Genomic DNA, 88675 nt, shown 5'->3' with positions numbered 1-88675 from the left:
GATCCGCACCTACTCGACCACCGTGATCCGCACCTACTCGACCACCGGATCCGCACCTACTCGACCACCGTTGATCACCGTCCGACGACAAAGCGGGCCGGACCCTTCGGTCCGACCCGCTTCGCGAGAGTTGCTGCCTAGGCAGCGAGGCTCACTTGAGCTCGACGGTGGCGCCGGCGCCCTCGAGCTGCTCCTTGGCCTTGTCGGCGGCAGCCTTGTCGACCTTCTCCAGGACGGGCTTGGGAGCGCCGTCGACGAGGTCCTTGGCTTCCTTCAGACCGAGGGAGGTCAGCGCGCGGACCTCCTTGATGACGCCGATCTTCTTGTCGCCGGCAGCGACCAGAACGACGTCGAACTCCGACTGCTCCTCAGCAGCGCCGGCGTCGCCGCCGCCTGCTGCCGGGGCAGCGCCAGCAACCGCGACCGGGGCCGCAGCGGTGACGTTGAAGGTGTCCTCGAACTGCTTCACGAACTCCGAGAGCTCGATGAGGGTCATTTCCTTGAAGGCCTCAAGGAGCTCGTCAGTGCTGAGCTTCGCCATGATGGCTTCCTTTCGTTAATGCCGTGAGTGGCTGTGTGTGAAAGTGCGAACCGAGCGGGTGCTCAGTTCTCGTCGCCACCCTCGGCGACGTCGGTGGTGCCGGCCTCGTCTGCAGCAGCCGGTGCCTCGTCGGCGGCCGGGGACGCGGGGCCCTCGGTCTCGACCTTGGCACGCAGCGCGTCCACCACACGGGCGGTCTGCGACAGCGGGGCAGCAAAGAGGTACACAGCCTGGCTGAGCGACGCGTTCATCGCGCCGGCCAGCTTGGCCAGAAGCACCTCGCGGGACTCCAAGCTCGCGAGCTTGGTGATCTCCTCGGCCGAGAGCGGCTTGCCGTCAAGCACGCCACCCTTGATCACGAGGAGCGGGTTCGCCTTGGCGAAGTCGCGCAACTTCTTGGCCGCCTCCACCGGGTCCCCGGTGACGAAAGCGATCGCGGAAGGTCCGACGAGCTGACCGTCGAAGGCGGTGACACCGGCTTCGTTGGCAGCACGCTCGGTGAGCGTGTTCTTCACCACGGCGTAGGTCGCGTGCTCGCGGAGATCAGTACGCAGCTGGGTCAGCTGCGCCACGGTCAGACCGCGGTACTCCGTCAACACGGCCGCACCCGACTCACGGAACTTGTCCGTAAGTTCGGCAATGGCGGCGTTCTTGTCGGACTTCGCCATGCGGACCTCCTTCGATCGTGGTTGCCGATCGCCGTGGCCACAACGAAAAGAGCCCCGGCGCAGATGCGCTCAGGGCTCGCAGGGACGTACGGCATGCGTACGTTCGTGGAATTGCCTTGTGCTCACCTACGCTGGTCGCCCGTTTCGGCGGGACCTTCGGACGCTTTCCCTCACGGGATCGCACCGACCGGCGGTCATTGGTGACTCAATGCTACGGGCGCATGTCGCATCCGACCAAATCGCCCGGAGCATGGAGAGAAGCCGGTGGACGCGGACGGGCGCGAACCCGTCCGCGTCCGGTGTCAGGCCTGACCCTGGCCGGACAGCGCGTCGGCGCTGACCGTGGCGGCTGCCGGCGGCACCTCGATCTTCACGGATTCGCCCCAGCCGGAGTAGGTCGTCGTGGAGACGAACACGACGTCGGACGTCTTCGCCGACAAGCCCAGACCACTCAGGCCGGTCGAGTCGGTCTTCACCTTCACCGGGCGGTTCTTGGCGTCGAGCCAGACATCGATGTCGACCGTCCTGTCCTTCAGCTTGGCCTTGTCCGCCTTGCGGTCGACCGGGCCGCCCTGCTCGGTCTCGGAGTCCTCGTCCACCTCGTCCTCGTAGAACCGATCAGCCGGTGCCTGGGCCTTGTAGTGCTTGCCTTCGGCCTCGTCACCGACGAAGGTGACCTTGCCCGCAGCCAGGACGTTGATGTCCTCGTCGCCGTCGACGTCGCGCCGCACTCCCTCCAGGAAGTTCTTCACCTCGGGGTTCGTGCTCGTCTTGTCGAACTTGATCCACTTGCCCGGCAGTTCCGGCGACTGGATGTAGGCGTTCCCGTCGATGTAGCGAAGGCCGCCCTCGCCGGGCATCTCGGCCATCAGGTCGACGCGATCACCTGCACCACGCACCATCGCGCCGGTGGTCGTGCCCGAATCGGCCGTGCTCACCTCGCTGATCCGATACGACTTCTCTGCTTTGAGTGCCTTGTCGGACGTGTCGGCCCACGCCTTCGCGTCAACGGTGGCCCCGGGGGTCGGTCCGGTCGGGGTCGGCTTGCTGCTGGTCGACGAGGACGAGGCGGACGCCGTCTTCGAAGACATGGTCGAGGACGTGGTCGAGGACGCGCCGTCGTCGCTGCCGCCGCACGCGGTCAGAGTGGCGGTCAGGCCGGCCGCGAGAAGCGCCGATCCGAAGATGTTTCGCATGTAAGTTCCCTTGTGTCGCAGCGGCCGACGAGGGATCGACCGTCGACCAATCGTACGGGCGACCCAGGTGCGACGAGCCTGTGTTGACGAAACGCAGGTGTGGCCGCGTCCTCGAATGATGAAGGATCATTGACGACCAAGGGGGCCCGCCACGCACACCGACCACGACACCACCGGAATCGAGCACGAACTCGACCGAACAGGATCGACGCGGACGATCTGCTGCAGGAGACGCCGGCTGCGGTGAGCGGTTGAGCGATCAGGCCGGCGAGGACGCGCTGCTGGACGCGGTCTCTTCGCCGGTGCCACCCGGGCCGAACATGCCCGCGTCGCCCAGGCTCTTCATCGCCTCGTCGAAGGACATCGTCTGCGCGGCCGGCGGAGCGACCACCCGCACCGGGACGTTCCATTCGGAATAGCGAACGGTCATCTTCGCCGGCCCCATCGCGTCCTTGGGCAGTTCGCCATCGGCCATCGCGCCGTGGAACGACGACAGGTCGGCGACGACCACGGCCGGCCGCTCGGAGGCGTCCAGCCAGTAGTCGTAGCTGACCGTCTTTCCGGCGAGCTTGGTGCGTGCCTGCTTCATCTCCTTGGCCATCGACGAGGACGCGGAGGCACCTGCGCCGGAGACGACGGTGTCGAACATCTTCTGCATGGCATCGAGCATCGCGGTCGCCGGCACTGCCACCCGGTAGTGAGCGCCGTCCTTCTCGTCACCGACGAAGGTCACCGCGGCCTTGGCCATGGCGCCGCGCTGCAGATCCCCTTGCGCCATCGAGGTCATCGACGACAGCGCCATGCTCATCATCTTGCCCATCGGGGACTCGGTGTTCTTGTCGACAACGACCCAGGACTTGCCGTTCTGGCGCTCTTCCGGCGGGATCGGGAAATAGAGCGAGCCGTCGACGATCCGCATGGAACCGCTCTCGCCGTCGCTCATCTCGAGGTCGGTGCGGTTCGGGCCGGGCTTGGCCACGACCATCTTGATCGTCTCCTCGCCGGGCACCGACAGCGCCAGCTTCACCGATTTCGCCGCATCGACCGCACCCCACACCGTGTCGGTGAACGCAGCCGCGTCGACCTTCCCGCCGGCAGCCGGCTTGGTGAACGACGATGCCGTCGTCGAACTCGACGAGGTGGCACTCGCAGCAGTCGACGAGGTGGTCTTCGGGGACGACGTCGACGACGGCGCACTCGTGCTCGTCGGCGAGGAGGCGGCGGGCTGTTCGGTCGGCCGCTGGCCGCAGCCCGCGAGGGACACGACGGTGATGGCGGCGACTGCGGCGGCTGCGATGGTGCGCATGACTCTCCCCTTGCTGACGTTGCGACGGCGAGAACCGTGCCTGATCAGATTACGACGGCACACTCCATTCGGATGCCGTTGTCACGCAACCGTGACCCGAACCTCAGGAGGACGAGCTGGATGTGCGGGCAGACGCCGTCGGGGACAGCTTCTCCACCTCGGCGAAGGTCTTCCACGACGAGGGCGCCTCGATACTCAACTCGTCGCCGTACCCGGTGTACTTCGCGTAGTCGCGACCCGACTTCGAGCCGCCCCCCTTCGTCGGCTCGAGGTACACCAACGGCCGGTTCTGCGGGTCGAGGAAGACCTCGAGCGTGTACTGCGTGGCGCCATCCTTCGCCTTCGCCTTGTCGAACGACTTCTTGATCTCCGGCACCGCGAGCAGGTCGCAACCGTGCGCCTTCATCGAGGCGACCTGCTTGTCCATCAGTGCAGCACCGGTGGCGGTGACCGCATAGTGGGTGGCCCGGACACCGCCGATGGTGGTCTGCCCCTTGACCACGGCCTCGCCCGCACTGAGCATGTCGGCGGCCACGCGCGGGTCGAGCTCTGCGATCTGCGAGGTGTACGTGGCGACGAACTGTTGCTCCAGCGGGCTCGGTGTCTGCGACTGCTTCACCCAGTTCTTCGACCGGCGGTCGTACCCGTAGACCACACCGTCGACCGCGACGACGTCCCGCTTGCTCGAACCGCCGTCGGTGAAGGCGGCCGTCATCGGGTCGTCCAGCTTCAGCTGCACCGTGTCGGTGAGGCTGTCCGAGCTCGGGGACGAACTTTGCGCAGAACCGAGGTTGCCGGAGTAGTACTTCACCGTCTTGGCGTCCGTGAGCGCCGCGTGGATCTGCTGCGCCAGGGTCGCTCCCGGGACCTTGCTGCCCACCGCCGGAGCCGCGGAGGACGATTCGCTGCTGCTCGTGCTCGACGTGGACGTCGGTGCCACACCCGAACTCGTGCTCGTGCTCGATGAGGTGCTCGCGCTGCTCGTGCCGGACGTCGGAGCCGGATTGACCTTGTTGTCCTGACATCCCGTGAGCGCCAACGCACTCGCCAATGTGACCGTGACTGCGATCTTTCGCATGGCTCCCCCTCAAGGCGCGCGACCCCCTGCCGAGCACTCCCCCAAAGGTAACGCTTCGGGACGCGTCAGTCGTCGAGTCGTTCAGCCGCTTCGAGCCATCCCATCTCGAGTTGCTCGCGTTCGGCGTGTACCTCCCGCAACTGCGCGTCGAGTTCGGCCGCCTTGACGTGATCGGTCGCGGCCTCGAGCAACTGCTGGTGCAACCGCTGCTCGCGCTCGGCGCTGCGGGCCAGTGACTTCTCGAGACGGGCGACGGTCTTGCGAAGTTCGCGGACCTCTCCGGCCGACAAACCGGCGGACGCCGCGGCAGCGGCCGACGCTGACGTGGGCGCCGTGGAAGTCTCCGATCGCGTTGCGGCAGAACGAAGTTCGAGGAACTGCTCCACGCCGCCGGGTAGTTCACGGATGCGTCCGTCGCCCAACAGCGCGACCTGACGGTTGCACATGCGCTCCAGCAGGTACCGGTCGTGGGAGACGACGAGCAGGGTGCCGGCCCAGCCGTCCAGCACGTCCTCCATCGAGGTGAGCGTCTCGATGTCGAGGTCGTTGGTGGGCTCGTCGAGCATCAGCACATTGGGTTCGGTCATCAGCAACCGCAGGAACTGCAGCCGGCGACGCTCGCCACCGGAGAGATCGGAAACCCGGGTCTGCTGACGAGAGCCGCTGAACCCCAAGCGTTTGGCCAGGGACGACGCACTCGTCTCCTTGCCCTCGAGCATGATGTACGACTTCACCTCGGTGATTGCGTCGATCACCTTCAGCCCCATCACCTCGTCCAGTTCGCGCAGTTCCTGGGTCAGGAAGGCCAATTGGACGGTGCGGCCCTCCTTGCGCTTGCCGGCCGACAGCGGGTGCAGGCCGGCGATCGCGCGCAGCAGCGTCGACTTGCCGGCGCCGTTCACTCCGACGATGCCGGTGCGCTCGCCGGGAGCCAGCCGCCAGGTCTGCTTGGTGATCAGTTCGCGATCACCCACGCTGACCGACGCGTCCAGCAGGTCGATGACGTCCTTGCCGAGACGGGTCGTCGCGAAACGCACCAGTTCGACCTCGTTGCGTGGGTCGGGCTCGCTTTTGATGAGTTCGTTGGCAGCGTCGATGCGGAACTTCGGCTTCGAGGTACGGGCGGGCGCTCCCCTTCGCAGCCAGGCGAGTTCCTTGCGCAGAAGGTTCTGTCGACGGTCCTCGGTGGCCGCTGCCACCCGTGACCGCTCGGCCTTCGCCAGCACGTACGCGGCGTATCCGCCTTCGTACTGCTCGACCCGTCCGTCGACGACCTCCCAGGTGAGGGTGGCGACGGCGTCCAGGAACCACCGGTCGTGGGTGATGGTCACGAGCGCGTTGCCCGCCGTGGCCCGCCGGGTGGACAGGTAGGTCGCCAGCCACTGCACGCCCTCGACGTCCAGGTGGTTGGTCGGCTCGTCGAGCAGCAGCACGTCGGGGTCGTCGATCAGCAAGCGCGCCAACGAAACTCGACGCCGCTCACCACCCGACAAGGGTCCGACGAGTGCGTCGTGACCGCCGACCGCCGACAAGGAGACCCCGCCGAGCAGGCCGTCGAGGATCTCCCGGACGCGGGCCTGACCGGCCCATTCGTGTTCGGCGAGATCACCGAGCACCGCCTCGGCGACGGTGGACTCGGGCGACAGGCCGTCCTGCTGGGTGAGCACCCCGACGGTGAGACCTGCGGTGCGAGTCAAGCGACCCGAATCGATCGGTTGCTTGCCGGCGAACACCGACAGCAGCGTGGTCTTGCCACCACCGTTACGGCCCACGATGCCGATCCGGTCACCGGTGCCTACACCGAGAGAAACTTCGTCGAGCAACTGCTGGGTGCCGAGCGCAAGCGAAATCCGCTCGGCAGCAATGAGATTCGCCATCGATCCTTCAGACAGTTCGCATATTCGAAACGACCCGCGCACCCGGGTGCGGGCCACCGGCCGACACCACGTCGTCCGCGACCCCGCTGGCCGTGAGCCCCACCATCAGGTCGAGAGCAGCCGCACGGTCGGCACACAGGAAAGCCACGGTCGGGCCGGAGCCGGACACGATCGCACCGAGCGCGCCTTCGGCCAAACCGGTGTCGATCGTCTTCTGCAGTTTCGGCATGAGGGAGATCGCCGCCTCCTGCAGATCGTTGGACAGGGCCCCCGCGAGCTCGCGGGGGTCGCCGCTGCGCAGCGCCGCGATCATCTCCTCCGGAGCCTGCGGGAGCGGCACCTTGCGTCCCTTGTTGAGTCGGTCGAACTCCGCGTACACCGCGGGCGTCGACAGCCCGTCGTCCTGCAGGGCGAAGACCCATTCGTAGCGACCGGTGGTCAGCACCGGAGCCAACTGGTCACCGCGGCCGGTGCCGAGCGCGGTGCCGCCGGCGAGGATGAACGGCACGTCGGCGCCGATGTCGGTGGCCAGCTCGTGGTGGTCGAGTTTGGTGAGCTGCAGGTCGAACAACTGGTCGATCGCGATGATCGCAGCCGCCGCGTCGGCCGATCCGCCGGCCATTCCACCGGCGACCGGGATCGACTTGTCGATCGTCATCGAGACCGGACCGGCCTCGAAGCACTCGTCGGCGAGCCGCTGCGCCACGCGCATCGCGAGGTTCGAACCGCCGGTTGGTACGCGGTCGGCGTACGGGCCGGTGACCGTGCACTCCCAGCGCTTGGACGGACGCACCGTCACGGTGTCGGTCAGGTCGACGGCGTGGAACACCGTCGCGAGCGGGTGGTAGCCGTCGCCCTGCACCGGGCCCACGCCGAGGCACAGGTTCACCTTCGCGGGTGCGCGAACCGTCACCCCTGGTTGTTTGGCGGCCATGTCTGCACCCTATGCGTTCGACGGGGCGGCGCGAGCCGCCGCGAGCGCAGCGAAGTCATGCACCGACAGGCGCTCCCCGCGCAGGGTCGGGTCGATGCCGGCCCGGACGAGTGCCTCTTCGGCTGCGGCAGGCGATCCGGCCCATCCGGCGAGCGCCGCACGCAGGGTCTTTCGGCGTTGCGCGAACGCGGCGTCGACGCACGCGAACACCTGCGCCGCCGGCACATCGGTGCGCGGCGGCTCCCGGCGAACCATCGAGACCAGACCGGAGTCGACGTTCGGCGCGGGCCAGAAGACATTGCGCCCGACCTTGTCGGCGAGGCGCACGTCGGCGTACCAGGCGGCCTTCACGCTCGGCACTCCGTACACCTTGCTGCCGGGCCCGGCCGCGAGCCGCTCGGCGACCTCGAGTTGCACCATCACCAGCACCTTCTCGATGCTCGGGAAGCGCTGCAGCATCGACAGCACCACCGGCACCGAGACGTTGTAGGGCAGGTTCGCGACGAGCGCGGTGGGCTGGGGGTCGGGCAGTTCGGTGACCGTCAAGGCGTCCTGCTGGACGACGCGCAACCGGTCGAGCACGGCGGGCGCCATCGTCTCGACGGTCTTGGGCAGTTGTTCGGCCAGGCGCCGGTCGATCTCGACGGCGACGACCTGACGTACCTGCGGCAGCAGCGCCAGGGTCAGCGAACCGAGTCCGGGACCCACCTCCACCACGACGTCGTCGGCGCCGACACCGGCCAGCCGGACGATCTTGCGGACCGTGCCCTTGTCGATGACGAAGTTCTGTCCCCACTGCTTGGTCGGGCGGATGTCGAGCCCGGCCGCGAGTTCACGGATCTCGGCAGGCCCGAGCAAGGCCTCGTCGGCGGCAGGCTGGTCAGTCACTCCGCGAGCCTAACGACAACAGGAAAGTGGACGCTGTTGCGCCCACTTTCCTGTACTACCGCTGTAGTGACGATGCCTCGATCAGCCGGCAGCGTGTGCGCAGCCCCACGGCTGCAGCCCGGCCTGGGCGTACAGCTTGTTGGCGATGGTGATCTGCTGGGCGCGGGAGGCGAGGTCGGCGCGCGGCGCGAAGGCGGTGCCGCCCATCGCGGCCCAGGTGCCCTGCGCGAACTGCAGGCCGCCGTAGTAACCGTTGCCGGTGTTGATCGACCAGTTGCCGCCGGACTCGCACTGGGCGATCCGGTCCCACATGCCCGCGTTGCTGGTGTTGCCACCGGTGGCCTTCGGCGTGGCCGGAGCCTGGGTGGTGCGCGACGGAGCCGCAGCAGCGACCTTGGTGCCGACGGCAACGACCTCGTTCACGGGCTGCTGCACGGTCTCACGCTTGGCGACCACGACGTTGGAGATGCGGCCCTGCAGGAGGGTCTGGGTCAGCGTGACCTTCTGGGTGCCGGCGACGCCGCGCTGCACGACCTTCGTGGTGCCCTTGGCGAGTGAGGAGTCCTTGCGGCTCACGACGTCGAACGCCAGAACGCGGTGTTCCACGACGGTCTTGAGGACGGGACGCGCGGCCGAACGGGCGGCGCGGGTGCTCTGCGATGCACGGGCCGGGGCGGCAGCCGATGCCGTCGCGGACGGCTTGGCAACAGCCTTCGAGGTGGTCGCCTTGGCGGCGGTCGAGCTCGAGGTGGTCGAGCTGGAGGTGGTCGAGCTGGAGGTGGCGGACGAGGACGAGCTGATGCTCGACGCAGCGCTGGACGTCGAGGACGTCGGCACCGGGGTGTTCGCAGCGGTGTCGCCGGAACCGCCACAGGCGGTGAGGCTGAGTGCGGCCACGACGGCGGCGGCAGCGACGGTCATCGAGCGGGTGGGCGTGCGGAAGTTCAAAATGTCTCCAATGACGTACGGTTCCCCGGCGACGGACGCTCGCGATCGGTGTCGGCTTCGACGAGCCGTACGTTCTCGCACTGGTCCCCGGAAATGTCCGGGGATTCGGCCACACGTGACCGGGCGTCCGAGGTGTGTCACCACGGGACTAGCCCATCAACCGTGACTCATGGACCGACAAAAGGTCAAATTTTGGTAACGAGGTGTGCGTCACCACGGTCCGTAGATGGCCTCACTGTTGTCCGAGACCGCCTGGCACAGCGCGGGCACGGAGACATTGAGGACGTCCGCCATCAGACGGACCGTGATCGGCGTCAGATAGGGCGAGTTCGGGGCTCCGCGGTGGGGTGCCGGAGTGAGATACGGTGCGTCGGTCTCGACCAGGACCTGCTCCAGCGGGGTCACCGCGAGCGCGTTGCGCAACGGTCGCGCGTTCTTGAAGGTGACCGTGCCCGAGTAGCTGAGGAAGTAACCGCGGTCGACACACTCACGGGCCATCGCGACGTCGCCGGAGAAGCAGTGCAGCACCACCTTCTGCGGCGCGCCCTCCTCGGCCAGGATCCGCAGCACGTCGTCGTGGGAGTCGCGGTCGTGGATCTGTAGCGCCTTACCGGTGCGCTTCGCCAGGTCGATATGCCATCGGAACGAATCCTGTTGCGCCGCAACGCCGTCCGGACCCGTACGGAAGTAGTCGAGGCCTGTCTCCCCGATCGCTCGGACGCGCGGGTGCGCGGCCAGCCGTTCGATCTCGTCCCACGCCTGGCGCAGGTCGCCGCGCGCCTCGTGCTTGGGCGCCTCGTTCGGGTGGATCGCGATGCCGCCCAACAACTCCGGATGCCGGTCGATGACCTCGACCGTCCAGCGGGCCCCGTCCAGATCGCAACCGACCTGCACCATGCGGTTGACCCCGACCCGCTTGGCCGCGGCGATCGCGTCCGCGACGTCGACGGGGCCCTGACCCTCCCGGCTGATGTCGAGATGGGTGTGGTTGTCGACGATCGGCAGGGGCAACGGATCCGGCGCCGCCGGCGGCGTCGAATGTGAGGAACCCTGCGTGCCGCTCATGCTTGCGGCTGCCCCAGCCGCGCGTTCTCCTCCTCGACCACGGACGGGTCGAGCTTGGTGAAGATCGGCGTCGGCTTCGCGATCGGCGTGCCGACGGTCACCGGGCGCGACTCCCAGCGCGGGGTCGAGGTGTACTCGCCGGTGATGATCGGGTAGCCGCGCGACTCGTCGTCCAGGTCGCGCACCTGCTCCAGGCGGGGCATCGGCATGAACTCGGTGATGCCGAACACCTCGGCGACCTTGTTGGAGGAGTGCGGCAGGAACGGCGCCATCATCGTGTTGAGATCGAGCACCGCCTGCGCGAGCGTGTGCAGGACGGTGGCCAGGCGTTCGCGCTGGTCGTCGCCCTTGAGCTTGAACGGCTCGGTGTCGGACACGTACTTGTTGGCCTCGCGCACCAGGCGCATCACTTCGGCGATGGCCGGCTTCTGGCGCTGCTCGGCCAGCATGTCGCCGACCGTCGCGAAGCCACCGGTGATCTGCGCCAGCAGCGCTTGGTCGATCGGCTCGAGCGAGCCGGGTGCGGGCACCTCACCGAAGTTCTTGGCGATCATCGCGGCGGTGCGGTTGACCAGGTTGCCCCACCCGGCGACGAGTTCGGAGTTGTTGCGCTGCACGAACTCCTCCCAGGTGAAGGTGGAGTCCTGCTGCTCCGGGCCGGCGGCGCAGATGAAGTAGCGCAGCGCGTCCGGGCCGTAGCGGGCCACCATGTCCTGGACGTAGATCACGTTGCCGCGGCTGGTCGAGAACTGGCCGGCGCCGAGGTTGAGGAAGCCGGACGCGACCACCTCGGTCGGCAACTGCAGGTCGCCGTAGCCGCCGGGCTCTCCGCCCTTGTCCCCCTTGCCCATGTAGGCCAGCAGTTCGGCCGGCCAGATCTGGGCGTGGAAGGTGATGTTGTCCTTGCCCTGGAAGTAGTAGGACTTCATCTCGGCGTTGTTCCACCACTCGCGCCACTTCTGCGGCTCGCCCAGGCGCCGTGCCCATTCGATGGACGCCGACAGGTAGCCGATGACCGCGTCGAACCAGACGTACAGCCGCTTGTCGTCCCAGCCCTCGACCGGGATCGGAATGCCCCAGTCGATGTCGCGGGTCATCGCGCGCGGGTGCATGTCCTTGGCGATGTTCTTGGCGAAATTGATGACGCCCGGACGCCAGGTGCCGGCGGAGTCGACCTCGTCCAGCCACTGCTGCAACGCGTCCGCCAAGGCCGGCAGGTCGAGGAAGAAATGCTTGGAGTCGACGAACTTCGGCGGCTGCCCGTCGACCTTGCTGATCGGGTCGATCAGGTCGATCGGGTCGAGTTGGTTGCCACAGTTGTCGCACTGGTCGCCGCGCGCTTCGGGGTATTTGCAGATCGGGCAGGTGCCCTCGATGTACCGGTCGGGCAGGGTGCGTCCGTTGACCGAACTGACCGCGGTCTGCGTGGTCTGCTCGATCATGTATCCGTTGTCGTGGATGCCGCGGAAGAGTTCCTGCACGACCGCGTAGTGGTTGCGTGTGGTCGTGCGCGTGAACAGGTCGTAGGACAACCCGAGGTCGGTGAGGTCCTGGGCGATGACCGCGTTGTACTTGTCGACGATCTCCTGGACGCCGACGCCCTCCTTGTCGGCCAGCACCAGGATCGGCGTGCCGTGCTCGTCGGTGCCGCTGACCATCAGGACGTCGTGGCCGGCCATCCGCATGTACCGGCTGAACACGTCGGAGGGCACCCCGAAACCGGCGACGTGGCCGATGTGGCGGGGACCGTTGGTGTACGGCCAGGCAACTGCGGACAAAACCTTCATGGTCAGCCATCCTAGGAGTGCGATCGGCGTGCTCCGCGCGGGCTTTCCCGGAATGCGAAGTCGCGCCGCTACGTTGGTTGCATCGGTTGTTCGACCGCCGCCAGGATGGTCGCCGAAGTTTCCAGGAGGATGCGGCATGTTCGCAGCCTTGACCGGTGCCGGCCTGTCCGCCGCAGCCGGGTTGAACGCCTACGTCCCGTTCTTGCTCGTCGCGATCGTGGCGCGGTTCAGCGACGTGATCACGTTGCCGGCGAGTTTCGAGTGGATCGAGTCGCCGTGGGCGATCGGTGGCGCCACGCTGCTGCTGCTGACCGAGGTGGTGCTCGACAAGATCCCGGCGGTCGACAGTCTCAACGACATCGTCGGCACCGCCGTGCGGCCGACCATCGGTGGTGTGGTCGCGGCGGCCACCTCGTCGGCGGGCACGCTGGACAACTCGACGTTCATGACCGAGAACCCCTGGATCTCCGCGATCGGCGGTGGCCTCATCGCGGCCGTGGTGCACGCCGGCAAGGCGAGTGCCCGCCCGTTGATCAACACCGCGTCCGTCGGTCTTGGCGCCCCGATCGTGTCGACCGCCGAGGACGTCAGTTCCATCGGTCTGTCGTTGATCGCGATCTTCATCCCGGTGCTCGTCGTCGTCGCGCTCGCCGTCCTGGCGTGGGTGATGTGGCGCCTGATCCGTCGGGTGCGGCGGTACGGACGGCGGCGGCGCGACGCCGAAGCACTTGTCTAGCCGGCCGGCCCCGTCCGGGCGTCCGTCGGTTCGACTGCCGCTCGGTCTGATGGCGGCCGGGCTCGTGCTGGTGCTGCTGGCCGGTTACTGGTGGTGGCAGCAGTCCCGGCAACCGACCCTGCGGTCGATGACCGAGGGCACCGTCACCTCGCGCGCGGCCGACGGGGACAACCTCGCTCTCCAGGTCAGGTTCCGGGCCGGTGGATCGACGCACACGGTCGAGGGACGTGTGGACAAGGACGCGTTCGAGTGGCAGGGCTCCGAGGTGTGGGTCTGTTACGTCACCGACGACCCGGACGAGGCCACGATTCGACTGCCCTACGACCCGCTCTGCAACGTCAAGTAGCCGGAAAACGCTGGTCGAGTAGGTACGGGGCCCCGAAGGGCGAGTGCCGCGATCGAGACCCCCGAACGCTGGTCGAGTAGCGAGAGAGCACTTACTCGACCACCGTGGGTTCAGCGGGCGGCGACGGCCGCGTCGTAGAGGGCTTTCTTGGACAACCCGGTCTCCTGGGCGATGGCGGCGGCGGCGTCCTTGAGGCGGTCGCCCTCGGCGACGAGTTCGAGCACCTGCGGGACGGCGTCCTCGACCGTCGTCCGGACGGCCGGGGCGCCTTCGACGACGACCGTGATCTCGCCGCGGGCGTGCTCGACCGCCCACTGCGCGAGATCGGCCAGGCCGCCGCGTTTGATCTCCTCGTAGGTCTTGGTGAGTTCGCGACAGACCGCCGCCCGCCGGTCGGCGCCCAGACCGTCGGCGAGCGCCTCCAACATGTCGGCCAACCGGTGGGGCGCTTCGAAGAAGACCATCGTCCGGCGTTCGGCAGCGAGGTCAAAGATCTGTCGCGACCGCTCCCCCGCTTTGCGGGACAGGAACCCCTCGAAGCAGAACCGGTCGACCGGCAGACCTGAGACCGCGAGCGCCATCAGGACGGCGGACGGCCCGGGGACGCAGGTGATCCTCAGGTCGCGGGTGACCGCGTCCGCCACGACGCGGTAACCCGGGTCGGACACCGACGGCATGCCGGCGTCCGTCACCACCACCACGCGTCCGCCGCGGGCAACGGTGTCGACGAGCTCGGTGGAGCGGGACGCCTCGTTGTGTTCGTGGTAGCTGATGATCTTCGCCGACGTGGTGATTTCGAGCGCGTCCATCAGCCGACGCAGCCGCCGGGTGTCCTCCGCGGCGACGACGTCGGCCTCCCGCAATTCCTGGGCGAGCCGGGGCGCGGCGTCCCTCGGGTCGCCGATCGGAGTCGCAGCCAGCACCAGCACACCTTCAGCCATGAGTCGCAGCGTAGTTTCCCTCGCCCGGGTATTACGCTCGCCGGGTGTCTTCCCTGACCGCCGAGCGCGAGGCGCTGCGACGACGATTGCTCGGTCGACCCCGTACGGCGCAGGAGAAGCTGTGGGCCTGGCTCGGACCGGCCATCGTCACCGTGATCGGTGGAGTCCTTCGCTTCTGGGAACTCGGACGCCCGCATCAACTGGTCTTCGACGAGACGTACTACGTCAAGCAGGGCTGGTCGATGATGCAGTACGGCTACGAGATGAAGCCGACCCAAGCGGTGCAGGACGGCAAGGCCGCCGACTCGTTGTTCACGATGGGCAACTGGCAGCAGGGTGTCTACGGCACCGAGGCCGACTTCATCGTCCACCCACCACTCGGGAAATGGCTGATCGGCGCCGGCGAGTGGATCTTCGGCATCGACAACAGCATCGGCTGGCGCTTCGCGGTCGCCCTGATGGGCACGCTCGCGATCTACCTGACCGGACGCGCCGCCTGGCACCTGTTCCGTTCTCCGTTGCTGGCGACCATCGCCTCCCTACTCATGGCCTTCGAGGGCCAGGAGTTCGTGATGTCGCGCACCGGGATCCTCGACATCATCGTGATGTTCTGGGCGCTGGCCGCGTTCGTCGCGCTGCTGGCCGATCGTGAACGTACCCGCGGGATCCTCGCCGACAAGGTCGCTCGAATGAAGATCGAGGGCACCTGGACCGAGGACAAGGCCGCGTGGTCGGGGCCGTTCCTCGGGCTGCGTCCGTGGCGCTGGGTCGCGGGCCTGTGCATCGGACTCGACCTGGCCACGAAATGGTCGGGTGGCTTCTTCCTGGTCTTCTTCGGTCTGATGACCGTGTGGTGGGATCTCGGCGCGCGACGCGCGGTCGGCAGCCGCCACTGGATCAGCGGCACGATCTTCAAGGACGCGCTCCCGGCGATGGTCTTCATGATCCCGGTGGCACTCGCGACCTACCTCGCGACCTGGTGGGGCTGGTTCGCGTCGAAGGACGCGTGGGGCCGCAACTGGGCCGCGAACAACCCGGCCGACAAGGACTCCGGGCTGTCTGCGGACAGCTCGCTGTTCGGCTGGATGCCTGACTCGATGCGGTCGCTGTGGCACTACCACCAGGAGATGTACACCTCGGCCGCGAGCATCGTCAGCCCGCACAACTGGGAGTCGAACCCCTGGTCGTGGATGATCCAGTCGCGCCCGACGCTCTTCTTCGCCGAGTGGCCGAACCGCGGCGCCGAGGGCTGCGAGGTGGCCAAGTGCGCGAAGGTGATCAACCCGATCGGCACGCCGCTGATCTGGTGGTTGGGCACGATCGCGCTCGTGGTGTTGATCTTCCACTGGGTGCTCAAACGTGACTGGCGCGCACCGGCGATCCTGGCCGGAATCGCGGCCGCTTGGCTGCCCTGGTTCTCCTATCAGGAGCGGACGATCTTCACGTTTTACTCGGTGGCGTTCGCCCCGTACGTCGTGCTCGCCGTCGTGTTCGTGCTCGGGCTGTTGCTCGGGGCGCCGGACGCGTCCGCGCAGCGCCGTAAACGGGGCATGATCGCGGTCGGCGCAATCGTTGTCGCCTGCGTGGCGATGTTCGTCTTCTTCTGGCCGATCTACACCGCGCAGGTCATCCCGCACAGCCACTGGCAGGCGCGGATGTGGCTGCCCAGCTGGTCCTGATCCGGTAGTTGCTCCGCCGGTCAGCGGCGCATCGCCCGGTTCACGACGAAGGCGGTGAGTTCGTCGGCGCTGTCGTCCGCCAGGTCGGTGACCCGATAGCCCTGGCGCCCCGCGCCCAGAGCGACCTCCACGGAGGCCAAGCCGGCCCGGCGCTGGAAGAAGCTACGCCGGACGGTAACCGCTGCGGTGGCGTCGAGGTCGAGTGCCGCGGTGCTCATCGCGAGCGAGCCGCTGCGGGCCACCAGGTGGTCGTCGACGACGGCGTGGCCGAGCCAGTGTGCGCGGGACCGTCCGAGCAGGATCGAGGCGAGCACGAGCAACACAGCCAGCACGATCGCGGGCACGATGCGGTCGAGGAAGTGACCGCCGACGACCAGACCCGCGGCCAGCACCGAGGCCGGGACGATCGAGCGGATGTAACGACGTCGGGTCGCGGCGCTGCCGTGCCGGCGAAGCGGGCCGCCCAGGATGTCACCGCGCAGGACGGTGTTGCCGGTCTGCACGATGCGTTCGTAGGGCGACGACGGCGCGAGCACCGCCCGCTGACCCGCGTCGGCGTCCAGGGAGAAGCCGGTGACGATGGCCGTCAGCCGCGCACCACCGAAGCGGCGCAACAGGATCGGGCGCTGCACCTCGACGCCGCGCAACCGCTGAGTCTCCAACGAGGTGGAGCGGGTGGTGAACAAACCACGCTGCAGGTGCAGGGTGCGGCCGTGCACATCGCGACCGAGCGTGAAACCGAAGTTGCTGATCGCAGCGCCCACGACGGCCAGCAGTGAAACGACGGCGAGGAAGAGCAGTCCAGCAACGGCGATGATCGCGAACACACCGAGGTTCTCGGCGCGGGTCCATGCGTCGTTGACGGCGGAATCGTCCGAGGGCCACAAGTTCAGCTGGTCGACCGTCTGGAACAGGACGCCCAGCACCGCACCGGCGGTCGCGAAGCCGGCGAGTCCGAGCGGCGCGTACAGCAGCCACTTGGGTTCGAAGCGGTAGAGCACCTCATCGGCTTCATCCTTCGAAACCCATTGCGGGACAGCACCTTCGGCGTTCTCGTCGGTGTCGCTGTCCGCGCCTTCCTGCTCGAGTGAGTTCGGCGCCGGCGTCCGGCGGCGTTGCAGCAGGTCGGCGCGCAGACGGGCTGCCTCGGACGCAGGAAGACCGTCGAGCTTGACCGGCTTGTCCCCCGCGCCGGTGCCGATCTCGACCGTCGCCAACCCGACCAGCCGGTGCAGCAGCGGCGCGGTGACGTCGACCGTCCGGACCTTGTCGGTGGCGGCCGCCAGGGTGGACCTCTCGAACAGTCCGGTGCGCAACTGAATGTGCTCAGGCGTGAAGCGGTAGGTGGTGGTGAACCAGCGCAGCACACCGAACAACACGACCAGTACGGTGCCCACGACCGGCCACAACCAGCCGGTGCCGCCGCCGAGGTTGCGTCCGGCGAACAGTGCACCGACCAGCAGCGGGATGGCCCGGCCGATCTCGCGGAACGGGTGGATCAGCAGCATCCGCGGGTCGAGGCGGCTCCATTCGCCGGCATCGTTCTGCGGCGGCGTAGGTGGCAGGCTCTGGTGGTCCTGTCGCGCCGTATCGTCCAGACCGGCATCGGGCTGCTGATCGTCGCTCATCTCAGGTGCCGTCCCCACCGTCCGCGGCAGCGATGCGGGTGAGGTCGGCTGCGATCCGGTCGGCCTCGGTGCGGTCGAGGCCGACGATCCGCAGTGCCCCCTTGGCGGACGCCGTCGTGACCGTCACGGTGGACAGCTTGAACAGCTGGGCCAGCGGCCCGCGTTCGGTGTCGACGGTCTGGATGCGCGGGATCGGGGCGATCCGGCGCTCCTGGTTCAGCCAGCCGTGCTGGGTGTAGACGGCCTGGTCGGTGACCTCGTACCGGTGCACCCGGTAACGCCATTGCGGCTGAACGATCATGCTGACGATCGCCTCGACGATCGCCAGGACGAGCAGGGTGGTGTCCCACGGACTCGGGATCCAGTCCTTGGTCCAGACCCAGATGAGAATGCCGATCACGACGACCGAGGAGATCGCCTCCGAGCACAGCCACATCCATTTCGCGCGCGGCGAAACGCGGTGAGCGGGCTCTCGCCCGAGTAGTGCGGCCGCCCCCTCGACCTGTGACACGACTACTTGGTGTTCCAGCGCTCGATGCACTCGTGGATGACCTCGATGGCCTCCGCGGCGTCACCCCAGTGGTCGACCTTCGTCGAACCGGGCTTCTTCAGCGCCTTGTAGTTGTTGAAGTGGAACTCGATCTGCTTGATCAGCTGCGGGTTCACGTCGTCGAGGCTGGTGATGCCGTCGCCGGTGTTGCGGTCATCGGACGGGACCACGACAACCTTGTCGTCGACCTCACCGTCGTCGATGAACTTCATGATGCCGACGACACGGCCCTCCATGACCAGCCCGGTCGGCAGCGGTTCCTCGGTCAGCACCAGCACGTCGAGTTCGTCGCCGTCCTCGTCCAGTGTCTGCGGTATGAATCCGTAGCTGGTGGGTTTGGTGAACACCTGCGGCTCGACGCGGTCGAGCTTCATCACCTTGTTCTCGCGGTCCCATTCGATCTTCAGGGTGCTGCCCTTGCCGATCTCGATGACGACGTTGATGAGGCCACCGTCGACGTCTCCCGGGCCGAAGGCCTCATTGAAGTCCACCACTGTTCGATCTGCTCCTGGAATCGCGCGGAATCGTGCCCAATTGTTCGTTGGGACCCTATCAACCGGCTGGTCCGGCGTTTTGTCTTGCCATCCTGATCGCGACCGGCGATCCGGGTGACATCTGGCAGCGCCGGCCGCACCAGTTGAGATCTGGATGTCCGGACGAGGTCTGGTCCGCCAGATGACGGTCCCCCTGTGCCGCAGAAAGCGAAAGGGAGCTCAGACACTGTGTGCCTGAGCTCCCTCTCGATGTGGTGGAGCTAAGGGGATTCGAACCCCTGACCTTCTCATTGCGAACGAGACGCGCTACCAACTGCGCCATAGCCCCAGAGCGAGGAAACGATAACACCAGCCGCCGCGGGCTCACCAATCGGAGCGGAGCTCGCTCGTAGGCGCACAGCGCGACGGTCGCGCGTTACGCCGGAGTACCGCTTCATACCGGGGCGTAAGGCGCGACCGTCACGCTTTGCGGTGCTGTGGAGATCAGCCGGCGCGGTAGACCGCGGGCAGTTCCTCGAGTTCCTCGTCCAGGGCCAGGCCGTCGAACGGAAGGTCCTCGACCGGGGTGTCGGCAACAGTGGCGGCCGGTGCGACCTGAGTCTGCGGCGCCCGCTCCTTCATCGCGTAGGTCGGACGCGGGACGGAGGTGGGCTGCCAGCCCTCGGCGTCGAAGATCTGCTCGGCAACCGCGGTTTGCACAACAGGCGCTTCCTGCGGCTGCTCCTCGAACCCGAACGGCGCCGGGCTCGGGGTGGTCTCGATGACGATGCGCGATTCCTCGACTGCGACGGGCTCGTTCATCGTGGCGGCCATCGGCTCGGCCGGTGCCGCGAACGACTCGGTGCGGACAGTACGACGCGGCGCACGGGTCGGGCGGGCCTGCTCGCGAGCCCGACGCTCGGCGATCGCGGTGTTGCGCAGCCACAGCACGACACCGGCGGTGATCATCACTCCGGCGAGCGGAGCCAACCAGGAGACGACTCCGAAGGGAGCGAGCACGAGCATCAGTGCGGTGAACCCGAGCGCGGTCAGCAGCGAGATGCCGCGAACCTGGCGTCCGTCGAGACCGCGCACCTTGGCGAGTGCCTGCTTGCCACCGGTGGTGATGCCCTCGAACCGGTCACGCCGCGAATCGTGCTGCGGCACATGCTTTTCGTCGTTCATCTTGTCTCCCACGGTGGGTTGTCCGGCGCGCAAGGAGGTGCGGGCTGCCTTGACGCTGACCTGCGGTGCCTGCTGGGCGGCGGAACGTCGGCGCACCATCGGCGCGATCCCCTGCGGCAGCGGGTCGCGCTTGGCGAGCACCCGCATCGCTTCGGAGAACCGATCGACCGAACGAGCGGTCGCCATCGCTTCCCGTCGGCGGATCCAATGCTGCAGCAGATAGGCAGCCCAGATCGCGACGACGAGGAGGATGAGCAAGCTTGTGGTGGGCACGAACCCGACGGTAGTTGTGCGAACCGCAGCAGCAGCGGACCTACTCGGTGTGTCGCGGAAGTGACTGCCGTGAAAGCCGATTGAGACGGTCGACGACGCTCTCGCCGTCCAAATCCTCGGTCGTCAGCGCGAAGGTGCGGTGGTCGCGCCACTTCCCGTCGATGTGCAGGTACCGCTCTCGCAGACCCTCGTCCCGCAGGCCCAGCTTCTGGACCACGCGCAGGCTGCGTGGGTTGTCCGGACGGATGTTGACCTCGACCCGGTGCAACCCTTCGCGCCCGAAACCGTGGTCCATCGTCATCGCCAGCGCGAACGGCATGATCCCCTGTCCGGCAAGGGATTCGGCGATCCAGTAACCGGCGGAGCCGGACAGCAGCGCACCTCGGGAGATGCCGAACAGGTGCACCTGGCCGGCCATCGCACCGTCGACCTCGAGCACGAACGGGAGCAGGCGCCCGGCCTTCGCCTCGCGATCCTGCTGGCGCACCATCTGCGCGAACGACATCCCCGTGGGCAGCGGCACCGGCGCAGAGGAGTCCCAGGGACGGTTCCAGTCGGAATTGTCACGCCGCAACTGCAGGTACTCGTTGCGATCAGCCCGAGTTCGCAACGGTCGCAGCTTGATTCGCCGACCGAGGTGTACTGCTTCGACCGCAACCGGCCACGGGCGGTCACTCACGCCGATGGTCTCCGCCGGCGATCTGATCGAGGGCGTGTTCGACCACCGGACACAATACGTCGATCGCGTCGCGTACTCCCCCGGTCGAACCGGGCAGGTTGACCACCAGCGTCCGTCCGGCGACGCCGGCGAGACCTCTCGACAGGATCGCGCCGGCCACTCCGTTTGCAACACCGGCTGCTCGCAGCGCCTCGGGAATGCCCGGCACCTGCCGGTCGAGCAACGGCGAGGTCTGTTCGGGGGTGCTGTCGGTGGGGCTGAGTCCGGTGCCACCGGTGGTCAGCACCAGGTCGGCGCCCGAAGAAATAGCGGCGCGGAGGGCTTCACCCACCGCCGGACCGTCAGCAACGACCACGGGTTCGTCCACGTGAAAACCCCACTGCCGCAACGCTTGCGCCGCAATCGGACCGGACCGGTCGTCGTAGACACAGGCCGCAGCGCGAGTCGAGGCCGTGATGACCACCGCCGTTCGCACGGCGTTACGCCTCGGCCCAGTCGCCCGAGCGCCCACCGGACTTGGCGGTGACCCGGACGTCGGTGATCCGCGCATGCTTGTCGACCGCCTTGACCATGTCGACCAGCGCGAGCGCCGCGACGGTGACGCAGGTGAGCGCCTCCATCTCGATGCCGGTGCGGTCGGCAGTGCGGACGGTCGCCTCGATCTCGACCCGGTCGTCCTCGACTCGCAAGTCGACTGCGACCGCGTGGATCGCCACCGGGTGGGCGAGCGGGACGAGCTCGGGGGTCCGTTTGGCGGCCTGGATGCCGGCGATGCGGGCGACCGCGAGCGCGTCCCCCTTCGGCACGTTGTCCGAGCGCAGCGCGTCGATGGCGGCGTCCGACAGCAACACCGACCCGCGCGCTTTCGCCTCGCGAGCGGTGATCTGCTTGGCGCTGACGTCGACCATGTGCGCCGAACCGTCCGATCGCACATGGGTCAGACCAGAACCTTTGTCGGTCATGCGAATTCCCCTTCCAGCGAGACGACGCGCACCTCGTCGCCTGCGGTGACTTCGTCCACGGAGGCGTCGATCCAGGCGAGTGCATCGGCGTGGGCGAGACCACCCATCAGGTGTGATCCCGGGCCGCCGCTGGGTGCGACGCCGAGTCCGTGGTCGTTCTGCGACAGGCGAACCCGCGCGATCTGCGCCCGGCCGGGCGAGGTACGCCATCCCTTGGTGACCCGTGCGGACAGCCAGGCGATGTCGGTTGTCCTCCCGGCCATGGTGCGCAGCGCGGGCGCGACGAACATCACGAACGACACCAGGGACGACACCGGGTTGCCGGGCAACGCGAACAGCGGCATCCGGTCACCGATGATTCCGAAACCCTGCGGCTTGCCGGGTTGCATCGCGACCTTGCTGAACGTGATCTCGCTGCCGCCCTCGAACGCCGCCTTGAGCGGCTCGAACGCGCCCGCGCTCACCCCGCCCGTGGTGATGATCGCGTCTGCGCCGGCGTCGGACGCCTGCTCCACGGCGGCCAGGACGGCCTCGGCGGTGTCGCCACTGCGTCCGATGTGTACGACCTCGAAGCCGGCCTGACGCGCAAGTGCGGCAAGCATGGGCGCGTTGGTGTCGATGATCTGCCCGTAAGCCAGTTCGTCTCCAACAGAACGCAATTCATCGCCAGTGCTGATGACCGCCACCTTCGGGCGCGGAATGACCCGCACCGTCGCCGAGCCTGCTGCGACCAGGACCGGCACGTGCCTGGCCGCGATCCGGGTGCCAGCAGCGAGCACCTCGTCACCCGCAGACACGTCCTCACCGGCCCGCCGGATCGACACACCCGGCTCGGCCGCCCGCTCGAAACGAACCTCGTCCGTACCGCCGTCGGTCAACTCGACCTGGACGACGGTGTCGGCGCCGTCCGGCACCGGCGCGCCCGTCATGATCTGCCACGCCGTACCCGGCTCGAGGCGGTTGCGGCGGGTGTCACCGGCCGGTACGACGCCGGCGACCGGCAGCACGGTGCCCGCGTCGGGGACGTCCTGCGCGCGCACGGCGTAACCGTCCATCGCGGAGTTGTCGAAGCCCGGAAGCGAGGCCCGGGCGATCACCGGTTCGGCGAGCACCAGACCGAGACAGTCGGTCACCGCCACGTCGACCGCCGGCAGGGCCGCAACGGCCTCGGTGAGGCGTGCGGAGTAGTCGGACGGCGCAAGCAGTTCCATCAGTGCTTCAGCTGCTGGCCCTCGGCCGCTCCCGAGCCCTCGTCGGTCTCGACCCACTCGCCGAGCCACGAACGGAAATCGTCGCCGATCTCGCGGTGGCGAACCGCCAGCCGGACGACCGCCTTCAGGTAGTCCAGACGGTCTCCGGTGTCATAGCGGTTGCCGCGGAAGACGACGCCGAGCACACCGCCGCCGTCGTTCCTGCTCTGGGCCTCGGCGAGCAGTGCGTCCGTCAACTGGATCTCGCCCCCGCGTCCGGGCGCGGTCTGCTCCAGCACCGCGAAGATCGAGGGGTCGAGCACGTACCGCCCGATGACCGCGAGATTCGACGGTGCGTCCTCGGCTTTGGGCTTCTCCACCATCGAGGTGACCCGCACGACGTCTGTCTCTCCGTCGATCGACTCGACGGCGGCGCAGCCGTACATGTGGATCTGGTCGGCCGGCACCTCCATCAACGCCACGACGGAGCCACCATGACGACCGCGCGCGGCGATCATGTCCTCGAGCAGGTGCTCGGTCTCGTCGATCAGGTCGTCACCGAGCAGGACGGCGAACGGTGCGTCACCGACGTGCGCCTTGGCCTGCAGCACCGCGTGGCCGAGCCCGAGCGGTTCGCCCTGACGGACGAAATGGACATTGCCCAGATCGGCCGACTTGCGCACCCGGCGCAGCTTCTCGTCGTCCAGCTTGCGCTCCAGCGCCGCCTCGAGTTCCCAGTGGCGGTCGAAGTGGTCCTCGAGCGAGGCCTTGTTGCGCCCGGTGATCATCAGGACGTCGTCGATGCCGGCGCGTGCGGCTTCCTCGACCACGTACTGGATGGCCGGCTTGTCGACGACCGGCAGCATCTCCTTCGGGATCGCCTTGCTGGCGGGCAGGAACCGGGTGCCGAGACCGGCGGCCGGGATGACGGCCTTCAGGACCGGGTCGTTGCGGGACGCACTCATGGGCGCAAGGCTAATGGAGCAGCGCCGCGCGTCGGGTCAGGCGCCCGAGGCGTCCGTGCACACGCCGCTCGCCGGGTTCAGACTGGACCCATGAGCGTGCTCACCCTGCCCGAGGACAAGCCCGCCGCGCGGGCACAGGTGCGCGCCGCCCGCCGTGCGCGTCGCGACGACCCGGCGACAGACCGGGCCGCCCTCGCTGCGGCCTACCGGGACGGTCTGCTGCAGCACCTCGCCGGGTTCGAACCCGGCACCATCACCGCGTACGAGTCGTGGGCCACCGAACCGCCCACCGAGGTCCTCATCTCCGCGTTGCAGGACGCGGGTTGGCGGGTGATCGTGCCGGACACGCTCGCCGACCTGCGCCTGTCCTGGCACGACGTCACGCGACCGGACGTCGACCTCGGCATCGGCGGGGTCGAAGCTGCCGACGTCGCGCTCATCCCCGGCCTGGCGATCGACCTGGACGGCTACCGCCTGGGCCAGGGCGGCGGTTGTTACGACCGCACCCTCGGACTGCTGCGCCCCGGAGTACCGGTGATCGCGATGATCTTCCCGGATGAACTCGTCGCATCCGTCCCGAGAGAAACACATGACGCCCGGGTCGACGGCGTCCTGACGTCCGAGGGTGTTCGCATGCGCGACAGGGGTACTGGAAGAATCGCCCCGTAGCCGACGGCGGGAGGGGGCGAAGTGCACCTTTCGGGCTTCGCCACGCTGGCGGCCGTGCCGAAGTCGGGCGCGTACGACCTCGACGACCTGGCCCGCTCACTGCTCATCGGCAGCGCCGTCCTGCTGATCGCGGTCGCCGCGGTGCGTCTGGCCAACCGGTCCGGGCTGCCCACGCTGCTGCTGTATCTCGCGATGGGGCTCATGCTCGGCAGCTCCGGCTTCGGCCTGGAGTTCTCCGACCCGCTGATGACCGAGGTACTCGGCTACGCCGCCCTCGTGCTGATCCTCGCCGAAGGTGGGCTGACCACCGAGTGGAGCAGCATCAGACGCAGCGTCTTACCAGCCATGCTGTTGTCCACGATCGGTGTGTTGATCTCTGTCGGTGTGGTCGGCGTCGCCGTGCACTTCCTTCTCGGACTGCGTTGGGAGACAGCGCTGTTGCTCGGCGCGATCGTGTCCTCCACGGACGCTGCCGCGGTGTTCTCGGTGTTGCGCAAGGTGCCGCTGCCCGACCGACTGAAGGGCCTGTTGGAGGCCGAGTCCGGCTTCAACGACGCCCCCGTCGTGCTGCTCGTCTCCGCCTTGGCCACTGTCGGCGCTGATGATCGAGCCAACCCGAACTGGGGACTGGTCGGCTTCGCGGCAATCGCGGAACTGGCCATCGGCTCGGCCATCGGTCTCGCGCTCGGGTTCGTGCTCGGCAAACTGATGAAGCGCTCGGCCCCCGGGTCGTCCGGCTTGTTCTCCATCGGCGTCGTCGCGGCGTGCGTGCTCGCATTCGCACTCGCCGACGTCATCCACGCGAGCGGTTTCATCGCCGTCTACCTGTGCGCACTCGTGCTCGGCAATCAGGGACTGCCGCATCGGCAAGCGGTCCGCGGCTTCGCGCAGGCGCTCGGCTGGCTCGCGCAGATCGGGCTGTTCGTGCTGCTCGGGCTGCTGGCCGACCCGCGCCGCCTGGACGAACAGATCTGGCCTTCGATCGTCGTCGGTCTCGTGCTGTTGCTCGTGGCCCGGCCGCTGTCGGTGTTCGGGTCGATGCCGGGGTTCGGAATCTCGTTGCGGGAGAAGCTCTTCCTGTCCTGGGCAGGTCTGCGCGGAGCCGTCCCGGTCGTGCTCGCGACGGTGCCGCTGACGCTCGGCAGCCGCGGCACGGAGTGGATCTTCGACCTGGTGTTCATGCTCGTCGTGATCTTCACGATCGTGCAGGCGCCGACCTTGCCCTGGGTCGCCCGCAAGCTCGGCATCGTCGACGAATCGCACGTCGTCGACGTCGAACTCGAGGCCACTCCCCTGGACGAACTGAACGCCGAGATGGTGCAGGTACGCATCGGTGAGCACTCGCTGCTGCACGGGGTCGAGGTGCACGAGCTGCGTCTGCCCAAGGGCGCGAACGTGACGCTGGTCAAGCGTGGTGACGATTCGTTCGTGCCGAGCAGGCGTTCGGTGCTGCACCGTGGCGACCAGTTGCTGGTCGTCACGCCGAGCACTTCTCGGACGTCCGTCGTCAAGCGGATCCGCGCGGTGAGTGATCGCGGACGTCTGGCCGGATGGCGTCGGGACGAGGCAGATCGGACGGTGGCGCAGGACGTCCGGCGTCGCTGACCTAGAATTCTGCGACGTGCCCACCTATTCGTACGGCTGCAAGAACTGCGGTCATCAGTTCGACATCGTCCAGTCCTTCAGTGACAACGCCCTGACCGACTGCCCGGAGTGCGGTGGTCAGCTGCGCAAGGTGTTCAACTCGGTCGGAGTCGTCTTCAAGGGATCCGGTTTCTACCGCACCGACAGCCGAAGCAACTCCTCGTCCTCCTCGTCGTCGACGACTCCTGCGGCGAAGGACAAGAAGAGCGACACCTCCTCGTCCTCGTCTTCGTCCTCGTCCTCGGACACCGGTTCCAGCACGCCGGCCCCGAGTGCCCCGAGCACTCCTGCGCCCAAGTCCGACTGACCCGATTCTCCACAGCCCCGCTGCGGGTCGTCTGCGATCCACAGACTGGCCTCGCGGACCCGCTGGGCGTGGGCGCCGCCCGTTAACCTCGCGGCATGACTTCCCAGAGCACCGCCGGCGCCGAGTCCGCACCCATAGCCGAGATCGGTGTCATCGGCGGATCCGGGTTCTACACCTTCCTGGACGACGCCCGCCGGGTCGCGGTCGACACCCCGTTCGGTCCGCCGAGTGACGACGTCGTCATCGGCTCGGTCGGCGGACGGTCGGTGGCCTTCCTGGCACGGCACGGTCAGGGGCACCGTTTCCCGCCGCACCGGGTCAACTACCGCGCCAACCTGTGGGCCCTGCGCTGCGTCGGCGTGCGCCAGGTCCTCGCCCCGTGCGCCGTCGGTGCATTGAAACCGGAGTTCGGCCCCGGCACCGTCGTGGTGCCCGATCAGGTCGTCGACCGCACCTGGGGTCGCGAACACACCGTGTACGACGAACCGGGGGCCGTCGTCCACGTCGGGTTCGCCGATCCGTACTGCCCCACCGGGCGAGCCTCGGTGCTGGACGCCGCACGCGACGACGCCGACCTACCACCGGTCGACGGCGGCACGTTGGTGGTGATCAACGGGCCGCGCTTCTCCAGCCGCGCTGAGTCGCAATGGCACCAAGCAGCCGGGTGGTCGGTCGTCGGCATGACCGGGATGCCCGAAGCGTCGATCGCCCGCGAACTCGCGATGTGTTTCACCAGCGTCTGCCTGGTCACCGACGCCGACGCGGGGGTGGAGGGCCACCCGGGTGTCACCCACGAAGAAGTACTGGCGGTGTTCGCGACGAAGGTTGAGCACCTGAAAGATCTGGTGCGACGCACCATCGCGCAGCTTCCGCCCGTCGACGACTCGAACTGTGAATGCAGAAATGCGCTCGACGGAATCACCCTTCCTTTCGAGTTGCCGTGAGTCGGTTCGGATCGGCACGCACCGGCAGCCGCGCACAGAGGTGGCGCCGGACCCGCCTGCGACGCACCGGTGCGGTGGTGCTCGCGGTGCTGGCGCTGTGGACGACGTGGGCGGCGTTGCGACCGAGCGCGGCTGCGACCGTCGCGGTCACCGTCGCGGCACGTCCCATCGCCGCCGGGACGACGCTCGGCTCAGCCGACCTGAAGATCGTGCAGTGGCCCGCCGGCGTCGTCGTCCCCGGTCTGCTGCGGCCTGCCCAGGCGGCCGGACAGGTGACCACGGCCGCTCTCGCTGCGGGCGAACCGGTCACGGTGACCCGGCTGGCCCACAGCGCCTGGAAGGCGCTGCGTCCGGGCGAACAAGCCTTCACGATCCCGCTCGCCGACCCACAGTTGGCGGCACTGCTCAGAGCCGGCGACCGTGTCGATCTCTACGACCCGGCCACCCGACGACTGGTGGTGAGCTCGGCGCGAGTCGTGATGTCCACCACCCCAAAGGTCGCGCCTCACGACGTGACTGCACCCGGAGAGCCCACGCTGGTCATCGCGGTGGAGCAGCGGAATTCCGCGCAACTGGCGGGCGCACTGGCCTCTGCGGCGACCCTCGGGACGGGCTTGATCGCGGCCGCATCGTCACGGGCCTAACACAACAAACGTCGCCGTGTGGGCGTTTCGGATTTTTCCACTCCGGGTTGCTCCGCTACTGTGGCGGCGCTTCCTGCAGAAAGCACCGAAGCACAAAGACCCCGAAAAGAGAAGGAAACAGCCGTGAGTGGCTTCAAGAAATTCCTGTTGCAGGGCAACGTCGTCGAACTCGCTGTTGCGGTTGTCATCGGCACCGTTTTCGCCAAGGTTGTCGACGCCTTCGTCAAGATCATCATGGACCTCATCGGCAAGGCCGGCGGGACCCCCGACTTCTCCAACTACAAGCCGGGCGGCGTGAGCGTGGGTAACTTCCTCACCGCCCTGATCGGCTTCCTGATCGTCGCCGCCGTCGTCTACTTCGGCGTCGTCAAGCCGTACGAGGCTTTCAAGGCCCGCTTCATGAAGCAGAAGGAAGAGGACGACGTCACCGAACTCAGCGTCCTCACCGAGATTCGCGACGCCCTGCGCACGGGCCGCTGATCACCCAGCACCACAACAGGAACGGGCGCCCCGATCGGGGCGCCCGTTCTTGTTCTTCGTTGCCTCACTACTGCCAGTGCGGCGGACGCTGCTCGTTGAGCCAGGTCTCGCGGGCCCGGTCGTGCGGCGTCGGATCCTCCTTGGCCGGTTCGTCCGCACGCGGCTCCGGGCCGGATTCGCCGCCGGTCGCCGGTCGCACCACCCGACGGTGCTTGCGTCGCCGCGGCTGCTCGGTCACTACGCCCCGTCCTGCGTGCGTGTGGCGACCTCAGCCAACCGAGCAATCTGCTGGGCGGGGTCGCTGAAGACCTCACCCAGCGCCAGTCGCTCGTACCGCCAGCCGCGAGCGCGCAACTGCGCCGGACGCACGAGATCGCGATCGCGTACGTTGCCGAGTTCCGCCAAGGCGACGGCGTCGGTGTCGACCACCAAGGGCTCACCCTCGACGATCACCAGGTCGACCGCCGGGCGAGACGTGCCCGCCCCCGGCCGAACGGTCAGACCCTCGCCGCGCAACCGGCGAGCGAGGTCGCCGATGCACGGGTGTGCCGGTTCGTCGACGGGTTTACTCAGGGGCCGATCCAGCACACTGCCGGTCGAGGCGGTACGCCGACGGCGAGACTGTTTGCTCTTGCCCGCCGACCCCGGCGGACCGGCGGTCCGTTCGGCCCCGCCACCGGTGGCCGCGTGAACGAGCAGGTCGCGGTACATCTGAGCACCGCGGCTGTGCAGTCCGGCCACGGCGACGTCGTCCGCCCGGAACGCGCTGACGACGACGAGTTGTTCGCGGGCCCGCGTGGTGGCGACCAGCAGGGAACGCTCGCCCCCGTCGTCCAACACACGCGCCACCGCGCCGACAAGCCCGCCGTCCTCGTCCACCCGGCATCCGGTGCTGAGCACGACGACGTCACGGGTGAAGCCCTGGGCGCGTTCGGCGGTGCGCACGATGAACGCTTCGGCGGAGTTCTCCTCCAACAGCGCCCGTACCCCGGGGTCGGTGACTGCGCGTCGCGCCAACTGGGCGTTCAGTCGCTCGGCGTGCTCGTCGGTCAGTGCCACCACCATCAACGACCCGCGTCCAGGACGTGCAGCGTGACTGCTCACGACGTCGACGACGCGGTCGAGCTCGTCCTGACCCGCCGCGGTGATGTCCAGCCTGATGACCCGGCCGTCGGTCGGAGCGGGGAAGGTGCGCACCTTCGCGCCGTACGCCTGGATGTTCGCGAAGTCGAACAGCCGCCCGTCGCGCGATCGGTAGTGCGTGCCCAGTTCGATCGCCGGTACGAGCCCGGTGAGTTCGTCCAGGATCGAGGGGGTCGGTCGTGCACCGGCCGGGGTGCGCGCCGCGTCGACCGCGAACCGACTCGGTCGCAGCTGACGCCGGTCACCGAACAGGACGGTCTGCGCACCGCGCCGAACCGCCGGCACCGCCTCCGCGGTGCTCATCCGGGACGCCTCGTCGATCGCGACGACGTCGAACCAGACGCCCGTCGGGACGTGGGCGGGTACAAGCAGGGGACTCATCGCCCAGCACGGCATGAGCGCCATCATCAGCTCGGGTGCAGCCGGCAACAGGTCCCGCAGGCTGGCCCCGCGGGCCAGACCCTGTTGGACGTCGCGCACCTGCTCAGGCAGGTTGCGTACGACGAACCGCAGACGTTCGTCCAGCTTGGAGCGCACGAAGCCGGCGCGTTCCGCGCGGCGCTCCTGCTCATCGGCCGCGTACTGGTGCAGCAGATCGCGGATCTGCTGACCTCCGGCATCAGTACCCTCGGCAGGATCGTGAAGATGAGCGAAAAGCGAAGTCCACCAAACGAATTCGAGTTCGGGCACAACCTCGTCGGGGCTGACCTGCCGGTGTGCGAGTTCGTCGACGAGGTCGCCGAGTCCCTGTGCACGCAATGCATCGATGTCGGCGGTTACCTCGGGGATGACGCCGACTCGTTCGATCGAGTGCGACAACCGTCCCAGGCGCGCCTGCAGCGAGTCGAACGACTGGTCGAGCAGGTCCCCGCCGTCGGCGGTGGTGGACAGTCGCTGCCCGAGCCACTCGAGTTCGCTGCGCATCTTCTCGTGGGCGGCGACCACGTCGGCCAGACCTTTCGGTGCGGCCGGCCGGGAACCCTTGCCCGCGATCCGGCGCCACGTGACCCGCTGCCGCAACGCCTGCACCAGCACACCGTGCAGATCGGGACGCGGTCCCGGACGCATCAACTCCTGCGCCTGCGCGACCAACCGGCGCCGTTCCATGACCCCGACCTTCGAGTCGTGTTCGCGCCGGTAGTGGCGGTCGCCGGTAGCTGCGGCCAGGTCGCCGAGCGGCGCCTCGAACACCTCGGGGCGGAAGACTTCGAGCGTGTCGGTCACGTGCTGGAGCAGTTCGAGGCACTCCTCCTCCTCGCGCATGTCGGCGGGTGAGGGCAGGCCGACCTGGTCGAAGAGATCTTCGACCAGCGCACGGTGCGCGCCGAGTCGCTCGTTCGCCAACTCGGTGACGCTGTTGCGCGTCCGCTGCGCTTGCTGCGGACCGACGATGGCGGCGCCGTACCAAGGGTCGTTCTCACCGCTGGTCGGCCACGCGCCCTTGCGCGCGATGGCCAGCAGGCGGCGTCCGGCTTCGTCGCGCTGCGCGGGTGACAGCGCCAGCAGGTCGCCGCCGGCCAGCCGGACATGTGAGCGCGGTGAGGGACGCCGATCGCCCAGCGCGGTGATCGCCTCGAGGGTCTGCGCCAGCGAGACCTGCCACGGCGAGTGCAGCCGGTGCATCCGCTGGTGGTGCTCCTGCAACTTCTGCGCGAAGACCGACGGGTTCCGTTGCACTGCGGGGGGCTGCGCGGAGGAGGCGATCGCTTCCTGAATACGCCGGTTGAACAGTTCCTCGAACTCAGGGCCCGGACGCCCGTCGCTCATGTGTGCGACGAGGTCGCCGAGTCCGACCTCGGTCAGCCGACTGTTCACCGCTTCGATGGCGGCGCGCTTGTGACTGACCAGCAACATCGGCCGGCCCTGCGCCGCGAGCGCAGCGACGAGGTTGGCGATGGTCTGGGTCTTGCCGGTACCGGGCGCCCCGTCGACCGTCAGGTGGGCGCCGGCGAGCACAGCGCTGAGCACGGCTTCCTGCGAGGCGTCCGATGCCAGCACGCCGTGGGCTTCGGCCAGCCCGGTGGGGTCGGGCTCCGGCGGCACTGCGCGGATCGCTTCCAGCGCGTCCGGGTCACCGCTCAGCGCATCCAGCACCGGGTGACCGGGAGCGTGCTCGTCCATCAGGTCACCGACGAGGTCGGCCTTGCTGAGGTTGAAGGTGCTGATGATCTGGCGACGCTGGATCTCGAAGCCGGGCACCGCGGTGCACGCTCGGCGTAGTTCGTCGAACACCTGTCGCGGGTCCGACGGTGAACTGGCGCGGGCGAGCGCGGTCAACGCGTCCTCGTCGACCTCGATGCCGTAGGCCTGCCGTAGGTACGCAACCAGCGCCGGGTTGACGATCGCGGGACTCGTGACCTCGATGTGCAGGTCGTCCGGGTGCCCGGCGACCCGTTGCAGGCGCACCCGGCGCAGCAGCACCGGGGCGAGCGGAGGCGTGCCGCTGCCCCGCACCTTCCACCCGGCCAGGCCGATACCCATCCAGCAGGAGTCGATACCGCGGTCCTCCTGCAGTTCCACGACCTTGGCCTCGATCATCCGCAGCCGGCGCGAGGCCTCGGCGTAGGCGTAGGACTCCCGCACCACCTGCGACAGACGGGCGCTGCCGGAGGAGAACAGGCGAGCCACCCCGGCCGGGTGCGCGGTGGTGAGTTCGAGCATGCCGCGTCCGCGGTCGTCGAACCACAACAAGGTGTTGGGTCCGCCGATACCGGTGAGCTCCTCGCGCCAGCCGGCGATGTCGTGCGCGGAACGGTCGTCCGTTGCGGTGGTGTCGGTCATCGTCAGCTTCGGTGCAGGAATGCGTCGACGAACACGGTTGAGATCTCCGAGGGGTCCTTGGTCACGTAGGACAACCCGTCGGTTGCCCTCGCGATCTGCTTGAGCGCGGCCGGATCGGTGTCCTGGCCCATCGAGATGGCGACCAGCTTGATCGGCTTGTCGGGTTTGTAAGCGCTGCCGAGGTTCTTCAGCAGCTGCTGAAGACTGAGCCCGCCACGCGGGTCGTCGTTCTTGCCGTCGGTCATCACGACGATCGAGTTGACGTAGCCGTCTCGGTAGCTCTTGGTCGCCGCCTGGTACGCCGCCCAGATCGAGTCGTACAGACCGGTGTCCCCGTTCTTCTCGACCAAGGCGGGTAGCTGTCCGAGCTTGTCGACCATCTTCTGCTTGTGCGCGTTGCCGGCCGGGGTGTTACCGATCTCGGCGACCTCGGGAACGATCGCCAGATAGTCCTTGCCCTTGCCGTCGAGGTCGGTGCTGAACGCCCAGGCACCGATCTGAGTCGTGCCCGGGAGCGCGTTCAGTGCGAGTTTCGCGGTGCTGGCGAGCAGGTCGATCCGGCTCTGCTTCGGCCCCACCTCGGCGCTCATCGAGCCCGACACATCGACCAGGACGAGCATGCGTGCGTCGCGTGCCAGGTCACCCCACGACTTGACGGCGCTGACGTTCTCGGCGCTCTTGGGCGCCGCCACCAGCTTGATGTCGGAGGGAAGTGCCGAACTGTCCGGCGCCTGTCCCCCGGGCACCCGGAAGCCCGCCTTGTTCAGCGCCGACTTCGCCTGCGCGCTGCGCAGAGAGACGAGCAACGCATCGATCGCGTTCTGCGGTGCGGAGGTTGCCTTGACCGGACGCACGAACGGGAAGTCGAGCAGCGGGGCGCCTTCCTGCGGAATCAGCGGCCGCAGCTTCTTGTCCGGGTGGGTCCGGTCGAACTCGAGCAACTGTTGTTCCGACAGCGGGTATGCGCGTGCGGCGTCCGACCCCTGCACAGCGCGGCCGGCCAGCGACTGCGGCGACAGGGTCGAACGGCTGAGTCGAACGATCGAGCGCAGCAGGTCGGTGCGTTCCTGACGGGTGCCCGATCCGCGGTTCGCGACGGTCATCGCGGCGAGCGCGGTCGAGGAGACACCGGTGTCCTGAACGGTGATCGGGAGATTGCCCGCACTGAGCAGCTGCGCCCAAGTCGGGGTCTTGTCGAAACCGGGCAGGGAGGACTGTGCCTGCGGCACGCCGACGACCACGGGACTGCCGGCGATCGAACCGGAGTTTCCGACCCAGCCCGCACCGAGCTTCGCCGTGGCGTCGTCCACCCACATCGAGGAATCGGGGATCCACACATCCGGGATGCCCTGGCCGCCCGCCTTCACGGCCCGGTTGACGCTTTCGCCCGATGCGCGGCTGACGACGTAGTCCGCGCACAGCGTGGGGTTGGACTCCAACGCGTCCACCTGCTCGAAGACGACTGGGTACAACTCCGGGGTCACCGACACGGACACCTTCGCCGGCTCGGCGCAGGACGCGACCTCGTCCGACGAGCCGACCATCGCCGAGACCGCGCCACCGGTGCCCAGGGTGAGCGCGAGCAGTCCGGCGCCCGCGGCGATGCGCTTGTTTCGCGCAGGGCCGGCGGACGACGACGCAGCTGTGGATACCGAGGAGTCACTCATCGTTCCGGTAGGTTACCTGCCCGTTCTCGCGCTAGTTCCCCGTTGCGCCGATCGAGGTGGTTCAGTGGGGGCAGCGTCCGGCGCCGGTCCTCATCCTCGGGGCCGGCTCGGACTTCGCCGCTTGAAGGAGAGCAATGCTGAAACGTCTGGGCTTGTCCCGCCTGGGTACAAAGCTCGCGGGCCCCAAACAGAAGCCCACACGTCCGGACGAGGACTCCGGCGACGGCACCGCCAAGGCACGGCCCCGCATCCTGGGCGAGCGGGTGGCTGCCGGGTCGAAGGTCGCGAAGGCGCGCACGACCAACGAGGGCGTCGACCGGGCCATGGTCATCGGACGAGGCATGCGTTGGACCGCCGGCTGGGCTCTGAGAACGCTGCTGATCCTCGCCGCCCTGTGGGCCGTGCTGAAGATCGTGGGCATCTTCTGGTCGGCCTTGCTGCCGGTGTGCCTGGCGCTCGTCATCGCCACTGTGTTGTGGCCGCCGACCCGCTGGCTGCGTTCGCGCGGCTTCTCCCCCGCGGCCGCCGCCGTCACCAGCCTGCTCGGTGCGATCGCAGTGTTTGCGGCGATCATCGCGCTGATGACGCCGATGGTGAGTTCGCAGGTGCCCGAACTGACCAGCAAGTCGATCGACGGGGTCAACAAGATCCAGGACTGGCTCGAAGGCCCGCCGTTCAACGTGCAGCCCGAGCAGATCAACAACGCAGTCAAGGCCATCACCGACAAGCTGCAGACATCCGGCGACAAGATCGCCAGCGGTGTCTTCACCGGCGTCACGACCGCCGGACACATCCTGGTCAACCTCATCGTGGCCCTGATCCTGTGCTTCCTGATGATCAAGGACGGACCGCACTTCCTGCCGTGGCTGCGCTCGATCGCAGGACGCGGCGCCGGCGCCCACTTCACCGAGATGCTCACCCGCGTGTGGCAGACCCTGTCGGGGTTCATCCGGACGCAGGCCCTGGTCTCCGCGGTGGACGCGTTCTTCATCGGTCTCGGTCTGGTGGTGCTCGGCGTCCCGCTCGCGCTGCCCTTGGCGCTGCTGACCTTCTTCGGTGGGTTCGTCCCAATCGTCGGTGCGTTCGTCGCCGGGACGCTCGCGGTGCTGGTGGCGCTGGTGACCAAGAGCGTCACGACCGCGTTGCTGGTGTTGCTGATCGTCCTGCTGGTGCAGCAACTCGAGGGCCACATCCTGCAGCCCTTGATGCAGAGCCGTTCGATGGAGTTGCACCCTGCGCTGGTGCTGCTGTCGATCGCGCTGGGTGGCCAGTTGTTCGGCATCGTCGGCGCCTTCTTCGCCGTGCCTCTCGCCGCGACGGTCGCGGTGACACTGCGCTATCTGGGTGAACAGATCGACCTGCGAACAGGTGACCTGTCTCCGGGCGAACTCGAGCCACTCACACCCGAAGGGCGGTACGCGGCCGAGCAAGCTGCCAAAGACACTCACCCGCCCGCAAAGGACGACCTGGCGGACAAGCTGGACGAACTGTGAGTCGCCCGGTGAGTTCGCAGGTTCGACCAGCTGCGAACTAGACTGCTCCGGCCGGGCGCCCGGCCCCCGCCCTCGTAGCTCAGGGGATAGAGCACCGCTCTCCTAAAGCGGGTGTCGCAGGTTCGAATCCTGCCGGGGGCACTTCACGTGACGGATGACCTCACCTCATGCTCGACAGCTACTTCAGCTGACCCTTGAGACCGGCCGACGACGGAGGGAACGGGCGATGGGCCGCCAAAGTCGGCGGAGCCCTCGGCGTTCAGAAGCCGCGGATGAGTGCGTAGGTGAGTCAGCCGGCGGACTTCATCTTCGCCAGCCGGGTCTTCAGCCGGTCGACGCGGTGGGAGTTGTCGTGCAGATCGATGTACCTCTCACCGAACGCGAACAGCAGGACGTCATCCAACCGGCGGACGGCGCCCGGCGGGTTGCGATAACCCATCCGCCGGTCCACGTCCGCGACGTCGATACTGCGGATCGCATCGGCGAGCTCGGTCAGCGAGGTGATCCCGAGCTCGAGGACGAGCCCCGACATCCAGGCGTAGTGCTCCGGACGCGACCAGCTGGCGTCCGCGTACTGACCGGCAAGGAACGCGGCCAACTCGCGCGGGTCGATGCGCGGGTCGACCTCGGGGTCGCCGGAGGAGGGCGCGTGCACCGGCCGTTGCAGGCGTTCGCGGATCGCGGAGAACTCGAGGTCGGCGAGCTCGAGTAGACCCGCCGCAAGACTGAAACGACGATCGAAGTCGGAGCGGTACTCATCCGGAACCGTCCCCTTGTAACGGATGTCGTGCTCGAACTCGGCCCATGCGTGCTGCAGCACGGTACGGATCTGCACCTGTACGTGCCGGTCTCCGATCTTCGGGTGGGCCTTGCGGTCCTCGGCCGAGAGCTGGATCTGCAGGTGCCGGCTCGCGTAACCCCAGCGCCCCTCGCTCGCGGTCTCGCTGCCCATGTCCCGGTCGTCCAGCACGACTGCCTCGGTGGCCAGCAGTTGAGCGACCGCCGCGACGTCCGAACGCACGTAAGTGATGACCCGCAGACCGATCACGTCGCCGATGTCGGACATCGGGTCGGGATAGACCGGCGTACCGTCCCGCAACCGGCCGGCCTTGTCGGCGAACGACTCGACGCTCTTGGCTCGGCCGGTGACGGTCAGGTAGTTGAGGCCGGCGTCGTCCAGGATGCCGACGACGAGATCGACCGCTTCCTCAGCGGCGACGCGCAACTTCGGGTGCAGGGAGGCGTACTGCTGGGTAGCACGACGAACTACTTCCTGGTGCGGGAGCGGACGCGAACCACGGGACGACGGCATGGGTGCAGCATGTCAGGCCGGCGACCCGGACGGCGAGCACCGGTCCACAAGCCCACCGATCGGTCGGTGCGGTGGGAGGGGCGCACGACGGATGTCCGCACCTGCAGTGACGCTCGCCGGATTCATGCCTGCCAGGCTGTGCCGGTGAAGCCATGGATGCGCGTCGCGTTCGCGCTGTTCGTCGTCGGGTGGGGGGCCAACGAGTTCTCCCCGCTGCTGCTGGTCTACCGCGCGGAGAACGGACTCACCCCCACCTTCGTCAACGCGATGTTCGCGGCATACGTTCTCGGCCTGGTCCCGGCCCTGCTGGGTTCGGCTGCACTGGCCGGACGCTTCGGCCACCGTGCGGTGCTCCGGCCGGTCATGGTGTTCAGTGCTCTCGCCTCGGCTGTGCTGGCGATCGGTGAATCGAACTCCGTCCTGCTGTTCATCGGACGTGTGCTGTACGGCATGGCAACCGGTGCCGCCATGGCGCCGGGCTCGACCTGGGTCAAGGAACTGTCCAGCGATGCACCTGCAGGGACGGGCGCCCGTCGGGCCGCGATGTCGTTGTCGGGCGGGTTCTGCCTCGGCCCCGTGGCGGCCGGGGTGCTCGCCGAATGGGTTGCCGGCCCCAAGGTCGTCCCGTACCTCGTCCACATCGCCCTGACGGCTGTTGCCGCGGCCGTCGTGTGGAACGCTCCGATGCGCTCCCAGCATGCCCCCGACCATCTCGTCGCGATCGGCGAGCCGGACGTCCCGGCGACTCGCCCGTCGCACGCGGCCCTGTCGACGCATTTCTGGGGACGCATCGCGCCGATGGCGCCGTGGGTGTTCGCCTGCCCGTCGCTGGGCCTCGTCACCATCCCCGCCCTCGTCGGTCAGCACATCAGCGGCTGGTCCATCGCCTTCAGCGGCGCGATGTCGGGTGTGACGCTCGGCATCGGCGTGCTGGTGCAGCAGCCCGCCCGTGACCTGGAAGCGCAGCGTCCGGGCGTGGTCAGCCTGCTCGGCATGGTGGCCGTGCTGGTCGGCATCCCGATGGTGGCTCTCGTTGCGTGGCAACCGAATCCGCTGCTAGCAGTTGCCGCCGGAGCGGTGCTGGGGTGCGGATACGGACTCAACCTCGTCGGCGGGCTCACCCGCGTCGAGCACGCCGCCGACGCAACTCACCTGGCGATGACCAACGCGGTCTTCTACTGCCTCACCTATCTCGGCTTCTTCCTGCCGATGATCATCGCCGCGCTCGCCTCACGCTGGCAGACCCAACAGGTCATGGCCGGGCTGTGGATCGCAGCCGTGGCGAGCGCAGCGGTCGCCTTGGCCGCACGACGAGCAGCCTGAGACCGGTCAGTCAGCCTGTGAGGCGGGCCGTTCGGCCTCCTGCACCAACAAGGCCAGTTCCTCGATCGCCCACTCGCAGATCTGCTGCGGGTCAGGCACCAGTTCCGGATCGGTGGTGATGCCCACATGCAGCAGATCGCGGTAGCCCAGCAGGGTGATGTTGAGCCCGATCCCGTCGGCCAACACCGACAGCGGGTACATCGCCTGCAGTTCAGCGCCAGCGACGTATGCCTGCCGGCTGCCACCGGGCACGTTGGAGATGATGAGGTTGAACGGCCTGATGGTGCGGAAGATGCCGGTCTCCCACATCGCGCGAGCAGCACGGCCGAAGATCACCGGCGGCGCGAACTGCATCGCCGACGTCAGCACCGTCGGTGGGACCGCTCCACCCTTCTTGCGTGCCGACTTCGTGAACTTCGAACTGCGCCGCAGGCGGTCCTTCGGGTCCTCGAGGTGAGTGGGCAGCGTGGCCAGCATCGCGGTGACGAAGTTGCCCTGCTCGGACCGATCCGCCGAGCGGACCGCCACCGGCACCATCGCCACGAGCGGCGTCCCGGTGACTCCCCCGTCCTGCAGCAACCATCGCCGGACGGCGCCCGCCATCGCCGCCATCACCACGTCGTTCACAGACGTGCCGAACGCGTTCTTGACCGTCTTGATGTCGTGCAACGGCAGGTCGATCACGCCGAGCCGCCGACGGCGCGAAATACGTCCGTTGAAGGTGGTGACCGGTGGTCGAACCGGCAGGGAGTCGGTGACGATCTCCGGATCGGCGTCCTTTTGCCGCAACGGATTACGCGGCTTGAGTGCGCTGAGCGAGAACATCGCCGGGGTCCACTTCGCCAGGCCGGTCACGACCGTCCATGCATCGCCCGGACGCTGCAACATCCCGATCGCCGAGCGGGCCAGCAGACCCACCGAGGACGGCGCCGGCTCCGGAACGAACTTGAACGGTTTCCCGGCCAGCTGTAGTGGCTCCAGGTCGACGAGCGCACTGAGCACCTCCATGCCGGACACCCCGTCGATCACCACGTGGTGCGTTTTGGTGATCAACGCGACGCGCCCATCGGCAAGTCCGGTCACCAGGTACAACTCCCACAGTGGACGGCTGGTGTCGAGCGGTCGCTCGTGGATGCGCGTCGCCAACTCCATGAGTTGCTCGACCGTGCCCGGACGCGGCAGCGCACTCTCTCGCACGTGGTAACTCAGGTCGAAGTGGTCGTCGTCGACCCAGTAGGACCGGTCGAGGCCGAACGGCACCTCGGTCAGGCGCTTGCGGAAGAAGATGACCCGGTCGAGGCGCTCGGCGACGAACTGGGTGATATGTGCCAGGTCGAACTCATCGTCGAGACCGGACGGATCCAGCAACATGATGCTGCTGATGTTGCCCGTCATGGTGGAGTTCTCGAGCCCGAGGAACGCCGCGTCGAGGGCGGAGAGTTGCTTCATGCGGCGGGTCGGATATGCGAATCCACCCATCCGACAATGGTTTTCGCGGTGCGATCGGGGTGCTCGATCATCGGCACGTGACCGGTGGCGTCCCACTCCTCGTACATCCAGCGAGGGTTGGCCCGCTTGGCCCACCGCGCCGCCTCGACCGGCACCAACCGGTCCTGCACGCCGTGGATCAGCAGGACGGGCACCCTGATCGCCCGGTAACGGCCGAGCACGGCACCGTGCGAGATGGTTTCCTGGAACATCGACCGGGCGGCGATACCGAGTGCCTGCATCGCGTCCGGGAACCGGCGGCGAGCCTTGGCCATGTCGACATGCACGTCGAACATGTCGTTGTCCCGCGAGCCGTAGTCGGCGAAACAGATCCGCATCGCATTGTCGACCTCCGCCTCCGGCGTGATCGGACGCTTACGTGCGCGGCTGTACATACCGACGGCGGCCGGAGTGAAAAGCGTTCGCAGAGAGGAGATCTGGCGTCCGGGATGACGGCGCGGGGCGGGCATCGCCGGGTTGAGCAGCACCACGCCGCGCACCAGGTCGGGGTGCGCGGACGCGACCATCGCGCAGATGAGCCCACCCATCGAGTTGCCGGCGACCAGGGCGGGCGCACCGACGACAGTCTCGATGAACTGCCGCACCAATTTGGCATTGCTGCGCACGGTCGGCGAGCGATCCGCGGCACGGGTCAGACCGAATCCGCCGAGATCCGGCGCGTAGACGTGGTACCCCGCGTCGCGCAGCAGAGGTCCGATCAGCATGTAGTTCAACGAATGTCCGCCGAGTCCGTGGACCAGCACGAACGGCGTGCCGTCGCCACCGAAGTCGAGGTAGTGAACCTCACCGTCGAGATCGACCGTGCGGTACTCGGCTCCACGCTCGGCCAGCGGTGCGGTGAACGGGCTCTCAGGCGACATCGGCATCTCCGTGTGGGTTTTCGGACTCGGGGAAGAAGCAACGCAGGGCACCCGGCGGCACGAACGGACGCCAGTCGTCCTCCGGTTGGGCGAGACGGTCGGCGATCGCGTAGAACATGTGCGGATCGAAGCCGATCGACAGGTGACTCGAGCGCACGCGAACGCTCTCGGAGTGTTCGGTCGCAGGCCCGAGACAGTGCTGCCACGCCACGATGCCGTCCTCCTTGGAACAGAACGACGTGGAGGGCACCGACAGCGGGTACGCGCTTCGACCGGTCGCGGTGGGTTGCTCGGCATCCTGTGCGTGCAGATGAGCGAACCGGGTGAACATGGATTCGGCGCGGGATTGGCGCGGGTGCTGCAGCCGGTAGGGCGAAGCGAGCGTAATGACCTGACGGATGCACTCGGGGTGCTGGTGAGCCAGTTCGCGAGCGTAGATACCGCCCAGGCTCCACCCGATCACCGAGACCTTGGCGCGGTTGCGGCGAGCGATGCGCTGGATCGCGACCGGAAGCTCGGCACGAACGGCGGCCGTGGGACCGACATTACGGCCCAGGTGCCAGCCGTACGGGCGCCAGCCGCGCAACCGCAGGAAGTTGCGCAAGGCGAGGGTGGACAGGTCGTTCGCGCCCAACCCGGGCAGGAAGAGGACCGGGTGGCCGTCTCCGGAGGCCGTGGTGGCAAGCAGCGGCACCGCCGACGCCATCAGGTGCACACCGAGGGCGACGCGCGGAATCTCGGTGGCGAGCCAGAACGCGCCCGGCGGTCGGGCGACCCGATCGGCCACCGACGCCTCGAACTTCTCGAGGGACCCCATGACTGCTCACCTCTTCACACTCGGGACGGTGCAACACGTCCCGAGATCCATTGTGCTCCTAGGGCGCGAGCACGAGTGCATCGGAACTACGGGCGATCAGGTCAGCGGCGTTGCCAGTTCGCGGAAGACGATCGAGCTGACCCCGTTGAGCGTGTCGCGCCCGTAGTAGAAGCCGTTCGGCGAGCGCGACAACATCGCCATCTGATAGTCGCGGCCGTACCCCTTGATCCGGCCGACCGAGTTGAGCCGGTAGCCCCCCGTCCGCGGCCCCCAGCCGTTCTTGACCTCGGCGTTCACCATGGAGGCGAAGGAGGGGTTGACCACGCCCCAGATCTGACTGGAGGTCACGTTCGACATCCAGGAGCGGACGTAGGTGCGCTCGGCAGGGGTGAGCACCGGCGTCCCGTTGACCAGGTAGGTCTCCAGCTTCAGGAAGTCCCACGGCACGGTCGTCGAATAGCCCCACCAGGTGGAACTGCCGGCAGCGCCGCCACCCCGGATCGTCGTGTACGTCAGACCGAGGAGCCGGGTCACCCGCTGGACGTTCGAGACTCCCACCTGCGCCAGCAAGGTGTCGGTCGCGGCATTGTCGCTCGAGCCCATCATCCGTCCGACGAGGGTGCGCTGGGAGGAGGTCAACGGACGCCCCTGCTCGCGGGACACCCGTAGAACCGTGCACAGGATGAGGATCTTGACCGTGCTGAGCGTCTCGTTGGAGAACGAGTTGTAGGTGTAGTGCACCCCGGTCCGGTTGTCCCACAACGAGATTCCGACCGTCCCTCCGCGAGCGCGTACATAGGAACCGATCGTCGAGTCCAAGCGCGTCTTCGTGACAGCGCTCGCGGGCGGCGCGATCGCCAAGCTCAGCGTGGGGGCCGCGGCCACACCCATCGCCCCGAGGAGAACTCGACGACGCCCGACCTGCGTTTGCTTCAGCACGTCGGAAACGTACCCCGTGCCATCGCCCGCGACCAGTACTACCATGAGTAGTACTCAGCGAGAGAGGCGAACCACGATGACCGACGACACGTTCCGACCGACCGAACTCAGCGATCTCGAGTGCTACGACTTCCTGCGCAGCCAGGAACTCGGGCGCCTGGCCTACCACCTGCTCGGTGAAGTGCACATCGTCCCCGTCAACTACGCGGTCGACGACGACAACCGGTTGATCTTCCGCACCGCGGAGGGAAGCAAGCTGTTCGGCATCACGATGAACGACGACGTCGCGTTCGAGGTCGACCAACTTCTGGGGGACGAAGCCATCAGCGTGATCGTGCGCGGGCGCGCACACCTCTTGGAGGCAGACTCCGCATACGTCGCAGAACGGGTCCGCCTGCGTCCCTGGATCAACACCCCGAAGTTCAATGTCGTCGCGATCGACCCGAACGAGGTGACCGGACGGCGGTTGCACATGCACCGGCCGTGGCGCAGCATGCGCGGCTGAGGGGTTCGGGCTGGGTACTCTGACGGCGAAACTCCCCCGCCCGGAAGGCATCCCGATGAAGCGCGCCGTCGCCGCGACCACCACCCTGCTCGTGTCCGGCCTCGGCGCCGTCCACGCCGGCCCCGCTTCGGCTTCCGTTGCGCTGCCGACCGCCGTGACGCGCACTGCTGCAGGCAACTACCTGCCGGCCGCCCCGACTCGGCTCGTCGACACGCGCATCGGACAGGGTGCTCCGATCGGTTCGGTCGACACGGGCGAATCGGTGACCGTTCGTGCAGCGGGCGTCGCGGGTATTCCCGCGACCGGAGTCCGCGCGATCGTCGTCAACCTGACTGCTGTGAAGGCGCATTCGAGAGGGTGGTTCACCGCCTTCCCGTCCGGCACCTCGCTGCCTGCGACGTCGACACTCAACTTCCGCGCCGGGTGGACCGGGTCCGTCACCGCGACCGTGCCCGTAGGTGCTGACGGCACGATCATCGTGCGTGCCGGCGCAGGCGGCGCCGATCTGCTGGTCGATGTCGTGGGCTGGTACGCCGGGACGGGCTCCACGCAGACCGGTGGGACGCTGCTGAGCCCGCAGGATCCCTACCGTCTCGACGACACCCGCTACAACAAGGGAGCGTTGAGCTCCGGCAGTACCCGCGTGGAGGAGTTCGGCTTCTACGACAGCGCGGGGTCGCGACTCAAGGCGGTCGTCGCCAACATCACGGCGGTCGCCGGGTCGACCTCCAGCGGATATCTGACGACGTGGAGCGGCACGGGTACCCGCCCGGCGACGTCCACCCTGCAGTACGCCCGCAACGAAGTCTCGCCCAACACCACGAACGTGCCGGTCACCTACCGAGGCGTCGACGCACTGGGCAACTCCCGCTACTCCTTCGGCATCACCGCGATCGGCGCGGGGTCCGTCGATGTCGTCGTCGACATCGCCGGCTTCTACACGACCGCTGCGGACGGCGTGGGCTCCGTCTTCGTGCCGGTGACGCCCACGCGGCTGGCCGACTCCCGGTTCGGCCTCGGCACGACCAAGGCTGCGCGCGGCACCAACAGCACAACGAACCTGCTGGTCCCCGGCCACCTGGTCAACACTCGTACCCAGGCCTTCGTCGGCAACCTCACCGGCACGAGAGCCACCACCGGCACGCACCTGACGATGTGGTCCGGCACGGCACCGACGGACAGCAGCACCACGAACGTCGCGCCGAACCGCGAGCGCGCCAACGGGGCTGTGGTCGTGACACCGCGCAACGACGACAACACCCGGCTGCGTTACTCGGTGTACAACCGGTACGCCTCCTGCGACTTCATCGTCGACATGACCGGTCGGTTCGACACCTCACCCGACCAGCCGGCCGGTGCGTTCAGCAGCAAGCGGATCGTGAGCCACAAGTCCTACCCGATTCCCACGCGCTGATCCGGGCAGCGCCGAGCCGTCTCGGGCGGCTCGGGCGGCTCAGAGCGGCTCAGAGCGGCTCAGAGCGCGACGTTCGCGCCCATGATCACCGTGCGCTCCTCGGGTAGCCGGAAGTACTGCACCGGAGTGGCCGCATTGTGTGCGAGGCCGATGACGACACGCTTGCGCCACTTGGGCATCGAACTGTCCTGCGACATCTGCACGCTGATCCGGGACAGGAAGTAGTAGACCTCGTCGGCGTCGAAGTCGACGCCCATGTCGCGAGCGGTCTCCAACGCGGCCGGCACGTCCTGGTCGTCCATGAAGCCGAAGCGCACCGTGAGGTGGGTGATGTGGTCGAACGGGTCGCCGAGGTCGTCGATCGTTACCCGTTCGTCGAGGGGCACATGCGGGATGTTGGCCGAGACGGTCGTGACGATGAGGACGTTCTCGTGGATCACGTGGTTGAAGCTCGCGTTCTCACGCAGCGCCAACGGTGCGGTCTCCTTGTTGGGGTGCATGAAGACTGCGGTGCCGGGCACCCGCATCAATGGATCGGCGTGCAGGTCGTCCAGGAACGGCAGCAGCGGGCCCTCAAGCTTGGCGCGCCGTTCGGTGATGATGGTCTGCCCTCGGCGCCACGTGAACATCACGGTCGCCACACAGGCTGCGACGAGCAGCGGCAGCCAGCCACCGTGCGTCACCTTGGTGAGGTTGGCAGAGACGAAGATGATCTCCAGCGGGGCGAAAAGTATGAGCACCAAGGCGATTCGCCACGTCGGCCACTTCCACCGAGCGCGAGCCAGCACCAGGAACATCAGGGTCGTAATGATGAACATGCTCGTCACCGCGACGCCGTAGGCGGCAGCGAGGCGCTCGGACGACCGGAACATCAGCATGAGCACGATCACGCCACCGAACAACATCCAGTTGATGGCGGGAACGTAGATCTGACCGCCCTCGTGCTCGGACGTCTGCCGCACGGTCAGGCGCGGCAGGTAACCGAGGCGCTCGGCCTGACGTGACATCGAATAGGCACCGGAGATGACCGCCTGGGATGCGATCACGGTTGCCAGGGTCGCGAGCGCGACCAGCGGCAGGGTGGCCCAGGTCGGCGCGAGATGGAAGAACGGGCTGTCGATCTTCGTCGGGTCCTCGATGATCATGGCGGCCTGACCGAGGTAGTTGATCAGCAGGCACGGCATCACCATGAAGAACCACGCGCGCGACAAGGGCGGACGCCCGAAATGCCCCATGTCGGCGTAGAGCGATTCCGCTCCGGTCACGGCCAGCACGACGGCGCCCATCGCGACAAACGCGACGAAGGGTTCGCCGACCAGGAAGTCGAGCGCGTACGTCGGGGACAGACCCTTCAGGACGCTCGGCTGGGCGGCGATGTGCGGGATCCCGAGCAGGGCGAGCGTGAGGAACCAGATGACCATCACCGGGCCGAACGCGCGTCCGATCTTCTCCGATCCGAAACGCTGGACGGCGAAGAGGAAGACGATGATCACCAACGCCAGCGGAAGGATCCAGTCGTGGACCTCCGGTGCCGCGACCTCCAGGCCCTCGACCGAGGACAGCACCGAGATCGCCGGCGTGATGATGCTGTCGCCGTAGAAGAGCGCCGCCCCGATCACGCCCAGGACGACGATCGTCCGGAATCTCCTGCCGCCCGGCTTCACGCTGCGCCGGGTCAGGTGCGAGAGCGCCATGATGCCGCCCTCACCGTCGTTGTCGGCGCGCAGGATGAACACGATGTACTTCACGCTGACGATGCCGGTGATCGACCAGAAGATCAGCGAGATGATGCCCAGGACGTGCGGGATCGTCGCCTTCACGTCGCCGTGGTCGATGTTGAACACCGTTTGCATCGCATACAGCGGGCTGGTGCCGATGTCGCCGAAGGCGACACCGAGGGCCGAGACAACGAGACCGAAGCCGGCCTTCTTACCGGCGGCGCCGGAGTGAGGTGCAGTCACTCGGACCATTGTGCAGGCCTACGAACCTGGGCGCAGGTCAGCATCACCTTCGTGATCCGAGCCACGGGTCGCGGCCGTTCGTCAGGCGTCGACGAAAACGTGACTGGCCACGTCGAGCGGCAGCGAGATCGGCTCCGCGCCGACCGCCTGCACCAGGACGCGGTCGCCGTCGCGGCGTGAACTGACGCGAGCGCCCGGAACGACTCCCCCGCTGGTCAACACGGCGAGGGTGTCGTGGTCGGCCTGTGCCGGTTCGCCGATGCGACGCACGACGTGGTCGGCCTCGGTGTCGGTGACGGCCGAGGTGAGCGGCACGACGCCGTCGCGGAACTTCGTCGAGGTGGCCGTCTGCCCGAGCTCCTCCAGCCCCGGGATCGGGTTGCCGAACGGCGACAGCTCCTTCTCCTGAAGCAGCTCCAAAATCTTCAGTTCGACGCGGTCGCTCATCACGTGCTCCCACCGGCACGCCTCGTCGTGGACGTACTCGAGTTCCATCCCGAGGACGTCGACCAAAAGTCGCTCGGCGATGCGGTGCTTGCGCATGACGCGGGTCGCGAGCAGCCGCCCCTGCGGCGTGAGTTCGAGGTGCCGGTCACCGGCGAGCGTGAGCAGACCGTCCCGCTCCATGCGGGCGACCGTCTGGGAAACGGTGGGGCCGGAGTGCGCGAGACGCTCGGCGATCCGGGCCCGCAGCGGCACGATGCCTTCTTCCTCGAGGTCGAAGATCGTGCGCAGGTACATCTCGGTGGTATCGATCAGGTCACTCACGGTGCCCAGCCTGCCACCTACCACCGACGCGAGGGCCGTTGGTCCCGAAACTGACCGGGCGCCATGGCCTGACCGGACCGCTCGGCGAAAGGTTTGGTCATCTTTATTTGAAACCGACCCCAGATGGGGTAGAAATGTCGTCGGACGAAGAACTACCCCTTGGTTCTTCTGTCTTGGATGTCCCTCGTTGGACATCGCGGCCGGTGCGCACCCCTTGGCGTGCCGGCCGCTTCCATGCTGCTCATCGGTTTCGGGACGATGGATGGCTGATCGTCACCCGGGCATGGAACAGCCCATGGGTTCCGGCCTGATGGCCGGTGCGTGCTGGACGATGCACGCTCCCACGGGCTGCGGCGGCGGCGATGGATTCGCTCCCGCACGTCCACGGTCTGCCACTACGGCGGACCGAAGGGTGCGCTAGCGCGCAACCACCTCACGCGTCCGATAAGAAATCATGAGTCGGACCACCTCCTTTCTCGTGTACCTGCGAGCGTAGGTCGGTGATCGCCCTCGATCAATGGGTTTTTTCCTGCCGGCCTTCGGGGCCGGTTCAGGGCTGGCGACGCTCGACGCGCCAGCAGTCGTCCGCGAGATCGCCGTCACCCTCGCGCAGGTAGACCAATCGGTCGTGCAGCCGCGAGGAGCGTCCGGCCCAGAACTCCACAGCGTGACAGTCGATGAGGTACCCGCCCCAGTTGTCGGGCAGCGGGACGTCGTCGGCGTGACCGGTGTCGGGGAACTTGAGTTCGAGTTCGCGGACGCGATCCTCCAGCACCGTGCGGTCATGGATCGGCTGGGACTGCGCCGACGCCCACGCACCGATCCGACTGCCCCATGGACGGGACTCGAAGTACGTGCGGACGGTGTCGCGGTCGAGCAGTCGTGCGGTGCCCTCGAAGCGGATGGCACGGAACATAGGTGCCCACGTCACCGTGCCGGCGATCTTCGGATTCTCCTGCAGGGCAACGGCTTTGCGCGAGTCGAGATTGGTGTAGAAGCCGGGCCCGGCAGGCTCGAGGTAGCGCATCAGCACGGTGCGGACGCTCGGCCCGCCGTCAGCGTCAACGGTGGCGATCGAGATCTGTTCGGGCTCGCGAAGGTCGGGTTCCTGCTGGCTTCGGGCGCGGGCCTGCTCGACCCAGCCGCGGACCAACTCCCACGGCGCAGCGGGAATCTGTTGTTCGTCGAGGCCTTCGCCGGCGTAGTCCCATCGGGCGATCGGTTCCATGGCCCAAAGCTACGCGCTGCCAGACTGTGCAGCGTGACCGATGTGGTGAAGATCCCCAGCGAACTCCTGCCCAGCGACGGGCGCTTCGGCAGCGGGCCCAGCAAGGTACGCCCTGAGCAGCTCGATTCACTTGCCGCACAGGCACGCTCGGTGATGGGCACCAGCCACCGCCAGGCGCCGGTGCTGGAGCTCGTGGCCCGCGTCCAGGAACGTCTCGCCTCGCTCTACGACCTCCCCGACGGGTACGAGGTCGTGCTCGGGCTGGGTGGCTCGACCACCTTCTGGGACGTCGCCGCCTGCAGCCTGGTGCGCGAGCGGTCGCAGCACGCGGTGTTCGGTGAGTTCAGCTCGAAGTTCGCGACCGTCACCACGAAGGCTCCGTTCCTCGCCGACCCCGATGTGCGTTCGGTGGAGCCCGGCGGCGTGGCCGACCTGTCCCCGGTCGACGGCGTCGACCTGTACGCGACCGCGCACAACGAGACGTCGACCGGCGCGATGATCGAGGTCGAGCGGGTGGACGCCGACGCAATCACCGTCGTCGACGGCACCTCGGCCGCGGGCGGCCTCGAACTCGACGCATCCGCCTGCGATGCCTACTACTTCGCTCCGCAGAAGTCCTTCGCCTCGGACGGTGGACTCTGGCTCGCGCTGATGTCGCCGGCTGCTCTCGAACGCGCCGCCGAGATCACCGCGCGGGGCGACCGGTGGATCCCCGACTCCCTCAACCTGCAACTCGCGATCGAGAACTCGCGCAAACACCAGACGCTCAACACTCCGGCCCTGGCGACGTTGATCATGCTCGACGAACAGTTGGCCTGGATGCTCGAGCACGGTGGGCTCGCGGGATGTGCGAGCCGCACTTTCGACAGCAGTTCGCGTTTGTACTCCTGGGCGGACGCGTCCTCGTACGCGTCGCCGTTCATCACCGATCCGAAGCACCGTTCCCAGGTCGTCGGCACGATCGACTTCGACGAGTCCGTCGACGCGGCGGCACTCGCGAAGACGTTGCGCGGCAACGGGATCGTCGACACCGAGCCGTACCGAAAGCTCGGCCGCAACCAGTTGCGCATCGGCATGTACCCCGCCGTCGAACCCGACGACGTCACCGCGCTGACCAGGTGCATCGACTTCGTGCTGGGCTGAGTCGTTCACTCGGCCTGATGGCGCAGCCGGCGCCGCAACATGTTTGACTCGGGTTCCGTGACCAGCGATCTGAATCTCACCCGCCAAGAATGTGACGCACGGGGCGACCAGCTGAAGGTGCGCACCTACCGCGTCGAACTCGACCTCTCCGAGGCTGCGACGGACGCGGAGACCTACCGCTCGCGTTCGACGGTGGTGTTCGACTCCACCGGCACCTCAACCTGGATCGACCTGGTCACCGACGTCATTGATTCGGTCACGGTCAACGGTCGTCAGGTGTACCTGGAGGACTACGACGGCGCGCGAATCCTCCTGCGCGACTTGGAGATCGGCGAGAACACAGTCGTCGTCGACGCCCTCTGCAAGTACAGTCGCACCGGTGAGGGGCTGCACCGGTTCACCGATCCCGAAGACGGCAACACCTACCTTTACACCCACTGCGAGCCGACCGATGCGCGCCGCATGTTCGCCTGCTTCGAGCAGCCCGACCTCAAGGGCGAGTTCACCTTCGTGGTGACCGCGCCGTCGCAGTGGCTGGTGCGTTCGAACCAGCCGGAGGTGTCGACCGAGCCCGCGGGCCAGTGCACGACCCACACATTCGCGCCGACTCCGCCGCTGTCGAGCTACATCGTGGCCCTCATCGCGGGGCCGTACGCCGTGGTCCAGGACACCTGGAGCGTCGAGCGCGCCGACGGCAGTTCGCAGACGATCGAACTCACCGCGATGTGCCGGCGGGGAATGCTGGAGCACCTGGAGTCCGACGAGATCTTCTACACCACCAAGGCCGGGCTCGACTTCTACGACCGCGCGTACGGATTCCCTTACCCCTGGGGCGGCTCTTCTTACGGGGCCCCTGTGAAGTATCGGAGCGAGGGACGAGCGGAGAACTTCGTGGGGTGTAAGTACGACCAAGTGTTCGTGCCGGAGTACAACATCGGCGCGATGGAGAACCCCGGCCTGGTGACCTTCACCGAGGACTATCTCTTCCGTGGCGGCGCCACCACCATGCAGCGCACCTCCCGTGCGGGAGTGATCCTGCACGAAATGGCGCACATGTGGTTCGGCGACCTGGTCACCCCGAAGTGGTGGGACGACCTGTGGCTGAAGGAATCGTTCGCCGACCTGATGGGCTACCAGGTCACTCAGGAGGCGACCCGGTTCGACCAGGCGTGGTTGCAGTTCGCCAGCGGACGCAAGCTCTGGGCGTACACCTACGACCAGTTGCCCAGCACCCACCCGGTCATCGCCCGAATCGACGATCTCGAGGCCGCGGCGCAGAACTTCGACGGCATCACCTACTCCAAGGGCGCCGCCGTCCTGCGCCAACTGCAGGCAATCATCGGGCCGGAGTCCTTCTTCGCCGGCGCACGTGACTACTTCGCCGCGCACGCGTTCGGTTCGGCGACCTTCAACGATCTGCTGACCGCCCTGCAACCGCACACCGAGCACGACCTGTGGCGCTGGGCGGACGCCTGGCTGCGCACCACGTCCCCGTCCGAACTCACCGCCGACACGTCGCGCGGTCACGGCGGCGCCGTGACCGAACTCGTCGTCCGGCAACGGTGCACCGACCGGATCACCGGCGACGACGTCGTCCGACCGCACCAACTGCAGGTCGCCGGGTACGCGCTGGGCGAGGCCGGGCTGGAGCGCACCTTCCTCGCCCCGGTCACGTTGACGGACGAATCGGTGGAGGTGCCCGAAGCCGTCGGCAACCGAGCCGACCTGGTACTGGTCAACGCCGGCGACCTGACCTACGGGATCGGCCGCCTCGACGAGCAGTCGCAGCGCGTTGCGAGCACGCACCTGTCGTCCATCACCGACGATCTCGACCGCGGCGCCGTCTGGACCGCGTTGTGGAACCTCACTCGTGACGCCCGCATCCCCGCGTCCCGCTTCGTCGACACCTTCTGCACGCAGGCACCCGCCGAGTCCAACGCAATGATCCTGCGCATCGTCGCCGGTCAGGTGCAGACCGCGGTCGGCCACTTCCTGCCGGCCGGCACCCGGGCGGCAGCGTGGGACGCGTTGGGCGGTGTGGCACGCGTGGCCCTCGCCGGCGCCGAACCCGAGTCGGATCTGCAGCGCACCTGGGCCGACCTGCTCGCGGAATTCGCGTCACAGACCGATACTCTCGCCGGCGACGCGGCCGCGCTCGCCGACGGAAAGGTGCCGGACGGTCTGACGCTGACCGACGAACTGCGCTGGAAACTCGCCGCGTCGCTCGTCCGGCAGGGCGCCTGGGACGAGGCCCAGGTGCAGCAATTGCTCGAGCAGGACAACACGCTGATCGGTCGCACCAGTTCGCTGACCGCCCTGGCCGCTGCGCCGCAGGCTCAGGACGAGACCTGGCGACGCCTGGTCGAGGACGAACTCACGAACGACGCGCAGCGAGCGCTGCTCAGCGGTTGGGGAATCAGTGATCCGGGGACGAAGTACGCGCAGCCGTACGTCGAGTTGCTCGACTCCGTGTGGGGAGACCGTGTGCAGTCGATGGCGCAGCGCTTGGTGATCGGCCTGTTCCCGGACGTGGACGCGGACGACGAGGGTCGCGCCGCACTGGGAGCGATCAGGAGTTGGTACGACGACAACCCGGGTTCACCCGCGGCGCTGCGCCGCATCGTCCTGGAGCAGATCGACCACGCCGAGCGCGCGCTGCGGGCTCAGCAGGTGACGCAGGACTGACGTCAGCCGGTGAGCGCGGCGATGCCCGCGACGATCAGCATCCCGAGCAGGACGCCGACCACCAGCAGCCGGCGGCTGTGCGGGGTCATCGCACCTGCTCGGGGTGGATCCCGGCGGCGGCCTGACGGGCCGAGACCACGTTCAGGTGCCAGGGGTGGCGCTCGAGAGTGACGGTGAGCCGGTCGGTGCGCATGACGTAGAGGATGGCAGCAACGGCGGCAAGGCCGACCGCCAGGCTGCCGACCAGGATGGTCCAGCGGGGTCCCCAGGCGTCCCCGATCCAGCCGATCATCGGTGCGCCCAGCGGTGTACCGCCGAGGAAGATCGCCATGTAGAGCGCCATCACACGTCCGCGCATCTGCGGTGAGACGGACAGCTGCACAGCGGCATTGGCGGTGGTGACGACTGTCAGCGCGCACAGCCCGGTCGGGATGAGCATCAGCCCGAAGAACCAGAACGTGGGTGCCAGACCGGCAGCCGCGGAGAAAACGGTGAAACCGATCAACGCGGTGAACAGCACCCGCAGCCGCGGCTTCGGACGTCTCGCCGACATGAGCGCCGCGGCCAACGACCCGATCGCCATGACCGAACTGAGCAGTCCGTACTCGCTCGCGCCGCGGCCGAAGATCGACGTCGACATCAACGCGATGGTGATCTGGAAGTTCATGCCGAAGGTGCCGAGCATGAAGACCACGAACAGCAGCAGCTTGATGTCGCTGCGTTGCCTGACGTAGGCGAGGCCCTCGCGCACTCCCCCGCGCCCCTTGCCGCGCGGCGGCCGGGTGAGTTCGGCGCCGTGCATCATCGCGAGCGCCCCGAGGACGGCAATGAAGCTGAAGGCATTGATCACCAGAGTGAAGCCGGTGCCGACCGCGGCGATCAACAGACCGGCGATCGCGGGACCGACGAGACGGGCCCCGTTGAACGAGGCACTGTTGAGTCCGACGGCATTGGAGAGTTTGTCCGGCGGGACCATCTCGGAGACGAACGCCTGACGCGTGGGGTTGTCCAGCGCGGTCGCGACTCCCTGCAGGCCGGCCAACACGTACACGTGCCACAACTGGGCGACATCGGTGAGCACGAGCACCGCGAGCAGCGCGGCGGTGATCGCCAGGGAGGTCTGCGACAGTGCCAACAGCTTGCGCTTGTCGAACCGGTCGGCGAACGAGCCGGCCAGCGGCGCGAGCAACACGACGGGTGCGAACTGCAGGCCGGTGACGATGCCGAGCGCGGTGGAGTCGTGATCGGTGAGTTCGGTGAGGACGAGCCAGTCCTGTGCGACGCGTCCCATCCAGGTGCCGACATTGGAGACGATCGCGCCGAGCGCGTAGACGCGGTAGTTGTAGATCGAGAGCGATGCGAAGGTGGGGCTCATCGAGCGACCACCCGCGCGAGGATCGCAGTGGCCTGCGCCAGCAGTTCGCACTCGTCGTCGCTGAGTTGGGCGATGCGTTCGTTCATCCAGACGTCGCGCGACCGCTTGGTCTGCAGCACCGACTCTCGCCCGGCATCGGTGATGTGCACCCACGTACGGCGCTTGTCGCCGCCATCGGCGACACGGACCACGTATCCGCCCTCGACAAGACCGTCGACCGTGCGGGTCATCGAGGGTCGGCTCACACATTCGGCTTCAGCCAGACCGCCGATCGGCAGCGGGGCGTCCATCAGTTTGCAGAGCACCGAGAACTGGTGCGGCGCAACGCTTTCGACGTTCTCGAAGCGGGTGCGTCGACTGATCTTCATGCAGGTCATGCGCAGTTCGTCGGACATCGCCCGACGTTCATCCGGGGTCATTCGGTGGGTTTCGCCTCCAGGCAAGGTAGTTAGCTCAGTTCAATAGTTTAGCTAATGATTTGCCGTACGTCGATCCCGTGGCGATCCCGTGGCGATCCGTGACGACAGTGCAATGTGGCCTGCCGGAATCGGCGTGGCAGGCAGGGCGTTCAACCCTCGACGGGCCTGACAGACTCGGGCCCCGGGCCAGGCAGGACGCACAGGCTTCACACAGGCTCGGGCCAGCAACTGCTCAAGAGCAGCCGGTTGACTGCACGAAGACGAACAACCGAACGAGCACCGAACGAGCAAGGAGCGACCATGTCGCACGACGAGCACCCTTCCGACGCAGGACGCAACGCACCCCGACCCGCGCAGCAGGACGACGACACCACCGGCCCGCTGCCTCGCGTGGACCGGCAGGATGTCCGCCCTTCCGCCGGTGACACCCGTTCCTTCCAGATGCCAGGTCAGCACCGTCCGTACGGCAACTCCCCGCACCAGCAGCCCGCACCCCAGGCGTCCGGCACCTTCGGCTCCCCCTGGGCAAACCCCGCCGGCGGTCCCGGCATGCCCGCGTACGGGCACCAGCAGGCATCGACCGCGACCGCACCGCGCCGTCGCCGCGGCGCTCCGTGGCTCGCGGTCCCGATCGCGGCCGTGCTGGCTGCCGGCCTGGCCAGCGGCACGACCTACGCGTTGACCGACGACGACATCGCCGGCACGTCCAGCACCACGACGAAGGTCGTGCAGGCCAACCCCGCCGACTACAAGGACGCGAGCGGAGTGAACTGGTCGTCAACCGCCACCAAGGTCACCGACAGCGTCGTGTCGATCACGGTCGAGGGCGGCGGTAGCGGCGGCGAGGGCTCGGGGGTCGTGCTCGACACGAAGGGCCACATCGTCACCAACAACCACGTCGTGTCCGCAGGCGGCGACAGCGACCCCAAGATCACCGTCACCTTCACCGACAACCTGACCTACGAGGCGAAGGTCGTCGGCAAGGACCCGAGCACCGACCTCGCCGTCATCAAGCTGAGCAAGCCGCCGTCGAACCTCAAGCCCATCTCTCTCGGTGACGACGCGACGCTCGCCGTCGGCCAGCCGGTCATGGCGATCGGCAACCCGCTCGGGCTGTCCAGCACGGTCACGACCGGAATCGTCAGCGCGCTCAACCGGCCCGTCACGGCAGGCGGCAGCGACGGTGAGAGCGAGAGCACCACCAACGCAATCCAGACCAGTGCCGCGATCAACCCGGGCAATTCCGGTGGCGCACTGGTGAATGCGAGCGGTCAGCTGATCGGCATCAACTCCTCGATCGCGACGCTCGGCAGTTCCTCGGCCGGTTCGCAGTCGGGCAACATCGGCATCGGCTTCGCGATCCCGGTCTCCGTCGTCGACTCCATCACCCAGCAGCTGATCAGCAAGGGCTCGGTCCAGCATGCCCAGCTCGGGGTGAAGGCCAGTACCGGCTCGGTGAAGGTCGGCGACGCGACCGAGAGTGCCGCGAAGATCGCCGAGGTGGTGTCCGGCTCCGCCGCGGACAAGGCGGGGATCAAGGTCGGCGACGCGATCATCGCCGCCGACGGACGTCCGATCGTCTCCTCGAACGCGCTCGTGGGCTACGTCCGCGCCAAGACCGTGGGTGACAAGGTCGAGCTGACGATCGTCCGCGACGGCGACCGTCAGAAGGTCACGGTCGCGCTCGGCAAGGCGTCGAACTGATCCGTTGGGGATAACTCGAACACGTTCGGGCGATTCGACGTACCGTCCTGCGCATCGTCCACCGGTCGGGTGGACCGAGCCAGGAGGAATCCCATGCACCCCAGCAAGTACGCGGTCGACAGCGACCTCGTGGCCCAGCACGGATTGGACGTCGGCACGATCGCCGGGCAGATCCAGACGGCGATGAACCTGATGGACCGCAAGCTGACGGCCCTTCAGGGCACGTGGACGGGTTCGGCGGCCACGCAGTACGCCGTGCTGCACGGCGAGTGGCAGCGCGCACAGATCAAGATGAAGGACTCGCTCGCCGACATCGGACGCACGCTCGGCACGGCCAGCAGGGCGTACTCCACGACCGAGTCCGACGTGAAGGCTGCGTTCATGCCGCGCTGACCCGCCGGCGTCCGCTTCGTCGGAGGCTGCCGTGCCCGGGAACGGCACGCCTGCGACACGCGCACGTGCCATCCGGAGCGTTTCCGGCTTTCCAGGTCGCGTCCGGCAGCGCCGGCGGCACCAGACGCGATATGTAACAGAAGGGGCGCAACCACGTTCGTGGTTACGCCCCTTCTTTCGTGCGTCGGTCAGACCTGGGTCAGAAGCCCATTCCGCCCATGTCGTCGCCACCCGGCATCGCCGGGGCAGCCTTCTCGGGCTTGTCGGCGATGACGGCCTCGGTGGTGAGGAACAGGGCCGCGATCGAGGCTGCGTTCTGCAGCGCCGAACGGGTCACCTTGGCCGGGTCGATGATGCCGGCCTTCACCATGTCGACGTACTCGCCGGTGGCCGCGTTGAGGCCCTCACCCGGGGTGAGGTTGCGGACCTTCTCGACCACGACGCCCGGCTCGAGGCCGGCGTTGAGGGCGATCTGCTTCAGCGGAGCCTCGGCCGCGACGCGAACGATGTTCGCACCGGTGGCCTCGTCACCCTCGAGCGACAGCGAACCGAAAGCGTCCTTGGACGCCTGGATCAGCGCCACGCCACCACCGGCGACGATGCCCTCCTCGACGGCAGCCTTCGCGTTGCGGACGGCGTCCTCGATGCGGTGCTTGCGCTCCTTGAGCTCGACCTCGGTCGCGGCACCCGCCTTGATGACGGCGACGCCACCGGCGAGCTTGGCCAGGCGTTCCTGCAACTTCTCGCGGTCGTAGTCGGAGTCGCTGTTTTCGATCTCGGCGCGGATCTGCTTGACGCGACCGGCGATCTGGTCGGCGTCGCCGGCACCCTCGACGATGGTCGTCTCGTCCTTGGTGACGACGACCTTGCGAGCGCGGCCGAGCAGGTCGAGTTCGGCGGTCTCGAGCTTGAGGCCGACCTCCTCGGAGATGACCTGGCCACCGGTGAGGATGGCGATGTCACCGAGCATGGCCTTGCGACGGTCACCGAAGCCCGGGGCCTTGACGGCAACGGACTTGAAGGTGCCGCGGATCTTGTTGACGACCAGGGTCGACAGTGCTTCGCCCTCGACGTCCTCGGCGATGATCATCAGCGGCTTGCCCGACTGCATGACCTTCTCCAGCAGCGGCAGGAGGTCCTTGATCGAGGAGATCTTGGAGTTGACGACGAGGATGTACGGGTCGTCGAGGACGGCCTCCATACGCTCGGTGTCGGTGACGAAGTAGCCGGAGATGTAACCCTTGTCGAAGCGCATGCCCTCGGTGAGCTCGAGCTCGAGGCCGAAGGTGTTGCTCTCCTCGACGGTGATGACGCCTTCCTTGCCGACCTTGTCCATGGCCTCGGCGATGAGCTCACCGATCTGGGGGTCCGCAGCGGAGATGGACGCGGTGGCAGCGATCTGCTCCTTGGTCTCGATCTCCTTGGCGTGCGACAGCAGCTGCTCGGACACAGCCGCGACAGCCGCTTCGATGCCGCGCTTGAGCGCCATCGGGTTCGCGCCGGCGGCGACGTTGCGCAGACCCTCGCGCACCATGGCCTGGGCCAGCACGGTGGCGGTGGTGGTGCCGTCACCCGCGACGTCGTCGGTCTTCTTGGCGACCTCCTTGACCAGCTCGGCGCCGATCTTCTCGTAGGGGTCCTCGAGCTCGATCTCCTTGGCGATGGACACACCGTCGTTGGTGATCGTGGGGGCGCCCCACTTCTTCTCCAGGACGACGTTGCGGCCCTTAGGGCCGAGGGTGACACGGACGGCGTCGGCGAGGGTGTTCATACCCCGCTCGAGTCCGCGACGGGCCTCCTCGTCGAAGGCAATTGTCTTGGCCATGTGGTGGTTCCTCCCACATATTGCGTATCGAGTTGGCGGCACGACGCCCGCGACGGACGAGCCGCACCGGCTGCGGACCTACGTCGTCCGCGCGATGTGACCCTCGCCGTACTGCCACTTGTTCTGTCACTCTCATGCCGAGAGTGCTAACGCCATTATTGGCACTCGCGCGGGGCGAGTGCAAACGGGACGCCAGGGAATTTTCGGCGGACTCCCGGACACGCGAACCGGACGGCTCAACCGGCGATCGTCAGGTCGAGAACCTCGGCGTTCGGCAGCGCTGCCAAGGCTTCGCCGGTGATCAACAGCTTCGACGTGCGCACTCCCCCGCCGATCACGCACTCCCCGCCCTCGGCGACCGCCCGGTCGATGAGGATCGGCCAGTCCACCGGCAGACCGACCGGCGTGATCCCGCCGGATTTCATGCCGGTCGCCGCTTCGGTGTGCTCCTGGTCGGCGAAGGTGATCTTGCGAGCGTCCAGGTGCTTGCGGACGGTCTTGTTCACGTCGGCGCGGTCGGTGCCGCGAACGATGACGGCGGCGTACGTGGTGTTCTCACCCCGGCGCGCTTGCACGACAACACAGTTCGCGGCCGCTTCGAGGGTCACGTCGTACGCCTGGCAGAACGCGGCGGTGTCGGAGAGCGAGTCGTCGACCGGCGCGACCAGCAGACCGGGCGCGTTCGCGTCCGCGACCGTCGGCGCCACGAGGCCGGGGTGCTCCTCCAGGGGCTGCCAGTCGAGGTTTCCGCGAGCGCTGGACATGGACCACTCCTTCGTCGGACGTACGGGTTGCGACAAGATGACAACACAACCACCGAAACGAACAGAAGAGGTCTCCATGAACCGTCTCGAGGGCAAGACCGCGATCGTCACCGGAGCCAGCCGAGGCATCGGCCTGGCCATAGCCGAGCGCCTGGTCGACGAAGGCGCGAAAGTCATCATCACCGCGCGTGGCGAGGACGCCCTCAAGGAAGCCGTCGCCGGACTCGGTGAGCGCGCGTCCTACGTCGCCGGCAAGGCGGACGACGCCGCGCACCGCGAAGAGGTCGTGCGCACCGCGATCGACAAGCACGGCAGCATCGACGTGCTGATCAACAACACCGGCATCAACCCGGTCTTCGGCAAGCTGCTCGACGTCGAGCCAGAGGTGTCGCGCAAGATCCTCGAGGTCAACGTCCTGTCCGCACTGGAGTGGGTCAAGCTGGTGCACAAGGCGTGGATGCAGGAGCACGGCGGCTCGATCGTCAATGTCGCGTCCGTCGCCGGCCTGCGACCCGCCCCGGGCATCGCGATGTACGGCGTCAGCAAGGCCGCCGTCATCCACCTCACCGAGGAACTCGCGATCGAGCTCGGCCCGGACATCCGGGTCAACGCTGTCGCACCGGCCGTCGTGAAGACGAAGTTCGCCGAGGCGCTCTACTCCGGACGCGAGGAGCAGGTGGCCAAGCCCTACCCGCTCAAGCGCCTTGGCGAGCCCGAGGACATCGGCAGCGTGGTTGCTTTCCTCGCCTCGGACGACTCCGGCTGGATGACCGGCCAGACCCTCACCGTCGACGGTGGCGTGCTGCTCAACGGCGGCGTCTGACTTCGACCCCACCCGAGAATCGGCGTGAGTTTCTGCCCTTCGCCACGTCCGGCGAAGGGCAGAAACTCACGCCGATTTGTGGGGGCTGGGCAGGCTCAGGGTGCGTCGAAACCGAACCGGCGCGCGTTGCGTTGCTTCATTCGGCTGGAACGCAGTCGGCGCAGGCGCTTGACCAACAGCGGGTCGGCCTTCATCGCCTCCGGGTTGTCGAGCAATGCGTTGAGCGCCTGGTAGTACGCGGTCGAGCCCATGCCGAGGCGGTCGCGGATCGCGTCCTCCTTGGAGCCCTGGGCGCGGAACCAGTCTCGCTCGAGCTCGAGGATCCGCCGGTCACGGTCGGTCAGCACTGCACCCTGGGGTGCACTCGTCTGCTCCGCCGCGCTCATCGGTGACCTTTCCTCGTGGACGTCTGGTGCTCAGCTCGCCCGCTGGGGCAAGCCGAGCCGTCGCCGATTCTAGGAGCCTAATGACACCGTTGTCATTTGTGGCGGTGAGCCTGTGACGGATGTGACGAATGAGTCGAAAAAGGGCCTCAGCGGGCCCCTCCGATGCCGAGTACAGCCGCGATTCCGAGGGCGGACCGCGGGTCGTACGGCGAACGCCACAGCCCGCCATGGGCCGCGCCGGCCGCCTCGGCGGCCCACACGTCGCCCTTGGCCGCGTAGCCACCGGTGCGCAGATCGTGGACGAGCATCGCCGCCATGAGGGTGTTGGCGGTGGACGGATCGAACACCTCGACGCCGAACCGGTGGGCGCCTGCGTACGCGGCAGCCAGGGCGCGGTTCTTGGTGACGCTCTTGGTGCGGGTGGGCGGCGCGATGTTCATCGAGACCAGCTGCCCGTCGGCCGCGGCGGCCGTCGCGCGCCAGCGGTGAATTCGCTTGGCCAGCAAGTAGTTCGGCCCTTGCTGCGGCACGATCGTGTCGCTGATCGCGGGGCCGTCGACGATCGGCGGGTACTGCCGCTGCAGCAACCGGCCTCCCGACAGCGCACGCAGCGGACGACGCACCGACTTCAGGAACGCCGAGTCGAGTCCTGAATTGGCTTGCGACACAGCATCGTCCGGCGCGACGAAGACGTCGGTGGGTGTGGCCAGGTAGGCGAGCGCGACGTCCGGACGTTGCGAAAGGTGCACGGCAAGGGCGTCCGTGGCGGCCGAGAGACGAAGGTTCACCCCACCGTCGGCGTACACGTAGTTGCCGAGCACCATCGGGCCTTCGACGCCCATCAGGTAGTCGCCGATGCGGCCGGTGTCGTGCAGCAGGTCGGCACCGGCATGCTGACTCGGGTCGGACGCATCCACCCCGGCCGGACCGACCGGTGCGGTGAGCGATCCCGCACCCGACCTGGCCAGGTCGAACAGCGGCGACCAGATGCCCGGGCGGGCAAGGTCGATCGCGACGACATGTCCTCCCCAGCGAAGCAGCGACCGCAACGGACCCATCTCGGCACCGGCGCCCAACACGACGAACGTGCGGTCACGGACGTCCAGCCACTCCGGATGGTCGAGCACCTGACCCACCGCGTCCCGCACCCCCGGTTCGATGACGCCGGATTCGACCCAGTCGTCCAACCGGCGACGCAGGTTGGCCCCCGAGAGCCGATCTCCCTTGTAGGGCAGGGTGAATTCGCGCTCCGGATCGCCGTCACCGCGCACCGTCACCGACTCCAGGGCAGGCTGCGGACTGGGAGTCGCGAAGGCCTCGGCCACGCGCCGGTCGTGCCCGCCGGTCACAGGAAGCCAGCACATCCGCTCGTGCACCGCCGACAGTCCGTCGCGGGCGATCGCCATCGCCGCCTGGTGGTCGCGCGCGCCCACCTCGACCAGGCGCCGGAAGTGTCGGGGATAGCCGCGGCGCCACCCGGTGTCGCGACGGACAGCGAGAGCTCCCGGCTCGTCCACGGAGGCGAGCGCGTCGGAGACGACCCCTCGACCGAAGGCCGACGAACTGCGCTCCTCCTGCCCCTGCGCCATCTTGGCGGTGTTGCTGACCGGGAAGACGACGCCTGTGCTGGTGTTCATGAGGGCGACTCAATCACGGACTCGCCAGTAGCCCAGCGGTTTCGTTCTTCGACACCAACCGCGTCACCTGCGAAAGAAGATGCGACTTAGGCCCCGGTCACGACGTCCGGGTCGACACCTCGTTCGGCACGATGCTCGAGATCACCGACCCCGACGGCCAACTGGTGCAGGTACACGCCGCCCGGTAGCAACACAATCCGCGCGGATACGCGGGGCAGTCAGGCCATGGTGTCGAGGATCGCGGTGATGTCGTCCTCACTGGTGAGGGGGTTGACGATCGCGAACCGGGCAAGGGTCTCGCCCTCGTGCGAGGTCGGCACCACGAACGCCTCCTCGCGCTCCAGCAGGTCGTCCGACCAGCGCTGGTAGTCGGCGGCCGACCAGCCGAGCCGGCGGAACACCACGACGGTGAGCGAACCCTCGCGCACGAGTTCGACGTACGGCCGCTTCTTGATCTCCTCGTTGGCGAACCGCGCCACCTCGAGAGTGCGCTCGATGGCCTCGGTGTAGGCGTCCGTGCCGTTGACCACGAGCGAGAACCAGAACGGCAGGCCGCGAGCGCGACGAGTGAGGCCGATGGAGAAGTCGGAGGGGTTCCAATCGGTGGAGCCGGTGAGCACGTCCAGGTAGGAGGCGTGTTGGGTGTGCGCGGCTCGTCCGAGCATGGGTTCGCGGTAGATCAGCGCACAGCAGTCGAACGGCGCGAAGAACCACTTGTGCGGGTCGACGATGAAGGAGTTGCAGCGTTCGATGCCGTCGTACTTCTCCCGGACGCTCGGCGCCGCCAACCCGGCGCCGCCGTAGGCACCGTCGACGTGCAGCCAGATGCCGTACTCATCGCACACGTCCGCGACGGAGTCGATGTCGTCGATGATGCCGAAGTTCGTCGTGCCAGCCGTGGCGACGACGGCGAAGAAGGTGTCAGGACCGTTCTCCTCCAACACTTCTCGCAACTTGTCGCCGGTCAGCTGCCAGTCGTCGACCGGCACCTTGACCAGTTCGGCGTCCATCACCTTGCACGCGGTCTCGATCGAGGAGTGTGAGCCGAAGGTGGCTGCAACACGGTACGGACGCTTGTCGGTGAGCGCGCGGGCGGTGTCCCGCGCCGCGACGAGGGCGGAGAGGTTGCCGATCGTGCCGCCCTGGACGAACTGACCGCCGGCGGTCGGGGGCAGGCCCACGAGATCGGCGATCCAGCGCAGCGCTTGGTTCTCGGCGTACACCGCACCCGAGCCCTCGAGCCACGAACCGGCGTAGAGCGCGGACGCACCGACGACGAGGTCGAACATGGCCGCCTCGCGCGTCGGCGCCGAAGGAATGAACGACAGATAGCGTGGGTGGTCGATCGACAGGCACTTCGGCGCGAGCTGCTCGGTGAAAAGTTCCAGCGCGGGCAGTCCGCCCATGCCCTCGCGGGTGATCGTCTGGCCCACGAGCTCCTGAAGCTCCTGAGGGGTCGCGACCCCGTCCAGCGGAACCGGGTTCAGCTTGAGTCGGTTGTCGGCGTACGCCGCGATGGCGTCGCTCAATTGCTGGGTCTTCTCGTCGAACTGGTGCACGAGCGAGCAGTCTAGGTGCGCGCGCTCGGAACGCCGAACGACCGCGGGATTGCGGGCGTCCGTTCAGTCGACCAGCCAGAACAACAGCTGGGGCGCGAGGTTCACGACGACCAGCGCGGGCACCCCGGCAACGAGCAGGATCAGGTGCAGCGGGTGGGCACGCAGACCACGGTCGACGGTGTCACCGCCGGAGCTGAAGATCTGCCACACCCATCGCAGGTACACCGCGACGCCGATCATCGCGTTGATCGCGGCGAGTACCAGCAGGACCCACTGCCGCTCGTCCGCGACGGGGTGCAGCACCGCGACCTTCGCCAGCACACCGCCGATCGCGGGAGGCAGACCGGCGAGAGTCAACAGACCGAGCGAGAGCAGGACGCCGGTCCACGGCTGTCGTCGTCCGAGTCCGCGCAGAGCATCGAACGCGGTGACTGCGCAGCGTCCCTGCTGGTGGGCGACCGCGGTGAGCGCGATGAAGATGCCGAGCGTGGCGACGGCGTAGATGACGACGTACGCGGCCGCGGCGTGCACCGCACGGCTGGACGAGGTGGCCAGCGGCAGCACGATCCAGCCGGCCTGGGAGACCGAGGACCACGCCAGGAAGCGCAGCGTGTCGTTCTCACGCAGCGCCATGACGTTGCCGAGCGTCATCGACAGCACCGCGATGACCGCCAGCGCGACCATGGCCGCTCCCCCGACCGCGGCGATCGGGCGGGCGACCACCAGCAACGCCCCCAGTGCAGCGATCTTGGACACCGTCGCAAGCAGCGCGGTCATCGGGACGGACGCACCCGCGTACCCCTCGGGAGTCCACACGTGAAAGGGCACGAGCGACAGCTTGAACCCGACACCGGCGACGATCAGCATCAGCGCGACGGCGAGCATCGGGCGGGTGTCGGGGTTGTCGATCGCGACCTGCACGGTGTCGGCGTCGAAGGTGGCCGAACCGGTGGCGGCGAACCACATCGCCACACCCATCGCCGTCACCGCGAAGGAGACCAGCGACGTCGTCAGCAGGTTGAGCGCGCCGTCCACCGCCGTGCGGCGGGCGCGGACGGCGACCAGCGCGATGGTGGGGACGGTCGCGAGTTCGAGCATCACCAGCCACGCGGGGAGGTCGCGGGCGGCGACGACGCCCGTGGCGCCCGCGGTCACGGACAGCAGGGCCGACACCTGAATCACACTGTGCGACTTCGCGATCCGGATCGGCGCCGCGAGCAACGTGACGACGAGTGCCGAGAGCAGCGCGGTCGCCTGCAGACCCGCAGAGACGTTGTCGACGACGTAGAAGCAGTTGCCCTCCGGTTGACACAACGAGGTGGCCGGATCGTCGAACACCCGCGTCAGCGAGGGGACGGTGCTCGCGGTGGCCGCGGCCAGGGCGAGGGCCGCCACGAGGAAGTGGACGGTGCGTCGGCGGGGCACGACTGCGTCGATCACCAGGACGAAGACGGCTGTGACCGCCGGGATGATCACCGGGAGCAGCGGCAGCCAGTGCACGTTGATGTTCATCGGATTGCTCCCGACTGATCGACGGCAGGGGCCATCAGATCGAGCAGCCCGGTCGGCCAGACACCGAGCATCGCGATCGCGAGGATCAATGTCGCGATCACCAGCCACTCCAGCGCGGACACGTCACGCCAGGGCGCGGGCTCGGGCACCACGCGTTCGCTGCGGTCGGACGAGCCGCCCCAGACGGTGCGCGCGACGCGCAGTGCGTACGCGGCGCCGAGCACGGCACCGATCGCGGCCACGGCGGCCAGCACCTTGAACAGCGTCCGATCGGATGCCGGTTGCCACGCAGCGAGGAGGGTGAGCAACTCGGACCAGAAGCCGGCCAGCGGCGGCAGACCGAGGGAGGCGGCGAGGCCGAAGAGCAGCGCGAAACCCAGGCGGGGGCTGACGTCGCGGACGGCCTCGCGAGGCACGTCCAGGCGGTCGTCGTGCCAGCGCTGCTTGAGTCCGCCGACCACTGCGAACAACAGCGCCGAGATGAGTCCGTGGCTGATGTTGCCGAAGAGAGCCGCCTTGAGACCGAGTTCGGTGCCGGTCGCGAGCGCCAGCATCACGACACCCATGTGGGCCACCGAGGAGTAGGCGATCAGGCGTTTGAGTGACGGTTCGACGAGGCAGACCAGACCGGCCCAGACGATGCCGATGACCGCCAGCACGCCGACGAGGGGTGCGAGCGTCTGCCAGCCTTCGCGCAACGGTGCGACGAGCAGCCGGACGACGCCGTAGGTGCCGAGCTTCAGCAGCACGGCGGCCAGCAGCATCGAGCCACCGGTGGGTGCCGCGGTGTGTGCGGCCGGAAGCCAGGAATGCAGCGGCCACAGCGGCACCTTCACCGCGAACCCAGCCAGCAGCATCGCGGCAATGGCGGTCTGCTGGGGCGCGCTGAGGGAGACGCCACGAGCGAGCTCGGTGAGGTCGGCGGTACCGGCGGCGAGGACGAGCGCCAGGATGCCGGCGAGCATCAGCGTCGATCCGAGCACCGTGTAGAGCACGAACATCAGTGCGGCACGGCGGGTGTTCTCGCGGTCCCGCTGGTCGCCGAAGACCGCGATCAGCACCCACATCGGCACGAGGACCATCTCGAAGGCGATGAAGAACAGGATCGCGTCGCGGGCCAGGAAGCCGAGCAGCGCGCCACCGACCACGATCAGCAGACAACCGAAATACGTTGCGTCCGAACCGGATCGGTCATCGACCCGGCGGTGCAGCACCGCGAGCAGACCGATCGCGGCGGTGAGGACGATCAGCGGAATGCTGATGCCGTCGACACCGAGGTGGAAGCGCAGGCCGAGCGAGGGCACCCATTGCCGGTCGAAGTCCGGCCGCTGGATCGACACCACGACGGCGAGGGCGGTGGTCGCAGCCGCGGCGAGCGCCGCGGCTGCGAAGGCAGAGGTCTCGCCGACGGCGCGTGGCCAGCGTCCGCCGCCCACGAGCGCGAATCCGGTGACGAGTGGCACCAGCACGAGAGCCAGCAGGATGATCACCACAGCGTCACCCCCAGCACTCCGGCCAGCACGACGCCGCAGGCGAGGGCGACCAGACCGACCGACGGGGCGCCGGTGTGCACGCGTCCGCTGCGGGTGGCGAGGGTGAGCGCACCGGTACCCAGGGCGCGAACCCCGCGCTCCAGCATCGCGTCCGCGCGGGCGACCACACCGGCGAGCATCTCGACCGGCCGGGCGACCAGCGCGAGGTAGAGCCGGTCGACGTCGGCGCCGCGGGAGGCGAACGTGCGCAGGTACAACGGCAGGCGGGACGCGGCGTCCCCGAAGGTGGTGCGTACCGACAGCGCCCGCACCAGCAAACCGGCGGCGGCGATCGCGAGCAGCCCTGCGGCCACGATCAGCCACTGCGGGTGCATGTAGTCGATGTCGAGCCAGGGGCTCAGGATGAGCGCGCCGCCGCCGATGCTGATCAACGCCAGCAGGCCCAGACCCATGCGGGTCGGCCACGGCGGACGCGGCAGGACGACTTCCGGTTCGGGCTCAGGCTCGGGTTCGCGGCGCAGCGGGCGACCGAACTCGTCCACCGGCTCACCCTCGACCAGCAGGTCCATCAGGCCGACTTCCTGCACCGAGTGCGAGTCGTCGAGCACGTCCATGACGAAGTGGCGCTGCAGCACCGTCTGGTGGGTCAGGACCAGCCAGGCACGCATCGCGTACGCGGCGGTGAGCGGGATGACCAGCACGAGCGCGACGGCGGCCACGTAGGAGGACTGCCGTCCGTCGGCAACGCCCTTGAAGACCTCGTCGACGATGAGGTCCTTGGACACGAAGCCGAACAGCGGCGGGATGCCGGCGAGCGCCAGCAGGCCGCTGCCGACGAGCCAACGGGTCTTGTGGTGGGTGGTGACTGCGCCGGACATGCGCTCGACGATCGTGCCGCCGACCAGCACCGCGAGCCAGCCGACCATCAGGAAGAGCAACGCCTTGAAGCCGGCGTGCGCGAGCAGGTGCAGCACGACGACGTCCGGCCTGACCGCGTCCGGAAGACCGGCGAGGCCGGTGAGCATGAGCCCCATCTGCGAGACGGTCGACCAGGCGAGCAGCTTCTTCAGGTCGTGCTGCAAGAAGGCCAGCAGCGCACCGACGACGGTCGTGATCCCGGCGAGGATCGCGAGTGCGAGCGTGGCCCTCGGGGCGACCAGGAAGAGCGGGTGCAGGACGCTGACCAGGTAGGTGCCGGCCGCGACCATCGTGGCCGCATGGATGAGGGCGGACGCAGGCGTCGGGCCTTCCATCGCGTCGGCCAGCCAGTCCTGGAAGGGCACCAGCGCGGACTTTCCGGCGACGCCGCACACGATGCACAGCAACGCCACCGTGAGCGAGCGCTGCGGGTGGGCGCTCCAGAACTCGATGATGCCCGGGATGGAGGTCGTCTTCGCCCAACTCGCGAGCGCGACGAGCCCGATGTAGAACGGCGCATCGGCCAGACGAGTCACCAGGAACGCCTTGTAGGACGCGCGACGGGCCTTCGCCCGCTCGGATTCGTGGCCGATGAGGACGTAGGAGCACCAGCCCATCAGCTCCCAGCCGATGAGGGTCAGCACCACGTCACCGCTGAGCACAACCAATTGCATGGCGGCGGTGAAGAGCGCGACGGTCGCAGCGAACGAGCGGTACCGCGGGTCGTTGTAGAGGTACCAACGCCCGAACATCTGCACGACCAGCGACACCAGCGCCACCGCGCAGGCCATGAGAATGCCGAGTCGGGTGACGTGCAGTTGGAGCGGCAGCGTGAGTTCGGCTGAACTGATCGGGACGCCGACGGTCGGCACGCTCGACCGCAGCCCACCGCGCATCGACTGCCAGACCAGCCAGGCCGGCGCCAGCAGACCGAGGAAACCGGTGATCCGGACGATCCACGCGGCGACCGCGTTCGGGCTGCGGAACAGCAGCACCAACAAGGCGCCGAGGGTGGGCAGCAGGATCGCCAGGTGACTGGGTTGGAGCATCAGGTCGAGCGCACCCGTGGTGGTGTCGAGTACGGGGTCCTCGCGAACTATCGCAGCGATGGACGAGTGGAGAACTTCGTGGGGTGTCTTCACTCGTCGTCACCTCGAGCAGCGGTGACATCGATGTTGCCGCGTGCGCGGTAGGCGAGCACGACGAGCCCGAGCGCCACGGCGATCTCGGCGGCGGCGATCGTGATGAGGAAGACGGTGAGCGTCTGACCGGCCAGGACGGTGTCGGAGAACTTCACCCCGGCGGTGATCAGCAGAAGACCCGCGGCACCGAGCATGAGCTCGACCCCGATCAGCACCAGCACGGCGTTGCGCCGGGCGAGCACGCCGTACAGACCGACGCCGAAGAGTGCCGCCGACAGCGCGAGCGGCAACCACAGGTGGATCACGCGTCCACCTCTTCGTCGTCGTACACCTCGTCGAGTTGTACGCGGGACAGCATGATTGCGGTGACCAGCGCGATCAGCAGCAACAACGACAAGAGTTCGAACGGCCACGACCAGGTGGCGAAGATCTGGGTGGCCAGTTGCTCGGTGGTGTTCGGTCGCAGGCTGACCTTGCCGGTGCCGAACCCGGTGATCAGCGCGGCACCGATGAGGGTCGCGGTGGCGGCACTGAGCACGAGCGCAGCGGCGCGTTGGACGCGTGGGGTGTCGTGCGCCTTCGAGCGACCGATGGGTGCGCGGGTCAGCATGAGTGCGAACAGGATCAGCACGACGACCGCGCCGACGTAGACCACCAACTGCACCAGTGCGACGAACTCGGCACCGAGCACGAGGTAGCAACCGGCGAGGGTGCCGAGGCTGACCACGAGCCACAAGGCCGAGTGCAGGATGTGCTTGGTCGTCACGGCGAGGACCGCACTGGCCAGGCAGAGCACTCCGACGATGGTGAAGAAGACGTCGTGTGTGGTCACGAATCCGCCTCTGGTCCATCGGTCTTCGTCAGGTCGGCACCGGGGTCGATCGCTGCCGGTGGCGGGACGGTGGCCATCCACTCCCCCAGCCGGTCCTTCTCGTGCAGCAGGTCGCGGATGTCGGTCTCGGCGTACTCGAACTCCGGGCTCCAGAACAGCGCGTCGAACGGGCACACCTCGATGCAGATGCCGCAGTACATGCACAGGCTGAAGTCGATAGCGAACCGGTCGAGCACGTTCTGTTGACGCGCGCGACCTCCCTCGGTGGCCGGCGGGATCGTCTCCTTGTGCGAGTCGATGTAGATGCACCAGTCGGGGCATTCGCGGGCGCAGAGCATGCACGAGGTGCAATTGTCGGCCTGCAGCGCGATCACTCCGCGCGAGCGGGGCGGCAGGGCCGGCTTCTCGTCCGGATAGTGCTGGGTGTCGGCCGGCCGCATGGCGGTCTTGGCGGTGGTGGCCATCCCGGAGATGAGTCCAGGGATGAAACCGGACTTCTTCTTCTCGGTCACAGTTTGTCTCCGATCAGAACGACACCGACCGCGGTGATCGCGACCTGGAACAGGGCGAGCGGCACGAGGCCGAGCCAGGCGAACCGCTGCAGCTGGTCCTCCCGCAGGCGCGGCCACGAGACACGGATCCAGATGATCAACACCGCGATCACGAAACCCTTGAGCAGCGTCCAGACCCAGGCGAGGACGCCGTCGAACGGTCCGGTCCAGCCGCCGAGGTAGAGCACCGCGAACAGCAGCGACATCACGACGATGCCGGCGTACTCGGCGAGCAGGAAGAGGGCGAACCGCAACCCGGTGTACTCGGTGTACGGACCGAGCACGAGTTCGGAGTCGGCGACCGGCATGTCGAACGGGGGACGCTGCAGCTCGGCCGTGGCGGCGATGAGGAAGACGATCGCTCCGGGCAGCTGCCACAGCAGCCACCAGGGGGTCCACGCGTGGGCGATCTCCACCAGGGACAGCGAGCCGGCGGCCATCGCGAAGGAGGCGCAGGCGAGCAGGAGCGGCAACTCGTAGGAGACCAGTTGGGCGGCCGAGCGCAGCCCGCCGAGCAGGGAGTACTTGTTGCCGGACGCCCACCCGGCCATCAGCGTGCCGACCGTGCCGATCGCACTGACCGCGAGCACCACGAGCAGGGATGCCGGAACGTTGGCGGCGATCGTGCCGGGCCCGAGCGGAATCACCGCGAGCGCCATCATGTAGCTGACCAGCCCGAGCGCAGGCGCGGTTCGGAACACTCCACGGTCGGCGGCGTACGGGGTGATGTCCTCCTTCTGGACGAACTTCACCCCGTCGGCGACCAGTTGGGCCCAGCCGTGAAAACCACCGGCGTACATCGGACCGACCCGGCCCTGCATGTGGCCCATCGTCTTGTGCTCGGTCTGACCGACGACCAGCGGCAGCACGAGGAACGCCGCCAGCACGGCGGCGCTGCGCAGCATCACCTCGATCGCGACGTCCATCAGCGGGGTCCCCAGCTCTCGTCCGGGACGCCGGGCGGTTGCAGCTTGCGACGCGGCGCGCGACCGGCTTTCGCGGCGTGGGCGGTCGCGCCCTCGCCGGGCTCCTTCGCGCCGGGCCACGGCTTGGAAACACGGCTGGCCAGCACGAACGACTTGCGCAGCGGGGTGCCCTCGAAACCTTCCGGCAGCAGCAGCGGACGCATCCCGCGTCCGGAGGCGTCGGTGAAGCCGGTGAAGTCGATGCCGAACATCTCGTGGGTCTCGCGCTCGTGCCAGGCCGCACCCGGCCATACCCAGGTCAGGCTCGACAGCGACGTGCCGTCGGGGACGCGGGTGCGCAGGAAGGCTTCACGCAGGGCGCCGGGGGTGATGTCGTACACGTGCAGCACGACGTCGAAGCCCGGCTCCTCGACGTCGTCGAGGTGGTCGACCGCGGTGAGGAAGTCGAAGAAGTCGAAGCCTTCGGCCCAGAGCTTGCCGGCTTGCTCCACCCATGTCGAGCGTTCGCAGATGGTGGTCAATTCGTCAGTCATCAGCGCCGCCCGTCGGCGGTTTGACGACCGGGCGCTGCAGCGCGCTCGCCGCGGTGCGGTTGTCGGCGTACCGGGCAGCCTTGGCACGCAACGCTTTCGTGCTCACCCGCTCACTCGCGATCTTCTCCTGCAACACCAGGATTCCCTGCAGGAGGGCTTCCGGTCGCGGCGGGCACCCGGGTACGTAGACGTCGACCGGAATCAGCTGGTCGACACCCTTGGTGACGCAGTACGAATCCCAGTACGGGCCACCGGAGTTGGAGCATGCACCGAACGAGATGACGTACTTGGGTTCCGGCATCTGGTCGTACAGCCGGCGGATCGCGGGCGCCATCTTGTCGGTGACGGTGCCGCTGACCACCATGAGGTCGGCCTGCCTCGGTCCGGGTGCGAACGGGATGACACCGAACCGGATGAAGTCGTGCCGTGACATGGACGCAGCGATGAATTCGATGGCGCAGCAGGCCAATCCGAAGTTGAAGACCCAGAGCGAGTAGCGGCGTCCCCAGTTGAGGACGATGCGCATCGGCTTGGGCGCGGCCGACTGCATGGGTCCGACCGTGGGCATGGGCAGGTCAGTCGACATCGCTCACCCAACTGAGCACGCCGCGGCGGGCCGCGTGCGCGAGCCCGACCAGCAGGACGCTGATGAAGATGCCCATCTCGACCAGGCTGGTCATTCCCAGGCGGCTGTCGCGCAGCACGAGAGCCCAAGGGAACAGATAGACGGTGTCGATCGCGAACACCAGGTAGAGGAAGGCGTACGCCAAGTAGCGGACCTTGGTCTGCGCCCAGCCCGTGCCGACCGGGTCGACGCCCGATTCATAGGTCGCCAGCTTCGCGGGGTTCGGATCGACCGGCGCAAGCAGACGGCGCGCGATCATCGCGGCCACGAACAGCAGGATTCCGGCGACACCGACCCCACCGAGCACGAGGTAGCCACTGAGTCCGGAACGCACCCGAGCAGACTAACCAAGTTGCCCGAAATCCCCATGAACGCCACGGATGACGGACAATCGCGCACCGGCGCGTTCTCCTTGGATCACGCTCGAGACCACCCGAACGCTGGTCGAGCAGGCGCGAAGCGACAGCGGACCCCCGTCCTGAGCCGACGCGAGGGACGAGCGTCGAAGGGATCGAGACCACCCGAACGCTGCTCGTGGTGACGCCGCCGAGCCTGATCAGGCTGCCGAGGCGTTCTTGTGGTGGTGCCAGGTGACGGCGTTGTCGGTGACGGTGGCGGTGAGGTGGTCGCGGTGGACGATGCGGTGGTGGGTGGTGCACAGCAGGGCGGAGTTGTTGAGGGAGGTTTCGCCGCCTGCCCACCAGGCCACGACGTGGTGGACTTCGCACATGACGGGTGGTCGGGTGCATCCGTCGTAGGTGCAGTGTTTGTCGCGTTGGATCACGGTTCTTCGGAGTTCTTTGTCGACCAACCGGACTTTGCGTCCGACATCCAGGGGCTGACTCTTGGAGCCGAGGACCATCGGGATGATCTCCGCATCGCAGGCGAGTTGTCGGATCGTGTCGGGGGTGACACCTACCCCGGTGTCGGTGACCCCGAGTCCGGCGAGGGCTTTGGCGAGCACCTCGTAGTCGATGGTCACGACCAGCCGGGCCGAACCGAACGTCTTGATGCTGCCGTCGCCGTCGATCCCTTGGGCGCCCATGGCGATCAGCGTGAGTAGCGCGTCCGCGCGTCGTTTACCCGGGGACCGAGTGTCCGGTTCACCCGTCTTCGCAGCACCCTCGTTGTGGCGGTGGTTCGGCTCGTCACAGCAATCGGTGACCGGCGCCGGGGCGGACAACGCACCGATGGCGTGCTTCACGATTTCTGCGTGGTCGGGTGACAGGTCCGCGATCAACCGGACCATGCCCTCGGGCAGGTTCATCCAGGTCAATGATTCGTGTGGCCGGACGGCGTCTTCCGTGTCGTCCAGGACTTCATCACCGAATGCCGCCATGATTCGTTTGGTCAGTTCGTGGACTGCTTTGGCGCCGGACCCGGGTTCCAGGCCGAGGAACCAGGAGAACACCTCACCCCGGTCCGCCGTGGGCAGCACCGATTTGACCTTGTCGATGTTGTCGAGCGCGGTCTTGGCGATGGTGGTGTTCACGCTTGCGGTGCACACCGCGTCCGCCAACACCTGATTCAACGGCGACCGGCACGCATCGGCGAGTTTGCTGATCCGGGCCGCGTGCGCCGGCTCGATCCCCGACCGCAACACGGTCGAGACGACCGCTTCCCCGGCGACGCCGGCCGGGTCACTGGTGGGTTCGCTGCTCGCCGAGGCCACGGGCACCAGAGGGCCTGCCACCGACAGGGTCTGCGCGCCCAACAACCCGTGTACGGGTTCACCGGTCGACAAGCGTTGCACCCACTGGGACGTGTCCGCGGCGGTGGACCGGTCGATCACACCCCGACCGATCGCGTCCGCCGTCAAGGCGACCAGCGAGGCCTCGGCCTGCTGCATCATCACCACCAACGACTGCGCGGTCGCTGTGAGTTCGACATCGGTGAGGTTCGAGGAAACCGACGCCAACCGTTCCACGGAGGCGAGCACGTCCGACACCGCCGAGGCGCATTCGGCTGCTTCGCCGGGGTATGAGGTGGTCTCGAGCATGTCCTTATCGTACAGGTGTTCGAACCCGCACGGAAGGCCTTCCATACCCCAATTTCGTTCGCTGACAACGAAATTCGCTACCCGCTGGTATCCACAGCCCCCGTCCGAGCACGCAGTTGTCCACAGCGCGACTCATGCCGTTGACAAACGCGCCTGACCACGCACGCCACCTCTCGGCCGAGTCTTTCCACCGCCGGAATAACCACGAAACATCCCTGACACATCCGCTTGCCAGAGTCACCCGTCATGCACCTGATGCCCTCCGACACCGAGAAGCTGCTGCTGGCCGTGGCCGGCATGGTGGCCCGCGACCGGCTCGCGCGCGGGGTGAAGCTCAACCACCCCGAGTCCGTAGCACTGCTGTCGACCTGGGTGATCGAACACGCTCGTGACGGAGCGTCGGTGACGCAATTGATGGAGGAAGGACGCGAGGTGCTCACGGCCGACCAGGTGATGAACGGCGTCGCCGAGATGATTCACGACGTCCAGGTCGAGGCGACTTTCCCGGACGGACGCAAGCTGGTCACCTTGCACCATCCCGTGCAAGGCGGGCCGGCCGAAGCGCCCGGCGCAACCAGACCGGCGCAGACCGAGCGAGAAATCAATCCGCGTCCGGCCGACGAGCGCATCTCGCTCACCCTCTCGAACACCGGTGACCGTCCGATCCAAGTCGGCTCGCACTTCCACCTGCCCGACACCAATCCGGCACTCGAGTTCGATCGCGCTGCGGCGCAGGGGTTCCGGCTCGATGTGCCGAGCGGCACGTCCGTCCGATTCGAACCGGGCGTTTCCCGCGAGGTGAGCGCCGTCAGCCTGCGCGGCGAACGCGTGGTGGCCGGCCTGCAGGTGAAGGAGAACCCACGATGACGCGCATCAGCGCCGGCAAGTACGTCGACCTCTACGGACCGACCACCGGCGATCAGGTGCGGCTCGGCGACACCGACCTGTGGATCGAGATCGAACGCGACCTCACCGCCGAACGACCCGACGGCTCGATCAGCTACGGCGACGAAGCGGTCTTCGGGGGTGGCAAGTCGATCCGGGAATCGATGGCGCAGGGGTCGACCACCAGCGCCGACGGCGCGCCCGACACCGTCATCACCGGCGTCACCGTGCTCGACCACGCCGGCATCGTCCGCGCGGACGTCGGCATCAAGGACGGACGGATCGTCGCTCTCGGACGGGCCGGCAACCCGGACGTGACGGACGGCGTCCACCCGGCGCTGCGCATCGGCCCCTCGACCGACATCATCAGCGGCGAACACAAGATCTTGACCGCCGGCGGCATCGACCTGCACGTGCACTTCTTGTCGACCAGCCAGGTGCACGAGGCCCTCGCCGCGGGACTCACCACGCTGGGCGGCGGCGGCACCGGGCCGTCGGAGGGTTCCAAGGCCACCACGGTCACACCCGGACCCTGGCACCTGCGCAATGTGCTGCAGGGCCTGGACCACCTGCCCATCAACGTGCTGCTCATGGGTAAGGGAAATACCGTGAGCCACAACGGTTTACGCGAACAGGCCGAGGCCGGAGCTGCTGCCTACAAGGTGCACGAGGACTGGGGTTCGACCCCCGCCGCGATCGACGCCGCCCTGCGAGCAGCCGACGAGTTCGGTCTGCAGGTCGCACTCCACAGCGACTCGTTGAACGAAGCCGGGTACGTCGACTCGACGCTGCGCGCGATCGGCGGACGCACCATCCACGCCTTCCACACCGAGGGCGCCGGCGGCGGTCACGCGCCCGACATCATGTCGATCGCCTCACACCCGAATGTCCTTCCGGGATCGACGAATCCGACGCTTCCGCACACCGTCAACACCGTCGCCGAGCACCTCGACATGCTGATGGTCTGCCATCACCTCAACCCGTCCGTACCGGAGGACCTGGCGTTCGCCGAGTCGCGGATCCGGGCCACGACGATCGCCGCCGAGGACCTGCTGCACGACCTCGGCGCCCTGTCGATGACCTCCTCGGACGCCCAGGCGATGGGACGCATCGGCGAGGTGATCACCCGCACCTGGCAGGTCGCGCACGTGATGAAGCACCGCGTCGGATCCCTCGGCGGCGCGGCAGACAATCTGCGAGCGCGCAGGTACGTGGCGAAGTACACGATCAACCCGGCGATCGCGCACGGCATCGACCACCTTGTCGGCTCGGTCGAGGCCGGCAAGCTCGCCGACCTCGTGCTGTGGGACCCGGCTTTCTTCGGCATCCGCCCTGCTGTGGTCGTCAAGAGCGGCGCCATCGTGCGCGCCGCACTCGGCGACCCGAACGCGTCCATCCCGACCCCGCAGCCCGTTCTCATGCGGCCCGCACTGACCGCCGAGGCCGCCCACGGCATCACGTTCGTGGGCCCCCTGGCCACGGACATCGGTCATCGCTACGGGCTTCGCCACGAGATCCAGCCCGTACGCAACACCCGCGAGGTGACCAAGGCCGACATGGTGCTCAACGACGCCTGTCCACGCATCGACATCGATCCGGAGACCTTCACGATCGCGATCGACGGCGCGGTTGTGCAGCCGTCACCGGCTACCGAACTCCCACTCGCACAGCGTTATTCACTCTTCTGATGTCCAGTCATGCACTGCTGCTCGCCGATGCGCGTCTGCCCACCGGCGGCCATACCCAATCCGGCGCCCTCGAGCCGGCCCTTCTGGCAGGAATGCCCGAGGCCGAGATCGAACAATTCCTCGTCACTCGCCTGCGCACCAGCATTCGGGTGGACGCGGCGACGGCGGTGGTGACCCGCACCGACCCTGAACGTGTCGAGGACGTCATCAGCGCCTGGAACGCTCGCACGCCCAGCCACGTGGTGCGCGAGGCGTCCTGCCAGGCTGCCCGCGGCTACCTTCGGCTCGGCGTACGCGGCGGGCTGGACGCTCGCTGGAATCGCCGCACGGACGTCCCTCGTCCGGTCGCCGTCGGTCTGCTCGCCGCACATTGGAGACTGGACGCCGAGGAGACCGCCCGCGTCGTGTGCCATGACGAGGTGCAGGCGGTTGCGTCCGCCGCCCTGAAACTCGCGCCACTCGACCCGATCGACACCGTCGGCTGGTCGCTCGGCGTTGCCGACGAGATCGACGAAGTGGTCGACGCGGTACGCGAACTGACCTCGCCCGACCACATCCCGGCTGCAACCGCCCCGCTGTTGGAGCTGTGGCAGCACGCCCATCCCACTCACACCAGGAGACTCTTCCGTGCCTGACATCATGCTCGAAAACCCCACTCGCGCAATGCGACTCGGCGTCGCCGGACCGGTCGGCACCGGCAAGTCGTCACTCATCGGACTGCTCTGCCGCGAACTCGGCACCCAGCTCGACCTCGGTGTGATCACCAACGACATCTACACCGACGAGGACGCCCGGATGCTCCGAAGCGCAGGAGTCCTGGACGCCGACCGGATCCGTGCCGTGGAGACGGGGGCGTGCCCGCACACCGCGATCCGGGACGACATCACGGCCAATGCGACCGCCGTCGAGGATCTCGAATCCGATTACCCCGGAATGGAACTCGTGTTGATCGAGTCCGGCGGCGACAACCTCACCGCAACCTTCAGCCCGGCCCTCGTCGATGCGCAGATCTTCGTGCTCGACGTCGCGGGAGGCGGCGACGTCGTCCGCAAGGGCGGCCCTGGCATCGCCCGTGCCGACATGTTGATCGTCAACAAGACCGATCTCGCGCCGTTCGTCGGCGTCGATGCGCAACTGATGCGGCACGAGGGCGAGGTAGCCCGCGACGGCCGACCGGTGATCGCCCTGTCGCGCAACGATCCGGCGTCCGTGCAGTCCCTCACCGACTGGGTACTCACCACCCTCGCCGCCTACCGGGCGGGCGACCACCAGGCGATCGACCCGGGTCCGATGGCTCCGCATTCGCACGCCGACGGCACCACCCACGAACACGCGGGCGCCGGTGCCCACAGTCACTGAACCGCGCACCACCCGCATCGAGGTACACCCCGCAGGAGACACCGTCCGGACGAGGATGCGCACCGGTGTCCTGTCGCCGCGCATCACCCACCAGCAAGGTCACCGGCTGAGCATCACCCTGGTCGCGACCGAGGCCCTACTTCTCGGCGGTGACCACGTCGTGCTCGAGGTCGTGGTGGGTGAGGGTGTACGACTCGACCTCACCGACGTCGCCGCCACCGTGGCGTACGACGGCCAGGGACACAGCGCTCGTTGGACGACGCGCCTCACCGTCGCATCCGGCGCGAGCCTGCACTGGTGGGGCGAGCCGCTCGTGGTGTGCGACGGTGCAATCGTGCACCGCTCATTGCATGCAGCCGTGGCCGAAGGAGGCGAACTACTCATGCGCGACGCCGTCCGTCTGGGCAGGCACGGTGAGCACGGCGGCGAACTGCACTGCGAGACCCTCATCGAGCACGCCGCCCGGCCTGCCGTTGTGGAACACCTCGTTCTCGACGATTCCCATCGCGACCTGCCCGGGTATCTGGGCGAGCACCGCACGATCGACACGGTCACGATCGTCGGCCGACGCCCATCCCCGGCGACCGACATCTTCGAACTCGCTTCCCCCGGAGCGATCCATCGCACATACGAATCGCCTCGGCAACGAGGCATTTTCTCGCGCTGGCAGTGACCAGTCGACGTCCGGCGCCTTGGTGTCGGCACTCGGACTGCCGGCCACCAGATCGCCGAGATCACCAGCGAGACGATCACCGCCGATCGCACACCCGAGATCGTGCTGTCGAGTTCACGGGACTAGAGCGCGAGCGGCTGCTTGCCCGCGTCCTGGACGTACGTGTCCCACCAACCCACACGTTGACCCTGTGCGCGCACTCACCCTCGACGTATGTATAACGTGACGTTAAGAATTCCATAACGCGGACGGATTCCGGTGTTTCTCGGACACAGGCGTACCGTTGTGGGAGTTAGCACGTCCTAACTCGCGAACCAACCTCCGCGAACGCGAACCTCGAAGAAGACGGGTCCAGTGAGCAGCAAGCAGTCCCAAGCACTCGACCGTGTGGTCATTCGTTTCGCCGGCGACTCCGGCGACGGCATGCAGTTGACCGGTGACCGATTCACCGCCGAGACGGCCTCGCTCGGCAACGACCTGTCGACGTTGCCCAACTTCCCCGCCGAGATCCGCGCGCCCCAGGGCACGCTGCCGGGTGTCTCCAGCTTCCAGCTGCACTTCGCCGACCACGACGTGCTCACCCCGGGTGACGCACCCGACGTGCTCGTGGCGATGAATCCCGCTGCACTCAAAGCGAATCTGGGTGATCTGCCACGCGGCGCGACGGTCATCGTCAACACCGACGAGTTCACCAAGCGCAACCTGGCCAAGGTCGGTTACACCACCAGCCCGTTGGACGATGAATCCCTCGCCTCGTGGCAGGTGCACCCTGTCCCGCTGACCTCGATCACCGTCGAGGCGCTGCAGGAGTTCGAGAGCCTGAGCCGCAAGGACAAGGAACGCGCGAAGAACATGTTCGCGCTCGGCCTGCTGTCGTGGATGTACTCGCGTCCGCTGGAGGGCACCGAGAAGTTCCTGTCCACCAAGTTCGCCAAGTTGCCCGACATCCTCGCCGCCAACATCAAGGCACTGCACGCCGGTCACGCGTACGGCGAGACGACCGAGGCGTTCGGAGTCCAGTACGAGATCGCGCCGGCCCCGATGCCGCAGGGCACCTACCGCAACATCACCGGAAACGTAGCTCTCGCCTACGGATTGGTGGCTGCGTCGCACCGTGCGGGCATCCCGCTGACACTCGGCAGCTACCCGATCACGCCGGCGTCCGATCTGCTGCACACTCTGTCGGGGCTCAAGCGCTTCAACGTCATGACGCTGCAGGCCGAGGACGAGATCGCCGCTGTCGGTGCCGCACTCGGCGCGTCGTTCGGTGGGTCGCTCGGTGTCACCACGACCAGCGGACCCGGCCTCGCGCTCAAGGCCGAGACCATCGGCCTCGCGGTCTCCCTCGAACTGCCCCTGGTGATCGTCGACGTGCAGCGCGGTGGCCCGTCCACCGGCCTGCCGACCAAGACCGAACAATCAGACCTGCTGCAGGCGATGTTCGGCCGCAACGGCGAGTCCCCCGTGGCCGTCATCGCGCCGTGCACCCCGATCGACTGCTTCGACGCCGCGCTGGACGCCGTTCGCATGGCCACGAAGTACCGCACCCCGGTCATCGTGCTGTCCGATGGTTACCTGGCGAATGGTTCCGAGCCGTGGCTGGTGCCATCCGTGGACGAACTGCCCGATCTGACAGTCGAATTCACCACCGAGCCCAACGACGTGGACGCCGACGGCAAACCGGTCTTCCACGGCTACAAGCGCGATCCGGAGACGCTCGCTCGGCCGTGGGCCGTGCCCGGCACCCCCGGTCTCGAGCACCGCGTCGGCGGTATCGAGAAGGCCGACATCACCGGCAACATCAGCTACGACCCGGCCAACCACGACCACATGGTGCGCACCCGCGCCGCCAAGATCGCCGGCATCGAGGTGCCCGACATCGAGGTCGACGACCCGAGCGGCAAAGCCAAGGTGCTGGTGCTCGGCTGGGGTTCGACCTACGGACCGATCCAGGCCGCGGCACGGCTGGTGCGTGCCGGCGGCGCCGAACTGGCCACCGCACACGTCCGCCACCTCAACCCGTTCCCGGCGAACCTCGAAGCCGTGCTCAAGGCATACGACCGGGTGATCGTGCCGGAGATGAACCTCGGCCAGCTCGCGATGCTGCTGCGCAGCAAGTACCTCGTCGACATCAAGTCGCACACCGCCGTCCGCGGATTGCCTTTCACCGCAACCGAACTCGCCACCGTCATCACCGAACACCTCGAGGAGGTCTCGCAGTGAGCATCGACCTGGGCATGCCCGCCACCATCGGCGGCGGCACCGCCGGCGTCCCGACCACCGACGCGAAGCAGACCAAGAAGGACTTCACCTCCGATCAGGAAGTGCGCTGGTGCCCTGGCTGCGGCGATTACGCGATCCTCGCCGCCGTCCAGGGCTTCCTTCCCGAACTCGGCCTCAAGCGCGAGAACATCGTGTTCGTCTCCGGCATCGGTTGCTCCAGCCGTTTCCCGTACTACCTCGACACCTACGGCATGCACTCGATCCACGGTCGCGCCCCGGCCATCGCGACCGGGCTCGCCACCTCGCGCGGTGACCTGTCGGTGTGGGTCGTGACCGGTGACGGCGACGCGCTGTCGATCGGTGGCAACCACCTGATCCACGCGCTGCGCCGCAACGTGAACATGACGATCCTGTTGTTCAACAACAAGATCTACGGCCTCACCAAGGGTCAGTACTCCCCCACCTCGGACGTCGGTGCCGTGACGAAGTCGTCGCCCGCCGGTTCGGTGGACCGGCCGTTCAACCCGGTCTCGCTGGCGCTCGGAGCCGAGGGCACGTTCGTCGCCCGCACCATGGACTCCGACCGCAAGCACCTCACCGAGACGCTGAAAGCAGCTGCGGCACACCGCGGTACGTCGCTGGTGGAGATCTACCAGAACTGCCCGATCTTCAACGACGGAGCCTTCGAACTGCTGAAGGACCGTGACGAGGCGACCGCGCGCCTGCTGCACCTCGTGCCCGGCGAACCCGTCCGTGCCGGCACCGGCGACGACGTGCGCGTGGTCGTCAGCGCCGAGAACGGTTCTCTCGCCGTCGTTCCCGAGGCGGACGCCGATCCGAATCGCATCGCGCACCACGACCCCACCGACCTCGGACTGGCGTTCGCGCTGTCCCGCCTGGACGACCCGTCGTTCGCACATGTACCGATGGGCATCTTCCGCCAGGTCGAGGTGCCGACGTACGACGACGGTGTACGCGCCCAGATCGACCAGGCCACCGGCGGCGAACAGGTGGCCGACGCCGACCTGCAGCAACTGCTGTCCGGTGCCGACACCTGGGACGTCAACGCCCGCTGAGTCTGTTCTGTCGGTCTGTGCCCAGGCGGATTCCGTATCGCCTTCGGGCGGCCGGCTTTTCGAGGCGTCCAGGTTTCAGGCGGGCCTCGAAGGACCCGGGCTTGCGGGCTCGTTGCGTCCTCAGGTCGTCAACGATGCGCACCTCATGGACAGGTGCGCAGGTTGCGTCCACATGCTCACGCCGTGTCCGGAATGCGCACGTTATGACGTGCGCATCCGGACGCAGCCTGGGCGCTTGCACGTGCCCTGCGCAAACTCTCGGGACGTTCAACCAGGGGCCGCGGCGCGTTCAGCGGCCCTCGAACATCGGCGTCTCGCGCGCGAGCGAGGCCTCGATACCCGCGGCCGCATCGGCGGTCTGCATGAGTCGCGCCTGCTCGTCCACCTCGCGCTGCAAGGCGGCGTCGAGGCCGGCGAGCAGTTCCGCACGCAGCGTCGAACGGATCGAGCGAACCGCCAGCGGTGCGGACGCCGCGATCTCACGGGCGAGCGCGAATGCCTCCTCCCGCTCATGTCCGTCGTCGGCGAGCCGGTCGATCAACCCGATCCGAAGCGCCTGCGTGCCGCGCACCGAGTGACCTGCGTAGAGCATGTACGCGGCGTGCTGCGGGCCGACGATGCGTGGGACAGTCAGCGATGTCGCGAAGCCCTGGTGGATGCCGAGACGGGCGAAGTTGGCCTGGAAGCGGGTCTGCGCCGACGCCACCCGGAAATCCGCTGCGCAGGCCAGCCCGAGTCCACCGCCGACCGCGGCACCTTGCACCGCCGCCACCACCGGAATCTCGAGCGCGAAGATTCGTTTGCCCGCTTCGTACAACGCCGAGATCGCGCCGTACGGGTCGGCCCGGATCTGTCCGGCGGCGAAGTCGGCGCCGGCGCAGAAGTGCTTGCCCGCCGACGCCAGCACGATGGCCCGTACACCCGCGTCCTGAGCGTGCTCCCCCGCGTCTGCGATCGAGTCGAGTAATTCGCGATCGAAATGGTTGGCCGGCGGACGCTTCCACTCGATCAACGCGACGTGGTCGTCGATGGTGAGGTTCACACTCATGACACCCATCCTTCCGGTCGCGGATCAGCGGCTGAAACCGGTTCGATGACAGCCGATCGATGCCCTACCGTTCACTGGTGAGGCGCGAACGGGACGAGGTCAGCAAGGGCACGGTCTACGGGTTCGCGGCTTACCTGCTCTGGGGCGCGTTTCCGCTCTACTTTCACCAGCTGCTGCCGGCGGGCGCCTGGGAGATCCTGGTCCATCGCATCCTATGGACGCTCGTCGTCTGCGCGATCGGCGTCGTGGTGTTGCGACGAACCGCGTTCATCCGCAAGCTGATTCGCGACAAGCGGCGAATGGCACTGGTGACGATCGCCAGCCTGCTCATCGCGACCAACTGGCTGGTCTACGTCTACGCGGTCAACACCGGACGCACCAGCCAAGCGTCCCTCGGCTACTTCCTCAACCCGTTGGTGACGATCGCACTCGGCGTGGTCGTGTTGCGCGAGAAGCTGCGCCCGTTGCAGTGGATCGCCGTGGCGATCGGCGCGGTGGCCTGCCTGTACCTCACCGTCGAGGGCGGCACGTTCCCGTGGATCTCACTGGTGCTCGCGTGCAGCTTCGCCTCCTACGGTCTGGCGAAGAAGCGCATCGGCGGATCACTGTCGGCGTTCGAGAGCCTGGCGGCCGAGACGGTCATCCTGTCCCCGATCGCGCTGGTCGCACTCTTCCTGCTCGCCGGGCGGGGCGACACCACGTTCGGCTCCGAGGGCGCCGGTCACACGCTGTGGCTCGCGTCGTCCGGGATCGTGACCGCCATCCCGTTGCTGCTGTTCGCTGCCGCCGCGTCACGCGTCCCGCTGGTCACCATCGGGCTACTGCAGTTCGTCACGCCGGTGCTGCAACTGCTCTGTGCGGTGCTGTTCCTCGGCGAACACCTGTCAACCGCACGCTGGATCGGCTTCGCGATCGTCTGGCTGGCCCTCGCCGTCCTCAGCGCCGACTCGCTCGCCAACGCCGGCCGCTCCCGACGGTCGGCGAGGTCGGCGCGAAACGCAGCCGTCTGAGAGACCTGCACGTCCGAAGCGGTTCGATGTTCCAGTCGCTTCGTTCGCTGCAGAGGTTTCGGCGCGTCCGCCTTCGTCGCTCAGGCGTACGGCTCAACCAGCAGAGATGATCAGGGGCCGAGGACGCGGTCGAGGTAGGGGTTGGTGAACACCCGCTGCGGGTCGAGTCGGTCACGCACGGCCACGAAGTCGTCGAACTTCGGGTACACCTTGCGCAGATCGTCGGCGCCGAGCTCGTGCATCTTGCCCCAGTGCGGGCGCGCCTCGTAGTCGCGAAGGATGTCCCAGAACGCCGCGAAGTACTCCTCGTGCGGACGCGTGCGGAACTGGTGCACGGCGATGTACGCCGACTCGCGGTCGTAGGAGGTCGACAGCCAGACGTCGTCCGGCCCCGTGAAGCGCACTTCGACCGGGAAGCAGGTGGCGGACGGGTGCGCGCGGTGCCACTCGTCCAGCCGCTGCAACACCTCGACGGCGTCGGCTCGGGGCACGGAGAACTCGGTCTCGCGGAAGACCACGTCGCGCTCGGTCGGGTACACGATGTGCGACCAGTCGGTGTAGGTCTTGGCCGAGAGTGCACGAGCGGAAACCTGGTTGATCAACGACGTCGCCCGCGGAACACGTCCGGCGAAACGGTTGACCGCCTCGAACACCTTGTTCGACAGCAGATCGTTCTCCAGTCGGTCCTTCCACGCGGGCATCGGTGCACGCCTGGACTCCTCGCGGTGGCGCGAATTCGTCTTTGTCAGAACGCGATCGGTGTCGGGAAACCAGAAGAACTCGAAGTGGTCGTGGGCGGCGATGCGCTCGTCGACCTCTGCCAGCACCGTCCGGAAGGAAGCCGGTCCTTCCTGCGCGGTCAGCAGGTAGCGGGGCTCGCACTGGTACTCGATCGCGGTGATCACACCGAGCGAGCCGAGGGTCAGCGCGACGGCCGGCAGGAGCTGCGAATTCTCGCAGTCGCAGACGCGCAGCAACGTGCCGTCGGCGAGCACCAACTCCACGCCGCGCACCATGCCGGAGAACCCGGTGAAACCGACACCGGTGCCGTGCGTACCCGTCGAGGTCGCGCCCGAGAGCGTCTGCCGGTCGTAGTCGCCTTGGTTCGGCAGACCGAGGCCTGCTTCGTGCAGCGCGACCACGGCGTCCTTGAGGCGTGTGCCCGCACGCACCCACGCCCGTCCGGTGGAAGCGTCCGCGCTGATGAGCCCACTGATGCGGTCCATCCGCAACTGAATGTCGACCGGTTGGCCGATCGCGGTGAAGGAGTGGCTCGCGCCGATCGGCTTGACCTTGCGACCCGAGGCGAGCGCCTGCGCGCAGATCTGCTGGACGTGCTCGACGTCGCAGACCTCGACGATCTCGACGTCGGCCGTGGCGGTACCGCTCCAGTTGCTCCACTCAGCCAAAGTTCTTCCCTTCGCCGCGATAGGTCGGGACGCGACCTGTCACCTGCCCGTCGCTGATCAGCACGATCTCGTCGAAACGCTCACACATCTCACCCGCCTTCGCGTGCCGGAACCACACCAGGTCACCGAGTTCGAGATCGCGGGCAGCCTTGCCGCGCAACGGACTCTGCACCTCGCCGGCGCCCTCCTGCAGGAAGTAGGACAGTCCGGACGGGTGGGTCGGGGTGGGCAGGCGCGAGCGGTCGGCCGCACCGGAGGCGAGGTAGCCGCCACTGAAGGTGACGACGACGTCGGCGCGCGGCTTGCGCGTCACCGGCGAGACGAACCATGCCGCGGGTTCCACCCGTAGGTCGTCGAAGCCGTCGAAACTGGCGGGCGAGAAAAGGCCTGAGCCTGCTGCGAGTTCGGTGATCGCCGGGTCGAGATGGGTGGTGTGCAGGCTGCCGGTGCCGCCGCCGTTCACGAACTCCAGGGACGCGTGCTCCTCGACCGCTGATCGGATCGCGCCGCGGTCACGGGTGAGCTGATCGAGCGACAGCTTCTTCACGATCCGCATGCCGGCCTTGTTGTCGGGCACTCCGGCGACCTGCGCCTCGTAGAACATCATTCCGACCAGCGCGAGACCGGGAGTTGCGGCCGCGTGCGCTGCGAGGCGGCCCGCCTCGTCCGCGGTGTGCACGCTGGATCGGTGCGCACCGATCGACAGCGCCACCAGCCGCAGCGAGCAGTCGACGTCGATCGAAACCCGCAGCGGCACGTCCTGAGCGAACCGGGCCAGCCAGTCGATGTGCTCGGGCAGATCGACCATGAACGTGATCGCTGCGGCCAGCGTGGGGTCGGCTGCAACGGTCCGCACCGATTCCTCGTCCACGGTCGGGTACGCGACCACGACATCGTCGATTCCGTTGCGTACCAACCAGATCGCCTCGGCCACTGAGTAGCCCAGCACTCCCTGGTAGCACTTGAAGGACAGCGCGCGTTCGATCAGCGATCGCACCCGGATCGACTTGGATGCGACCCGGATCGGCATTCCACCGGAACGGCGAAGCATGCCCGCGGCGTTGGCGTCGAAACGATCCAGATCGACGACAGCGGTCGGGACACCGGCCTTCGTCAGCGCTCTCCAGGGCTCGGTCAATCGGACCCCGCGAGCAAGGTGTCGATCGTCATTCCGAAGATGACGGCGTAGCCGTCGAGCACCTCGAGGGCCGCCTCGTCGTCGCCGTCGGCGATCCAAGCAAGGGCGACACCGTCGGTGACGGCAATGATCATGCGGGCCAGCGTCTGGCTCGGCAGCGGCAACTCCGGCACGGAATCCAGCAGGCGCTGCTCGATGAACCGGGCGACGGTCGCGAAGGAACGCTGGAACATCATCTTCGCCAGCTCGGGGCCAGGCTCCTCCTGGCGCACCAGGTGGGTTGCGAGCTCGTAGATCAGCCGCTGGCGGTCACGGTTGCCGCCGGCCTCGACCCAGTACGCCCGGAAGGCCGCGCGGATGATCCCGGTGTAGTCGTCGGGCGCGATTGCGCTGAGGTCGACCTCGAGGGTCGGCTGCGCGATCGACTCGACCACGGCCTCCAGCAGAGCGCGCTTGGATCCGAAGCAGTAGTGGACCGTGCCCAGGGAGACCCCTGCTTCGGCGGCGATGCGGCGGACCGTCGCCGCTTCCAGGCCTTCGTTGAGCGAGACCCGAATGGCCGCCTCGACCAGTTCGGTACGACGAATGGCCGCGGGAGTGCGTGACATGGGGTTCTCCTTCTCCCGGTCTTGAACGGCCGTTCAAGACAATACCCGGTGATTCCCGGATATTTCAGCACTCTTGATCTTGACGGGTGTCAACCGGCTCCGAACCGGCGCGTAGCACTATCCGCTCGACCACCGGGCCGAGTCCGCTCGGCTCAGGCAGAGCGTTCGGCAACTCCCTCGGGCAGCGCCCGCAGCGTCTGCACTGCATCGCTGTCCCCCAGCCCGTCCAAGAGCGCCCGAGCCGATGCCGCCACGGCGACGGTGTGCTCACGCGCCTGTTGCAGCGCCGGGTGGGCACGCAGCAACGCCAGCGCCTCGGCGTGCTCCGCGGGATCGGTGAGCGGCCGGGATACCAACTCCTTGAGCCGATCATCGGCAGGGTCGGTCGACGCCAACGCGTACAGCACCGGCAACGTGCGCACGCCCTCGCGCAGGTCGGTGCCCGCGGGTTTACCCGAGACGTCCGAACTCACGTCGAGCACGTCGTCGGCCAGTTGGAAGACCATGCCGACCAGCTCGCCGTACTTGGTGAGCGTCTCGACGACGTCGTCCGCAGCGCCGCTGAACATCGCACCGTAGCGAGCCGCGGTCGCGATCAACGAGCCCGTCTTGTCGGCGAGCACGTCGAGGTAGTGCGCCATCGGATCGGCATCGGCCGGGGCCTGACGGTCGTCCTCGATCTGACCGGTGCACAGCCGGACGAACGTCTCGGCCTGAATGCGGACCGCATCCGGTCCGAGCCCGGCCATGATCGCCGACGCCTTGCCGAACAGCAGGTCGCCGATCAAGATCGCGGTCGAGTTGTCGTACTCGGCGTTCGCGCTGGGGACACCGCGACGCAGGTCGGCCTCATCCATCACGTCGTCGTGGTACAGCGAGGCGAGGTGGGTTAGTTCGACACCCACCGCCGCGTCGACCACCTGCTCATTGCGTCCGTCACCGAGTTCGCAGGCCAGCAGCGTCAGCAACGGGCGGAACCGCTTGCCGCCCGCCTCGACCAGGTGCTTGGAAGCCCCGGCGATGAACGGGTCGTCATGCTGGACGACCTCCCGCAGCCGCGCGTCGACCTGTGTGAGTCCCTCGGCGAGCCGGGTCGCGAGCTCTTCGCTCGCGCCCGGCACACCGATGGTGGACGTGTCGGTAGGGCTCGTGGACATGCTCATGACCGGATCAGCGCAGGAACTGCGAGGCGTGGCCCGCGATGTCCAGCAACGGTCCCGGCAGCACACCGAGCGCCAGCGTGATCGCGGTACCGGCGGCCACCGCTACGGCGGTCAGCGGCGACGGCATCGCCACCTGGACACCCTCGGCCGGCTCGGAGAAGAACATCAGCACGATGACGCGGACGTAGACGAACGCGGTGATCGCGGAGACGATCACGGCCACGACGACCAACCACACCGAGCCGTGCTTGACGGCCGGCGCGAACAACGCGAACTTGCTGGTGAAGCCCGACGTCAGCGGGATACCCGCGAACGAGAGCATCAGGAAACCGAACACACCGGCCAGGATCGGGCTGCGACGGCCGAGGCCCGCCCACTCCGACAGGTGCGTCGCCTCGACGCCCGATTTACGCACCAGCGCCACGACCGCGAAGGCGGTGATGGTCGCAGCGCCGTAGGTGGCGACGTAGAACTGCACACCGGCGACCGAATCCTTGTCGAGCGCGGTCAGCGCGAGCAGCAGGAAGCCTGCGTGCGAGATCGAGCTGTAGGCCAACAGACGCTTCATGTCGGTCTGGGTGATCGACAGCACCGCACCGACGACCATCGTCAGCAGCGCGACGATCACCATGACCGGCTGCCAGGTCCACCGCATCGTGTCGAACGCGACATAGAAGACGCGCAGCAACGCACCGAAGGCGGCGGCCTTCGTACACGCAGCCATGAAGCCCGAGACAGGGGTCGGGGCACCCTGGTAGACGTCCGGCGTCCAGGAGTGGAACGGCACCGCACTGACCTTGAACAGCAGGCCCACCGCGATCAGGATGATGCCGAGGACGAGGACGGAG

At 67.7% G+C, this 88675-nt stretch carries 83 protein-coding genes and 2 tRNA genes (1 of these 85 only partly in view); 28 read left to right on the top strand and 57 right to left on the bottom strand.

Annotated elements, in window-relative coordinates; all coding sequences use genetic code 11:
* Positions 1 to 151: 151 nt before the first annotated feature.
* The 5 genes from rplL to EU513_RS07825 all read right to left on the bottom strand — a co-directional run bounded on the left by rplL (position 152) and on the right by EU513_RS07825 (position 4591).
* A complete protein-coding gene (gene rplL, locus EU513_RS07845; RefSeq protein WP_129625328.1) occupies positions 152 to 541 on the bottom strand; it encodes a 50S ribosomal protein L7/L12 in 390 nt (129 codons plus the stop codon).
* Between the two features lie 62 nt (positions 542 to 603).
* On the bottom strand, positions 604 to 1209 hold the full coding sequence (rplJ, locus tag EU513_RS07840; protein ID WP_129625327.1) for a 50S ribosomal protein L10: 606 nt from the start codon (positions 1207 to 1209) through the stop codon (positions 604 to 606).
* Between the two features lie 302 nt (positions 1210 to 1511).
* Positions 1512 to 2405 carry a hypothetical protein gene (locus tag EU513_RS07835; RefSeq protein WP_129625326.1) on the bottom strand — a complete coding sequence of 298 codons (894 nt, stop codon included), beginning with the start codon at positions 2403 to 2405 and terminating at the stop codon, positions 1512 to 1514.
* Positions 2406 to 2664: 259 nt separating this feature from the next.
* Entirely contained in the window at positions 2665 to 3711 is a 1047-nt protein-coding gene (locus tag EU513_RS07830) for a hypothetical protein (protein ID WP_129625325.1), read from the bottom strand.
* 103 nt (positions 3712 to 3814) lie between these two features.
* Positions 3815 to 4591, bottom strand: a complete 777-nt coding sequence (locus EU513_RS07825) for a hypothetical protein (protein ID WP_129625324.1) — start codon at positions 4589 to 4591, stop codon at positions 3815 to 3817.
* On the opposite strand from EU513_RS07825, the gene EU513_RS15835 reads away from it, so the two are divergent.
* Entirely contained in the window at positions 4581 to 4733 is a 153-nt protein-coding gene (locus tag EU513_RS15835; RefSeq protein WP_168990196.1) for a hypothetical protein, read from the top strand. The genes EU513_RS07825 and EU513_RS15835 overlap by 11 nt on opposite strands.
* 121 nt (positions 4734 to 4854) lie before the next feature.
* On the opposite strand, the gene EU513_RS07820 is transcribed toward EU513_RS15835, so the two are convergent.
* The 6 genes from EU513_RS07820 to metG form a co-directional block, all read right to left on the bottom strand.
* Positions 4855 to 6666: an ABC-F family ATP-binding cassette domain-containing protein gene (locus tag EU513_RS07820; RefSeq protein ID WP_129625323.1), complete on the bottom strand. Its 1812-nt coding sequence runs from the start codon at positions 6664 to 6666 to the stop codon at positions 4855 to 4857.
* Positions 6667 to 6673: 7 nt separating this feature from the next.
* Positions 6674 to 7600: a 4-(cytidine 5'-diphospho)-2-C-methyl-D-erythritol kinase gene (locus EU513_RS07815; protein ID WP_129625322.1), complete on the bottom strand. Its 927-nt coding sequence runs from the start codon at positions 7598 to 7600 to the stop codon at positions 6674 to 6676.
* 9 nt (positions 7601 to 7609) lie between these two features.
* Entirely contained in the window at positions 7610 to 8488 is an 879-nt protein-coding gene (gene rsmA, locus EU513_RS07810) for a 16S rRNA (adenine(1518)-N(6)/adenine(1519)-N(6))-dimethyltransferase RsmA (protein WP_129625321.1), read from the bottom strand.
* An 81-nt stretch (positions 8489 to 8569) separates the two neighbouring features.
* Entirely contained in the window at positions 8570 to 9436 is an 867-nt protein-coding gene (locus tag EU513_RS16590) for a resuscitation-promoting factor (RefSeq protein WP_129625320.1), read from the bottom strand.
* Between the two features lie 210 nt (positions 9437 to 9646).
* Positions 9647 to 10501, bottom strand: a complete 855-nt coding sequence (locus EU513_RS07800; RefSeq protein ID WP_129625319.1) for a TatD family hydrolase — start codon at positions 10499 to 10501, stop codon at positions 9647 to 9649.
* Entirely contained in the window at positions 10498 to 12288 is a 1791-nt protein-coding gene (metG, locus tag EU513_RS07795; RefSeq protein ID WP_129625318.1) for a methionine--tRNA ligase, read from the bottom strand. The genes EU513_RS07800 and metG overlap by 4 nt, the downstream gene beginning before the upstream one ends.
* A gap of 136 nt (positions 12289 to 12424) precedes the next feature.
* Between metG and EU513_RS07790 the strand changes: the two genes are divergently transcribed.
* Positions 12425 to 13024, top strand: a complete 600-nt coding sequence (locus EU513_RS07790; RefSeq protein ID WP_129625317.1) for a DUF4126 domain-containing protein — start codon at positions 12425 to 12427, stop codon at positions 13022 to 13024.
* 49 nt (positions 13025 to 13073) lie between these two features.
* Complete coding sequence (locus EU513_RS07785; RefSeq protein ID WP_129625316.1) at positions 13074 to 13370, top strand: DUF3592 domain-containing protein; 297 nt, start codon at positions 13074 to 13076, stop codon at positions 13368 to 13370.
* 110 nt (positions 13371 to 13480) lie between these two features.
* On the opposite strand, the gene rsmI is transcribed toward EU513_RS07785, so the two are convergent.
* Complete coding sequence (gene rsmI, locus EU513_RS07780; protein WP_129625315.1) at positions 13481 to 14311, bottom strand: 16S rRNA (cytidine(1402)-2'-O)-methyltransferase; 831 nt, start codon at positions 14309 to 14311, stop codon at positions 13481 to 13483.
* A gap of 44 nt (positions 14312 to 14355) precedes the next feature.
* Here rsmI and EU513_RS07775 point away from each other — a divergent pair, with 44 nt between their 5' ends.
* Positions 14356 to 15990 (top strand): dolichyl-phosphate-mannose--protein mannosyltransferase, encoded by a 1635-nt coding sequence (locus EU513_RS07775; protein ID WP_240795969.1) that lies wholly within the window; start codon positions 14356 to 14358, stop codon positions 15988 to 15990.
* Positions 15991 to 16010: 20 nt separating this feature from the next.
* On the opposite strand, the gene EU513_RS07770 is transcribed toward EU513_RS07775, so the two are convergent.
* From EU513_RS07770 to galU, 10 genes are all read right to left on the bottom strand, one after another.
* A complete protein-coding gene (locus tag EU513_RS07770) occupies positions 16011 to 17618 on the bottom strand; it encodes a PH domain-containing protein (RefSeq protein ID WP_129625314.1) in 1608 nt (535 codons plus the stop codon).
* A 1-nt stretch (position 17619) separates the two neighbouring features.
* On the bottom strand, positions 17620 to 18129 hold the full coding sequence (locus EU513_RS07765) for a PH domain-containing protein (protein WP_239702369.1): 510 nt from the start codon (positions 18127 to 18129) through the stop codon (positions 17620 to 17622).
* A 2-nt stretch (positions 18130 to 18131) separates the two neighbouring features.
* Positions 18132 to 18659 (bottom strand): inorganic diphosphatase, encoded by a 528-nt coding sequence (locus tag EU513_RS07760; RefSeq protein WP_205744701.1) that lies wholly within the window; start codon positions 18657 to 18659, stop codon positions 18132 to 18134.
* Positions 18660 to 18914: 255 nt separating this feature from the next.
* Positions 18915 to 18990, bottom strand: a tRNA-Ala gene (locus EU513_RS07755).
* Between the two features lie 155 nt (positions 18991 to 19145).
* A complete protein-coding gene (locus EU513_RS07750; RefSeq protein WP_129625312.1) occupies positions 19146 to 20099 on the bottom strand; it encodes a hypothetical protein in 954 nt (317 codons plus the stop codon).
* A 40-nt stretch (positions 20100 to 20139) separates the two neighbouring features.
* Complete coding sequence (locus EU513_RS07745; protein ID WP_129625311.1) at positions 20140 to 20778, bottom strand: GNAT family N-acetyltransferase; 639 nt, start codon at positions 20776 to 20778, stop codon at positions 20140 to 20142.
* Positions 20771 to 21328: a molybdenum cofactor biosynthesis protein B gene (locus EU513_RS07740; RefSeq protein WP_129625310.1), complete on the bottom strand. Its 558-nt coding sequence runs from the start codon at positions 21326 to 21328 to the stop codon at positions 20771 to 20773. The genes EU513_RS07745 and EU513_RS07740 overlap by 8 nt, the downstream gene beginning before the upstream one ends.
* A complete protein-coding gene (gene moaC / locus EU513_RS07735) occupies positions 21258 to 21740 on the bottom strand; it encodes a cyclic pyranopterin monophosphate synthase MoaC (protein ID WP_129625309.1) in 483 nt (160 codons plus the stop codon). Before moaC ends, EU513_RS07740 begins: the two co-directional genes overlap by 71 nt.
* A complete protein-coding gene (gene glp, locus EU513_RS07730) occupies positions 21737 to 22951 on the bottom strand; it encodes a gephyrin-like molybdotransferase Glp (protein ID WP_129625308.1) in 1215 nt (404 codons plus the stop codon). Before glp ends, moaC begins: the two co-directional genes overlap by 4 nt.
* Complete coding sequence (galU, locus tag EU513_RS07725; protein WP_129625307.1) at positions 22951 to 23895, bottom strand: UTP--glucose-1-phosphate uridylyltransferase GalU; 945 nt, start codon at positions 23893 to 23895, stop codon at positions 22951 to 22953. Before galU ends, glp begins: the two co-directional genes overlap by 1 nt.
* A gap of 90 nt (positions 23896 to 23985) precedes the next feature.
* On the opposite strand from galU, the gene EU513_RS07720 reads away from it, so the two are divergent.
* From EU513_RS07720 to EU513_RS07695, 6 genes are all read left to right on the top strand, one after another.
* Positions 23986 to 24564, top strand: a complete 579-nt coding sequence (locus EU513_RS07720) for a 5-formyltetrahydrofolate cyclo-ligase (protein WP_129625306.1) — start codon at positions 23986 to 23988, stop codon at positions 24562 to 24564.
* 54 nt (positions 24565 to 24618) lie between these two features.
* Positions 24619 to 26169 (top strand): potassium/proton antiporter, encoded by a 1551-nt coding sequence (locus tag EU513_RS07715; RefSeq protein ID WP_240795968.1) that lies wholly within the window; start codon positions 24619 to 24621, stop codon positions 26167 to 26169.
* 16 nt (positions 26170 to 26185) lie between these two features.
* Positions 26186 to 26515: an FmdB family zinc ribbon protein gene (locus EU513_RS07710; RefSeq protein ID WP_129625305.1), complete on the top strand. Its 330-nt coding sequence runs from the start codon at positions 26186 to 26188 to the stop codon at positions 26513 to 26515.
* 95 nt (positions 26516 to 26610) lie between these two features.
* Positions 26611 to 27459 carry an S-methyl-5'-thioadenosine phosphorylase gene (locus EU513_RS07705; RefSeq protein ID WP_129625304.1) on the top strand — a complete coding sequence of 283 codons (849 nt, stop codon included), beginning with the start codon at positions 26611 to 26613 and terminating at the stop codon, positions 27457 to 27459.
* Positions 27456 to 28103, top strand: a complete 648-nt coding sequence (locus tag EU513_RS07700; protein WP_168990194.1) for an SAF domain-containing protein — start codon at positions 27456 to 27458, stop codon at positions 28101 to 28103. The genes EU513_RS07705 and EU513_RS07700 overlap by 4 nt, the downstream gene beginning before the upstream one ends.
* A gap of 123 nt (positions 28104 to 28226) precedes the next feature.
* Positions 28227 to 28583 (top strand): MscL family protein, encoded by a 357-nt coding sequence (locus tag EU513_RS07695; RefSeq protein ID WP_129625302.1) that lies wholly within the window; start codon positions 28227 to 28229, stop codon positions 28581 to 28583.
* A 67-nt stretch (positions 28584 to 28650) separates the two neighbouring features.
* Here the strand turns inward: EU513_RS07695 and EU513_RS15830 are convergent, their stop codons facing one another.
* Genes EU513_RS15830 through EU513_RS07685 form a run of 3 tightly spaced genes read right to left on the bottom strand, consistent with a single transcriptional unit; the run spans position 28651 to position 34174 of the window.
* On the bottom strand, positions 28651 to 28821 hold the full coding sequence (locus EU513_RS15830) for a hypothetical protein (RefSeq protein WP_168990193.1): 171 nt from the start codon (positions 28819 to 28821) through the stop codon (positions 28651 to 28653).
* The gene (locus tag EU513_RS07690) at positions 28821 to 32507 is read right to left on the bottom strand and encodes a DUF4011 domain-containing protein (protein ID WP_129625301.1); all 3687 of its coding nucleotides are present in this window, start codon (positions 32505 to 32507) and stop codon (positions 28821 to 28823) included. The genes EU513_RS15830 and EU513_RS07690 overlap by 1 nt, the downstream gene beginning before the upstream one ends.
* A 2-nt stretch (positions 32508 to 32509) precedes the next feature.
* Positions 32510 to 34174: a substrate-binding domain-containing protein gene (locus EU513_RS07685; RefSeq protein WP_129625300.1), complete on the bottom strand. Its 1665-nt coding sequence runs from the start codon at positions 34172 to 34174 to the stop codon at positions 32510 to 32512.
* Positions 34175 to 34308: 134 nt separating this feature from the next.
* Between EU513_RS07685 and EU513_RS07680 the strand changes: the two genes are divergently transcribed.
* Together EU513_RS07680 and EU513_RS07675 are read left to right on the top strand one after the other, a co-directional pair.
* Positions 34309 to 35667, top strand: a complete 1359-nt coding sequence (locus EU513_RS07680) for an AI-2E family transporter (protein WP_205744700.1) — start codon at positions 34309 to 34311, stop codon at positions 35665 to 35667.
* Between the two features lie 68 nt (positions 35668 to 35735).
* Positions 35736 to 35808: transfer RNA gene (locus EU513_RS07675), tRNA-Arg, on the top strand.
* Positions 35809 to 35956: 148 nt separating this feature from the next.
* On the opposite strand, the gene EU513_RS07670 is transcribed toward EU513_RS07675, so the two are convergent.
* Complete coding sequence (locus EU513_RS07670) at positions 35957 to 36979, bottom strand: GTP pyrophosphokinase family protein (RefSeq protein ID WP_129625299.1); 1023 nt, start codon at positions 36977 to 36979, stop codon at positions 35957 to 35959.
* A 144-nt stretch (positions 36980 to 37123) separates the two neighbouring features.
* On the opposite strand from EU513_RS07670, the gene EU513_RS07665 reads away from it, so the two are divergent.
* A complete protein-coding gene (locus EU513_RS07665; RefSeq protein WP_168990192.1) occupies positions 37124 to 38302 on the top strand; it encodes an MFS transporter in 1179 nt (392 codons plus the stop codon).
* Positions 38303 to 38308: 6 nt separating this feature from the next.
* Here the strand turns inward: EU513_RS07665 and EU513_RS07660 are convergent, their stop codons facing one another.
* From EU513_RS07660 to EU513_RS07650, 4 genes are all read right to left on the bottom strand, one after another.
* Positions 38309 to 39781, bottom strand: a complete 1473-nt coding sequence (locus EU513_RS07660) for a wax ester/triacylglycerol synthase family O-acyltransferase (RefSeq protein WP_129625297.1) — start codon at positions 39779 to 39781, stop codon at positions 38309 to 38311.
* Positions 39748 to 40671 carry an alpha/beta fold hydrolase gene (locus EU513_RS07655; RefSeq protein WP_168990191.1) on the bottom strand — a complete coding sequence of 308 codons (924 nt, stop codon included), beginning with the start codon at positions 40669 to 40671 and terminating at the stop codon, positions 39748 to 39750. Before EU513_RS07655 ends, EU513_RS07660 begins: the two co-directional genes overlap by 34 nt.
* A complete protein-coding gene (locus tag EU513_RS15825) occupies positions 40661 to 41488 on the bottom strand; it encodes a triacylglycerol lipase (RefSeq protein WP_168990190.1) in 828 nt (275 codons plus the stop codon). Before EU513_RS15825 ends, EU513_RS07655 begins: the two co-directional genes overlap by 11 nt.
* Positions 41489 to 41584: 96 nt before the next feature.
* Positions 41585 to 42427: a serine hydrolase gene (locus EU513_RS07650; protein WP_168990189.1), complete on the bottom strand. Its 843-nt coding sequence runs from the start codon at positions 42425 to 42427 to the stop codon at positions 41585 to 41587.
* Positions 42428 to 42503: 76 nt separating this feature from the next.
* On the opposite strand from EU513_RS07650, the gene EU513_RS07645 reads away from it, so the two are divergent.
* A complete protein-coding gene (locus EU513_RS07645) occupies positions 42504 to 42932 on the top strand; it encodes a pyridoxamine 5'-phosphate oxidase family protein (protein WP_129625294.1) in 429 nt (142 codons plus the stop codon).
* Positions 42933 to 42987: 55 nt separating this feature from the next.
* Positions 42988 to 44346, top strand: a complete 1359-nt coding sequence (locus tag EU513_RS07640; protein WP_129625293.1) for a hypothetical protein — start codon at positions 42988 to 42990, stop codon at positions 44344 to 44346.
* Positions 44347 to 44405: 59 nt separating this feature from the next.
* On the opposite strand, the gene EU513_RS07635 is transcribed toward EU513_RS07640, so the two are convergent.
* The 3 genes from EU513_RS07635 to pdxH all read right to left on the bottom strand — a co-directional run bounded on the left by EU513_RS07635 (position 44406) and on the right by pdxH (position 48303).
* Complete coding sequence (locus EU513_RS07635) at positions 44406 to 46316, bottom strand: potassium transporter Kup (protein ID WP_129625292.1); 1911 nt, start codon at positions 46314 to 46316, stop codon at positions 44406 to 44408.
* 72 nt (positions 46317 to 46388) lie between these two features.
* Complete coding sequence (locus tag EU513_RS07630) at positions 46389 to 47075, bottom strand: metal-dependent transcriptional regulator (RefSeq protein ID WP_129625291.1); 687 nt, start codon at positions 47073 to 47075, stop codon at positions 46389 to 46391.
* 550 nt (positions 47076 to 47625) lie between these two features.
* On the bottom strand, positions 47626 to 48303 hold the full coding sequence (gene pdxH, locus EU513_RS07625) for a pyridoxamine 5'-phosphate oxidase (RefSeq protein ID WP_129625290.1): 678 nt from the start codon (positions 48301 to 48303) through the stop codon (positions 47626 to 47628).
* A 33-nt stretch (positions 48304 to 48336) separates the two neighbouring features.
* Here pdxH and serC point away from each other — a divergent pair, with 33 nt between their 5' ends.
* Positions 48337 to 49446 (top strand): phosphoserine transaminase, encoded by a 1110-nt coding sequence (gene serC, locus EU513_RS07620; RefSeq protein ID WP_129625289.1) that lies wholly within the window; start codon positions 48337 to 48339, stop codon positions 49444 to 49446.
* A gap of 57 nt (positions 49447 to 49503) precedes the next feature.
* Entirely contained in the window at positions 49504 to 52131 is a 2628-nt protein-coding gene (locus tag EU513_RS07615) for a M1 family aminopeptidase (protein WP_168990188.1), read from the top strand.
* An 85-nt stretch (positions 52132 to 52216) separates the two neighbouring features.
* Here the strand turns inward: EU513_RS07615 and EU513_RS07610 are convergent, their stop codons facing one another.
* Positions 52217 to 53506 carry an MFS transporter gene (locus tag EU513_RS07610; protein WP_129625287.1) on the bottom strand — a complete coding sequence of 430 codons (1290 nt, stop codon included), beginning with the start codon at positions 53504 to 53506 and terminating at the stop codon, positions 52217 to 52219.
* Positions 53503 to 53901: a MarR family winged helix-turn-helix transcriptional regulator gene (locus EU513_RS07605; protein WP_205744699.1), complete on the bottom strand. Its 399-nt coding sequence runs from the start codon at positions 53899 to 53901 to the stop codon at positions 53503 to 53505. Before EU513_RS07605 ends, EU513_RS07610 begins: the two co-directional genes overlap by 4 nt.
* Before the next feature lie 324 nt (positions 53902 to 54225).
* On the opposite strand from EU513_RS07605, the gene EU513_RS07600 reads away from it, so the two are divergent.
* Complete coding sequence (locus EU513_RS07600) at positions 54226 to 55629, top strand: S1C family serine protease (protein ID WP_240795966.1); 1404 nt, start codon at positions 54226 to 54228, stop codon at positions 55627 to 55629.
* A 93-nt stretch (positions 55630 to 55722) separates the two neighbouring features.
* Positions 55723 to 56022, top strand: coding sequence for a WXG100 family type VII secretion target (locus EU513_RS07595; RefSeq protein WP_129625286.1), 300 nt, complete (start codon positions 55723 to 55725; stop codon positions 56020 to 56022).
* Positions 56023 to 56221: 199 nt separating this feature from the next.
* Here EU513_RS07595 and groL read toward each other — a convergent pair whose 3' ends face one another.
* Positions 56222 to 57847, bottom strand: coding sequence for a chaperonin GroEL (gene groL / locus EU513_RS07590; protein WP_129625285.1), 1626 nt, complete (start codon positions 57845 to 57847; stop codon positions 56222 to 56224).
* A gap of 236 nt (positions 57848 to 58083) precedes the next feature.
* On the bottom strand, positions 58084 to 58611 hold the full coding sequence (locus EU513_RS07585) for a YbaK/EbsC family protein (RefSeq protein ID WP_129625284.1): 528 nt from the start codon (positions 58609 to 58611) through the stop codon (positions 58084 to 58086).
* Positions 58612 to 58687: 76 nt separating this feature from the next.
* Between EU513_RS07585 and EU513_RS07580 the strand changes: the two genes are divergently transcribed.
* Positions 58688 to 59434: an SDR family oxidoreductase gene (locus EU513_RS07580; RefSeq protein WP_129625283.1), complete on the top strand. Its 747-nt coding sequence runs from the start codon at positions 58688 to 58690 to the stop codon at positions 59432 to 59434.
* 95 nt (positions 59435 to 59529) lie between these two features.
* Here the strand turns inward: EU513_RS07580 and EU513_RS07575 are convergent, their stop codons facing one another.
* From EU513_RS07575 to EU513_RS07510, 14 genes are all read right to left on the bottom strand, one after another.
* Positions 59530 to 59820, bottom strand: a complete 291-nt coding sequence (locus EU513_RS07575) for a DUF3263 domain-containing protein (RefSeq protein ID WP_129625282.1) — start codon at positions 59818 to 59820, stop codon at positions 59530 to 59532.
* A gap of 146 nt (positions 59821 to 59966) precedes the next feature.
* The gene (locus EU513_RS07570) at positions 59967 to 61457 is read right to left on the bottom strand and encodes a hypothetical protein (RefSeq protein ID WP_239702399.1); all 1491 of its coding nucleotides are present in this window, start codon (positions 61455 to 61457) and stop codon (positions 59967 to 59969) included.
* A gap of 218 nt (positions 61458 to 61675) precedes the next feature.
* Positions 61676 to 63016 (bottom strand): aminotransferase class I/II-fold pyridoxal phosphate-dependent enzyme, encoded by a 1341-nt coding sequence (locus EU513_RS07565; RefSeq protein WP_129625281.1) that lies wholly within the window; start codon positions 63014 to 63016, stop codon positions 61676 to 61678.
* 63 nt (positions 63017 to 63079) lie between these two features.
* Positions 63080 to 64528 carry an NADH-quinone oxidoreductase subunit N gene (locus tag EU513_RS07560; protein WP_129625280.1) on the bottom strand — a complete coding sequence of 483 codons (1449 nt, stop codon included), beginning with the start codon at positions 64526 to 64528 and terminating at the stop codon, positions 63080 to 63082.
* Positions 64525 to 66021, bottom strand: coding sequence for a NuoM family protein (locus tag EU513_RS07555; RefSeq protein ID WP_129625279.1), 1497 nt, complete (start codon positions 66019 to 66021; stop codon positions 64525 to 64527). The genes EU513_RS07560 and EU513_RS07555 overlap by 4 nt, the downstream gene beginning before the upstream one ends.
* Positions 66015 to 68081, bottom strand: coding sequence for an NADH-quinone oxidoreductase subunit L (locus EU513_RS07550; RefSeq protein ID WP_129625278.1), 2067 nt, complete (start codon positions 68079 to 68081; stop codon positions 66015 to 66017). Before EU513_RS07550 ends, EU513_RS07555 begins: the two co-directional genes overlap by 7 nt.
* Positions 68078 to 68386, bottom strand: a complete 309-nt coding sequence (gene nuoK, locus EU513_RS07545) for an NADH-quinone oxidoreductase subunit NuoK (RefSeq protein WP_129625277.1) — start codon at positions 68384 to 68386, stop codon at positions 68078 to 68080. Before nuoK ends, EU513_RS07550 begins: the two co-directional genes overlap by 4 nt.
* Positions 68383 to 68913, bottom strand: coding sequence for an NADH-quinone oxidoreductase subunit J (locus tag EU513_RS07540; protein WP_129625276.1), 531 nt, complete (start codon positions 68911 to 68913; stop codon positions 68383 to 68385). The genes nuoK and EU513_RS07540 overlap by 4 nt, the downstream gene beginning before the upstream one ends.
* Positions 68910 to 69425, bottom strand: coding sequence for an NADH-quinone oxidoreductase subunit I (locus EU513_RS07535; protein WP_370447352.1), 516 nt, complete (start codon positions 69423 to 69425; stop codon positions 68910 to 68912). The genes EU513_RS07540 and EU513_RS07535 overlap by 4 nt, the downstream gene beginning before the upstream one ends.
* A complete protein-coding gene (gene nuoH / locus EU513_RS07530; RefSeq protein WP_129625275.1) occupies positions 69422 to 70390 on the bottom strand; it encodes an NADH-quinone oxidoreductase subunit NuoH in 969 nt (322 codons plus the stop codon). Before nuoH ends, EU513_RS07535 begins: the two co-directional genes overlap by 4 nt.
* Positions 70390 to 70923, bottom strand: a complete 534-nt coding sequence (locus EU513_RS07525; RefSeq protein WP_129625274.1) for an NADH-quinone oxidoreductase subunit C — start codon at positions 70921 to 70923, stop codon at positions 70390 to 70392. The genes nuoH and EU513_RS07525 overlap by 1 nt, the downstream gene beginning before the upstream one ends.
* Positions 70916 to 71491, bottom strand: coding sequence for an NADH-quinone oxidoreductase subunit B (locus EU513_RS07520; RefSeq protein ID WP_305037032.1), 576 nt, complete (start codon positions 71489 to 71491; stop codon positions 70916 to 70918). Before EU513_RS07520 ends, EU513_RS07525 begins: the two co-directional genes overlap by 8 nt.
* 7 nt (positions 71492 to 71498) lie before the next feature.
* Positions 71499 to 71882 (bottom strand): NADH-quinone oxidoreductase subunit A, encoded by a 384-nt coding sequence (locus EU513_RS07515; protein ID WP_240795965.1) that lies wholly within the window; start codon positions 71880 to 71882, stop codon positions 71499 to 71501.
* A 222-nt stretch (positions 71883 to 72104) separates the two neighbouring features.
* A complete protein-coding gene (locus EU513_RS07510) occupies positions 72105 to 73547 on the bottom strand; it encodes an HNH endonuclease signature motif containing protein (protein WP_240795964.1) in 1443 nt (480 codons plus the stop codon).
* Between the two features lie 246 nt (positions 73548 to 73793).
* Here EU513_RS07510 and EU513_RS07505 point away from each other — a divergent pair, with 246 nt between their 5' ends.
* The 7 genes from EU513_RS07505 (at position 73794) to EU513_RS07475 (ending at position 81451) form a co-directional block, all read left to right on the top strand.
* Positions 73794 to 74414, top strand: a complete 621-nt coding sequence (locus tag EU513_RS07505; RefSeq protein ID WP_129625272.1) for an urease subunit gamma — start codon at positions 73794 to 73796, stop codon at positions 74412 to 74414.
* Entirely contained in the window at positions 74411 to 76120 is a 1710-nt protein-coding gene (locus EU513_RS07500; RefSeq protein ID WP_129625271.1) for an urease subunit alpha, read from the top strand. Before EU513_RS07505 ends, EU513_RS07500 begins: the two co-directional genes overlap by 4 nt.
* A complete protein-coding gene (locus tag EU513_RS07495; RefSeq protein WP_129625270.1) occupies positions 76120 to 76755 on the top strand; it encodes an urease accessory protein UreF in 636 nt (211 codons plus the stop codon). The genes EU513_RS07500 and EU513_RS07495 overlap by 1 nt, the downstream gene beginning before the upstream one ends.
* A gap of 4 nt (positions 76756 to 76759) precedes the next feature.
* Positions 76760 to 77479, top strand: coding sequence for an urease accessory protein UreG (gene ureG / locus EU513_RS07490; RefSeq protein ID WP_129625342.1), 720 nt, complete (start codon positions 76760 to 76762; stop codon positions 77477 to 77479).
* Entirely contained in the window at positions 77463 to 78152 is a 690-nt protein-coding gene (locus EU513_RS07485) for an urease accessory protein UreD (protein WP_129625269.1), read from the top strand. The genes ureG and EU513_RS07485 overlap by 17 nt, the downstream gene beginning before the upstream one ends.
* Before the next feature lie 354 nt (positions 78153 to 78506).
* Positions 78507 to 80375 carry a 2-oxoacid:acceptor oxidoreductase subunit alpha gene (locus tag EU513_RS07480; RefSeq protein ID WP_129625268.1) on the top strand — a complete coding sequence of 623 codons (1869 nt, stop codon included), beginning with the start codon at positions 78507 to 78509 and terminating at the stop codon, positions 80373 to 80375.
* Positions 80372 to 81451: a 2-oxoacid:ferredoxin oxidoreductase subunit beta gene (locus tag EU513_RS07475; RefSeq protein ID WP_129625267.1), complete on the top strand. Its 1080-nt coding sequence runs from the start codon at positions 80372 to 80374 to the stop codon at positions 81449 to 81451. Before EU513_RS07480 ends, EU513_RS07475 begins: the two co-directional genes overlap by 4 nt.
* Positions 81452 to 81740: 289 nt before the next feature.
* Here EU513_RS07475 and EU513_RS07470 read toward each other — a convergent pair whose 3' ends face one another.
* A complete protein-coding gene (locus EU513_RS07470) occupies positions 81741 to 82499 on the bottom strand; it encodes an enoyl-CoA hydratase/isomerase family protein (protein WP_129625266.1) in 759 nt (252 codons plus the stop codon).
* A gap of 77 nt (positions 82500 to 82576) precedes the next feature.
* Between EU513_RS07470 and rarD the strand changes: the two genes are divergently transcribed.
* Complete coding sequence (gene rarD / locus EU513_RS07465) at positions 82577 to 83509, top strand: EamA family transporter RarD (protein ID WP_240795963.1); 933 nt, start codon at positions 82577 to 82579, stop codon at positions 83507 to 83509.
* A gap of 110 nt (positions 83510 to 83619) precedes the next feature.
* On the opposite strand, the gene EU513_RS07460 is transcribed toward rarD, so the two are convergent.
* The 5 genes from EU513_RS07460 to nuoN form a co-directional block, all read right to left on the bottom strand.
* The gene (locus EU513_RS07460; protein WP_205744698.1) at positions 83620 to 84918 is read right to left on the bottom strand and encodes a D-arabinono-1,4-lactone oxidase; all 1299 of its coding nucleotides are present in this window, start codon (positions 84916 to 84918) and stop codon (positions 83620 to 83622) included.
* Complete coding sequence (locus tag EU513_RS07455; RefSeq protein WP_239702414.1) at positions 84911 to 86056, bottom strand: alanine racemase; 1146 nt, start codon at positions 86054 to 86056, stop codon at positions 84911 to 84913. The genes EU513_RS07460 and EU513_RS07455 overlap by 8 nt, the downstream gene beginning before the upstream one ends.
* Positions 86053 to 86664, bottom strand: coding sequence for a TetR/AcrR family transcriptional regulator (locus EU513_RS07450; protein ID WP_129625263.1), 612 nt, complete (start codon positions 86662 to 86664; stop codon positions 86053 to 86055). Before EU513_RS07450 ends, EU513_RS07455 begins: the two co-directional genes overlap by 4 nt.
* Before the next feature lie 152 nt (positions 86665 to 86816).
* Positions 86817 to 87827, bottom strand: a complete 1011-nt coding sequence (locus EU513_RS07445) for a polyprenyl synthetase family protein (RefSeq protein WP_129625262.1) — start codon at positions 87825 to 87827, stop codon at positions 86817 to 86819.
* A gap of 7 nt (positions 87828 to 87834) precedes the next feature.
* Positions 87835 to 88675: the 3' portion of an NADH-quinone oxidoreductase subunit NuoN gene (nuoN, locus tag EU513_RS07440; RefSeq protein ID WP_129625261.1), read on the bottom strand. The gene runs 701 nt beyond the window's last position; 841 of the gene's 1542 nt are visible here — the last part of the coding sequence; its start codon lies beyond the right edge, outside the window — the gene reads right to left on this strand; its stop codon occupies positions 87835 to 87837.

Source organism: Yimella sp. RIT 621 (assembly GCF_004146205.1).
Taxonomy (GTDB): Bacteria; Actinomycetota; Actinomycetes; order Actinomycetales; family Dermatophilaceae; genus Yimella; species Yimella lutea.
The sequence above is the reverse complement of the archived record's forward strand: the minus strand, read 5'-3'. Positions and strand labels throughout refer to the sequence as shown.

Bases quoted from the DNA above. Each gene is read 5' to 3' on its own strand.
- rplL (WP_129625328.1), bottom strand. From the start codon at position 541: ATGGCGAAGCTCAGCACTGACGAGCTCCTTGAGGCCTTCAAGGAAATG.
- rplJ (WP_129625327.1), bottom strand. From the start codon at position 1,209: ATGGCGAAGTCCGACAAGAACGCCGCCATTGCCGAACTTACGGACAAG.
- EU513_RS07835 (WP_129625326.1), bottom strand. From the start codon at position 2,405: ATGCGAAACATCTTCGGATCGGCGCTTCTCGCGGCCGGCCTGACCGCC.
- EU513_RS07830 (WP_129625325.1), bottom strand. From the start codon at position 3,711: ATGCGCACCATCGCAGCCGCCGCAGTCGCCGCCATCACCGTCGTGTCC.
- EU513_RS07820 (WP_129625323.1), bottom strand. From the start codon at position 6,666: ATGGCGAATCTCATTGCTGCCGAGCGGATTTCGCTTGCGCTCGGCACC.
- EU513_RS07815 (WP_129625322.1), bottom strand. From the start codon at position 7,600: ATGGCCGCCAAACAACCAGGGGTGACGGTTCGCGCACCCGCGAAGGTG.
- EU513_RS07800 (WP_129625319.1), bottom strand. From the start codon at position 10,501: ATGAGCGGCACGCAGGGTTCCTCACATTCGACGCCGCCGGCGGCGCCG.
- metG (WP_129625318.1), bottom strand. From the start codon at position 12,288: ATGAAGGTTTTGTCCGCAGTTGCCTGGCCGTACACCAACGGTCCCCGC.
- EU513_RS07790 (WP_129625317.1), top strand. From the start codon at position 12,425: ATGTTCGCAGCCTTGACCGGTGCCGGCCTGTCCGCCGCAGCCGGGTTG.
- EU513_RS07785 (WP_129625316.1), top strand. From the start codon at position 13,074: ATGGCGGCCGGGCTCGTGCTGGTGCTGCTGGCCGGTTACTGGTGGTGG.
- rsmI (WP_129625315.1), bottom strand. From the start codon at position 14,311: ATGGCTGAAGGTGTGCTGGTGCTGGCTGCGACTCCGATCGGCGACCCG.
- EU513_RS07770 (WP_129625314.1), bottom strand. From the start codon at position 17,618: ATGAGCGACGATCAGCAGCCCGATGCCGGTCTGGACGATACGGCGCGA.
- EU513_RS07740 (WP_129625310.1), bottom strand. From the start codon at position 21,328: ATGCGCGGATCACCGACGTCCGGGTCACCGCCAAGTCCGGTGGGCGCT.
- moaC (WP_129625309.1), bottom strand. From the start codon at position 21,740: ATGACCGACAAAGGTTCTGGTCTGACCCATGTGCGATCGGACGGTTCG.
- glp (WP_129625308.1), bottom strand. From the start codon at position 22,951: ATGGAACTGCTTGCGCCGTCCGACTACTCCGCACGCCTCACCGAGGCC.
- galU (WP_129625307.1), bottom strand. From the start codon at position 23,895: ATGAGTGCGTCCCGCAACGACCCGGTCCTGAAGGCCGTCATCCCGGCC.
- EU513_RS07720 (WP_129625306.1), top strand. From the start codon at position 23,986: ATGAGCGTGCTCACCCTGCCCGAGGACAAGCCCGCCGCGCGGGCACAG.
- EU513_RS07705 (WP_129625304.1), top strand. From the start codon at position 26,611: ATGACTTCCCAGAGCACCGCCGGCGCCGAGTCCGCACCCATAGCCGAG.
- EU513_RS07690 (WP_129625301.1), bottom strand. From the start codon at position 32,507: ATGACCGACACCACCGCAACGGACGACCGTTCCGCGCACGACATCGCC.
- EU513_RS07685 (WP_129625300.1), bottom strand. From the start codon at position 34,174: ATGAGTGACTCCTCGGTATCCACAGCTGCGTCGTCGTCCGCCGGCCCT.
- EU513_RS07680 (WP_205744700.1), top strand. From the start codon at position 34,309: ATGCTGAAACGTCTGGGCTTGTCCCGCCTGGGTACAAAGCTCGCGGGC.
- EU513_RS07670 (WP_129625299.1), bottom strand. From the start codon at position 36,979: ATGCCGTCGTCCCGTGGTTCGCGTCCGCTCCCGCACCAGGAAGTAGTT.
- EU513_RS07660 (WP_129625297.1), bottom strand. From the start codon at position 39,781: ATGGGTGGATTCGCATATCCGACCCGCCGCATGAAGCAACTCTCCGCC.
- EU513_RS07655 (WP_168990191.1), bottom strand. From the start codon at position 40,671: ATGTCGCCTGAGAGCCCGTTCACCGCACCGCTGGCCGAGCGTGGAGCC.
- EU513_RS15825 (WP_168990190.1), bottom strand. From the start codon at position 41,488: ATGGGGTCCCTCGAGAAGTTCGAGGCGTCGGTGGCCGATCGGGTCGCC.
- EU513_RS07645 (WP_129625294.1), top strand. From the start codon at position 42,504: ATGACCGACGACACGTTCCGACCGACCGAACTCAGCGATCTCGAGTGC.
- EU513_RS07640 (WP_129625293.1), top strand. From the start codon at position 42,988: ATGAAGCGCGCCGTCGCCGCGACCACCACCCTGCTCGTGTCCGGCCTC.
- EU513_RS07635 (WP_129625292.1), bottom strand. From the start codon at position 46,316: ATGGTCCGAGTGACTGCACCTCACTCCGGCGCCGCCGGTAAGAAGGCC.
- pdxH (WP_129625290.1), bottom strand. From the start codon at position 48,303: ATGGAACCGATCGCCCGATGGGACTACGCCGGCGAAGGCCTCGACGAA.
- EU513_RS07610 (WP_129625287.1), bottom strand. From the start codon at position 53,506: ATGAGCCCCACCTTCGCATCGCTCTCGATCTACAACTACCGCGTCTAC.
- EU513_RS07605 (WP_205744699.1), bottom strand. From the start codon at position 53,901: ATGTCCGACGAACTGCGCATGACCTGCATGAAGATCAGTCGACGCACC.
- EU513_RS07600 (WP_240795966.1), top strand. From the start codon at position 54,226: ATGTCGCACGACGAGCACCCTTCCGACGCAGGACGCAACGCACCCCGA.
- EU513_RS07595 (WP_129625286.1), top strand. From the start codon at position 55,723: ATGCACCCCAGCAAGTACGCGGTCGACAGCGACCTCGTGGCCCAGCAC.
- groL (WP_129625285.1), bottom strand. From the start codon at position 57,847: ATGGCCAAGACAATTGCCTTCGACGAGGAGGCCCGTCGCGGACTCGAG.
- EU513_RS07585 (WP_129625284.1), bottom strand. From the start codon at position 58,611: ATGTCCAGCGCTCGCGGAAACCTCGACTGGCAGCCCCTGGAGGAGCAC.
- EU513_RS07580 (WP_129625283.1), top strand. From the start codon at position 58,688: ATGAACCGTCTCGAGGGCAAGACCGCGATCGTCACCGGAGCCAGCCGA.
- EU513_RS07575 (WP_129625282.1), bottom strand. From the start codon at position 59,820: ATGAGCGCGGCGGAGCAGACGAGTGCACCCCAGGGTGCAGTGCTGACC.
- EU513_RS07570 (WP_239702399.1), bottom strand. From the start codon at position 61,457: ATGAACACCAGCACAGGCGTCGTCTTCCCGGTCAGCAACACCGCCAAG.
- EU513_RS07560 (WP_129625280.1), bottom strand. From the start codon at position 64,528: ATGAACATCAACGTGCACTGGCTGCCGCTGCTCCCGGTGATCATCCCG.
- nuoH (WP_129625275.1), bottom strand. From the start codon at position 70,390: ATGGACGTCGCGATCGAGGTGATGCTGCGCAGCGCCGCCGTGCTGGCG.
- EU513_RS07525 (WP_129625274.1), bottom strand. From the start codon at position 70,923: ATGACTGACGAATTGACCACCATCTGCGAACGCTCGACATGGGTGGAG.
- EU513_RS07520 (WP_305037032.1), bottom strand. From the start codon at position 71,491: ATGCCCACGGTCGGACCCATGCAGTCGGCCGCGCCCAAGCCGATGCGC.
- EU513_RS07510 (WP_240795964.1), bottom strand. From the start codon at position 73,547: ATGCTCGAGACCACCTCATACCCCGGCGAAGCAGCCGAATGCGCCTCG.
- EU513_RS07505 (WP_129625272.1), top strand. From the start codon at position 73,794: ATGCACCTGATGCCCTCCGACACCGAGAAGCTGCTGCTGGCCGTGGCC.
- EU513_RS07500 (WP_129625271.1), top strand. From the start codon at position 74,411: ATGACGCGCATCAGCGCCGGCAAGTACGTCGACCTCTACGGACCGACC.
- EU513_RS07495 (WP_129625270.1), top strand. From the start codon at position 76,120: ATGTCCAGTCATGCACTGCTGCTCGCCGATGCGCGTCTGCCCACCGGC.
- ureG (WP_129625342.1), top strand. From the start codon at position 76,760: ATGCTCGAAAACCCCACTCGCGCAATGCGACTCGGCGTCGCCGGACCG.
- EU513_RS07470 (WP_129625266.1), bottom strand. From the start codon at position 82,499: ATGAGTGTGAACCTCACCATCGACGACCACGTCGCGTTGATCGAGTGG.
- EU513_RS07450 (WP_129625263.1), bottom strand. From the start codon at position 86,664: ATGTCACGCACTCCCGCGGCCATTCGTCGTACCGAACTGGTCGAGGCG.
- EU513_RS07445 (WP_129625262.1), bottom strand. From the start codon at position 87,827: ATGAGCATGTCCACGAGCCCTACCGACACGTCCACCATCGGTGTGCCG.